101 protein-coding genes, 2 tRNA genes and 2 pseudogenes (1 of these 105 running past the window's edge) are annotated in these 115343 nt (G+C 50.6%); 58 read left to right on the forward strand and 47 right to left on the reverse strand.

The window, feature by feature from the left end; all coding sequences use genetic code 11:
- Together NSMM_RS07890 and NSMM_RS07895 are read left to right on the forward strand one after the other, a co-directional pair.
- Window positions 1-857 (forward strand): RQC domain-containing protein (locus NSMM_RS07890; protein ID WP_176753893.1); only part of this gene is annotated, 857 nt, incomplete at its 5' end.
- A gap of 263 nt (window positions 858-1120) precedes the next feature.
- Complete coding sequence (locus NSMM_RS07895; protein WP_090286351.1) at window positions 1121-2332, forward strand: porin; 1212 nt, start codon at window positions 1121-1123, stop codon at window positions 2330-2332.
- A 60-nt stretch (window positions 2333-2392) separates the two neighbouring features.
- Here the strand turns inward: NSMM_RS07895 and NSMM_RS15170 are convergent.
- Window positions 2393-2890: pseudogene (locus tag NSMM_RS15170) on the reverse strand (IS1595 family transposase); the annotation flags it as partial.
- A 244-nt stretch (window positions 2891-3134) separates the two neighbouring features.
- On the opposite strand from NSMM_RS15170, the gene NSMM_RS07900 reads away from it, so the two are divergent.
- The 7 genes from NSMM_RS07900 to NSMM_RS07930 are packed head-to-tail and all read left to right on the forward strand — an operon-like array spanning window position 3135 to window position 11278.
- Window positions 3135-4739 (forward strand): class I SAM-dependent DNA methyltransferase, encoded by a 1605-nt coding sequence (locus NSMM_RS07900; protein WP_090286353.1) that lies wholly within the window; start codon window positions 3135-3137, stop codon window positions 4737-4739.
- The gene (locus NSMM_RS07905; protein WP_090286355.1) at window positions 4729-5142 is read left to right on the forward strand and encodes a nucleotidyltransferase substrate binding protein; all 414 of its coding nucleotides are present in this window, start codon (window positions 4729-4731) and stop codon (window positions 5140-5142) included. The genes NSMM_RS07900 and NSMM_RS07905 overlap by 11 nt, the downstream gene beginning before the upstream one ends.
- Window positions 5139-6713: a restriction endonuclease subunit S gene (locus NSMM_RS07915; protein ID WP_218121044.1), complete on the forward strand. Its 1575-nt coding sequence runs from the start codon at window positions 5139-5141 to the stop codon at window positions 6711-6713. The genes NSMM_RS07905 and NSMM_RS07915 overlap by 4 nt, the downstream gene beginning before the upstream one ends.
- Complete coding sequence (locus NSMM_RS07920) at window positions 6710-7411, forward strand: DUF3800 domain-containing protein (protein ID WP_090286357.1); 702 nt, start codon at window positions 6710-6712, stop codon at window positions 7409-7411. The genes NSMM_RS07915 and NSMM_RS07920 overlap by 4 nt, the downstream gene beginning before the upstream one ends.
- Window positions 7408-7920 carry a hypothetical protein gene (locus NSMM_RS07925; protein ID WP_218121045.1) on the forward strand — a complete coding sequence of 171 codons (513 nt, stop codon included), beginning with the start codon at window positions 7408-7410 and terminating at the stop codon, window positions 7918-7920. Before NSMM_RS07920 ends, NSMM_RS07925 begins: the two co-directional genes overlap by 4 nt.
- On the forward strand, window positions 7896-8024 hold the full coding sequence (locus NSMM_RS16760) for a hypothetical protein (protein WP_281200902.1): 129 nt from the start codon (window positions 7896-7898) through the stop codon (window positions 8022-8024). The genes NSMM_RS07925 and NSMM_RS16760 overlap by 25 nt, the downstream gene beginning before the upstream one ends.
- A gap of 17 nt (window positions 8025-8041) precedes the next feature.
- A complete protein-coding gene (locus tag NSMM_RS07930; RefSeq protein WP_090286359.1) occupies window positions 8042-11278 on the forward strand; it encodes a type I restriction endonuclease subunit R in 3237 nt (1078 codons plus the stop codon).
- A gap of 140 nt (window positions 11279-11418) precedes the next feature.
- Here NSMM_RS07930 and NSMM_RS07935 read toward each other — a convergent pair whose 3' ends face one another.
- Entirely contained in the window at window positions 11419-20328 is an 8910-nt protein-coding gene (locus NSMM_RS07935; protein ID WP_090286361.1) for a glycoside hydrolase family 94 protein, read from the reverse strand.
- Between the two features lie 123 nt (window positions 20329-20451).
- On the opposite strand from NSMM_RS07935, the gene NSMM_RS15615 reads away from it, so the two are divergent.
- From NSMM_RS15615 to NSMM_RS07955, 5 genes are all read left to right on the forward strand, one after another.
- Entirely contained in the window at window positions 20452-20595 is a 144-nt protein-coding gene (locus NSMM_RS15615; RefSeq protein WP_176753894.1) for a hypothetical protein, read from the forward strand.
- 96 nt (window positions 20596-20691) lie between these two features.
- Complete coding sequence (gene ftsY / locus NSMM_RS07940; RefSeq protein ID WP_090286363.1) at window positions 20692-21687, forward strand: signal recognition particle-docking protein FtsY; 996 nt, start codon at window positions 20692-20694, stop codon at window positions 21685-21687.
- Between the two features lie 14 nt (window positions 21688-21701).
- Window positions 21702-22352 carry a cell division ATP-binding protein FtsE gene (locus tag NSMM_RS07945; protein WP_090286365.1) on the forward strand — a complete coding sequence of 217 codons (651 nt, stop codon included), beginning with the start codon at window positions 21702-21704 and terminating at the stop codon, window positions 22350-22352.
- On the forward strand, window positions 22349-23257 hold the full coding sequence (locus NSMM_RS07950; protein WP_090286367.1) for a cell division protein FtsX: 909 nt from the start codon (window positions 22349-22351) through the stop codon (window positions 23255-23257). Before NSMM_RS07945 ends, NSMM_RS07950 begins: the two co-directional genes overlap by 4 nt.
- A 9-nt stretch (window positions 23258-23266) precedes the next feature.
- Window positions 23267-23476: a hypothetical protein gene (locus tag NSMM_RS07955; protein ID WP_090286523.1), complete on the forward strand. Its 210-nt coding sequence runs from the start codon at window positions 23267-23269 to the stop codon at window positions 23474-23476.
- 55 nt (window positions 23477-23531) lie between these two features.
- On the opposite strand, the gene NSMM_RS07960 is transcribed toward NSMM_RS07955, so the two are convergent.
- A complete protein-coding gene (locus NSMM_RS07960; RefSeq protein ID WP_090286525.1) occupies window positions 23532-24278 on the reverse strand; it encodes a type 1 glutamine amidotransferase in 747 nt (248 codons plus the stop codon).
- Between the two features lie 211 nt (window positions 24279-24489).
- On the opposite strand from NSMM_RS07960, the gene NSMM_RS07965 reads away from it, so the two are divergent.
- Genes NSMM_RS07965 through NSMM_RS07975 form a run of 3 tightly spaced genes read left to right on the forward strand, consistent with a single transcriptional unit; the run spans window position 24490 to window position 27761 of the window.
- The gene (locus NSMM_RS07965; protein ID WP_090286369.1) at window positions 24490-25890 is read left to right on the forward strand and encodes a DUF2868 domain-containing protein; all 1401 of its coding nucleotides are present in this window, start codon (window positions 24490-24492) and stop codon (window positions 25888-25890) included.
- Between the two features lie 14 nt (window positions 25891-25904).
- The gene (locus NSMM_RS07970; protein WP_090286371.1) at window positions 25905-27311 is read left to right on the forward strand and encodes a GTPase/DUF3482 domain-containing protein; all 1407 of its coding nucleotides are present in this window, start codon (window positions 25905-25907) and stop codon (window positions 27309-27311) included.
- Window positions 27312-27368: 57 nt separating this feature from the next.
- Window positions 27369-27761, forward strand: coding sequence for a surface-adhesin E family protein (locus NSMM_RS07975; RefSeq protein WP_090286374.1), 393 nt, complete (start codon window positions 27369-27371; stop codon window positions 27759-27761).
- Window positions 27762-27855: 94 nt separating this feature from the next.
- Here the strand turns inward: NSMM_RS07975 and NSMM_RS07980 are convergent, their stop codons facing one another.
- From NSMM_RS07980 to NSMM_RS08000, 5 genes are all read right to left on the reverse strand, one after another.
- A complete protein-coding gene (locus tag NSMM_RS07980) occupies window positions 27856-28536 on the reverse strand; it encodes a hypothetical protein (RefSeq protein ID WP_090286376.1) in 681 nt (226 codons plus the stop codon).
- A gap of 222 nt (window positions 28537-28758) precedes the next feature.
- The gene (gene xerC, locus NSMM_RS07985; RefSeq protein WP_090286378.1) at window positions 28759-29709 is read right to left on the reverse strand and encodes a tyrosine recombinase XerC; all 951 of its coding nucleotides are present in this window, start codon (window positions 29707-29709) and stop codon (window positions 28759-28761) included.
- Window positions 29693-30406: a DUF484 family protein gene (locus NSMM_RS07990; protein ID WP_090286379.1), complete on the reverse strand. Its 714-nt coding sequence runs from the start codon at window positions 30404-30406 to the stop codon at window positions 29693-29695. Before NSMM_RS07990 ends, xerC begins: the two co-directional genes overlap by 17 nt.
- A gap of 134 nt (window positions 30407-30540) precedes the next feature.
- Entirely contained in the window at window positions 30541-31185 is a 645-nt protein-coding gene (locus NSMM_RS07995; RefSeq protein ID WP_090286381.1) for a DUF4126 domain-containing protein, read from the reverse strand.
- A gap of 20 nt (window positions 31186-31205) precedes the next feature.
- Window positions 31206-32216 carry a glucokinase gene (locus NSMM_RS08000; RefSeq protein WP_090286383.1) on the reverse strand — a complete coding sequence of 337 codons (1011 nt, stop codon included), beginning with the start codon at window positions 32214-32216 and terminating at the stop codon, window positions 31206-31208.
- Window positions 32217-32327: 111 nt separating this feature from the next.
- On the opposite strand from NSMM_RS08000, the gene epsC reads away from it, so the two are divergent.
- Together epsC and NSMM_RS08010 are read left to right on the forward strand one after the other, a co-directional pair.
- Window positions 32328-33248, forward strand: a complete 921-nt coding sequence (epsC, locus tag NSMM_RS08005) for a serine O-acetyltransferase EpsC (protein ID WP_090286385.1) — start codon at window positions 32328-32330, stop codon at window positions 33246-33248.
- Window positions 33249-34385 (forward strand): NnrS family protein, encoded by a 1137-nt coding sequence (locus NSMM_RS08010; RefSeq protein WP_090286387.1) that lies wholly within the window; start codon window positions 33249-33251, stop codon window positions 34383-34385. It begins immediately after the preceding gene.
- A gap of 89 nt (window positions 34386-34474) precedes the next feature.
- Here the strand turns inward: NSMM_RS08010 and NSMM_RS08015 are convergent, their stop codons facing one another.
- Window positions 34475-34657 (reverse strand): hypothetical protein, encoded by a 183-nt coding sequence (locus NSMM_RS08015; RefSeq protein ID WP_090286389.1) that lies wholly within the window; start codon window positions 34655-34657, stop codon window positions 34475-34477.
- Window positions 34658-34869: 212 nt separating this feature from the next.
- Between NSMM_RS08015 and NSMM_RS08020 the strand changes: the two genes are divergently transcribed.
- Window positions 34870-35772 carry a formate/nitrite transporter family protein gene (locus NSMM_RS08020; protein ID WP_090286390.1) on the forward strand — a complete coding sequence of 301 codons (903 nt, stop codon included), beginning with the start codon at window positions 34870-34872 and terminating at the stop codon, window positions 35770-35772.
- Between the two features lie 192 nt (window positions 35773-35964).
- On the opposite strand, the gene NSMM_RS08025 is transcribed toward NSMM_RS08020, so the two are convergent.
- Window positions 35965-37467 carry a pectin acetylesterase-family hydrolase gene (locus tag NSMM_RS08025; protein ID WP_090286392.1) on the reverse strand — a complete coding sequence of 501 codons (1503 nt, stop codon included), beginning with the start codon at window positions 37465-37467 and terminating at the stop codon, window positions 35965-35967.
- A gap of 222 nt (window positions 37468-37689) precedes the next feature.
- On the opposite strand from NSMM_RS08025, the gene NSMM_RS08030 reads away from it, so the two are divergent.
- Window positions 37690-38673 carry a fatty acid desaturase gene (locus NSMM_RS08030; RefSeq protein ID WP_090286394.1) on the forward strand — a complete coding sequence of 328 codons (984 nt, stop codon included), beginning with the start codon at window positions 37690-37692 and terminating at the stop codon, window positions 38671-38673.
- Between the two features lie 128 nt (window positions 38674-38801).
- On the opposite strand, the gene NSMM_RS08035 is transcribed toward NSMM_RS08030, so the two are convergent.
- Both NSMM_RS08035 and NSMM_RS08040 read right to left on the reverse strand, forming a co-directional pair.
- The gene (locus NSMM_RS08035) at window positions 38802-39710 is read right to left on the reverse strand and encodes a PEP-CTERM sorting domain-containing protein (protein WP_090286396.1); all 909 of its coding nucleotides are present in this window, start codon (window positions 39708-39710) and stop codon (window positions 38802-38804) included.
- 201 nt (window positions 39711-39911) lie between these two features.
- Window positions 39912-41510: an FAD-binding protein gene (locus NSMM_RS08040; protein ID WP_090286398.1), complete on the reverse strand. Its 1599-nt coding sequence runs from the start codon at window positions 41508-41510 to the stop codon at window positions 39912-39914.
- A 97-nt stretch (window positions 41511-41607) separates the two neighbouring features.
- Between NSMM_RS08040 and NSMM_RS08045 the strand changes: the two genes are divergently transcribed.
- The 3 genes from NSMM_RS08045 (at window position 41608) to NSMM_RS08055 (ending at window position 44570) form a co-directional block, all read left to right on the forward strand.
- On the forward strand, window positions 41608-42831 hold the full coding sequence (locus NSMM_RS08045; protein WP_090286401.1) for an ABC transporter permease: 1224 nt from the start codon (window positions 41608-41610) through the stop codon (window positions 42829-42831).
- A gap of 141 nt (window positions 42832-42972) precedes the next feature.
- Entirely contained in the window at window positions 42973-43272 is a 300-nt protein-coding gene (locus NSMM_RS08050; protein ID WP_218121046.1) for a hypothetical protein, read from the forward strand.
- 77 nt (window positions 43273-43349) lie between these two features.
- Window positions 43350-44570 carry an ABC transporter permease gene (locus NSMM_RS08055; protein WP_090286405.1) on the forward strand — a complete coding sequence of 407 codons (1221 nt, stop codon included), beginning with the start codon at window positions 43350-43352 and terminating at the stop codon, window positions 44568-44570.
- Between the two features lie 30 nt (window positions 44571-44600).
- Here the strand turns inward: NSMM_RS08055 and mnmE are convergent, their stop codons facing one another.
- The 9 genes from mnmE to NSMM_RS17050 form a co-directional block, all read right to left on the reverse strand.
- Window positions 44601-45977 (reverse strand): tRNA uridine-5-carboxymethylaminomethyl(34) synthesis GTPase MnmE, encoded by a 1377-nt coding sequence (gene mnmE, locus NSMM_RS08060; protein ID WP_218121047.1) that lies wholly within the window; start codon window positions 45975-45977, stop codon window positions 44601-44603.
- Between the two features lie 38 nt (window positions 45978-46015).
- A complete protein-coding gene (yidC, locus tag NSMM_RS08065) occupies window positions 46016-47731 on the reverse strand; it encodes a membrane protein insertase YidC (RefSeq protein ID WP_090286407.1) in 1716 nt (571 codons plus the stop codon).
- 84 nt (window positions 47732-47815) lie between these two features.
- Entirely contained in the window at window positions 47816-48025 is a 210-nt protein-coding gene (gene yidD, locus NSMM_RS08070; RefSeq protein WP_090286409.1) for a membrane protein insertion efficiency factor YidD, read from the reverse strand.
- Window positions 48006-48407, reverse strand: coding sequence for a ribonuclease P protein component (gene rnpA, locus NSMM_RS08075; RefSeq protein ID WP_281200903.1), 402 nt, complete (start codon window positions 48405-48407; stop codon window positions 48006-48008). The genes yidD and rnpA overlap by 20 nt, the downstream gene beginning before the upstream one ends.
- 54 nt (window positions 48408-48461) lie before the next feature.
- Window positions 48462-48596, reverse strand: a complete 135-nt coding sequence (gene rpmH, locus NSMM_RS08080) for a 50S ribosomal protein L34 (RefSeq protein WP_090286411.1) — start codon at window positions 48594-48596, stop codon at window positions 48462-48464.
- A 281-nt stretch (window positions 48597-48877) separates the two neighbouring features.
- Window positions 48878-51487, reverse strand: a complete 2610-nt coding sequence (gene mutS, locus NSMM_RS08085) for a DNA mismatch repair protein MutS (protein ID WP_090286413.1) — start codon at window positions 51485-51487, stop codon at window positions 48878-48880.
- Window positions 51484-53679, reverse strand: a complete 2196-nt coding sequence (locus tag NSMM_RS08090) for a primosomal protein N' (protein ID WP_090286415.1) — start codon at window positions 53677-53679, stop codon at window positions 51484-51486. Before NSMM_RS08090 ends, mutS begins: the two co-directional genes overlap by 4 nt.
- Window positions 53680-53748: 69 nt before the next feature.
- The gene (locus NSMM_RS08095) at window positions 53749-55134 is read right to left on the reverse strand and encodes an adhesin (protein ID WP_090286417.1); all 1386 of its coding nucleotides are present in this window, start codon (window positions 55132-55134) and stop codon (window positions 53749-53751) included.
- 360 nt (window positions 55135-55494) lie between these two features.
- On the reverse strand, window positions 55495-55641 hold the full coding sequence (locus NSMM_RS17050; RefSeq protein ID WP_425412360.1) for a hypothetical protein: 147 nt from the start codon (window positions 55639-55641) through the stop codon (window positions 55495-55497).
- On the opposite strand from NSMM_RS17050, the gene NSMM_RS16060 reads away from it, so the two are divergent.
- The 12 genes from NSMM_RS16060 to NSMM_RS08155 all read left to right on the forward strand — a co-directional run bounded on the left by NSMM_RS16060 (window position 55609) and on the right by NSMM_RS08155 (window position 64064).
- Window positions 55609-55779: a hypothetical protein gene (locus NSMM_RS16060; RefSeq protein ID WP_218121048.1), complete on the forward strand. Its 171-nt coding sequence runs from the start codon at window positions 55609-55611 to the stop codon at window positions 55777-55779. The genes NSMM_RS17050 and NSMM_RS16060 overlap by 33 nt on opposite strands.
- A 664-nt stretch (window positions 55780-56443) precedes the next feature.
- On the forward strand, window positions 56444-57550 hold the full coding sequence (locus tag NSMM_RS08105) for an aromatic ring-hydroxylating oxygenase subunit alpha (protein ID WP_090286419.1): 1107 nt from the start codon (window positions 56444-56446) through the stop codon (window positions 57548-57550).
- 57 nt (window positions 57551-57607) lie between these two features.
- Entirely contained in the window at window positions 57608-57970 is a 363-nt protein-coding gene (locus NSMM_RS08110; RefSeq protein WP_090286421.1) for a SpoIIAA family protein, read from the forward strand.
- A 1-nt stretch (window position 57971) separates the two neighbouring features.
- Window positions 57972-58448, forward strand: coding sequence for a hypothetical protein (locus NSMM_RS08115; RefSeq protein WP_090286423.1), 477 nt, complete (start codon window positions 57972-57974; stop codon window positions 58446-58448).
- A gap of 8 nt (window positions 58449-58456) precedes the next feature.
- Window positions 58457-58840, forward strand: coding sequence for a SirB2 family protein (locus NSMM_RS08120; RefSeq protein ID WP_090286425.1), 384 nt, complete (start codon window positions 58457-58459; stop codon window positions 58838-58840).
- Between the two features lie 337 nt (window positions 58841-59177).
- Window positions 59178-59783 (forward strand): ubiquinol-cytochrome c reductase iron-sulfur subunit, encoded by a 606-nt coding sequence (gene petA, locus NSMM_RS08125; RefSeq protein ID WP_090286427.1) that lies wholly within the window; start codon window positions 59178-59180, stop codon window positions 59781-59783.
- A gap of 1 nt (window position 59784) precedes the next feature.
- Window positions 59785-61032: a cytochrome b gene (locus NSMM_RS08130; protein WP_090286429.1), complete on the forward strand. Its 1248-nt coding sequence runs from the start codon at window positions 59785-59787 to the stop codon at window positions 61030-61032.
- A complete protein-coding gene (locus tag NSMM_RS08135; RefSeq protein WP_090286431.1) occupies window positions 61029-61766 on the forward strand; it encodes a cytochrome c1 in 738 nt (245 codons plus the stop codon). The genes NSMM_RS08130 and NSMM_RS08135 overlap by 4 nt, the downstream gene beginning before the upstream one ends.
- Before the next feature lie 96 nt (window positions 61767-61862).
- Entirely contained in the window at window positions 61863-62462 is a 600-nt protein-coding gene (locus NSMM_RS08140; RefSeq protein WP_090286432.1) for a glutathione S-transferase N-terminal domain-containing protein, read from the forward strand.
- On the forward strand, window positions 62459-62899 hold the full coding sequence (locus tag NSMM_RS08145) for a ClpXP protease specificity-enhancing factor SspB (protein ID WP_090286434.1): 441 nt from the start codon (window positions 62459-62461) through the stop codon (window positions 62897-62899). The genes NSMM_RS08140 and NSMM_RS08145 overlap by 4 nt, the downstream gene beginning before the upstream one ends.
- 50 nt (window positions 62900-62949) lie before the next feature.
- Window positions 62950-63025 (forward strand) — tRNA-Thr (locus NSMM_RS08150).
- A 235-nt stretch (window positions 63026-63260) separates the two neighbouring features.
- Window positions 63261-64064, forward strand: a complete 804-nt coding sequence (locus NSMM_RS08155; protein WP_090286436.1) for an outer membrane protein assembly factor BamD — start codon at window positions 63261-63263, stop codon at window positions 64062-64064.
- A 170-nt stretch (window positions 64065-64234) separates the two neighbouring features.
- Here NSMM_RS08155 and NSMM_RS08160 read toward each other — a convergent pair whose 3' ends face one another.
- From NSMM_RS08160 to NSMM_RS15175, 17 genes are all read right to left on the reverse strand, one after another.
- A complete protein-coding gene (locus NSMM_RS08160; RefSeq protein ID WP_218121049.1) occupies window positions 64235-65014 on the reverse strand; it encodes a PP2C family protein-serine/threonine phosphatase in 780 nt (259 codons plus the stop codon).
- A 27-nt stretch (window positions 65015-65041) separates the two neighbouring features.
- On the reverse strand, window positions 65042-65704 hold the full coding sequence (locus NSMM_RS08165; RefSeq protein WP_176753896.1) for a M48 family metallopeptidase: 663 nt from the start codon (window positions 65702-65704) through the stop codon (window positions 65042-65044).
- A 61-nt stretch (window positions 65705-65765) separates the two neighbouring features.
- Window positions 65766-66392, reverse strand: coding sequence for a hypothetical protein (locus tag NSMM_RS08170; RefSeq protein WP_090286440.1), 627 nt, complete (start codon window positions 66390-66392; stop codon window positions 65766-65768).
- A 20-nt stretch (window positions 66393-66412) separates the two neighbouring features.
- Window positions 66413-67543 carry a vWA domain-containing protein gene (locus NSMM_RS08175; RefSeq protein WP_090286442.1) on the reverse strand — a complete coding sequence of 377 codons (1131 nt, stop codon included), beginning with the start codon at window positions 67541-67543 and terminating at the stop codon, window positions 66413-66415.
- A gap of 286 nt (window positions 67544-67829) precedes the next feature.
- Window positions 67830-69344, reverse strand: coding sequence for a serine/threonine protein kinase (locus NSMM_RS08180; protein ID WP_090286444.1), 1515 nt, complete (start codon window positions 69342-69344; stop codon window positions 67830-67832).
- Between the two features lie 4 nt (window positions 69345-69348).
- The gene (locus NSMM_RS08185; RefSeq protein ID WP_090286446.1) at window positions 69349-71670 is read right to left on the reverse strand and encodes an ATP-binding cassette domain-containing protein; all 2322 of its coding nucleotides are present in this window, start codon (window positions 71668-71670) and stop codon (window positions 69349-69351) included.
- A gap of 135 nt (window positions 71671-71805) precedes the next feature.
- Window positions 71806-72330 (reverse strand): DUF2939 domain-containing protein, encoded by a 525-nt coding sequence (locus tag NSMM_RS08190; protein ID WP_090286448.1) that lies wholly within the window; start codon window positions 72328-72330, stop codon window positions 71806-71808.
- A gap of 39 nt (window positions 72331-72369) precedes the next feature.
- A complete protein-coding gene (locus NSMM_RS08195) occupies window positions 72370-73239 on the reverse strand; it encodes an SDR family oxidoreductase (protein WP_090286450.1) in 870 nt (289 codons plus the stop codon).
- A gap of 116 nt (window positions 73240-73355) precedes the next feature.
- On the reverse strand, window positions 73356-74432 hold the full coding sequence (gene tal, locus NSMM_RS08200; RefSeq protein ID WP_090286452.1) for a transaldolase: 1077 nt from the start codon (window positions 74430-74432) through the stop codon (window positions 73356-73358).
- A gap of 80 nt (window positions 74433-74512) precedes the next feature.
- Window positions 74513-75916, reverse strand: coding sequence for a glucose-6-phosphate dehydrogenase (gene zwf / locus NSMM_RS08205; RefSeq protein WP_090286454.1), 1404 nt, complete (start codon window positions 75914-75916; stop codon window positions 74513-74515).
- Window positions 75917-75934: 18 nt separating this feature from the next.
- The gene (gnd, locus tag NSMM_RS08210; RefSeq protein WP_090286456.1) at window positions 75935-76954 is read right to left on the reverse strand and encodes a phosphogluconate dehydrogenase (NAD(+)-dependent, decarboxylating); all 1020 of its coding nucleotides are present in this window, start codon (window positions 76952-76954) and stop codon (window positions 75935-75937) included.
- Window positions 76955-77032: 78 nt separating this feature from the next.
- Window positions 77033-77683 carry an ROK family protein gene (locus NSMM_RS08215; protein ID WP_090286458.1) on the reverse strand — a complete coding sequence of 217 codons (651 nt, stop codon included), beginning with the start codon at window positions 77681-77683 and terminating at the stop codon, window positions 77033-77035.
- 80 nt (window positions 77684-77763) lie between these two features.
- Window positions 77764-80484, reverse strand: coding sequence for an MGH1-like glycoside hydrolase domain-containing protein (locus tag NSMM_RS08220; RefSeq protein WP_245654736.1), 2721 nt, complete (start codon window positions 80482-80484; stop codon window positions 77764-77766).
- Window positions 80465-82516, reverse strand: a complete 2052-nt coding sequence (locus NSMM_RS08225) for an amylo-alpha-1,6-glucosidase (RefSeq protein WP_090286460.1) — start codon at window positions 82514-82516, stop codon at window positions 80465-80467. The genes NSMM_RS08220 and NSMM_RS08225 overlap by 20 nt, the downstream gene beginning before the upstream one ends.
- Window positions 82517-82815: 299 nt before the next feature.
- On the reverse strand, window positions 82816-84252 hold the full coding sequence (locus NSMM_RS08230; protein WP_176753897.1) for a tetratricopeptide repeat protein: 1437 nt from the start codon (window positions 84250-84252) through the stop codon (window positions 82816-82818).
- 29 nt (window positions 84253-84281) lie between these two features.
- Complete coding sequence (locus NSMM_RS08235; protein WP_176753898.1) at window positions 84282-85124, reverse strand: carboxypeptidase-like regulatory domain-containing protein; 843 nt, start codon at window positions 85122-85124, stop codon at window positions 84282-84284.
- Window positions 85121-85396 (reverse strand): hypothetical protein, encoded by a 276-nt coding sequence (locus NSMM_RS15175; RefSeq protein ID WP_143001898.1) that lies wholly within the window; start codon window positions 85394-85396, stop codon window positions 85121-85123. Before NSMM_RS15175 ends, NSMM_RS08235 begins: the two co-directional genes overlap by 4 nt.
- A gap of 479 nt (window positions 85397-85875) precedes the next feature.
- On the opposite strand from NSMM_RS15175, the gene NSMM_RS08245 reads away from it, so the two are divergent.
- Together NSMM_RS08245 and NSMM_RS08250 are read left to right on the forward strand one after the other, a co-directional pair.
- A complete protein-coding gene (locus NSMM_RS08245; RefSeq protein WP_245654737.1) occupies window positions 85876-87123 on the forward strand; it encodes a GTPase family protein in 1248 nt (415 codons plus the stop codon).
- Window positions 87120-88685 (forward strand): GTPase family protein, encoded by a 1566-nt coding sequence (locus tag NSMM_RS08250; protein WP_090286470.1) that lies wholly within the window; start codon window positions 87120-87122, stop codon window positions 88683-88685. Before NSMM_RS08245 ends, NSMM_RS08250 begins: the two co-directional genes overlap by 4 nt.
- 466 nt (window positions 88686-89151) lie before the next feature.
- On the opposite strand, the gene NSMM_RS08255 is transcribed toward NSMM_RS08250, so the two are convergent.
- Genes NSMM_RS08255 through motA form a run of 3 tightly spaced genes read right to left on the reverse strand, consistent with a single transcriptional unit; the run spans window position 89152 to window position 91752 of the window.
- Window positions 89152-89904 carry a class I SAM-dependent methyltransferase gene (locus NSMM_RS08255; protein ID WP_090286471.1) on the reverse strand — a complete coding sequence of 251 codons (753 nt, stop codon included), beginning with the start codon at window positions 89902-89904 and terminating at the stop codon, window positions 89152-89154.
- A 16-nt stretch (window positions 89905-89920) separates the two neighbouring features.
- Window positions 89921-90862 (reverse strand): flagellar motor protein MotB, encoded by a 942-nt coding sequence (motB, locus tag NSMM_RS08260; RefSeq protein ID WP_090286473.1) that lies wholly within the window; start codon window positions 90860-90862, stop codon window positions 89921-89923.
- Window positions 90863-90891: 29 nt separating this feature from the next.
- Window positions 90892-91752, reverse strand: coding sequence for a flagellar motor stator protein MotA (gene motA, locus NSMM_RS08265; protein WP_090286534.1), 861 nt, complete (start codon window positions 91750-91752; stop codon window positions 90892-90894).
- 292 nt (window positions 91753-92044) lie between these two features.
- Between motA and ispH the strand changes: the two genes are divergently transcribed.
- A complete protein-coding gene (gene ispH / locus NSMM_RS08270) occupies window positions 92045-93016 on the forward strand; it encodes a 4-hydroxy-3-methylbut-2-enyl diphosphate reductase (protein ID WP_090286475.1) in 972 nt (323 codons plus the stop codon).
- A gap of 107 nt (window positions 93017-93123) precedes the next feature.
- Here the strand turns inward: ispH and thiO are convergent, their stop codons facing one another.
- On the reverse strand, window positions 93124-94284 hold the full coding sequence (gene thiO / locus NSMM_RS08275; RefSeq protein WP_090286536.1) for a glycine oxidase ThiO: 1161 nt from the start codon (window positions 94282-94284) through the stop codon (window positions 93124-93126).
- A gap of 292 nt (window positions 94285-94576) precedes the next feature.
- On the opposite strand from thiO, the gene aroQ reads away from it, so the two are divergent.
- The 6 genes and pseudogenes from aroQ (at window position 94577) to NSMM_RS08300 (ending at window position 98675) form a co-directional block, all read left to right on the forward strand.
- A complete protein-coding gene (gene aroQ, locus NSMM_RS08280) occupies window positions 94577-95017 on the forward strand; it encodes a type II 3-dehydroquinate dehydratase (RefSeq protein ID WP_090286477.1) in 441 nt (146 codons plus the stop codon).
- 58 nt (window positions 95018-95075) lie between these two features.
- Window positions 95076-95534, forward strand: coding sequence for an acetyl-CoA carboxylase biotin carboxyl carrier protein (gene accB / locus NSMM_RS08285; RefSeq protein WP_090286479.1), 459 nt, complete (start codon window positions 95076-95078; stop codon window positions 95532-95534).
- Window positions 95535-95592: 58 nt separating this feature from the next.
- Window positions 95593-96945, forward strand: a complete 1353-nt coding sequence (accC, locus tag NSMM_RS08290; RefSeq protein ID WP_090286481.1) for an acetyl-CoA carboxylase biotin carboxylase subunit — start codon at window positions 95593-95595, stop codon at window positions 96943-96945.
- Window positions 96946-96984: 39 nt separating this feature from the next.
- Entirely contained in the window at window positions 96985-97923 is a 939-nt protein-coding gene (prmA, locus tag NSMM_RS08295) for a 50S ribosomal protein L11 methyltransferase (RefSeq protein ID WP_090286483.1), read from the forward strand.
- A pseudogene (locus tag NSMM_RS17055) lies at window positions 97920-98024 on the forward strand (zinc-ribbon domain-containing protein); the annotation flags it as partial. The gene prmA and the pseudogene NSMM_RS17055, both read left to right, overlap by 4 nt.
- A 12-nt stretch (window positions 98025-98036) precedes the next feature.
- A complete protein-coding gene (locus NSMM_RS08300) occupies window positions 98037-98675 on the forward strand; it encodes a DUF3426 domain-containing protein (protein ID WP_245654738.1) in 639 nt (212 codons plus the stop codon).
- Between the two features lie 71 nt (window positions 98676-98746).
- Here the strand turns inward: NSMM_RS08300 and NSMM_RS08305 are convergent, their stop codons facing one another.
- Window positions 98747-100078, reverse strand: a complete 1332-nt coding sequence (locus NSMM_RS08305; RefSeq protein WP_090286487.1) for an N-acetylmuramoyl-L-alanine amidase — start codon at window positions 100076-100078, stop codon at window positions 98747-98749.
- A complete protein-coding gene (gene tsaE, locus NSMM_RS08310) occupies window positions 100042-100548 on the reverse strand; it encodes a tRNA (adenosine(37)-N6)-threonylcarbamoyltransferase complex ATPase subunit type 1 TsaE (RefSeq protein ID WP_245654739.1) in 507 nt (168 codons plus the stop codon). The genes NSMM_RS08305 and tsaE overlap by 37 nt, the downstream gene beginning before the upstream one ends.
- Here tsaE and queG point away from each other — a divergent pair.
- Window positions 100543-101631 carry a tRNA epoxyqueuosine(34) reductase QueG gene (gene queG / locus NSMM_RS08315; protein ID WP_090286489.1) on the forward strand — a complete coding sequence of 363 codons (1089 nt, stop codon included), beginning with the start codon at window positions 100543-100545 and terminating at the stop codon, window positions 101629-101631. The genes tsaE and queG overlap by 6 nt on opposite strands.
- 12 nt (window positions 101632-101643) lie before the next feature.
- On the opposite strand, the gene NSMM_RS08320 is transcribed toward queG, so the two are convergent.
- Complete coding sequence (locus NSMM_RS08320; protein WP_245654740.1) at window positions 101644-102354, reverse strand: SDR family oxidoreductase; 711 nt, start codon at window positions 102352-102354, stop codon at window positions 101644-101646.
- Window positions 102355-102512: 158 nt separating this feature from the next.
- On the opposite strand from NSMM_RS08320, the gene NSMM_RS08325 reads away from it, so the two are divergent.
- The 7 genes from NSMM_RS08325 to NSMM_RS08355 all read left to right on the forward strand — a co-directional run bounded on the left by NSMM_RS08325 (window position 102513) and on the right by NSMM_RS08355 (window position 108565).
- Window positions 102513-102983 (forward strand): hypothetical protein, encoded by a 471-nt coding sequence (locus tag NSMM_RS08325; RefSeq protein WP_090286543.1) that lies wholly within the window; start codon window positions 102513-102515, stop codon window positions 102981-102983.
- A 53-nt stretch (window positions 102984-103036) separates the two neighbouring features.
- Window positions 103037-104152, forward strand: a complete 1116-nt coding sequence (locus NSMM_RS08330) for an N-acetyltransferase (RefSeq protein WP_090286545.1) — start codon at window positions 103037-103039, stop codon at window positions 104150-104152.
- Window positions 104149-104961: a nucleotidyltransferase family protein gene (locus NSMM_RS08335; protein WP_245654741.1), complete on the forward strand. Its 813-nt coding sequence runs from the start codon at window positions 104149-104151 to the stop codon at window positions 104959-104961. The genes NSMM_RS08330 and NSMM_RS08335 overlap by 4 nt, the downstream gene beginning before the upstream one ends.
- 13 nt (window positions 104962-104974) lie before the next feature.
- Entirely contained in the window at window positions 104975-106051 is a 1077-nt protein-coding gene (lptF, locus tag NSMM_RS08340) for an LPS export ABC transporter permease LptF (protein WP_090286493.1), read from the forward strand.
- Window positions 105970-107115, forward strand: coding sequence for an LPS export ABC transporter permease LptG (gene lptG / locus NSMM_RS08345; RefSeq protein WP_342671782.1), 1146 nt, complete (start codon window positions 105970-105972; stop codon window positions 107113-107115). Before lptF ends, lptG begins: the two co-directional genes overlap by 82 nt.
- A 41-nt stretch (window positions 107116-107156) precedes the next feature.
- A complete protein-coding gene (locus tag NSMM_RS08350) occupies window positions 107157-108386 on the forward strand; it encodes a CDP-alcohol phosphatidyltransferase family protein (protein ID WP_090286497.1) in 1230 nt (409 codons plus the stop codon).
- Between the two features lie 103 nt (window positions 108387-108489).
- Window positions 108490-108565, forward strand: a tRNA-Lys gene (locus NSMM_RS08355).
- A 272-nt stretch (window positions 108566-108837) separates the two neighbouring features.
- On the opposite strand, the gene NSMM_RS16765 is transcribed toward NSMM_RS08355, so the two are convergent.
- The gene (locus tag NSMM_RS16765; protein ID WP_281200904.1) at window positions 108838-108966 is read right to left on the reverse strand and encodes a hypothetical protein; all 129 of its coding nucleotides are present in this window, start codon (window positions 108964-108966) and stop codon (window positions 108838-108840) included.
- 23 nt (window positions 108967-108989) lie between these two features.
- A complete protein-coding gene (locus NSMM_RS08360; protein WP_090286499.1) occupies window positions 108990-109229 on the reverse strand; it encodes an EAL domain-containing protein in 240 nt (79 codons plus the stop codon).
- 667 nt (window positions 109230-109896) lie between these two features.
- Between NSMM_RS08360 and NSMM_RS08365 the strand changes: the two genes are divergently transcribed.
- The 5 genes from NSMM_RS08365 to NSMM_RS08380 all read left to right on the forward strand — a co-directional run.
- Window positions 109897-110256 carry a hypothetical protein gene (locus NSMM_RS08365; RefSeq protein WP_143001899.1) on the forward strand — a complete coding sequence of 120 codons (360 nt, stop codon included), beginning with the start codon at window positions 109897-109899 and terminating at the stop codon, window positions 110254-110256.
- 84 nt (window positions 110257-110340) lie between these two features.
- Window positions 110341-110481 (forward strand): hypothetical protein, encoded by a 141-nt coding sequence (locus tag NSMM_RS15620; protein ID WP_176753899.1) that lies wholly within the window; start codon window positions 110341-110343, stop codon window positions 110479-110481.
- Window positions 110478-112985, forward strand: coding sequence for a glycoside hydrolase family 3 protein (locus tag NSMM_RS08370; RefSeq protein ID WP_090286503.1), 2508 nt, complete (start codon window positions 110478-110480; stop codon window positions 112983-112985). The genes NSMM_RS15620 and NSMM_RS08370 overlap by 4 nt, the downstream gene beginning before the upstream one ends.
- Before the next feature lie 591 nt (window positions 112986-113576).
- Window positions 113577-114011 carry a hypothetical protein gene (locus tag NSMM_RS08375; protein ID WP_090286505.1) on the forward strand — a complete coding sequence of 145 codons (435 nt, stop codon included), beginning with the start codon at window positions 113577-113579 and terminating at the stop codon, window positions 114009-114011.
- A 333-nt stretch (window positions 114012-114344) separates the two neighbouring features.
- Window positions 114345-115343 carry the 5' portion of a hypothetical protein gene (locus NSMM_RS08380; RefSeq protein WP_245654743.1) on the forward strand. The gene runs 642 nt beyond the window's last position, so only the first 999 of its 1641 coding nucleotides appear in the window; it begins with the start codon at window positions 114345-114347; the stop codon falls past the right edge of the window.

Raw genomic sequence — 115343 nt, forward strand, 5'->3', positions numbered from 1 at the left:
GGGCAGGGCGGGATGGCCTTGCCGCCGATGCCTGGATGATTTACGGACATGGAGATATCATCAAATCACGTCGTTTGCTCGACCTTAATCCAGCGCCAGCACCTGTCAGACAGGCAGCGCTCAACCGGTTGGATGCCCTGCTCAAGCTGTGTGAAACCACGACCTGTCGCCGAGTGCATCTGCTCCAATATTTTGGAGAAACGCCAGATTACTCCGCATGTGGTCATTGCGACATCTGCCGGGAGAGCCTGCCCGCTCGGGATATGACCATTCCCGCGCAAAAGGCGTTGTCCTGTATTTATCGAACTGGCCAAAGTTTTGGCGTGGAATATCTGATTGATATCCTGTTAGGCAAGTCGACCATAAGAGCCAAACAATGGCATCACGATAAAATCAGCACATTCGGTATCGGCCGGGAATTGGACGCCTCTGGCTGGCGCGTGATTTTCAGGCATCTGCTGGCTCTCGGCTATCTGGAGGTTAATTATGAACGCAATACGCTGCGACTCACTCCGGCCGCAAGAGAAATTCTGCGCAATCAGCATAAAATTCTGCTTAGATCTCAGCCCGAACGTAGACTGTTGAAAGATAAAAAAACTAATCACCCCGATCATTTCACGCTCCCTGATCAGCAACTCTGGGAAACATTGCGGCTCTGGCGGCAAACTGTCGCTAAAGAACACGACGTGCCGGCCTATGTTGTTTTTCACGACACTACCCTGCTGGAATTGATACGCCTGCGGCCGCAGTCCAGCCATGCGTTGCAAGAAGTATCCGGCATGGGCGCCACCAAGCTTTCGCGCTACGGTGATACGTTGCTGGAAATTTTGCGCATGCCAGTGACTAATCTCGAATAAAAGCGTACTTGTTGGTCTATTTTTTGAGAACAGCTCTTGTTGTTGCTCAAATACAACAGAAAGTAGTTAAAAAGCTAAATAATGCTGGTTTGTTGTTGCATCGATGGAATGTCTTGGGCACAATCCGCTTAACCCTACCGGGTCGGTGAGTCCTGATCTAGCGGGGGCATTGATTGATGCATTCCGTGAGCAAATTACGAATAAGCAGTAAGCAGTATGCAGTACGATAACTTTTGTGGTTTTTTTCTTAAGGAGAGTTTTAAATGAAAAAAAGACTGATTTCGCTGGCAGTAGCCGGTGTGTTGGCAGCACCAATGGTGGCTTCTGCTGATGGTACACATGTCACTATCTTTGGCCGCTTGCAAGCTGAGTACGCCACTGTCGATGTGGATGGTTTCAATGCGCAAACTGCTATTGTTGATGATGCACTGCAATCCCGTTGGGGACTGCAGGTTGCTGAAGATCTGGGAATGGGTCTGCAAGCAATCGGCCGTGTTGAATTTTCTTTCAACCCTGGTGCTGGTTCCAATCAAACCGCCCGGGAACAATGGGTTGGTCTGGGTGGCGAACAATGGGGTGAATTGAAATTTGGTCGCGTACAATCTCCGTTCAAGGATTTTGCCGGTGGTCAATCAATCGATCCTTTCGCGTACACCAGCTTGCATGCAACGGGTAGCGGTGGTTTGATGGTTTCATCACAAAATGGTTATGGTGCAGGTGACAACAGTTTTGTCAACAGCGCGGTACGTTTTGACTCACCTGTTGTTGAAGGATTTGCATTGTCTGCCTTGTTAATGCCGGGTGATGCTGACAAACGTGATCCGGTACTGAATCCATTTGTTAGTGGATCTGGCAATCCAGCTAATGCTGGCGGCGAAAACGGCGAATGGGATTTTCAGGTTGCTGGTAAATACAGTGCACAAATAAATGAATTTAACTTCGACATCTTCGGTGGCTATTCCCGCGATAACGTAAGCAAATTTCAAAAATCTTTCGGCGGCGTCAAAGATGACGAAGAAATCTGGCGCGGTGGTGCGCTCGCGGGTTTCGCAGACTTCCGTTTGCGTGGCCAGTTTGAATGGGTGAACAACGCCAATCCATTTGGTGGTGCGGCTACTTGTACCGATGCGGCTGCATTTGGCAGTGCTGTTGGTCCTGTCAGTCTGGATGGTGGTCGTGGCCAATGTAATTCGGCTATGAATGCCAACGGTGATGGTTATCTGTGGATGGCAGGTGCCGACTACACCATTGGTAATACCATGCTGATCGCACAAGGTGGTATGACTAAAGCCAAAAGCGAAGGCTTCATTGCCAAACGTAATGTCGAAAATATCACCGTGGGTGTGATTCATAACCTGAGCCGCCGCTCCAGCCTGTTTGGTGGTTATCAGCGCGTTTGGGTGAAAGACAGAAATCTGGTAGGGGTTGACGCTGACCGTAACGTTTACTCAGTAGGCTTACGTCACGATTTCTAATCGAATACGAAGTCGACTTGCTGTATAAAAAGGGTGCCTGTTGGCACCCTTTTTTTTAGGCTATGTCTGCATTAAACGTTGAAACTGATTTTCTCGCCCGAGAGCGGCCTGGAGTCCAGCGATTGGCGAGTTGCGCTCGCCCCAGCGTTCCAACCATCTACGCCAGTCGTCGCTTCAGAAAATGGCGTCCTTTGCCAGAGTAGCTCGCAATGGAGGCTCGATTGTCTTTTTATCAAGCGCATTCAACATGAAATTCGCTGCTGTGCCAGAATGGTTGCGTACTACCAGCTGTGCCACGTGCATGGATTTGCTTGCTGCATTTGCGCGGTGGACGATCCAAGTCGCGCTGACCTTTGCAGGAAAGGGGAAAGAACGTTTCATCCAACTCGATGATTCCTTGCAGGCGTTGACTTGAGTGGCTGCCGGCAAAGTCAGGAACCGATGACGCCAGTGAAAACCGGTATTTTTGTCTATTTCGCATTGCCTGATGCCCGCTCGCTGCCTGCCTATCGCCAGAGTGTCAGCAAAGGTTTGTAGCATTTGCGGTTTGAACCTCAAAATCTGGCGAGACGGTGACAGAGAATATGCTTGCGTGATAGCATCTCGGGGCCACAACGGGGAATCCAGGCATGCGCACAGTGATTGGCCATCGAGCGGTTGATGACACCAACGACCTCACACTCACCGTCTGGTTCGACTCCTGACAGTAGTTGTTGAATTTGCTGTCAGACGCAAGCCGCGCTGTTGCGCTTGATGCAGGAACGGCAATCGCGCACTGCGACTGAACAAACAGGAACCACACATGGCCAACGGCAAAGACAAAAATAACGGCGGCAATCTCGGTTTTGAGGCCGAACTCTTCAAGGCCGCCGACAAGCTGCGCGGCAACATGGAGCCCAGCGACTACAAGCACGTCGCCCTGGGACTGATCTTCCTCAAATACATCTCCGACGCCTTCGAGGCCCGCCACGCCGAACTGCTGGCCGATGATCCAAAAGCCGCCGAAGACAAGGACGAATACCTCGCTGACAATATCTTCTGGGTGCCGAAGGACGCGCGTTGGTCGCTCCTCAAGGCCAACGCCAAGCGCCCCGAGATCGGCACCCTGATTGACGACGCCATGCGCGCCATCGAGAAGGACAACGAGTCGCTCAAGGGCGTTCTGCCCAAGGACTATGCTCGCCCGGCGCTCAACAAGGTGATGCTGGGCGAGCTGATCGATCTGGTCTCCGGCATCGCCATGCACGAGGGCGGCAACAAGTCCAAGGACGTGCTTGGCCGCGTCTACGAATACTTCCTAGGCCAGTTTGCCGGCAGCGAGGGCAAGCGCGGCGGCGAGTTCTACACCCCGCGTTCGGTGGTGCAGGTATTGGTGCAGATGCTCGAACCCTACCAGGGTCGTGTCTACGATCCCTGCTGCGGCTCCGGCGGCATGTTCGTACAGTCTGAAAAGTTCGTGCTGGAGCACGGCGGGCGCATCGGCGACATCGCCATCTACGGCCAGGAAAGCAACTACACCACCTGGCGCCTGGCCAAGATGAATCTCGCCGTGCGCGGCATCGACGCCGACATCCGCTGGAACAACGAAGGCAGCTTCCACAAGGACGAACTGCGCGATCTGCGCTTCGACCACATCCTCGCCAACCCGCCCTTCAACATCTCTGACTGGGGCGGCGACCGCTTGCGCGAAGACCCACGCTGGCAGTTTGGCGTGCCGCCCGTGGGCAACGCCAACTACGCCTGGCTGCAACACATCTACTGGCACCTGGCCCCCTTCGGCACCGCCGGCGTGGTACTGGCCAACGGCTCCATGAGCTCCAACCAGAGTGGTGAAGGCGAGATCCGCAAGGCGATGGTCGAGGCCGACGCCGTGGACTGCATGGTGGCGCTGCCCGGTCAGTTGTTCTACTCCACCCAGATCCCCGCCTGCCTGTGGTTCCTCGTCCGCGACAAATCCAACGGCAAGCGCGGCAACGAGACCCTACGCGACCGACGCGGCGAGGTGCTGTTCATCGACGCCCGCAACATGGGCACGCTGGTGGACCGCACCCGGCGCGAACTCAGCGATGCCGATATTCAGAAGATCGCCGATACTTACCACCTCTGGCGCGGTGAATATCTTGACCGCCATTCTCGCGAAAGCGGGAATCCAGAGACCTACCAGGATATCCCCGGCTTCTGCAAATCCGCCACGCTGGACGAGATACGCAAGCACGGCCATGTGCTTACCCCTGGCAGATACGTCGGCAGTGAGGCCGCCGAGGACGACGGCGAGGCCTTTACCGACAAAATGCAGCGACTCAGCACGCAGTGGCGCGAGCAGCAGCAGGAAGCAGCGCGGCTGGATGCGGCGATCGAGACCAACCTCAAATATCTTGGATTTTGGGAGCCCCGAAATGGCGAATGAAAAACCTGATTTATCGGCATTTGAAAAAGCCATCCAGCGCCTGGACGAAGGCTTTCAACGCTACCAGCAAGATATTACCGACACCCAGATAAGGGATGGCCTCATACAGCGCTTTGAGTTCACTTACGAACTCAGCCATAGAATGCTCAAGCGCTATCTTGAATTCGCTTCCGCCACACCCGAGCAGTACGACCGCATGGCATTCCAGGATTTGATCCGCTCCGGGAACGAGCAAGGCTTACTGCTCGGCGAATGGCCGCACTGGAAACGGTATCGGGACATGCGCAGCAAAACCAGCCACACCTACGATGAGGTCGTTGCGCTGAGCGTGGTGGCGGGCATTCCCGATTTTTTGGAAGAGGCGCGTTTTCTCCGGGAAAGGCTGCGGGAACGGCTGGTATGAGTGAGGGTGTCCCGCTCATCGATATTCGCCCTGATCATTGGGAGATCGTGCGCGACATTTTGAAAAAACACGTCCCGCAATACGCAGTCTGGGCATTCGGCTCGCGCGCGAAGTGGCATGCCAAACCCTATTCCGACCTCGACCTCGCGATCATCACTGACAAACCGCTTTCGCTGGCCGTCAGCGCCGCGCTGGCCGACGATTTTTCCGAATCCGACCTGCCGTGGAAAGTTGATGTCGTGGACTGGGCGACGATCAGTGCGTCGTTTCGGGAAATCATTGAGCGGGACAAGGTGGTGGTACAGGAGGGAAGCGAGAGCGTGGGTATGGCGGGTGAGTGGCGCGGAATTTCGCTTGGAAAAGCGTGCTCCAAGATCGGAAGCGGAGCTACTCCTCGTGGGGGCAAGGAGGCTTATCTTGGTGGCGATACCGCGCTGATCCGAAGCCAGAATATCTACAACGACCGCTTCGTGCATGACGGCCTTGTATTTATCGACAACAAACAGGCTGACGAACTGAAGAATGTTGTTGTTGAGAAAGGCGATGTATTACTCAACATCACCGGCGATTCCGTAGCGCGCTGCTGCCAAGTTGATGCAGACGTATTACCAGCCCGGGTGAATCAGCATGTCGCAATCATCCGACCCAATGCAGAAGTTCTGGATGCTGCGTTTCTTCGCTACTCGCTTGTAAGTCCTTCGTTGCAGGCGCATCTGCTTGCACTGGCGTCTGCCGGTGCGACGAGAAACGCGCTGACGAAAACGATGATTGAATCGCTATCGATTGCCGCACCCTCCATCACCGAACAACGCGCCATCGCCCACATCCTCGGCACGCTGGACGACAAGATCGAACTCAACCGCCGTCGCAACCAGACCCTGGAGGCCATGGCCCGCGCCCTGTTCAAGGACTGGTTCGTCGACTTCGGCCCCGTCCGCGCCAAGATGGAAGGCCGCGAACCCTACCTCCCCGCCGACCTCTGGCAACACTTCCCCGGCCGCCTCGACGCCGACGGCAAGCCGGAGGGGTGGGAGTCCGGGCGGCTAGACGATGCACTCGTCTTGCAGAGGGGGTTTGACCTGCCAGCCTCAGCTCGAACCCACGGCATGTATCCCGTCATGGCGGCGAGCGGAATCAATGGCTATCACGACAAGCATATGGCCAAGGGGCCCGGAATCACTACGGGACGAAGTGGAATACTTGGTCGCGTGTTCCTGGTTCAGAGCGATTTCTGGCCGCTCAATACCTCACTCTGGGTAAAGGAGTTCAAGAGAGTTTCGCCGTTCTACGCATTCGAGCTTCTTCGCGGCCTTGACTTTGAGATGTTCAATGCAGGTTCCGCAGTGCCGACACTCAACCGAAATCATGTCCATAATTTGCCGATTTTCCTTCCTCCTCGACAACTGATCGACTCTTTCGATGAGCAAGTCATGCCAATGCGTACGGCACAGCAAAAGAACGAAGATGAATGCGAATTCCTCGCTCAACTCCGCGACACCCTGCTGCCCAAACTAATCTCCGGTGAGCTGCGCGTTCCGGGTGCTACCCGCATGGCGAGGGAGGTGGCATGACCGAAACCGTGCACATCTACTGCGATGAATCCTGCCATCTGGAAAATGATGGCATGAAGGCCATGGTGCTCGGTGCGCTGTGGTGTCCAGCTGGCCATCGCAAGCGGATGTCACGCAAGATCAAGGCGTTGAAGGCGGCACACGGCCTGGCTGACAACTTTGAAATCAAGTGGGTGAAGGTTTCTCCGGCGAAACTGCCATTCTATGTGGCCTTGCTCGATCTCTTTTTCGATGAGGTCATGCTGTGCTTTCGTGGCCTAGTGGTGCCGGACAAGCAGTTTCTCGATCATGGGCGCTTCACGCAAAACCATGACGAGTTTTATTACAAGCAGTGGTACACGCTGCTCAACCGGTTGATCAACCCGGAAAAGCGCTATCGGATCTTCCTGGACACCAAGGACACGCAGGGTCGCCGCAAGGTGGCGAAGCTGCGAGATGTGCTGTGCAACGCGAACTACGATTTTGACCGCAGCATCATCGAGTCCATCGAGCAGGTGCAGTCCCACGATGTGCCGCTGCTTCAATTGGCCGATTTATTGATCGGTGCACTGTCCTATGTGCACCGTGGATTGCATGGCAGCCCGGCAAAGCAGGCGCTGGTAGCACATGTCCGGCGTCGCAGCGGCTTGACTCTGGAGCAGAGTTCGCTCTGGCGAGCCGAGAAATTCAACCTGCTGGTCTGGAGGGCGCAGTCTTGACGCCAGCGCCTGATTTGATCTTCATGAATGATTTTCCGGGATGGGATGCGTATGAGGACGCGATTTATGCTATCTACCTGGAAACCGTTGCACATGCACGGTTGACGTTCCGCAGTTGGCCGCTCAGGGTGCGCTTCAATCCCGAGACCAAACGCAAGGGCCACGGCTTTTGGCACCTGGTCTCGGAAGCGCCGACCCAAGACAACCGGAACGAGGAGGAGCGCATTCCAGACTTACGCCGTTGCGAGCGCGTGCGCTGGGTTGCGTGGTGTATTCTGCAGGCGGATGCAGGCGCGCCTGGATTTTCGTGGTGGGAGAATGAGCGTGGGCGCGATACGCACGTCGTGATCTGGGCAGAGCCGCACGACTATGCCGTGGTACTGGGGAAGCGCCCGGCGCAGCAAGGGCGGAGTTTTTATCTGCTGAAAACAGCCTACTGCTTGCGAAGCCACGCGATCCGCAAATTCACCAAGGAGAGGGACGCATGGCGGGCAACCCAAAAGGACTGAAGCCCCGGCACACTGCTGTGCAAGGGCTTCGGATACTCCTTCTACGCATGGCAGATGAGCTGTCGAGCATTGTAGCGGGTCGCCTTGCGGCAGTCAAGGCGTAGGTCAAAGGAGGCCGCACATGGCATTTCTGTCTGAATCCGAAGTGGAGCAAGCGCTACTGGATCAACTGCGAACTCTCGCCTACAGCATCGAACGTGAGGAGGACATCGGCCCTGATGGGAAGCAACCGGAGCGGGAGGCCTACGACGAGGTGGTGTTCAAGGCGCGACTCACTGCCGCCGTGGCGCGACTGAATCCGGCGCTGCCGCCTGAAGCGCAAGCCGATGCCATTCGCCGCTTGACGCAATCGGAACTGCCCAACTTGCTGGAAGAGAATCGCCGCATCCACCGCCTGCTGACCGAAGGCGCGGATGTGGAGTATTACGCCGAAGATGGCACGCTTAACGCGGGCAAGGTGCGGCTGATCGATTTCGACAATCCGGCCAACAATGATTGGCTGGCCGTGCAGCAGTTCACGGTGGTGGCGAGCCAGGCCAAGCGTCGGCCGGACGTGGTGCTGTTCGTTAACGGTTTGCCGCTGGCAGTGATCGAACTCAAAGCGCCCGGTGGCGAGAACGCGACGTTGGTCGGCGCCTTCAACCAACTGCAAACCTACAAGCAGCAGATCCCGGCACTGTTTCGCAGCAATGCACTGCTGGTGACCTCCGACGGACTGTCGGCGCGGGTCGGCTCGTTGTCGGCGGATCAGGAGCGCTTCATGCCCTGGCGCACCACCGACGGCACACGCATTGAACCCAAAGGCATGCCGGAGATGGCCACGCTGATCGAGGGCGTATTCGAGCAAGGGCGCTTTCTCGACCTGCTGCGCCATTTCACCGTGTTTGGCGAAACCGGTGGCGGGCTGATCAAGATCATCGCCGGCTACCACCAGTTTCACGCGGTGAAGAAGGCGGTAGTTTCTACGTTACGGGCGAGCCAGCCATCGGATCGTCTCGGAGTGGCCGAGGACCCGGCTGTCTACGGGCTACCCAGCGTTAAGGTCCAACCGCCGGGTGACCACAAGGCCGGGGTGATCTGGCATACGCAGGGTTCCGGCAAGAGCCTGCTGATGGCATTTTACGCGGGCTTGCTGGTATTCGATTCGCGCATGGCCAACCCCACGTTGGTGGTGCTCACCGACCGCAACGATCTGGACGACCAGTTATTCGCTACCTTCGCCATGTGCAAGGACCTGCTGCGCCAGACGCCGGTGCAGGCGCGGGACCGCGAGCATCTGCGCATCCTGCTCAACCGCGCTTCGGGCGGCGTGATCTTCACCACGCTGCAGAAGTTCGCACCAAAGGCAGACGAGGCCGATTTCCCCACGCTCACGAATCGGTCCAACGTCGTGGTCATCGCCGACGAAGCGCACCGCAGCCAGTATGGCTTCAAAGCGAAGGTGGCCAGCAAGACCGGTGAGATTGCCTACGGCTTTGCCAAGTACCTGCGCGATGCACTGCCCCATGCCTCCTTCATCGGCTTCACCGGCACGCCCATCGAGGCGACCGATGTGAACACCCCGGCGGTGTTCGGCCACTACATCGACATCTACGACATCAGCCGCGCGGTGGAAGACGGCGCCACGGTGCCGATCTACTACGAATCGCGCCTTGCGCGAATCGAGCTGGACGAGGACGAGAAGCCGCGCATCGATGCCGAGATCGAGGCGCTGCTGGAGGACGAGGACGAACCCAACGCCGAACGCACCAAGCAGAAGTGGAGCACGGTCGAAGCGCTGGTGGGCAGCGACAAGCGACTCGCGCTGGTGGCCGCCGACCTGGTGCAGCACTTCGAGGACCGGGTGGCGGCACTCTCAGGCCGCGCGATGATGGTGTGCATGAGCCGGCGCATCTGCGTGGCGCTGTATGACCAGATTATCAAGCTGCGCCCAGATTGGCACAGCAACGATGACAACGCCGGCAGCAGCAAGATCGTAATGACCGGCACGGCGTCTGACCCGGTTGAGTGGCAACAACATATCGGAAACAAAGCCCGGCGTGATCTGCTGGCAAAACGTGCCCGTGATCCGCAGGACCCGCTGCAGCTGGTGATCGTGCGCGACATGTGGCTGACCGGCTTCGATGCGCCCAGCATGCACACCATGTACATCGATAAGCCAATGCGCGGCCACGGCCTGATGCAGGCCATTGCCCGCGTTAACCGGGTGTTCCGTGACAAACCAGCGGGCTTGATTGTGGATTACATCGGCATTGCCCAGAACCTGAAGTCGGCCCTCGCCCAGTATTCCAAACCGGATCAAGACAAAACCGGTATTGATGAGCGGGAGGCCGTGGCGGTGCTGCTGGAGAAGGTCGAGATCGTGCGCGACATGTTCTTTGGGTTCGACTACCGCGCTGGCCTTGGCACTACGCCCGGCGAACGGCTGGCGATGATGGCCGGTGCTATCGAATGGATACTCGACAAGCAGCAGCAATGGGCGGCAGCAGAAAAGACGCCAGAGGCTTCGAGGCAGGCGCGACGGCGCTTTGCCGATGGCGTACTGAGTCTATCGAAGGCCTTTGCGCTGGTGGCAAGTTCGGATGAAGCGCGCGGCATCCGCGAGGAAGTCGGTTTTTTCCAGGCGATCCGCGCTGCGCTGGTCAAGACGGCGGGCGGTGCAGGGGCTATCCGGCAGGATCGGGAATTGGCCATCCAGCAGATCGTCAGCCGTGCCGTGGTCTCCACCGAGATCGTCGATATCCTTGCTGCTGCTGGTATCCAGACGCCGGATATCTCCATCCTCTCCGACGAGTTTCTGCTTGAAGTGCAGCAGATGGAGAAAAAGAATTTGGGACTGGAAGCGCTGCGCAAGCTGCTCAATGACAGCATCCGCTCGCGCACCCGCACCAACGTGGTCGAGACCCGCGCCTTCACCGAGCGGTTGCAAGACGCCATTGCCCGTTATCACGCCAATGCCATCACCACCGCCGAGGTGCTGCAGGAACTGATCAATTTGGCGCAGGACATTCGCGCTGCACGCAATCGCGGCGAGGAACAGGGCTTATCCCTTGATGAGATCGCCTTCTACGACGCGCTGGCGGAGAACGAATCTGCTGTGCAGGTGATGGGCGACGACAATTTGCGGGTTATTGCTCACGAGCTGCTGGTCAGCCTGAAAGAAAACATTGCCGTTGACTGGGCCCACCGTGAATCGGCCCGGGCGCGGCTGCGCGTGCTGGTCAAGCGTATCCTGCGCAAATATGGCTACCCACCCGACCTGCAGGACGCGGCAGTGCAGACGGTACTGCAGCAGGCGGAGGCGCTATCGGCGCAGTGGCAGCCAGGGCAACCACGCTTTTTGATGGCCAGTGAATAGCCAGTGGCGAAAAGAAACTGATCCGTAACAGCATCTCCGAGTTTCTGATCCAACTTGGCAATTGAATCAAATGTGAATGGCAATCATCTGCGGACAAAATGGTTGTTTCATAAAATCATGCTGTTACAGTATGTATGGATTTATTCTACATGAGGCAAGCTGGTTATCATGCGAACTTCGGCCGTATGTTCCTGGTGATCATCCACCAGGGGAATAATCGGTTCCGGCTGTTCGATGCCGTCCAGCGTAACGCGCATCGCACCACGCTGTCCGGCATCATCACTATGAGTTTGTGATACCACGATATGGTAGACGGTTTCCCGGTAGCGGTAGTGCAGTGTGAATGTTTGCCAGGAGGCAGGCAAACAGGGTGTGAAATACAGTTTATCGACTTCCAGTCTTAGGCCGAGCAGAGATTCCACAATCAGCCGATACATCCAGCCGGCAGAACCAGTGTACCAGCTCCATCCTCCGCGACCGGCATGCGGTGAAACTGCGTAGACATCAGCGGCAACGACATAGGGCTCGACTTTATAAATCGCTATTCCTGCCGCTGATTTTCCATGGTTGACCGGGTTGATCATGTTCAATAATTCCCACGCCCGCTGGTTGTCTCCCGCGGCCGCGAATGCCATGGCGGTCCAGATTGCCGCATGGGTGTACTGCCCACCATTTTCTCGCACGCCCGGGACATAACCCTTGATATAGCCGGGATCAAGATCCGAGGTGTCAAATGGGGGGTCCAGAAGCTGAATCAGTGCATTGTCATGCCGTACCAGGCGTGCATAGACGGCTTCTATGCCTTGCCGGGATCGTGCAGCATCGCCCGCGCCGGAGAGCACCGACCAACTTTGTGAAATTGAATCGATCTGGCATTCGCTGTTGTTTGCTGATCCCAGCGCGGTGCCGTCGTCGAAGTAGGCACGGCGATACCAGCCGCCATCCCAGGCGTGCTGTTCGATATGTTGACGCAGTTCTGCGGCTGTACCGAGACATTGCTCGGCGAAAGACGCATCATCCTGTCGTTTTGCCAGCTCAGCAAAGCGAGTCAATACTTCATACAGGAAAAATCCCAGCCACACACTTTCGCCTTTGCCATGGATTCCTACCAGATTCATGCCATCGTTCCAGTCACCTGAACCCATCAGAGGCAAGCCATGTTCGCCAAACCGTAAGGCATGCTGAATCGCTCGCGTACAGTGCTGATAGAGACTGGCTGACTCGTTTGACTGTGTCGGAAGATCGTAATATGAGTCGTCCTCGGGGTTGACCGGGCGGCCTTCCAGGAAGGGAATAGATTCATCCAGTACACCGCGATCGCCGGTACTCAGTACGTAGCGGCTTACTGCCAGTGGCAACCACAGGTAATCGTCGGAGCAGCGGGTGCGCACACCACGATTAGACGGTGGATGCCACCAATGCTGCACATCGCCTTCCACAAACTGATGCGCCGCGCACAACAGCAGATGTTCGCGTACACGCAGCGGTTCGGCATGGACCAGCGCCATGACATCCTGTAACTGGTCGCGAAAACCGAAGGCGCCACCTGATTGGTAATAACCGCTGCGTGCCCATAAACGGCAGCCCAGCGTTTGATAGACCAGCCAGCCATTGGCGAGCACATTGAGGGAAGGGTCGGGTGTTTCTATCTGCACGGTACCAAGGGTGTGGTTCCAGTACTGCCACACTGCTTCGAGCGCCGTACGCGCAGCCGCCGCTCCCCGCACCCGGCGTATCAGACTGCGCGCATCTTCAGCTCCGCGTCTGCCGGCCTGCCCCAAACGGAAAATGATTTCACGTTCCTGCCCATCCGCCAGGTCAAATTTAATCTGAATGGCTGCGCAGGGGTCAAGCGCCGCGCCGGTTTTGCCGGAAAGCTGTGAGTGCGTCATTGCTGCAGGAGCTTTGAGTGAACCGTTGCGCCCGATGAATTCAGTGCGGTCGCAACTGATCGAGCGGTCTGTTTCGTCCACGTCGAAAAATGCGATACGACCGGTAAATTCGGCGTTGTAAGGGTTATGCGCGAACAGTGCGCCGCTGCTGGCGTCTATTTCGGTTGTAATATGCATCACCGATTTTGACCGCAAGTCACCCAGCACCCACTCGACATAGCCGGTTGCGGAGAGTTGTCGTGGGCGTCCGGATGCATTCCGTACCTTCAATACAGAATACTTGACGGCAGCATCTATTCCGACATAAACCCATAATTCGGAGACAATGCCACTCTCGGTGTGCTCGAATACACTATAGCCAAATCCATGTCGAGTCACGTAGGCATTAGTGCCGCGGCAGGGCAGGGGTGTGGGCGACCAGTAGTGTCCGCTTTCTTCATCACGTAAATAAAAAGCTTCGCCACTGATGTCGGATACCGGATCATTGTGCCAGGGCGTCAGCCGGAATTGGTGGGCGTTCTCACTCCAGGTATACGCCTGCCCACTCTCGGAGATGACGGTACCGAAATGCGGATTGGCCAGCACATTCACCCATGGTGCAGGCGTAATTTGTTTGTCTGTCGTCGTAATAACATACTCGCGCCCGTCCGCAGTGAAACCACCCAATCCGTTCTGCAGGGTGAGATCCTTTCTTGGAAATTTGCTGTCGCTTGCGGGATCAGCGCGGTGGTTGCGGATTGCACGTAATAGCGGCATTCGCCGGACTTTGGTTCGGGGATGATTGATCTGTTCCGCCAGCGTTCCGTGACTATCCGTGATGATGATACGAGCGACCGACTGAAACAGGATGCGATCTTCGTTTGACATCTGCTCCGTTTGTCGCACGAAGATGCCACCTGGCCGGTCGATGACATGGGCTTCAGTGCCCGTTGCAATCAATCCGATAATCTGATCCTGCAACAACTGCCGGTAACCGGCGCGGTCCTCGTTCCAGATGACCAGATCCACTGCAAGTCCTTTCAGGCGCCAGTAGGCATGGGCCTGCACCAGTTGGCGCACCAGTTCGATATTGGCTGCATCGCTGATCTGCAACAGGACAATCGGCAAATCACCCGAAACCGCGTAGCCCCATAATTCGGATTGTCCACGGTGATTCTGCTTCAGAATGCTGGTCTCGGCACGAAATTTATCGTTGCTATAGATAATGGCGTTTGCCAGGCGGCCATAGAGCTGGGCGTCAGTCTCACTGGCATTAATCTGGCGTAATACCACCTGCGCGTGTGTCCAGGCAATATCAAAAACACGATCTGCAAGTCGTCTGTCCTGATATCGTTCAATCAAATTCAACATATCCGCGCGCGTTTCTCCCACGCCGCTAACCATGTCGACGATAGCCATCTGCTCCGGATCGAGCGTAATGGTATGGCGTATAGCAACAATCGGGTCCAGCACGGAACCCTGGCTGCCAGAGAGTATGTTCGGCGTATCACCACTCAAAGCCTGGGGATTGGCTACGGTACGGCTACGGCCAATAAATTGCGCCCGGTCTGTTTCATAAGAGATGGCATCAATTTCGACATCATGTGTCGTCATCATATGAAACATCCAGGGCGTTGGCTCGGTAGCCGATCGAGGACGACGGGTACAGTATATCGCGTGGTGTTGTTCGTCGATTTCGGTCTGGATAAACAGATTGCTGAAAGCTGGATGCAGCGCATCTGCTGCCGGCACGGCCAGCACCACTTCAGCGTAACTTGTTACCGTCAGGGTGCGACGGAGGCCAGTACGGTTGGTAATACGCACGCGGCGCAATTCAATATCATCTTCAGGCGATACCACCATTTCGGTGTAGGTTTCAAAATGTCCTTTGTCAATCGTGTCGCGGCGGCGGAACTCGGCACGTCCCTCAGAGAAAATGACTTCATAATGTTGTGGTTGTTTGTGTGTTGGCTGATAAGCAGTTGACCAGACTTCGCCGCTTTGCTCGTCGCGAAGATAGCAAAATGATCCCCAGTGATCACAAGTGGTATCCTCGCGCCAGCGCGTTACGGCGAGATTTTTCCAGTGACTGTAGCCCCCGCCCGCATTCGTGACCATGACGTGATAGCGGCCATTTGACAGCAGTTGCACTTCTGGTGTGGGTGTGCTGGCGGTATCGAATACCCGGATCGGTGTTTGCTGCATGGTGGTAGCCAAACGGATATCAGCAAATTCGGTCGTACGTGGAACCAATGCGGCTGCTTTGGGAATCCGCTCCTGAAGCAGCAACAGACTGGCCTGGAGCCAGGGATCGGACTCAAATCGCTGCTGCATGGGGCGACCCAGCAGCAGATAAGACAGTGAAAGCAGACTCATCCCCTGATGGTGAGCCATATAGGATCGTACGATGGCGCTTGATTCATTGCGCCGCTGGCGTGACGGGGTATAGTCAATCGCTTCATAATAGCCAAACCTGCCTTCCAACCCCAATGCGCTGAGTTGCTGCAGATTCTGACAGGCTGCTTCTGGCGCTACCATCAATGCCAGCATGGTGGCGTAGGGGGCAATGACCAGATCATCTGCCAACCCACGTTTGAGTCCCAGCCCTGGCACACCAAATGCCCGATATTGATAGTTGAGATGAACATCGACCAGGTGGTAGCCGGATTCTGATATTCCCCACGGCACGCCGCGCTGCCGTCCATAATCGATCTGCCGTGCTACCGCTGCCTGACAGGTTTGGTCAAGCAACGTATTTTCATAGGTTGGCATGACCAGCAGTGGCATCAGGTACTCAAACATCGAGCCGCTCCACGATAACAGCACCGGTTCGCCACCGTTAGTTGTCAGTGAACGTCCCAGGGCAAACCAGCTGTCCTGGGGTATTTGTCCCTGTGCAACAGCAATAAAATTGGTCAGTCTGGCTTCTGAAGCTAGCAGGTCGTAGTAGCTGGCATCCCGTCGCAATTCATCGACGTTGTAACCGATTGCCAGTAAATGTGATGATTTGTCATACAGAAAATCAAATGCCATATCTGCAAATATGCTGCTTTGCCGGGAAAGCTGTTCGAGGGCTGCCATCCGTTCTATGGCACGGTTACTGGCTTGCAATATGGCATCCTGACTTGCCCGTAGCCATCGGTATTGCGTACTGGGATCAGCAGGGACGGCATCGAGCTGCCGCTTGATTGCCAGCCGCATTTTGCCATCCGCCAGTTCGCGTAGTGTGGGAATCGTATCCAGCTCCTCCGGAAATTCATCAGGTATTGTTGGTAACAGCAGCCATGGTGCAAGCAAGACCAGTTCCTCCCGCGCCGCGTGACATTGAGTGGCTAGTGCATGTGCCCACCAGTCTGCGTCATGCTCACCGACTGATTCTGAAAGGACTGCACTGGCATGGTCCAGATTCGGGTGGTGCACGGAATTTTCTGCGGTTTCCTGGTATTCTCTGATTGCGTGTACGCCGCTTGCTGACGACAGTTCCCCGGCGGTATTCCGGCTGTCTAGAAACACTTGAGACTGTTTTGTCAGTTGGTCCAGATATTGCCACGCCTGTGAGAGTGTGGCGGGAGGAGTGCTGCAGACAGATTCAATAGTGAGCTGCAATTGCGTGAGCAAAGCTGGCGGACTGTTTCCGACAGTATCCAACAGAATGCCCAGCGTATCGCGGAGTCCGTCAAACCAACGTCTGTGCAAAATGGGATCATCGGCCAGTGCGAGCAGTCCGGGACGTAAGGTCAGCAGATGGCCTGCCAGGTTGCCGCTGTCTACTGTCGAAATATAAGCCGGATGTAATGGCTTCAACGTTCGGGTATCGTACCAGTTGTAGAAGTGCCCTCGATATCGCTCCAGTACTTGCATGGTGTCAAAGGTATGAGCGGTACGTTCAATCAGTTTTCCGGCTGGCAGGTAGCCAAAATCATAGGCGGACAGATTAGCGAGCAGCGCCATTCCTATGTTGGTTGGTGACGTACGATGCGCCACCGCCGCACCTCGATATTCCTGGTAATTGTCTGGCGGTAGCCAGTTATTTTTCGGGCCGGAAAAAGTCTCAAAATATGCCCAGGTTTTACGCGCAAGCTTACGTAAAAACACCGTCTGTGCGGCGGTCAGCGTTACGTCAGGGCGTGCGGGGGATTGTCCAATCCACCAGGCCATGGCGGGCGATCCAAACCACAATAGCAAAATGGGTCCTGCTGCGATGAGTCCAGCGGGATTGAACAGCAACAGGTAAATTGTTGTGGCGACAGCGAGTAACGGAGCCACCCACATGGCACGAGCAGCAGCGGTAAAATCGGTGCGGCTGCTGCGCGCTACTTCACCGGACGGGTTCCATTCGAGCAGCCGACCCTGGTTGAACGCCATACGCCAGACTGTGCGCACGATTGCGTCCATGTTGAACCACGCCTCATGGGGCAGGCACGACAACGTAAAGACTGCTTGCGCCAGCCGTTGAGCGGCTGTGCCGAAGACGGTGGTAAGATGCTGACCCAACCGGATTTCATCGGACTTGCGAAAAACGTCTACCAGTGATGCCGTTACCGGGGGAATCAGGAGTATGCCGAGTACCGCTAGCGTCCAGATCCAGGGTGATGTCAGCACACACCAGCCGAGCAGCAGGAGTAACGTTAAAGCGGTTGGGACAAGACTGCGTCGCAGATTATCAAGTAATTTCCATTTGGAAAGTGGTGAGAGTGGATTTTTCTCTCGGCGATTTCCGGAACTGGGAACACGTGGCAGCAACCAGCCGAGCAATTGCCAGTCACCGCGCACCCAGCGATGCCGGCGGCTGACATCTACGCTGTAGTGTGCTGGATAATCTTCATAAACCGGCACATCGCTCAATAGACCGGCGCGCGCGTAGCACCCTTCAAGCAAATCATGGCTAAGAATGCTGTTTTCGGGAAAACGCCCGTTCAATGCCTGTTCGAAAGCATCTACTTTATAGATGCCTTTGCCGATGAATGAACCTTCGCCAAATAGATCCTGGTAGATATCGGAGACGACGCGAGTATAAGGATCAATACCGGACTCTCCACCGTACAATCGTGCATAACGTGAGCGGTTGGTGCTTTCCAGGCTCGCCGAGACACGCGGTTGGAGAATGCTGTAGCCTTCGCAGACGCGTCGTCGTGTTTCATCAAAGCGCGGACGATTCAGCGGGTGCGCCATGGCGCCTACCATCTGCCGCGCGACATCACGCGGCAGATGGGTATCGGTATCCAGGGTGATGACGTAAGTTACGCCAACAAGTTGCGTGACATCGCCGACAATGCAAGAAAAATGTTTGCCAGTCTTATTATCCTGCCTGTCGCCCAGCAACCATGCATTCAAGTCAGCAAGCTTGCCACGTTTACGTTCATATCCCATCCAGACACGCGCCTGCGGATTCCAGCGTCTCGGTCGATGAAACAGAAAAAATGGTTTGTTTTCCGCTATACCATGTTTTGTGTTCAGCGCTTCAATTTTCGTCTGCGCCAGCTGCAACAAAATTTCGTCATCGGCAAGCGTTGCTTCGTGGGCATCTCGAAAATCTGTCAGCAGGGAGAAAAATAGATTGTCATCCCGATTCGCGAGAAAACGTACTTCCAGCGCCTCGACCAGATTTTCAATTCCTTGTGGGCTGGTCAGCATGGTTGGTACCACGACCAGTGTTCGTGATGGTGCGGGAATGCCAGTGGAAAAATCCATTCGTGGCAGTGGATGGGGTGGTACGAATAACGTTGCCAGCCAATTGACCAGATTGAGCGCCAGTTGACTGGTGGACAGCAATGCGAGTATGCCGAACACAACCAGCAACACATCCGGGATATTTTCCTGTATCTGAGTGGAAACGATTGCTATCAGACCGCTGCTGAACAGTAAGGTTAGCAGAACAGCCAGTCCGAGATAAATGCTCAATGCATGTTGCTTTGCAGTTTTTATCAAAGATATGGCGATAGAAGAACGTACTTGGATGCGTGTTTCCAGCGTGTGTAAACCCCGACTAATCAGGTAGAAGCCTACATGCGCTGCGCGTTCGTCACTTTCTTTCTGGGCAAGCTGCGCTGTCTGAGCTTCTCGCGCAAGTTGGATGGCGCATTGCGCTACCTCGATTTCCGTAAGGGTGCTGCGTTTGGCAATCTGTTCAATGACATGGCGATAGCGGTCACGACTGGCAAAGTCCATGTTCGCGTAGCTTCCGTTCGGATCGGTACGCAAGGTTTGCTCAACGAGGCTCATGCTTTCGACGAACTCTCGCCAATCCATTCCACCCAGAAAGCGCAGGCTGTAAATGCTGTTGCTGATGGAAACCTGGTCGGCGGCCTGCTGCTGGTTGCCGGACTGGACAAGCTGCTCGATCGTCAGCCCTGATTCGGCCAGCACTTGCTCGATCCAGGTCAGTGGTAACGCCAGAGCGAGGCCATGTCCCCGTAGCTGGCGCGTAAATTCCGCTACGAAAGGTGTAGACATGGGAGGCTGCGAATGAGCCATATCCGCAATCACCAGTATCAGGCTTTTGAGGTCTTTCTCCGCAATTACTGCCATCTGTTGCGCCCATTTTCCCGCAAGGTCACTATCAATCCTGTCAGCGGCGATGCGCATGGCAACACGGCGCAGATTCTCGATCAACGCCAGTCGCAGCATGATCGGAATGGCCCATAGCTCTCCTAATTTGAGGGGATTGACCGTTTGATACGCAGCAACGAAGCGGCAGAGACTAGTGGCATCTACTCGCCCGTCGCCATGCGATATGATCTCCAGCGCGATATCGTACACACGTGGCAAACCAGCCGAAGGGCCGCTCGATAAGCGTGGCAGTCCACGGCTATACCCCTCGGGCATATGGCGCCTGGCGGTATGAATTTGTTCTTCAATCAGATAGAAGTTATCCAACAGCCATTCTCCAGCCGGCATAATATGCTGGCTGGATTTGACTGCTGTCGTGAGCTGAGCGCACACCTCGGCCAGAACTTCTTCATTTGCAGACAGACGTGTCATCAGGTAATCACGCGGGCGTTGACGCGCTATCTCGTGTAGTGCCGCCAGTTGTTTGCCGCGCTGCTCCATCTGATCCGCGCTGAACAATTCTGAGCGCAGTGGTGGCTCATCGAAAGCGTGTTTTAAAAAATGGTCAGCGGAAAGATTGCCCCTTAGCTGACGCAAAAACCGGCGGAAACGATCGCTATGGGTTGCCATTCAGAACGACATGCCGGTCAGGACAGGCGCTGTCATGTCCTGACTTGAGCAGTGCCAGCAGTGAGACCAAACGAAATTCAACATAGAACCTCCTGTAAAAGCGTATATCCATATAGGATAATTATGGCCGTAAAGCCGAACCAGGCTGTAATGGTTGTCAATACACAAGGCGCATCACTTGATCATACACGCTTTAATGAATCTACCATGCAGCCCGGCGGGTTTGATTGCATCATTGGGCATACTGCAGCGTATAATCCTGGATAAGCGTGCAGCGTGCAAATCAGGTGTGCGGCAGACGATCTTTGCTTCTCCTGGTGGTTTTTCGCTATTATTTTCTTTTTGAGACAATCACCGACCAGTATGTTTAGTATTTTTAAATCCAAAAAACCTGCCGATGAAACACCGGCTGATTCGTCGGCACCATCCACCGGTTTTGCGAGCAAAATTCGGCAAGGGCTGGCGCGCACTCGACAGAGTCTTGGCAAGCAGCTCTCGGGTCTGTTCAGCGGTAGAAAAATTGACGAGGCTCTGTATGAGGAGCTTGAAACTGCGCTGTTGACCGCTGATACCGGTATTACTGCCACCAATCATCTGTTGGATTCGGTGCGTAAACGTGTCAAACGTGATGCGCTGGATGATGCCGGGCAATTGAAGCTGGCCTTGCAGGATGCGCTGACCGAGTTGCTCGAACCACTTGCCCGTCCAATGGAGACGGCAGAAAAAAAACCATTTGTAATCATGATCGCAGGTGTCAATGGTGTGGGTAAGACCACGACGATTGGCAAGCTTGCCCATTATTTTCAGTCACAGGGACAATCGGTGCTGCTCGCCGCTGGCGATACTTACCGTGCTGCCGCACAGGCACAGCTCAAGGTATGGGGGGAGCGTAACAATATTACGGTGATTTCGCAGGAGAGTGAATCTGGCAAAAAAAGTGATCCTAGTGCGGTTATTTTTGACGCGGTCAATGCCGCCAAGGCGCGCGGAATCGATATTGTCCTGGCGGATACTGCCGGACGGCTGACGACCCAGGCGCATCTGATGGAAGAAATCAAAAAGATCAAACGCGTCATTGCCAAGGTTATTGCTGATGCGCCGCACGAGGTTCTGTTGATCCTGGATGCCAATACCGGCCAGAATGCAATCAGTCAGTTAAAGATATTTGATGAAGCACTGGGCGTGACCGGCCTGGTACTGACCAAACTGGATGGGACTGCTAAGGGTGGTGTTATCGCGGCGATTGCGGCGCAATATACTCATACGCCGCCTGCCTTGCGTTTTGTTGGAGTAGGAGAGGGACTGGATGATCTGCGGCCTTTCGATGCCAGGGAATTTGCACAGGCGCTTTTCGACTGAGTGATTCATTCGCCATGATCCAGTTCATGCAGGTCAGCAAGGTTTATTCGGGTGGCTTTCAGGCGTTGCAGGGGGTCAGTTTTTCGATTTCGGCAGGTGAACTTGTTTTCTTCATCGGGCATTCCGGTGCAGGCAAGAGTACGTTACTGAAGCTGATTGCCGCCATCGAGCGGCCAACTTCTGGCGCGGTCAGGGTTGGCCAGCTGAATACCGGCACACTGAAACGGAGCATGGTTCCTTACCTGCGGCGAAGTCTGGGTTTGATTTTCCAGGAGCAAAATATTCTGTACGACCGTGCCGTGCTGGACAATGTTTTATTGCCATTGCAGGTTATGGGGATGGAGAGTAAAGCGGCTACTGCGCGCGCGCATGCCGCACTGGATAAAGTTGGTCTGTTGCGCCGGGGAAAAGCCAATCCGGTCAGTCTGTCTGGTGGCGAGAAACAGCGTATGTGTATAGCACGCGCGGTCGTTCACCGCCCAAGTGTGCTGATTGCCGATGAGCCGACGGCGAATCTTGATGCCGCCTATGCGCAGGAAATCATGACGGTATTTCGGTCTTTTCATCAGGTTGGTGTCACGATATTGATTGCTACCCATGATCTGACGCTGATTGAGAATCGGTCGCGTGTGCTGCAACTGTATCAGGGGAAGCTGGCGCAATGAACCGATGGTTGCGGCAGCATTGGCTGGCAGCGGTTCGCGCATTCGAAATGCTGACCAGCTCACCGACCAGTAGTCTGTTGAGCATCGTGGTGATCGGTATTGTGCTCAGTTTCCCGGCCGGCATTCTGCTGACTTTGGATAATTTACGTGCTGTTGCGGGACAATCGCTCGAATCCCAGCAACTGAGCGTGTTGCTGGATACCAAAGCAGCTTCAGATGATATAGAACGCATCAACACCAATCTGGAAAAAATCCCTATCATTGCGTATTTTCAGTTCGTTTCCAAGGAAGTTGCTTTACAACAGCTGCAGCAGGAGGCTGAGCTGGCAGAAATCATGCGTAATATTGAGCAGAACCCTTTACCCGATGTATTTGTCGTCAATCTTGAAAAGGTGACGGTAGACGAGATTGAAATGCTACGCACTGCCATATTGAGTTGGCCGAAAATCGCGCACGTGCTGGTAGATACTGACTGGGCACGAAAACTAAACGCCATTCTGGATCTGGGCAGAATCATCGCTATCATGCTGGCAACCCTGTTTGGCGCGGCGCTGGTATTTGCGGTATTCAACATGATCCGCCTGCAGATTCTGACCCGCGGCGATGAAATTAAAGTATCCAGGCTGGTAGGCGCAACTGATAGCTATATCCGCCGTCCATTTTTATATTTTGGTGCGATTCAGGGATTGGCTGGTGCATTGTTGACCTGGCTGATACTGGCTGCGGGTATTGCTCAGATCAACCGAGCGTTGTTTGAGCTGGCGAGATTGTATGAAGCCACATTCAGGCTTGATCATTTTGTATGGCTGGATAGTCTGGCATTGCTGGCTATCGCAGTTGGGCTTGGATGGCTGGGTGCGTATGTATCGGTGACACGTTACCTGTTGAGATCGGATAGCATCTAAATGAATTTAATGGCGATAAATAAAAAACAGAAATTGATTGTAGTTGTGCTGCTTGTGACATTGCCGCTGTTATCTGGCTGCTGGACGCTGGTTGCCGCGGGTGCGGGCGCATACGGAGGGTACAAGATGAAAGAAAATGGCTATACTCTGCGGAATCCGGTTGCAAAAGAAAAACCGGCAAAAATCGGTCAGAAGAATCGGCAATCGCAATCGCGCTGATTGCTCATGTATGGCTGACGGGAACGGAGGCTGCAGAATGCGATTCCCTGTCATTTTATTTTTCAGATTGCCGGATAGATTGAATATGATCATCGCGCGTATCCAGCGTGATAATCCAATTCTGATAAATTCGGCGCGCAACGCTTTGCAGAACTGACACACGCTGATGTAAGTCATGCTGTATTTCATCCATGGTCTGTACTGCCGGACTATCCTGGTTCTGCCGAAGTTCTTCCGCATTGACATGACACCATTCTTTCACCATGGCGGGTGTCATTTCGAGATGGCATTGCAATCCAAGATGTTTGCCGAATACGAATGCCTGATTAGAACAAAATGTGCTGGAGAGTAAGTGGGTTGCACCATGTGGCAGGCTGAAAGTTTCACCGTGCCAGTGAAAGGCTTCAAATCCGGTGAGATCCCCCAGCCAGCTGCGCGCAATTGGAGTATCAACTACTTCCACCCATCCCCATCCCAGCTCCTTGACCGGATGGTTGCTGACTTTCCCGCCGAGCGCAGTTGCCAGTAATTGCCCGCCGAGACAGTTTCCTAAAATCGGGATATCAGAAGTAATGGCCTGTTTGATCAGATGGATGACAAGTGCTATCCAAGGCAAATCATCGTGAACACTCATGGGACCACCCATCAGCACCAGACCACTGAAACCTGAGAGATTGTCTGGAAGCGTATCGCCGGCATCTAGTCTGATCAGTTGCCAAGGGACAGCATGCTGGTCGAGAAATGTGGCAAAATAGCCTGGCCCTTCGATCGAAAAGAATCTGAGTATTGCAACAGGTTTCATTTTCGTAACGGGTTGGATCACGACCGAATTATTTTTTTCTTGGTAGAGTGTCATTCTGTAGATTGTCCTCGCTTAATCGTTTGCTTGTCATGCCAGCTTTGTTTTCCCGGCCGCCTTTCCGGTTGTCTGACTTTCACGGCCTTTTGATGCTATCTACTTTATTAAATTTGCCAGCCATGCCAACCATGCCAACCATGTTATATCAACTGTAATGGCTAACAAAGATTACGATTTCAGTGATCTGGTGAGGCTTGAGCAATTACGATATATTGAGAACAGTCAAAAACAGGCAATCTCATACGCCAGCATCCAGGATATGGCAGCGCATACCGCTAGCCACTTCAGTCTGGATAATTTTTATGAACGACTGATGGTGCGAGCGCGCCGCCTGATTCAGGATAACGCGCTTAACAGCCGTTTGCAGCAACCGGAAAAATTATTTCAACGTGCTTATCGGGTGGTACTGGTAGTTGCCGCGTTGCTGGGCGGTCTGGCGGCTTTCAAGGCAGTGGATACGGCCGCTACCTTGAATATTTACTGGCTGCTCACTGTGCTGCTGGGTTTTAATTTTCTGTCGATGCTGTTGTGGCTGGCCGGCATGCTACTCAATGTTCACGGATTAAGCATGGGCATGGTGGCGCAATTGGCTGGCTGGCTGCCTGCCAGGTTAAAAGAAAAAGAAAGTGATCCCTTGGTTGCGAGTGCGGCGAGGGGCTGGTGGGAAACCTGTCTCGGTGGCCGGATTGGCAAATGGCGATTCAGTCTGCTCACCCATCAGTTCTGGTTGAGTTACCTGCTTGCTGGCATAACAATACTGATTTTGTTGATGACGGCGAAGCAATATGATTTTATTTGGGGAACGACGCTGTTACCGGAAAACACTCTGCCTGAATTGACGCGCTTGTTGGCTGCCCCCATGGAGTGGCTGGGCATGGCGCAACCTGACAGTCAGCAGGTCATGGCAAGTCGCGTGGATGCGGCCGGTGTTGTCATGCAGGATGCAGCCACCAGAAGTGCCTGGGCAAAATTTCTGCTGGGTGCATTGATTGCTTATGGATTGCTGCCGCGATTGTTGTTAACTGCGCTCTCATCATTGATGCTGAAATTTTCAGAACACCGCTACCAACTGGATTTGTACCTGCCTTATTACGTCAGCCTTCGGCAAAGCCTGCTGAAGTCGGATCTCGATACCAGTGTGGTAGATGCCGACCCCGGGCGGATTGACGATCGTGACGTGCGGATGGCAAGCGGTCGCAACAGCGATATTCCAACCATGGCGCTGGTGACAGGAATCGAGCTGGATGACCGGGTACGCTGGCCGGCAGCTGTGAAAGGTCAACACAATATTACGGACCAGGCCACTTTTCGCCAAGTGCTTGATAGGATAAAAAAGAGCAAACAGCCGCTGCTGATCGGCGTGGCGGCCTACCGATTGCCGGATCGCGGTGTGCAGCGCATGATCAGGGAACTGGTCGCTGCCACGGCTGGCCCGGGATGGTTGTTGCTTCTTAATACCGAGCCAGCGGAACCGATTGCCGAATCGCGTAAACTGGCTTGGTTCAGGTTGGCACAGGCCTGTGACATTCCCGCCGAACACGTCATCACTCACTAGCATGGTTATTTGAAATGCAAACAGCCAGGCCGGCAACCGACCGGGAAGCACCGTTACTCAATATTGCAGTAGTCGGTCATGCCAATACCGGCAAAACTTCCCTCATTCGTACCATGTTGCGCAGTACCGCATTTGGCAGAATTGAGGACGCCGCCGGCACAACCCGCCATGTGGAACGCGCAACCATTTCTGCGGGACAGGAAGCCATCCTCAATCTGTACGATACTCCAGGGATCGAGGATGTCTATGCCTTGCGTGAAAAACTGATCAGAATGGTTGCCAGCAAAAAAGGTACAATACAGGCTGCCATTCTGACCGATTTTACTGAACAGACTGCGCCGGATGATCCTCTGGAGCAGGAGGCAAAGGTTATCCGCCAGGTTTTGCGCAGTGACATCCTGTTGTATGTCATTGATGTGCGCGAGCCCATCCTGGAAAAATACCTTATTGAAATCGAACTGCTCAGCAAAACCCTGAAACCAATCATCCCGGTATTTAATTTTATCGAGACGCATCGGGCAGACTTGGACAAATGGCGGCAAAAGCTTGCTGAATTCAACATCCATGCGTCGCTTGAACTGGATACGGTCGCTTTTGCGTTTGAGGCAGAGAAGCGGCTATACCAGAAAATACAGAGTCTTGCGGAGGGTTATTATCAGCCGTTACAGCGTTTGATCGATTTCCGTGCACAGGTTTGGCGGAAACTCTGTCAGTCCGCAGCCAGACGAATTGTGATGTTGATTGTAATGGCGGCATGCTATCGGCAAACTGTTGATCCGAGCGGGCAGGGCGTTACTGCACAATCTGCTACGCAGAAACTGCAGCAAGCGATTCGGCTGGCCGAGCAGAATTGCCTGTATGATTTGTTGGCCATCTTTAATTTTACCCAGCAGGATGTCATCTTGCAGAACCTTCCTATACAGGATGGCCACTGGCAACTGGATTTATTTGCACCCGGGGTACTGAAGGCCTACGGTCTGGATATTGGCAGTTCTGCCCTCAAGGGCGCAGCTGCTGGTGCCGGAATTGATCTGATGGTAGGTGGATTGAGCCTGGGGGCGGCCAGTTTGCTGGGGGCGCTGGCAGGAACAGGATGGTCCACCTTTCGCCGTTACGGTAAGGAAATCCAGGCAAAAATTCAGGGAGCCAGCTGGCTGTGTGTAGATGATAATACCTTGCAGATCCTGTATTTACGCCAGCGACAATTGCTGAATAAATTGGTGCATCGTGGCCATGCTGCCGTGCATGTAGAACAGGTTGATTCATCACTAGAGCCGCAGCGTCTGCCGGAAGGCTGGCATGAAATAATCAACATCCTGCGGCAGAACCCAGCGTGGATTCGCTCGTCTCATGTCAGGGACAGCAGCAGTCAATATCAGGATATTGAATCTCGGCTCATCACGGCATTGATAGAAAAATAATCAGCCTTCAGCCATTTGTACAATCAGTTATTCCTCAGAGAGGGTTAAAATTAAACCATGAAAAAAATACTATTAACTTTGCTGCTGATCATGACAACGACCGACACGATGGCCGAATGGACCCGAGTAGGGGAAGGTGATCAGGAAAGCGATTACACGGTTTATGCAGATTTGGTCTCGGCCAGTAAGGCAGCTGATAAAGTCAAGATGTGGATTTTGCTGGATTATAGAGCCGAACAAAAAGCATCTGGTGTGAATTTCTTATCTAAAACTATTCGATATGAATATGACTGCCGGGGAAAGCATGCCAGAGTTCTTGCTTTCAAATTATTCAGCTGGAATATGGAGAGAGGCAAGCTTATTCGTTCCTATAGCCAGCCGCAGGCATGGAAGGTGGCGCAACCTGGAAGCGTGGATGAGACGATGTGGAAAATCGCCTGTGAAAATTAGCAGAGAATTATGATCTGCCTTCGATTCTTTTCATCAAAATGTGGCCAGTAACTGAATCTGACCACATTTTGAAAAATCAAATGTTTGCAGTCAATCAATCATCAATCTTGCAGACCGCATTCGCGCTCAGAACAACCACATCATTCATATCTAGAATTTCTCCAGTTACCGTGCTGTCCTGAATGAAATCGGCTGTGATCAAGGTCTTGTCGCTGTCATCCGTATCGCTCTTGAACTTGAACTCGGTCTCGAAGCGTGACGCTTGTTTTACAGAGCTATGCTCGACATTACCGCCGGAAGTGACGCGGGCGCGGTAGTCGCCCGGAGCCAGATTCAGCACCTTGAGCTCGATTTCGGATTCACGGCCGTCATCGTCATCGTCATCGATTTCACAGCCGACGAATAGGCGTGTTGCCTTTCCGTTACCGATCGAGCCGGAGGAGTGGCTGAATCCGTTATCGTCATCGTCATCATCGCTGTTGTCATAATCGTCATCCTCAAATGCTGCCAGCGCCGCGATTTTCCGACACACATCTGAATTTTCCTGAACAGCTTCGACCAGCTCATAATTGAAAGAATTTCCACGTCTTTCCAAACGTACATCGAAGTAAAGACCTTCCAGGTTGGAATCGCTAAAATTTTTCAGTTTGACGCAGGGAATCACTAGTTCATCGGTCAGAAAATCGGCGCGTGAGCTGCCACCGATACGGTCCGCCCAGATCGGGTTAGCCACAATACTCAGTGCCAAAGCGAAGGCAAGTTTTTTGATTTTCATGAATGTCTCCTTAAAATAATTAAAGTCCGGTCATTTGGTTGGTGAAAATACTTGCTGCAGAATTGAGTTTCTGAGAAATTGTATCAGTAATATCGTAAGCTTATATCTGTTATCTGGCCTGTAAAACAGTTGATAATTTAGATTAATTGCCAATATGGTTTGTTATTTCGAGCGTCGGCGCTCTGGCGGCTTATCCTCTGATGTTGTGGGGAGCAGAATAATCTATTTGCCACCTTTTTTTTTGGCGCGTGGGTGTGCCTGGTCGTAAATTTTGGTTAAATGCTGAAAGTCCAGATGAGTATAGACTTGCGTACTGCGGATGCTGCTATGACCGAGCATTTCCTGCACTGCGCGCAGGTCGCTGCTAGATTGCAGCAAATGGGAAGCAAACGAATGCCGGAGCGCATGAGGGTGAACATTATTGTCAAGTCCCTGCAGCAGAGCACGTTGTTTCAGGCGCAGAGCAATGGTGCGGGTATGAATACGACGGCCCTGCTGTGACAGGAACAGGGCGGTTTCGCCGGGTGGCAGCATGGCGGCGCGAATCGGCAACCATGCCTGTAATGCTTGCAGCGCCTGCTTGCCAATCGGCACGAGTCGTGTTTTGCTGCCTTTGCCGGTGATGCGTGCCATGCCTTGATTGAAATCGATATTCGCTGGTTGCAAGCTGGCCAGCTCCGCCAGCCGCAGACCTGAGCCGTAAAATAACTCGAACATGGCCAGATCTCTTGTTGCGAGTGGGTCAGTTGGCTTGAAAGTTAATAGCTGGGCGGCTTCATCAGGTGAGAGCGCATTCGGCAGCTTCTGGGCTGACTTGGGCACACGTACACTTTGACAGGGGTCATCGCCATGGTGGTGATAACGGATCAGGTATCGGTAAAACCCACGCCAGACCGACAGCATTCTTGCGAGACTTCTGCCGGATAACCCGCTGCCATGTAGCCGCGCAATAAAATAACGAATATCGGATGTTTGCAGTTGCCGCAAAAGGTCATCAGGTGTTCGCGAATCATCTGGGTGTTTTTGTACGGTAAAACGCACCAAGGTGGCCAGATCGTGTTCATAACTGACCAGAGTCAGCGTGGCCAGTCTGCGGGTGTCCCTGAGATAGGTTAGATACTGCCCGAGAACTGGCGGCAGTACAGTTTTCTGCTTTTCATGGAGTGGATTCATCCGTGTCAGCGGTTGTTTGTGGAGATTGTCGCATCAGGCGTATGACGGAGCTGCTTGCCAGCTCACCGAGGCGTGCCAGATAAAGCGTACCCATGTCCGGATAAAAACGCTCCACTTCAGGACTACCCAGCATCAGGAGACCAAAGTGTTGCGTTTTTTTCAGGGGAATGAGTGCGAAGGATCGCAGATATTGCGCGTCACTGCCAAACCATTGCTTGATTTCATCGTCAACATCCGTGCCGCAACGTGGCTGGGATAGTCCGGCGGTCACGATGCGTAACTGGTCGCTGACGGTATCCACCACCGAAGCGGGAAGCGGAGGATCAAGATCATCCGTTTGCCATAGTCGCAAGGCAACGTGTGGGATGGAGAAATCTTCGCACAAATGATATTGCAATCCATGCAGCATTTCCGTCAGAGAGTTGAATCCCAGTAGCGCTACCACCAGGCGATGCATTTTTTCACCAATGGCATCATTTTGTTCGCCAATTTCGATCAATGCCAGCAGTTTGTCCTGCAACAACTCATTTTTCTTGCGCAGCATCATCACCTGCCGTTGAGTGATCGAGATGACCTGATCATTATTGGCATGCTCATCCAGATGCGACAGCTGAACGGAATCCAGCAGGGTGGGATGCTCTGCAAAAAAATTCGGGTGATCTTGCAGGTATTGCATAACTTGCTCGGGTTTTATCATGAATGTAGTGAAGAAAAAGGTAAGGAATTACTTCGGGAGACAGTTGCCGTTATCATAACATGATCAAAAGTTGGGCTGGCAAGGTGTGTGAATTGTGCTTGTGCTTGCGCCAAACGTGAAGCTTCGTTCCGGGATTATTTTTTTCTATTGTCAATGGAGAAGGCAGCAGGTTGACCGGGTCTGGTGAATCGGGAAAATTTCTGTGATAACGATTTGATCAATCGCCATAATTTTGGTAACAGCCAGATCGCCAGGCCGATGAAGATCGCGAATAGCCCCAGAAAAATCAGCGGATGATTCAATGCTGTCCATAAACCGCCCAGCACCAGAAAATCTTCACCGACCGAGGCAGTCCAGTTAGTCACCGGTTCGGGTGAAGTGTTGATCATCATGCGGGTACCTGCTTTGGTTGCATGACTGGTCGCAGCAGCTCCGCCACCTAGAATACCGGCAGCGATTTCCATGCCAGTAGAAACATCGCCGACCGCTCCTGCCGCGAGTATGGCACCAGCCGGGATACGCACGAAGGTATGAATGGCATCCCAGAGGTTGTCGAACCCCGGAATTTTGTCAGCAATAAACTCCACCAGGTACATGATCGCAGACGCGCCAATAATCCAGGGGTTGCTCAAAACCACCAGCTCGTTAGGCAGGATGATATTGCCAGTGGCAGACCCCAGGCCAAGTACCAGTAGCACAGCGTATAAATTTACGCCGCTCGCCCAGGAAGCGCCCATGGTGAGCGCCAGGGTGGCCATCAAGGTCTCGTAGCTTTCCATATGACCGTTTACTTATTTACTTATTGTCCGGTATGAGTGTTTGCTGTGGAGGACAGCATTTGGCTGGCTACATATTCGGCACCCAGCAGTCCCGCTTTGTTATTGACAATGACATGAATCGGAATCGTTTGCATCAAAGTACGGAATCGTCCTTTGTTTTGGAAGGCACTGGTAAAGCCGGATTGCTGCAGGATTCGCAGAATACGAGGTGCGATACCTCCCGCAATATAGACTCCGCCATGGCATAGTCCTGCCAGCGCCAGATTGCCTGCATAGGCACCATAGATTTCGCTGAAGTGTTCGAGTGTCTGCATGGCGACGGGATGCTGTTGTTCGAATGCCAGCCGGGTAACTGTTGCTGCATCGTTCACTACAGGTTGTTTATTGCCCGTTCGCCCGAGTTTTAGAGAATCCTCCTGCAGGAAATGGAAAAGATCCACCAGACCCTGCCCCGAAAGAATACGCTCAATTGATACATGTCCGTAGCGTATCCCCAGATAATCGAGCAGCGCAATCTGCAGGGTATTGGTAGGCGCAAAATCGATATGCCCAGCTTCGGTGGCAAGTACGGTGGTTCCATTAACGCCATTTATCAGCCAGGCCACGCCCATGCCAGTGCCGGCGCCCAGCACCACGCGGGTTGAGTTGGGCCGGGGGTTGCCGGTCTGCAGAGTAACCAGATCGTCATTGGAGAGTATTTCGATCGAGTAGGCAACTGCTTCGAAATCATTCATGATTCTGACAGCTGGTATTGAAAACTGCTGTTGAATATGCTGAGCGCTGATATGCCAGCTCAGGTTGGTCAGGGCGACTTGTTGAGCAGTCACCGGTCCGGCAATTGCCAGGCAGACCACTTCCGGAACACCTGGCAGGTGCTGCAGGAAATCATTTAAAACATCATCAAAATCATCATAAGCCTGGCTGTCATAGCGGCGTTCGAGACAGGTCTCACAGGCATGATCCTTCATAACTACCGCACGCATCAGGGTTTTGGTTCCGCCGATATCACCACAAATCAGGTATGAGTTCATAGGGTTGCCTACAAGGGTCGCAATCTGTGAATGGTAGCAAAACTGGCAATGACAGGTACAATAACCTGCTTTTGCAGCCATCCAACCAACAGGGTTAAACAGGAGAGAGTAGTGGCAGATGACAATATCAGTACAAGTGATTTGTTGTTGAAAAGCACGTATTTGGAAACCGATGAAGTTGTTGCGGAATTGCGTGCCGTGCGTATAGCAGCTCTTGAACAGCGACAGGGACATACCAGGCCACCGAGACTGCCTTCACGCAAGGTAATTGCTACGGTTGCTGATGGATTAAGCATGGCACTGTTTCCTAATCGCCTGGGGCCGGTTGATTTGTCTGTCGAAGGAGTTGATTATTATGTAGGTTATATTTTGAATGTAACGTTGCGTACCTTGCTGGTGCAGATTCAGCACGAGCTGCATTTCAATGCTGGGACGGAGGTCCTCAGTCCGGAGGATCATATCCGAGCAGTATCGGTTACCCAGAAATTTGCCAGGTGTCTGCCGCAGATCCGCCGCCTGCTTGATGATGACATCATGGCGGCCTATGTAGGCGATCCAGCCGCACATTGTATCGACGAAGTGCTGGTATGCTATCCAGGTATCGCCGCTATTACTTTCTATCGGCTCGCACATGAGCTTTACCAATTGGGTGCACCACTGATTGCGCGGATGATGTCTGAGATTGCGCATTCGATGACCGGCATAGAAATTCACCCCGGTGCACAGATTGGCAGGAGTTTCTTTATAGATCATGGTACCGGTGTGGTGATCGGGGAAACGGCAATTATCGGTAATAACGTGCGCCTGTATCAGGCGGTAACCTTGGGGGCGAAACGCTTTCCGATAGATGAGCATGGTGCGCTCGTTAAGGGAATTGCGCGTCATCCGATCGTTGAGGATGATGTTGTCATTTATGCAGGTGCAACCATTCTCGGACGCATCACCATTGGGCGTGGTTCGACGATAGGCGGTAACGTCTGGCTTACACAGAGCGTGCCACCAAACAGTCAGATCACGCAGGCACAGGCATAAATGCGTGACGATCATCCATTCTGCTGGCAGCAGAAAATTCATGCGCATCAGTGGTTTTTTATTGCCGCCTGTGTTTATGCCCTGCTGATCATACCAATGACAGTATTCGCCAGAGCTGGTTTTGCTCCCGTCATTCTGGCTGTGCCTGCCATGCATGCTTATGAAATGTTATTTGGCTATGCGCTGGCATTGATTGCGGGCTATTTGCTGGGGCCTATGCCTGCCTGGCATCTGCTGCTGTTGCTGGGGCTGTGGTTGGTGGCGCGAGTGAGTACGCTGACAGGTGACTGGGGATGGCTGAGCCTTGCCAGCAACAGTGGTTTTGCCATGCTGCTCGCCTGGCGATTGCTGCCACGTTTATGGGTAGCCAAAAAATGGCGCAATCGCCTGCTCGCACCCTTGCTGGGGCTGATTTGTGCTGCGGCCATCGTTACAGGCTTGACCGGGCAAATATCGGCATTCGAGTGGAGCCGTCATCTGCTCGATGAAAGTGTGCAGTTGTTCGCGCTGTTGATGCTGTTCATGGGTGGGAGAATGCTCGCGCCTGCCGCCGCCGGCGAATTCTATCGCCAGGGCATGGAGCTGGAAGCCCGAGTGCAGCCGCATATCGAAGGATGGTTGATTGTCATGGTTCTGGCATCCGTCGTGTTATCGCCTGTTATTGCGCCAGTAGCGGGCATGATGCTGATTGTGGCGGGAATGCTGGCTGGCATCCGTCTGCTGCGTTGGCAGCTGTGGCATTGTCTGGCGCGTCCGGATCTCATCTGTCTCGGATTGGGTTATGCTTGGTTGGCGCTGGGGCTAATACTGCTGGGATGGGTGAAATTAAGCGGAGAAAAGGAATACTTCAGTGCCGTTGTGCATGCCATCACGATCGGTGCACTCGGCACGCTCTCAACTAATGTAATCGTGCGTGTTACGCTCCTGCATGTCAAACAATATCCCTCACATATTCGGCTGATATTAACTATTACCATGCTGATGTCACTGGCGGCTATTGGACGTATCAGTGCCGATTTTTTCGGATATCGGGACGACTGGTTGATACTGGCTGCTTGTGCCTGGAGCGCTGGCTTCCTGCTGGTTTTATATATTTTGATCAGTTGTATCGGCGCCCGCGCCAGTCTTTCCCGTTAATGGCGCCTCTCAATAGTCGTCTCAGGAAAGTTGATTTTCATTCAGGTCATGTAATTGGTAGTGGGCGTAATATCAATATGCTGCGTCGTTCAAATCGTCTGCGGATTGGCAATGGCCGCGGCTACGCCGCCAGCTGCAATTGCAGCTGGCGAGGAAATCTTCCCGGTTGCTTTAATTCTAAGAGCTTTTCTCGATAGGCTGCCTTCAATCTCAACGCTGCTCCAATTGTTCTTGAGTGCTTCACAAAGTTCTTTCGCGGTAGGAATAGCCATAAGCGCCTCTTGCGATGAGCACTAACGCCAGCCGTAACCGGTGCCTTTGTAGTGAGCGCAGTGAGCGAAAAATGCGCCCGAGACTAACAGGCAGTCTTGCTGATCTTCATCGAATATGGCAGAATCTCCGACCACCATACAGCTAATTGACAGTAAGCAGGTGCGTGGCAGCCAGGAATTTTCTCAATTAACCTTTCTATCCAAGAAGAATTATGAAAGAAACCAAACAAACTTTTATCAGTCAGAATGAGCATGTCATTCAATCCAGCGTTGCTGCCGAGGCGCTGTCATCCGGTGGTGGTACCGCGCCGGCCAAGGTAGAAAGCTCTACCGTTCTTGATCAAGTGCTGCCTTTACAGATGGGGCGTGATCTGGTCGAAGACGCCGTCAAAAAAAGTAAGTTCAGCGTTACACAGGTTATGACGCGGGGGTTTTTATGCACGCCTTTTCTCGCCTATGCAACAGCGTTGTCGGCACTGCTTGTTTCCCAAGGGTGGCCAACCGCAGCGGCTGGCTTGATGTTTCCGGTCGGCTATATCATGCTGGCTATATTGGGACTGGAAATGGCAACTGGTAGTTTTTCAGTAATGCCGATGGCTATGCTTGCCGGGAGGATTAAATTGCAGGCCGTGTTACGTAACTGGTCATGGACTTTTGTTGCCAACTTAGGGGGTGGTATTTTCTTTGCCTGGCTGCTTTGGTTTTCGCTAACTAAAGGTGGCGTGGCCGACACACCAGGTGTGTTGGTTACCCTTGCACATCTTGCCGAGAAAAAAGCTTCCTATATAAATTATGGTATAAATGGCTGGTTTGCAGCAGTTGGCATGGGTGTACTTTGTAACTGGCTAGTCAGCTTGGCCCCGGTTTTTGCTAAAGCATCACGTAGCGTGCCAGGAAAGGTCATGTTAATGTGGTTGCCGCTCGCCACCTTCTTCGCGCTGGGGTTTGAGCATGCGGTCGTTAATATGTTTGTATTCCCGGTTGGCATTCTTGCTGGTGCGGATGTGTCCATCTCGCAATGGTGGTTGTGGAATCAGATTCCTGTCACCATTGGCAATATACTGGGCGCGGTGCTATTTAATTCAGTACTGTGGTACCGTACACACAGCGCTTAGACTCCCGAAGAAAGGGCGATGGCTACCCATTTCCCCTGAACAGGTTCTAAGCAGAACTAGGCGCGAATAAAAAAATGTTGACGTAGCATATGATTGATGTGTAAGGAAACATTTTAAAAGTGCCCGTAAGGCAAACCGCATTCTTCGCCAGACACGGTTGATGCGGTTTGCGAAGTTCATATCCTGCGTCAGTCAGAAAGGCGCACCACAATTACCACTGCAGCTCAGGCTGCGCAGTTTTTTATCGTCATCGAGTAGCCGCTTCACCCAGTCCGTCAGATAAACACCCTGAGCGCTGCGCTCCTCGTAAAAATGGTTGGGTCTGAATACATCGATCAAGGCAGCATGATCCGTGTCTGTGCCGAGATAAAAACCCACATTTTTTTCCCGCGCCGTCACGCCCAGTGTGTGTCGCATTCTTGCGTGCCATTCCAGCCAGGTTTGAGGAAGAATATTGCTCCATTTTTTGTCGTCATCGAATAGCCGTTTCACCCAGTCCGTCAGATAAGGATTCTGTGCGCTGCGTTCCTCGTAAAAATAGTTGGGCCTGAATACATCGATCAAGGCAGCATGATCCATGCCCGCACCGAGATAAAAACCCACATTTTTTTTCCGCGCCGTCACGCCCAGTGTGTGTCGCATTCTTGCGTGCCATTCCAGCCAGGTTTGAGGGAGAATATTGTTCCATTCCAGCGGATTGACCGATCCCGCGTTAGTCTGCTGCATGACATTCAGAAACAATAGCTGCACGCCGTCCCAGGCAGCGGTATATTGACCGATACGACTTTTAGGGAAAAAACCTGCCAGCCCTGTCATGATTTGCGGGTATAACGTCATCGAATCATAGGACCCCGCCTGATCGAGGCCCGGAACCCACGTTGCCAGATTATTACTGGCGTCCCACGCGCCGCCATCCGCCTGATTGAAAACCAAATCGACAAACGGTTGCGTGAACACTCCTACTCCTGCATCTACCAATAAGGTGACCTGCGTTTTTTCTGAGTAAAGATTCCGCAATCGGGCAAAATTAAGCAATGCACCGTAAGCCCCGGCGCTGGAGCCTGCTATCAACACATGCTTGATTTTTTTGCGGCGTGTATTGTGTTTGATCCACTCGCGCACCGCCATAAAATTATCAAACCCGCGATGTTGTACGATCAGCGGATTGCCACCATTGATCAATCCTAGTGGATCGATGTAAACTGCATCTTTCGAGCCAATATGTGCATCCCCTGTACAATATGGAATGAACACCATATTCCAGTCTCGAACCGGATTGTCTTTTTGTTTTCGCTTCAGGATACCGCCAACTTCACCCGGTATGTTTTCCGGATGATCGATTGCCGGGTTATAAACCGGGCGATCGCCTGCCACCAGCGAAGCCAGACAGGTTGCGCCGTTCCAGCAGGCCCCGCCACTGTTGAAATAGATCAGGGTTTTGTCTTTTTGCTTGCCTTCGTGGTAATAAAAATGGAAAGGCTGGTTTGGAAGACCTGCTGCGACCTCATCCGGCAGATAGCTGAATGCGCAACCTGGTTTAATATCTCGATAGCCACCATTCTCGTCCGCCACCGTCATCGCGGTACTGGGTACTTCTATTTTTTGCCACTCTCCTGAATGGTCATGCGCATAAGTAAAAGTAAAAACCAGAAATAAAACGATGCCACAAAAAAAAGTTGCCCTGGCTGTGTGCATACTGCCTCCTTAATTATTTGTTTTATTCTGCATAACAGTACCTGAAAAACCTTTAGACAGCAGTGTTTTTTACCACAGACAAATAATCAATGGCTCGCGCAACAGAGCTTGTACTAACCCACGATGCTTGAAATTACTACTGCTTCAAACGCTTTATTTACTCAAAAATATACCGTTATGCCTTAAAGCTAATCATTTATACAACTTAGTTTGGAGGTACTTATGAATAACCTGCCCTATCTTCCACCAGCCCTGTTGGGTGATAAAAGCAGTTTGTCCGATCAAGCACGAAGAGAAATTCAGAATCTCAGTGGCGCCCAGCCCCAAGCATTTCTGATGCAAGCGATTTTTGCCTGGGGAGTAGTTTTTGCCGCCATGGGTCTGGCAATTTATGTCGACGCCTTCTGGATGACTTTTCTGGCTATTGTCATCATCGCCACGCGCCAGAATATTCTGGGTTTACTGGTGCATGAGCAAGTGCATTCCCTTGGATTCAGGGGACGCTGGGGAGATATTATCTGCAATCTGTTGGCCGCCTATCCATTGGGTATTACTGTTCAGGGCTATGCCAATGTCCACCTTTCTCACCATAAGCATTATTTTACTGACAGGGATCCTGATTTCCTGCGTAAATCAGGAATAGACTGGGCATTCCCAATGGCACCACGGCATCTGGCCAAACTGTTGGCGAGTGACCTGCTTGGTTTGAGCTTCATTAAGATACTGAAAGGAAAGCAGCTGGAGAAAACGGATGCGTTCAAACGTCCATATCCAGTACCGCAATGGGTGCGCCCGGTTTTTTATGCAATTCTTGCAACAGGACTGATTTATACCCAGACATGGGACATCTTTTTGATTTATTGGATCATTCCGCTGATTACCATCCTGCCGGTTATCGTGCGGCTAGGTGCAGTAACTGAACATGTCTACAACCTGCCCCGGGCAAGTGTCAATGAATCCTCTCCTCTCATTATTCTGCGGTGGTGGGAAAAGCTGCTGTTACCCAACCTGAACTTTACGCTGCATGCCTATCATCATTTTTTTCCAGGCGTAGCTTTTTGTAATTTACCAAAAGTACACTTGGTTTTTTTGCGAGAGGGGCTGGTGAATGAAAAAAACAGCTTTCAGGGTTATTGGGACTATTTGGGTTATTTGCAAGCTGCTACGGATATTTCCGCTACTCGCAAACAACCAGATATCCGCTAAATCAAGCGATATTCAAATAATTGACAAGACACAAAAAAGCCACCGGGTTCTAAACCGGTGGCTTTTTTATTATTTAGCCTGTGAATGGATTGAGGTGCTATGTGTCAAGTGTTGTTGCCACAAATATCTCAAGAAAAACGACGCGCACTACCGGCGAAACCCAGCAGTCCAATTGCCATCAGAGCAAGCAAACCAGGTTCAGGTACTTCTACTTTGGCCTCTTCACGTGCTGTGCTTTTCTGTTGAATTGTTACATTATATGTACCAGCGGACAGGTTAACGAAAGGGCTGAATAAATTAGTTTCCGTAAATGCGCCGCCTACGCTATTAAATCCAGCATTGGCAAAAGCCGACACACCACGATTCAATTCTCCAGGCGACCATTTAAGGATATTGGCACCCACATTATTGGTCACATCAATCGAGAAACTCATGCTGGCATTTGCATTGCTACCAGTACCGAAATGGATTGGATCAACAAATGCTTTAAGAAAACCTGATGCATCGGTTTTGAATGCAAGCGTATCTGATTCGCTAAGTGTAAATGAAAGCGTTGCCAGCACATTGTTAGCAATGGTCGCGTTTGCGTTACCTGTGTTGTTTGCAGTATCAGCATAGGCATCCGAACGTGTGAACCCTTGACCACCGGAACCAAAGATACTACCGCTTACACTCATATCAGAACGAGACAACGTACCGGTTGTAAATGCAACCGTGCTTTCGTCCGCTGCACCAGGGCAAGATGTACCCAAGCAAATCGGGGCTAGATTTAAAGTGGCAGCAGGAACGGACGTAGTATCTGTGCTTCCAGTTTGGATACCGTTCAATCCAACAACCATCTCGCCATTTCGACTTTCGCTAAGAATATTGATGCCTGTGGATTTGGTGGGATTTCCGGGGGCGTCACTCACGAGAAAGAAATTCTCGATGGTAAATATTGAAGAACCATAGACAAGCGCTTTTGCTTCCGATGTAAATAATACGTTACTAAACACTATACTCGCGCCTAACGCTAGCAAAGATGACTGGATTTTCATAAGCTGCCTCCATTAGAAAAATAAAAGTAATGCTAAAAGTGTGAAACCAACGAGAATGCTCATTGTATTTATATAAAAGCACATAGCGTGCCAATTTATGCAACTAATTGAATACAAATATATAATACTGATTTGCTGATGCCTGTTTTAGTGCTAAATTTTTCTGTGTAAAGTTTTTCGACATCATGTGGTATTTAAGCATCATTTTATGTAACGACCTGGCGCAATGATGGTCTCTGGGTCAAGTGCTTTTTTCAAGGAAGATATTACTTGCCAATAGGAAAAATTTTCTTTGGTTAACCAAGTCATCCCCTCAATTCCAACACGATATGGCAAAAATCCCTCTTTTTTTCCTTCATCGAATAATGCTTGGTGGCATGCTTCAGCATTACGTTGAGCAGATACGGAGCTGCGATCAAACAGCAAAGGCAAAGTGCTGTCAAAACACCGGTCGGACAAGCTTGTCAGCGTCATGAGCGGTTCCAGCCTATATTGCTGCATGATATTGGTGACCATTTGCGTATAGCGAGCAACACTTTCTGCCCTCATGGGCACTAGTGGCGCATACCAGATCAACCCACAACCATCCCGGGCTGGATCCATGCTATCTGCTGGCCGTGTATTACCCTTGAGCCAATAGCAGAGTGGCAGTGCGGTTTGATTTGGATAACCGGCGACAAGCTGTAATGAACGCTCGATGGTTATCAGTTTTTGACCCAATTTGAATCTGAATCTTTCTGGCAACCACTTTCCAAGCCGGGCACCCACCCGTGCCTGTGCCGGGCTGATAAATATCAGTCGCGATGCGAAGGGCGACAATAGCGCGCGGATTTCACGTCTTGCTGCTTTTACGACTCCCTTGGAACCATACAGGGTACCAAAGCCGGTCCATGGCATCACCTGGTTATCTCGGCACAGTTCCGCAAGTATTTGGGGCGGGATGGTCTCTCCTATCGGTACGTGATCTCTGGGATAAGGCGTTGTCATCGCCAACACGCGATGGGCATTCATCAGATTGACTCCGCCAACCACACCAGGATAACGCGCAATCACTTCACGGATGCGTACCACCAGCTCACCAAGTTGGGCGGGCTGCTGCAACCCGAACAGAAAAGACTGGATGGCTGCCGGACGCCGCGCCAGTGCAATAGACATCTGCGTTACGATGCCAAAGCTTCCCTGTGAAAAAATACCATCGATATAAGGGCCTATTCCCCACTTGAACGCTCGGTCGAGGTGCTCGCCACCTAGCCCGGTCAGCGCCGATTGATAGAGGCTGCCATCCGCTAGTACTGCCTGAATAGCCATCACCGCAGCAAAGTGATCCGCAATAGGGGTAATACCGTAGCCACGTTCGAGTGCATTGCCCAGTATGCTGCAAGTTGGACCGGCACCAGTCACCGGTACCATGTAGGGATGGTTACCTTGATCGAGAAATTTGGCAAGCTGCTCCTGAGTGACGCCTGGTTCGAGCGTTACGATACCGGCTTCTACATCAAAATCGATGATCTGGTTTAATGCGGAAAGATCGAGAATTACACAGTTATCAATAGCCGGCAGTGCCGTACCGTACCCCCAGTTATGGCCAGTACTGATCGGATAAAGCGGCGTCTTGTGCGCCTGCGCAATTTTTACAATCTCAACAATCTCGTCTTTCCGGCAGGGCCTGAGGGCTGCGGCAATTTTGCGGGTTGCTCCAGTCGTGCACTGACCGTAATAGCGTTGTGCGGCTTCGCTGGCCAACACCTGAGAAGTGCCCAGCAGATCTAACCACGCACGCAGTGCATTGCTTATTTCCATGAGTTTTTTAAAAAGTTATAAGTTTATGTTTAGCGATTGTTCTATTATCCTGTTTTATCGAAGGTACATTTTATAGAAACACATTATTTTAATATTCATGATTATTGAAATAAAATTCGCCTTGCGAAGCCTGTTACGCCAGAAAAGTCGCAGTTTCATGGCATTAGGCGCGGTGGCATTCGGTATCACTGCGCTGATTATAGCCAGTGGCTTCATCCAGTGGATTTTTCAGGATTTTCGCGAAACATCGATCCGTTCTCAGCTCGGTCATCTGCAGATCATGCGGCCAGGTTATCTTGAAGCAGGCAAGGCCGATCCCTATGCTTATCTGCTATCCGGCAGTTTGTCGAATTTCTTTACACTTGATGCTGATGCAGATCAAATCCGGGTGATTGTGCCACGGCTTAATTTTAGCGGCCTGATCAGTCATGGGGAGGCGACACTATCTTTCATTGGTGAAGGGGTGGATCCCGCTGAACAACGGTTTTTCGGTGATGCGCTGCAAATATCTGCCGGTGAGCATTTATCGGTCAACGCACCCAATCAGATCATCGTCGGCGAGGGGTTGGCGCGCAATCTGGGTGTAGCGGTCGGCGATACGGTGGTGTTGCTGGTCAATACCGCCACGGGGGGGATCAATGCGGTGGAGGTGACGGTGGGTGGGCTGTTTACGACAGTGACCAAATCCTACGATGACAACGCCCTGCGCTTGCCAATTGATACCGCGCGGCAATTGTTGCACACGCAAGGCGTGCATCGCTGGATTGTGCTGCTGGCGGATACCGGCGACACCGATGCGGTGTTGGCAAAATTGAAAACTACGCTGCCAGCGGATCAGTTTGAGGTTGTGCCTTGGTATGAACTCGCGGATTTCTATAATAAAACTATTGTGTTGTTCACCAAGCAGGTGCAGGGTATCAAGATAATCATCGCATTGATTATTTTGCTTTCCATCTCTAATACCATGAGCCGCAGCGTAATGGAGCGCACCGGTGAGATCGGTACCGCCATGGCGTTAGGTGTAAAGAAATCCGACATTCTGCGGCAGTTTCTTAGCGAGGGTGCATTGATTGGCGCGATCGGCGGGCTGATCGGGCTGGTGGTTGGCCTGATACTGGCGCAGATCATCTCGTCCATCGGCATTCCCATGCCTCCGCCTCCGGGTATGGCGCGTGGTTACACTGGCGAGATTCTAGTTACCCTGCCGATGGCGCTGGAAGCACTGGTGTTGGCTATCCTCACCACACTCATCGCCAGCGTTTATCCCGCGTGGAAAGCCTCGCGCATGCAGATCGTCGATGCGCTGCGGCATAACCGCTGATGTCGAGAAATTTTACACTTCTGTAGATTGGAGAGACGGGCTGCGGGCGGTATCATTGTTTGCGGCAATATGACGCATCAGCAGTTTTTTTGATGTACCATCATGTGGATCATGGGTACCTCTAAAAATCCACATTTTGTCATGCTTGCTCTACCTGCGGCTGCAGTCGATATCGCTCCGCGCATCTCTGACCGGGAGAGATCATTGGGTCAGCTCGCTGAAATAAAGGCTGGGCAGAAGTCGCTGGAAGACAAGATGGATATGCGGTTTGCAGCTATACAGGAGTTGATGGATCAGCGCTTTGAGTTTCTGCAACCGCTCATGTTGGCGATGATTGCCGGTGTGTTTGGTCTGATCGGGTTTATCGTGTGGGACGGGTATACCACGTTGCGGCTAATAGATGCGCGCTTGTGCCGCATTGAGGAAGTGTTCAAGCATTAACCAATCAAACGAACGAAATTTCGGCAACAGAATTATTCCAGTTTTTTGAAAACTCCCTGTTAGGTTCTCGATAAATCATGTTCAAACTAGCCCTGCGTAATATCTTCCGCCAGAAAATGCAGACAATGATGACGCTGGCCGCAATTATCAGCGGCGTGGCGGGGATCATTCTGGCTGGTGGCTGGGTGAATGATATCTATGTGCAATTGGGCGAGGCGCTGATTCATTCACAAAGTGGCCATCTACAGGTTTATCGGCAGGGCTATTTTGCTTCCGGTACGCGTTCACCCGAGAAGTACCTGATCAACGATCCCGATCAACTGAACCGGCAGATTGCCGAGTCGATCGGCGTCAAAAAATTTTACACCAGTATGTCACGGCTGAATTTCTCTGGACTGCTCAACAATGGCCGCAGCGATTTGCCTATTATCGGGGAAGGAGTACAGCCAACAAAGGAAGCCGAGCTTGGCAGTTCGGTAGTTATCACCGCAGGTCGGCAGCTGGCGGATAGCGACGATTTCGGCATTCTGCTGGGTCAAGGAGTGGCAAAAGCACTTAAGCTTTTCCCGGGCGATCATATTACGCTGCTGGCGAACACGCTGGATGGTGCTCTGAACAGTCTTGATTTCGAGGTGATCGGTGTATTTCAGAGTTTTTCCAACGATTATGATGCACGCGCGGTTAAAATTCCACTGCCTGCCGCGCAGGAATTAATTGGCACACCTGGTGTCAACGCGCTCGTCATTCTGCTGCAAAATACCAAGGATACCGATCAGGTGGCAGAACAACTCGCCAGCCAGCTCGATGCATTGGGACTGGAAATCAAAACCTGGGTGGAACTAAACGATTTTTACGAAAAAACGGTTGAAATGTATAAAGGCCAGTTTGGAGTATTACAGATCATCATCCTGATCATGGTGTTGTTGAGTGTTGCTAACAGTGTCAATATGAGTATCTTCGAGCGCGTTGGGGAATTTGGTACGATGATGGCGCTCGGCAACCGCAGCAGTCAGGTGTTCTTGTTGATCATGCAGGAAAATCTGCTGCTGGGACTGATCGGCAGCGGGCTCGGTATTGGGATCGGTTTATCACTGGCGATGGGGATTTCTGCAATTGGTATCCCGATGCCACCCCCACCCAACGCTGATTTGGGCTATACCGCTCGTATTCAGGTCGTGCCAGTGGTACTGCTGATTGCATTCGGTATTGGTTGCATCGCTACCATATTGGCTGCCCTGCTTCCTGCTCGGCAGGTATCGCGGGTGCCGGTGGTCGAGGCGTTAAGACAGAATTTCTAAACGAGCATCCCGGTTTCCAAAGTCTGCTGCTTATTTTCCGATACAGAAATTTGAGAAAATGCTACCAAGCAGATCGTCTGCAGTAAATTCACCGGTGATGGCAGATAACGCTTGTTGAGCCAAACGCAGTTCTTCAGCGAGTAATTCAAGCGTATTACCTTCGTCCAGCAGGGTGGCGGCAGTTTGTAGGTGCTGACTGGCGCTGGCCAATGCCTGTAAATGCCTTTGCCGCGCCATGTAGAGTCCTTCACCGGCAATATTGCCTTGCCAGCCAATTGCCTGGAGTAACGCGTTTTTCAACAGATCAATGCCTTCGCCGTTTTTAGCCGACAGGTAAATGACCATGCCGTATTCATTTTCAGCTATGCGGGGTATCTCGGCTGATAAATCGATTTTGTTGTAAATCGTCAATACCGGTAGTTCCTGCGGAAGATTGTTCAGAATGTCCTGGTCTGCTGCGGTCATACCCTGGCGACTGTCCAGCACCAGCAGTACTAGCCCTGCCTGTCTTGCTGCTGCATGGGTGCGGGCAATGCCCTGTTGCTCAATCACATCGCTGGTTTCTCTGAGGCCGGCCGTATCGACCAGATGCAGCGGAATGCCCTCAATTTCGATCGACTGGCGGATGGTGTCGCGCGTGGTGCCGGGAAATTCAGTCACAATGGCAATATCCTCATGTGCCAGTTGATTCAGTAAGCTGGATTTCCCCACGTTGGGCTGACCAACTAGCACGATATTGATACCGGACTGCAGTAATGCGCCCTGACGGGATGCAGCCAGCACTCGCGCCAGTTGCTGTTGTATGGCTTGTAACTGTTGAATCGCCTGTGCGGATTGCAGAAAATCCAGCTCTTCTTCGGGAAAATCGAGTGTGGCTTCGACCAGCACGCGCAGCTCGATCAATGCCTGCACCAGTCGGGAAATAGCCGCCGAAAACTCACCATTCAGAGAGCGCATCGCGCAACGGGCGGCATCAGCTGTGCTCGCGTCGATCAGATCAGCCACACTTTCTGCCTGCAACAGATCCATTTTATCGTTCAGAAAGGCACGTAACGTGAATTCCCCGGGCTGGGCAAGACGCGCACCGAGCTGCAGACAGCGTGTCAGCAAGAGGTTCATGATGACCGGGCCGCCGTGCCCATGGAGCTCGACCACATCTTCACCCGTATAGGAGTGTGGAGCGGGAAAATACAGCAGGATTCCCCGATCAAGCACTTGTCCGTGTTCGCCAAGAAAACCACCAAACTCTACACGGCGAGGTTCGGGTAATTTGCCCAGAATGACTCTTGCCAGCAGTTGTAGATTTTTCCCGGAAATACGGATGATGCCGACACCGCCCCTTCCGGGCGGCGTGGCAACTGCTGCGATGATGTCGTGATTACCCGAAGGGCTAACGGGCATAGACATACCACCCGCAAGAGCCCGCAGTAATCAGGCGCGATTGATTATTTTTCCTTGCTTTTATTGGTATTTTCGGCTGATACGGCAGGTTTGTCATACATGCGGGTAATTTGCCATTGCTGGGCAATTGACAGGACGTTGCTGACCAGTGAATACAGTACCAGGCCAGCCGGAAAGAAGAAGAAGAAAACGCTAAAAGCAACGGGCATAATCTGCATGACGCGTGCCTGAATGGGGTCAGTTGGTGTAGGGTTCAACTTGGTCTGCATAAACATCGATATACCCATCAGAACAGGCAATATATAGTAGGGATCAGGCGTAGATAAATCATTTATCCATAGCGCAAAAGGTGCGTAACGCAACTCTACCGCCGCAAGCAATGTCCAGAATAATGCAATAAAAACAGGTGCCTGCACTAAAATAGGTAAGCAGCCACCAAGAGGATTGATTTTTTCTTCCCTATAGAAATCCATCATTGCTTGGTGCATGCGCTGACGATCACCTTTATATTGATCCTGAATCCGTTTTAGCTTGGGCGTCACTTGACGTAGCTTGGCCATCGAACGATAACCTGCGGCAGACAGGGGGAAAAACAGAACCTTGACAGTCACGGTTAGCATAATAATTGCCAAACCCCAGTTATCAACCAGGGAATGATAAAAAGACAGCAGCCAGAATAAAGGAACCGCGATAATCGTCAGCCAGCCATAATCAACCGTAAATTCCAGACCAGGTGCAAGTTTTGCCAGATTATCCTGCTCCTGCGGTCCCGCATAAAGTCGTATGGAAGAAGTTCTCGTGCTACCCGGAGCGATCTCATCAACCGGCAGAATAATGCCTGTGGTATAGAGATTCTCATTTTGCCGTTTGGCAAAAAACTCACGTGGCTGGCCTGGCCCCGGCAGCCATGCGGACAAAAAATAATGCTCCAGCATGGCAATCCAGCCGTTGTCCGCATTAGTCGGATAGTCGACATTATTGCTGTCCATATCCGAGAAAGGGATTTTTTTGAATTTTTCCGCCTCGGTGTAAATTGCTGCACCGGTATAAGAATGATCCATCAATGTGTTACTTGGGGGAGGGATGCTGTCACGCAGCATCTGATAATATGCAAATGGACGTAGCGTGTTCTCACCAGTATTTTTTATTTCAAAATTTACGTCGATCACATAGCTGTCGCGATGAAAAGTGTAAATTTTGGTTACCTGCACATGATTCGTTTCATCCGCCAGTAAACGAATAGTGATTTCATTTTCACCTGCCGCCATTTCATATTGACGTTTAGCAGATTCTGGCCGATAAACCGTTTTATGGTTGGGCAACTCTTCCCCAATCAGTCCTGATTGCGCAACATAAATACGTGATGCCTGGCTTTGCAGCAAGGCATAAGGCGTATTTTTGTCTTCGGTGGAAGGATGTTTTCGTAACTCTAGACGTCGTAAATCTCCGCCAACTGTATCGATTTCCGCGACCACCATATCAGTCACAACTTTTATCTGTTCACCAGTTGGCAGTAGTCGTGGAGTCACAATATCCCTGGCATCCGCATTCTCAGGAATCTGGCTACTTTCCCCCGCCGAACTGGTTTCAGTTAATGAATCACCGGGGACTGGCAAATCGGGATCAACCTGGCTAGTTTTATCTGAGTCAGCAGCTGCATGAATTTGTTCAATACGCGCCTGCTCGTTAATCCATGCTTCCCATAAAAAAAGCAGCGAAGTTGAAAAAATGACGAAAAGTACGATTCTTTTGGCATCCATTTTTGATCTGATGTCTGAATATTAGTAATACTGCTGGTTTGGAGTGGAGATATTATTGCTTGGTAGATGTGACGTTTATGAGCATCAAGGAACCGGATCGTGACCACCTGGATTCCAGGGATGGCAACGGAATATTCGTTTGATACTGAGCCATACACCTGCTATTACACCATGCTTTGCCAATGCTTCCTGCGCATAATTTGAGCAGGTCGGATAAAACCGGCAAGATGGCGGCGTCAGAGAGCTTAAACAAATCTGATAGCATTTAATAAGGTTAATCAGTAATCGCTGCATATTTTTGAAGATATCCTTCAGCTCTCGCCAGCAGCATTAATGCTTCTGGACGAAGACTAACATAATTTGTTGAAGTATCAACAGGATTCCTCAGCTGTATCACGCAATCAAGCCCGCTAATCGTTTGCTGCTGTAAGCGAAAAGTTTCTCTGACAATACGCTTGATTCGATTACGCCTGACTGCTTTATGTTCAATTCGCTTGGCAACGATTAAACCAAGCCGTGCAAAATCAGAATGATTGGGCTTGATATGCAATCGAAGGTAGTTTCCGGTGAAAGTTACTCTGTTTTGCAACACAGATCGAAACTCTTCAGCCTGCTGTAATCGCTGCGAGCGAGTCAGTTTCCGCAGAGCAGGCAGTGTTTTTATCGTCAGCAACACACACAGAAATTTGTCAGCATATAAAAACCCAAATTTCCTTCAACAGGTGGTCGGTTACACGCTTAACCGTACTCTGCCCTTGGCTCTGCGTGCACTGATGATTGCTCGACCGCTTTTTGTGCGCATGCGAACACGGAAGCCATGCGTACGTTTTCTACGAATAACGGATGGTTGATAGGTACGTTTCATTTTCAGAATTTAAGTTGTTAATACTACTAAATTTTCAATTTTTTTAGTGACGCGCTCACCATATTTATGGAGAATCAGGCTTGCCGAACACATTTGAACTGGAACTGCGCATTATAGCCTAATCTATAGGATGCTTCCAAAAATTCAAGGTTCCAGAAAGGACTGGAAGCTTGAAGGTGACAAACCATCGGTAACGGTTAGATAACCAAGGAGCAGATGTCATGATCGGCAAAAAGCTCGGGTATGAACTGGCACCACCATTCATAAAACATCACCTGAAGCTACTCCTTTCTCTCCAGAATTGATTTGATCAGATAAAGCTGTTCGAGTGCTTCTTTGGGTGAGAGATGATCGGGGTTGAGCTGGCGGCAATAGGTAAGTAGTGGGTGGGGCGGAGGTGGGTTGTTATTTTTTTCTATGTCGTCGAACAGGGACTTCTGCGGGTTTCTGTTACTGGCTTCTTGTTCCAGTTTTGTCAGTATTTTTCTGGCGGAGCGGATGACGCTTGCGGGCACGCCGGCGAGGGCAGCGACATGCAGGCCATAGCTCTGACTGGCTGGACCCTCCTGTATCTGGTGAAGAAACACGATGCGCTGCTTGTGTTCCACGGCGGTGAAATGGAAATTAGCTGCCTGTTGAAATTCCTCGATGAGATGAGTCAGCTCAAAATAGTGTGTGGCGAATAAGGTATAGCTGCCATTGCGCGTCAGCAGGTGACGCGCAATGGCAAATGCCAGCGCAAGGCCATCGAAAGTGGAAGTGCCGCGTCCAATTTCGTCAACCAACACCAGGCTTTGTTCAGTTGCGTTACGCAGGATATTGGCAGCTTCGGTCATTTCCACCATAAACGTGGAACGCCCCCCCGCTAAATCGTCGGACGCGCCAATACGCGTGAAAATCTGGTCAATAGGGCCGATCTGCGCGTATTTTGCTGGAACGAAACTGCCACAATGCGCCAGCAGTACAATCAGCGCGGTCTGGCGCATGTAGGTCGATTTGCCTCCCATGTTCGGACCGGTGATGATCAGCATTTTTCGGCCGGTACGTGTGACCGCGCCCAAAAGCGAGTCATTGGCAATGTATTGCAGCACCTGGTTTTCCACAACAGGATGGCGGCCGGCTTCTATGTTGATGATGGGGTAGGGGGTGAAGTCCGGTTCGCGATAGCCGGACAGGCAGGCACGCTCGGCAAACGCGCACAGGACGTCGAGCTCGGCAATGTTCTTTGCAATGCGCTGCAACGACGGAATATAAACTTCCAGCTGCGTCAGCAGCATGTCATAGAGGAATTTTTCACGTGCCAGTGCTTGCTCACGAGCTGTCAACGCCTTGTGTTCATAGTCTTGCAGCTCCGAAGTGATGTAGCGTTCGACATTTTTCAGGGTTTGCTTGCGACGGTAATCCGGTGGGATTTTTTCGCTGTTTGCGTGAGTGACCTCGATATAGAAACCATGCACCCGGTTGTACTCGACTTTCAGTGTGGCGATGCCGGTACGCTCACGTTCACGCGCTTCCAGAGCCAGCAGAAATTGTCCGCAGTTTTCATCCAGTGCCCGCAATTCATCGAGCTCGGCATCATAACCAGTGGCAATGACGCCACCTTCGCGAATGACAACAGCAGGAACGGGCTGCAGGGACTGGATGAGTAATTCGGTCAACGCGGTTTCTGCGGTCAGCGCTTCGGCGAAGCGGGCAATGGCGTCCACTTTGCCTGCAGCCAGATATTCAGTGACCGCTGGCAAGATGCACAGGCTATCGCGTAGACCTGATAAATCGCGTGGCCGTGCGGTTTTCAGGGCGATTCGGCTGGTGATGCGCTCAATGTCGGTCAGTTGTTTGAATTTTTCCTGAATGACAGGATAGTACGGGCTATCGGCAGAGTTGAACAAAGCGGATACGGTTGCAAGCCGCTTCTTGAGTATCGTGATATCTCGCAGGGGATGATGCAGCCAGTGATGTAGCAGCCGACTGCCCATGCTGGTTGCACAAGTATCTAGCGCCGAAAGCAGAGTGGGTGCGTTTTCACCGCTGAGTGTGGTTGTCAGCTCCAGATTACGTCGAGTGGCGGCATCCATACGCAGATAATTTTCTGATTTTTCAACCTGTAGAGTACGGACATGGCTGGGTGCGGAACCGCCATCTTCGCCGTCGGCTGTATGTTGCGTCAGATGTATATATTGTAGGAGTGCCCCTGCAGCCTGCATAGCAGGATGAAGCTGTTCGCAGCCGAATGCATTCAGGTCGCGTGTGCCGAAATGACGCGTCAGCTGGGAGACGGCGCGATCAAAGTCGAACTGCCAGTCGGGTAGCTGTCTGCAGGTAATGGCATTGTTTGCTGGTCTGAATTGCTTCGGAAATGATTCCGGCAGCAGCAACTCCGCTGGGCGCAGCCGTTCCAGTTCGTTGGCGAGGTTTTCCGGCAAGGTTTCCAGCACTCGCAGATCGCCTGCCGCGAGGTTGAGCCAGGCAAGGCCAATAGTGCCGCGGTATAGTGTCAGCGCCAGCAGAATGCTCTCGCGGTGGGCTTCCAGCAGGGCGGCATCGGTTAGGGTGCCGGGGGTGATGATGCGGACGACCTTACGCTCTACCGGTCCCTTGCTGGTGGCAGGATCGCCAATCTGCTCACAAATGGCAACGGACTCCCCAAGCTTGACCAGTCTTGCCAAATACTGATCAGCCGCATGATAGGGCACACCTGCCATTTTGATGGGCTGGCCAGCAGAAGTGCCGCGTTGGGTCAAAGTGATATCCAGTAGCCGCGCGGCTCTTTCGGCATCTTCAAAGAACAGCTCATAGAAATCTCCCATGCGGTAAAACACCAGCTTATCGGTATGCTGTGCCTTGATTCCCAGATACTGACGCATCATAGGGGTGTGCAGATCGGTTTTCATAGGGAAATGGGGTCGATATCCAGATGCCAGCGTAATTTACTGCCGGTGGGCAAGGCGACCAAGTGCGGCTGCCAGTCGGTTAGAAAATGTTGCAGGGACTTGCGCGAGTCTGCCTGCACGAGCAACTGGGCGCGTTCCATGCCATTCAGGCGCATCATAGGAGCGGGCACCGGATCGAACAGCTGAATCTGCTTGGAATGCCTGTTCTGACTGGCAGCGCTGGCTTTTCCCAGAAAAGCCAGCGCATCCTGAATGACTGGTGCCTCGGCACGCAAAGCCGCCTGATAGGCAAAAGGTGGGAAATTCATCGCCTGGCGATCCTTCAGCATTTGCTGCGCGTAATGATCGTAGTCTTGACGCATCAGTGCCTGATAGATCGGATGATGAGGGAATTCTGTCTGGATGAGCACAGTGCCGGGTGTTTCCGCTCTGCCTGCGCGCCCGGCAACCTGCATCAGCTGCGTAAATAGCTGTTCCTCCGCACGAAAATCGGCGCTGTAAAGTGATGCATCCGGATTGATAATGCATACCAGCGCCAGATTGGGAAAATCATGACCTTTTGCCAATAGCTGTGTACCGACCAGGATGTCAACCTTTTTTTGCTGAATCGTGGTCAGTATAGCTTGCCAGGCATGCTTGCGGCGGATGCTGTCGCGATCCACCCGCATGATACGGGCATCAGGCAGATGGTTGATCAGGGCAGATTCGATACGCTGTGTTCCATGACCAAATGGCAGGATATCCTGGTCACCGCATTGCGGGCAGGCCGATGGTACCGATTGCTGATAGCCGCAGTAATGGCAGCGCAGCTGGCGAGCGGGCAGATGAAATACCAGCCGGCTGGAACAGCGCGTGCAGGTTGCTGTCCAGCGGCAGGATTTACACAGCAGGACCGGAGCGTAACCACGACGATTGATAAATACCAGGCTCTGCAAATTTTGTGCAGTGGTTTCACGCAAAGCGTTCAGGACTGGCTCGGTCAGGCCCTCCTGCGCTTTGACAATCCGTAAGTCAATACAGCGGATGGCAGGCAGGCGTGCCTGACTGGCGGCGCGGGTGCGTAGCCGTAAATGCTTGTAATGGCCGTTAATTGCGTGATAGTAGCTCTCCAGCGATGGAGTGGCGGAGCCCAGAATGATTGGAATGTCGAGTTGCTTGGCACGATAAATGGCGAGGTCGCGCGCGCTGTAACGTAATCCATCCTGTTGCTTGAAGGAAGAATCCTGTTCTTCGTCAATGACGATCAGCCCCAGATTGGCAAAGGGTGTAAAAATCGCAAGCCGGGTGCCGAGTACAATGCCGGTTTGCTGATGCTGCGCCTGACACCAACCTTGCAGGCGTTCGTTGTCAGTGACCCCACTATGCAGACTGATCAATGGGCTGGCAGGAAAGCGCTGTCTAAAGATAGCTTCCAGCTGTGGTGTCAGGTTGATTTCCGGCACCAGGATCAATACCTGTTTCTGCTGCGCCAGAATGGTGGCGGCTACTTGCAGATAAACTTCGGTCTTGCCGCTGCCGGTCACACCCTGTAACAGCCAAGGGGTGAATTGATTGGCCATCGCCGTCATCGCGGCGATGGCTTCGGCCTGTTCTGCCGTTGCTGCTGGCGCAGTTGTGACGGTAGTAGTCTGCTGCCCGCGGCTGACCACGGTTTCTTCCGCCCAGCCTGAAGCAACTAATTCACGCAGCAGTTTGCGGGTGTGTGGGGTGATCTCACCGAGAAAAGCTGCGGTGGTTTGCCGGTTTTGCTGCAATAGCCGGAGCAGTTCGCGCTTGGTTTTGCTACGTGCCGGGATAGTGTCGATTCCGACTGTTTGACCAATAGACGTCAGCTTCCATAACAGCACGCCATCGGGTTTGCAAGTAACAGATCGAGTTTTACGTAGCAATGCCGGTAAACTGTTCATGACCACCTGACCGATCGGGTGGTGATAATAGCGATTGCAAAACCGATACAGTTCAATCAGGTCGTGAGGTAATGGTGGAATTTCGCGATAAAGTTGATGGATTGGTTTCAGTTTGTCAGCGGTAATTTGTGTTGCTGCGCATACATCCAGAATAATGCCGATTGCTTCGCGCTTACCAAACGGAACGCGGACCCGCAATCCTATATCCGTCGAGCTTGTTTCCTCGGAGACATAATCAAACAGGCAATCAAGCGGAACATCCAATGCGACACGAATAATTGCCATGCGGAAAGAGTTTGGTCAGGCATAGTCTGACCGGACATCATCGATGCCTGGCCAGATACCGAGGCTTACTTAATCAGAGATGCGATACAAGGTGATTGTTTCCCGAGAAGGGACTGATAGCATCGCGCTTTGGCCATTCGCAGCGATTTCAAAGCCAATTGATTTACCTGAATAATCTGACAAACCTGCGCAACCGCTGGTGTTATAAACGAAGCTGTTGAGCTTCAGGGTATTGTCGGTGTTGTCGAAAGCATAACTGGCCATTTCGACACCTGGTTTTGCACAATCAGACTGTTTTTCCTGCCAGGTTGAACCGGTTGGATCGATCAGCATATAACGGTTGTCTGAAAAAAACAGCAGAGTCGGTGTCTTGATCGATTCTCGGTCTTGTGCCCAGACGCCGATGATTTTATTCGGCTGATTTTCCATTTTGATGTAGCGTATTTCCATGATTTCAGTTTGTGCTACTTCATTTTCATCGCTGAGCTCGATCGGTTTGGAAATATGGAACAGCTCGCCAAACAAACCTGCCTGCTCACGCTCTCGCGGTACGATAACCCGGTCTGATATGATCAGCTCGTCGCCGCTGCTACGGACACGTGAATCTGCACGAGGGTGAGAAAGACCGCCCTGAATATTGGTGTCCAGCTCCGGCTTGCTGGAAAATTTGAATCCACGTTCATCAGCCATGGACGCTGTGGCGACACCATATTCCAAGCCAGCCGTGAATACGACGCGACTGCCACATGCGCGGTTGAGATCGCAGACATCGTCAGCTGTGGCAACTCCATGCAGGTAGGTGCCGCTACCATCGGTTGCTGCTCGGAAAAAATCGGTGTGCGCATCGTCAATGTGAATCCAGACATGAGAACCAAGCAAATCGACTGCTCGGGAGAGAAAATAAGCATTGACTTCATCCGCGCCATGTATCTCACCGGGAATACCGGCGGCTTCACGTGCAGAAATGAGAGCAGGAGAGGCAGCGAACTCGACAGGATCGGTCTGTAGATTAAGTGACGAGTCGAGTGTGGCTACTGCGGATTCTGGTAAGGTAATTCCGTTTTCCGGATTATTATCGGTATCGAGCGCCTGGAACAAGATCAGCAGATTCTGCTGCTTATGGGCATTACCACCCGCGAGTTCGATTGGCGTGATTTGGGTGCTGCCTTCCACATCGGCAAGGGCGAGCTTGCCTAACTGGAACTGAATGCGATCGCCATAATTGAATTCAAAGGTACCTTTAGCATCGGTGACGCCGGAAGCGCCTGATGAGGTGGAGTAGTTTACGCCTTCAATCGCGGTTCCGGCCGTTAATACGCCGACTGCAGGACCTTGGAATGTATTTTTTGATACTTTTGTTTCCGTGCGTTCATCACTATCGCATGCGGCGAGGCCGAACATAAATAGACTGGAAACGAGCAACTTGCTTAATAATGATTGATTGTCGAGTTTCATTGTGGATTGGCGTGTTGCATTGATCGTAAGATTTATAAAGTATGATGCCGGAAAATCATTCTTTCACAGCCACATGAAAAATCTGCTAGTCCGAGGTCAGCATCACTGGTTGATATAACAATTGTAAACGATCGGATTCCCTTGTGAGCAAACATCTTGCCAAAATCGTAAGCAATTTGCGCTTTTTCTTCGGAGGTGATGAGTCAATACCAATCAAAAATATCCTCTTCGAGTGTTCTCATCAGAAGCTGGTTGCACCTGTCCGTCAGGCCGCAGTTAGGTATATTCAAAGGAATAGTCTGGCCAAGAGAGCGCCGCAGACAGTTCGGATGGCGATAAATACGCCTGCTGCCATATGACTTACTGGACGTTCGGTGGCTTGACGGCGATTTCTCTATGCTCGCCCATTACCTCTGGCGGGATAAGCCTCATGACCCGCATGATTCCTGGCGGTAAGACGATGAAGTCATTTTCGTGGCCGAATACGGAGGTGAAACCGGAAATCAAGTCGATGGGCGAGACAGCATAGGCTGCGATAGCCAGCGCAAATGCTTTTGCGAACTATGGGGTGCGTGGATCGCGAGCAATAAACCATACGGCACTCATGCCCAGGAGGAACCTGCATCCATTGCGGCAATTGCCTGACTTTGCCTCCAGAAAGAAGTTTTTCTCAGTTGATAGTACAAAGAGTGCAAAGTTTGCGCTCCGTTTCAGAGAAACCGTTGAATATTTTGCAACTCCTGTTGAAAATTGGTTTCATATTGGTTCGCACAAAAATAACAATGAAGCGTAGCTTGAGATACTCGCAACATAAATCATCTGTGGCGTAAGGCTGGTTTCAGGAGGGGAGATTGCAGTTTCCCGGCGTGCTGATATTCTTTCAGCCGTGGTCTTGCGGTCTGTCAACTCTGATTAAGTTGTAGCCTTGTAGACGCTTTTCTCTTAGACCAAAAATTGTTCCTCTCTCTTAGGGGATAGTTTTTTATTTGATCGGCTGTAAATCGCGTGGAGGCAAAAGTGATGCCTGAGACAGGCGGACCCCTGTCAGTAGCAAGGATACGGGTTACCAGCCACGATTTGGCTGAAATAAAAAGAAAGGGTATTCAATAAAACCTGATGGGAGATGTGTTGTTTGAAGTCTACACAGCCCATTCTGGTTATTTGGCTTATAATTTCAGGTTTTCAGTAAGTTTGCCACGACCGGGTCTTTTGTTTTTCGCTGAGTACGATAATTGGGCTTGTGGATGCGTTGCGCTCTATTTTTTGCTTTATTCGAGAGATTTTACTTTTTTGATTGCCTTTGTGTGTCATGACCAGTCTAGCTTATATTCCAGGAACAGTTTCAAGTTCTCCGCAACTATCCGTCGATTGGTATCTGGATCATAAAATATTTGCACTAGAAAAAAGACTGCTTTTTGATCAGGGGCCAGGTTATGCTGGCCACGAACTGATGGTCCCGGAACAGGGCGACTATTACGTATTGCAGAGCAGAGATGATGCAAGCATACTGATGCACAACCAGCATGGTATCGAGCTGTTGTCGAATATCTGCCGTCACCGGCAGGCGCTGCTGCTTGAGGGGCGCGGCAATATCCGCAATATTGTCTGTCCGATACATCGCTGGACGTATGCAACCGATGGCAAATTGCTGGGCGCGCCGCATTTCAGGCAAAACCCATGTCTGGATCTGGAGAAAAAACCATTGCAGCGATGGAATGGGCTGCTCTTTGATGGGCAACGGGACATCCAGAAGGATTTGAGTGCACTGCATTTCGATGAATTCGATTTTTCCGGGCATGTGCTCGATCGGGTGCGAGTCGATCATTATCAATGTAACTGGAAAACCTTTATCGAGGTGTATCTGGAAGATTATCATGTCGATACTTTTCATCCCGGATTAAGCAAACTTGTCGATGTCAGTCAGCTCGAATGGGTATTTTCTGACTGGTATAGTGTACAGACTGTTGGGATGCGAACTGAATCAGCTAGATCTGACTCTGTTATATATCAGAAATGGCGCGAACTCATCATGCAGCAATACCATGGGCAATTGCCGTCGCATGGTGCAATCTGGCTGCTTTATTATCCGAATATAATGCTGGAATGGTATCCGCATACACTGGTAATTAGCACGATTCTGCCAACTGGCCAGGAGAGCTGTACCAATATCGTCGAGTTTTACTATCCGGAGGAAATTGTTTTGTTCGAGCGCGAATTTGTTGAGGGAGAACAGGCAGCCTATCAGGAGACCGCCAGGGAAGACGATGAAATTTGTCGGCGGATGACGGCGGGCAGGCGTGCACTTTTTCAGCAAGGGAAAAATGAAGTCGGCCCTTATCAGATTCCGATGGAAGCAGGCATGGCGCATTTCCATCAATTTCTGCGGCGTGAAATCGAACCTTATTTAACAGCATGAAAGGCTGTCGAGTAAAATAAGTTGTAGACCATATGATACTAACCGGAGTGAACCAAAATGATCAGTATAAGCAAGCAAGATAGTTTGATTACCGTAGCGGTTGCCGGTGAATTTACGCTAAATGATTTTCGGCAATTTGAAGATGAGGTGCTGTATCAGGTGCATTTAGGTAGTAAGGTTAATATATTGCTGGATCTGCGGGATATGCTGTCCTATACGGTCGATGTGGCTTGGGGGGAACTGGCGTTTGTTCGTGAGCATGGCAGTGAAGTCGGTCGAGTCGCGGTAGTAACCGATAACCAATGGCAGGCGTGGAGTGCCTGGGTTTCCGGTTTGCTGACTGATGCAGATGTTGTGGTTTTTTCTGATTATGATGAGGCTGAAAAATGGGTTTCTGCCTGGCCGACAGAGTCCGAATAAAATGGATGATTTGTTGCTGGCGAGAGCGCTGCATGTGGTTGGCGTTGTTATATGGATTGGTGGCGTTGCCATGGTAACAAGCGTGCTGTTGCCCTTGTTAATACAGATGCCTTCAGCACAGGATCGCACCGAATTTTTCAGGAGATTCGAGAAACGCTTTGCGGCACAAGCAAGGATTGCTACTCTATTGGTGGGGTTAAGCGGCTTTTATATGGTGCATGTGCTGCACGCCTGGAGCCGCTTTAGTGAGTTACGGTACTGGTGGATGCATGCGATGGTATTCGTTTGGTTGCTATTCTCGATTCTGCTGTTTATTTTGGAGCCCAATGTGTTGCGTCGCCGCGTCGAGACAGGTGTCCAGCAGGCATCGGAAGCGACATTCAGAAAAATGCAGCGTTTTCACTGGGTTTTGCTGAGCATCAGTCTAGTGACAGTTGCGGGTGCGGTCGCCGGGAGTCATGGCTGGTTAATGTTCTGAGAAAAATCATGGATTATTTGATCTTAAAATATGTGCATATTGCAAGTATTGTGCTGAGTTACTCTTTGTTTCTATCCCGTGGTGTGTGGATGCTGCAGGCTTCAAATGTGTTGCAGCAGCGTTGGGTAAAAATTCTGCCGCATGTCAATGACACCATATTACTTTCCAGTGCTATTGCCCTGGCAGTTCTGACACACAGAAATCCTGCTGATGAAGCTTGGCTGGCAGCGAAAATTGTCGGATTAATTATTTACATTGTACTGGGAATGATGGCTTTCAGGTTTGGCAAGACTCGGCAAACCAAGTTGATTACTTGGGTGCTGGCTCAGATCGTTTTTTTGTATATCGTGCTGGTTGCACTGACTAAGGACCCTGCGATAGGTTTGATTTAAGGCGTTTATGAACCTTCAGGTTTTTATAAGTTTTTTATTCGTTACGATATTGCTTTGCTCATGAGCGGGTATTTCTGTGTACTTAACGCATTAAAATCTCCGGCCTGCATTTAATCTGGTTTTGAATTCCCAGTTGTTGTAACCCAATAGTATCATTCCTGATCTAAAAGATGATCACACCTTGTTTTATGTTTAATAAAATAATGTCGAATATGTTAGAATGACCTCCTTTTTAGCAAGGGTTATTTGGGTGTCGGATGGCAACTATTTGTAGAATAAGATTTTCTAGGAATTTATACTGGATAATGGGAAATTAGTGACATGGGATTCTTGAAAAATGACTGATAGCTTCGATAGGGGAGAGATGAGTGGGCGCAGGCGGTTTCTGCTGGTAACTACTTCGATTGCCGGCGCTATTGCTGGTGTGGGGGTGGCAACACCTTTTTTGCGCAGTATGATGCCAAGTGAACGAGCAAAAGCAGCTGGTGCGCCGGTCGAGGTAGACATTGACAAGCTGGAGCCAGGCATGTTACTGACAGTTGAATGGCGCGGCAAACCAATCTGGGTGTTAAGACGAACAGAAGCCATGCTGGAGACGCTGGAAAAACTTAACGCGCAACTCGCTGATCCAGATTCACTGCGCGAGCAGCAGCCAGCTTACGCACAAAATATGACGCGCTCAATTAAGCCTGAGTTTCTTGTTGTAGAGGGGGTATGTACCCATCTGGGTTGTGCTCCGACATTCAGAAAAGACATCGCACCGGCTGATCTTGGGCCAGATTGGTTGGGAGGGTTTTTTTGTCCTTGCCATGGGTCAAAATTTGATCTGGCTGGAAGGGTCTATAGTGGCGTGCCAGCTCCCACCAATCTGGTCGTCCCGCCTTATACTTATTTAAGTGATAGCCGGCTTTTAATTGGTGCCGAAAGTAAAGAGTCCGCATAAAATGAGCAAACAAGAAAATTCAATAGTGGCATGGATTGATAAACGATTTCCGATGACGGTAACTTGGAAGGCGCATTTATCAGAATATTACGCACCCAAAAACTTTAATTTCTGGTACTACTTTGGTTCATTGGCTTTGTTAGTGCTGGTTAATCAATTATTAACCGGTATTTTTCTGACTATGAGCTACAAACCCGACGCGAGTATGGCGTTTGCGTCGGTTGAATACATCATGCGTGATGTGGACATGGGGTGGTTGATCAGATACATGCATTCAACGGGTGCATCCATGTTCTTTGTGGTGGTCTATTTGCATATGTTTCGTGGCATGATGTACGGTTCTTATCGCAAACCTCGAGAATTGCTGTGGCTAATTGGTATGGCGATTTTTTTCGTTTTGATGAGTCTTGCTTTTACTGGTTATATTCTGCCATGGGGACAAATGTCATACTGGGGCGCTCAGGTAATAGTCAGTATGTTTGGTGCAATTCCAGTCATTGGCGAAACCCTGTCAAACTGGATATTGGGTGACTTCATGCTATCGGACGCAGCATTGAACCGGTTCTTTGCCTACCATGTTGTTACTTTGCCGGGTTTGATTGTTGTCTTGGTGTTTGTGCATATCGTTGCTTTGCACCAAGTGGGATCTAATAATCCAGATGGAATAGAAATTAAAGCCAATCGCAATCCTAAAACGGGAATCCCTGTAGATGGCATCCCATTTCATCCTTACTACACGGTCAAGGATATCGTTGGGACGGTTGTGTTTCTAATTATCTTCTGCGCAATTATTTTCTTTGCGCCGGAGATGGGCGGTTACTTCCTGGAATACAATAATTTTATTCCGGCTGACAGGCTTAAAACGCCGGATCATATTGCACCAGTCTGGTACTTCACGCCTTACTACTCGATGCTGCGTGCAGTGACCGTTAATTTTTTATGGATTGATGCAAAGTTGTGGGGAGTGATTCTGATGGCTGCCGGAGTGGCTGTTTTCTGTTTTCTGCCATGGCTGGATCGTAGCCCGGTCAAGTCTATCCGCTACAAAGGTCCATACTTTAAAATAGCGCTTACACTTTTTGTGATCAGTTTTTTTGTATTGGGATGGTTGGGAACGCAGACTCCTACACCTCTCTATACCTTGCTGGCACAAATATTTACAGTGGTGTATTTCGCGTTTTTTATTCTGATGCCGTGGTATAGCAGAATTGATAAAACTAAACCAGAACCAACAAGCGTGACGAAATGAAAATAATGAAATTTTTCTTGGCTGTAAGTGCGGTACTACTGATTCCATGTTTCGCTGTTCATTCTGCTGTCGATGTTGCTGTGGACAAAGCACCGATCAATATTGACGACAAGGAATCACTGAAACGCGGTGCTAAAAGTTTTGTTGAGTATTGCCTAACTTGTCACGGTGCAGAATTTATGCGCTACAATCGCCATCGTGATCTTGGCATGAGTGAGAGCGACATACTGGGTCAATTAATTCATACTGGCCAGAAAGTTGGTGATTTGATGGAAAGCGCCATGCGAAAGAAAGAGGCTGAAGCATGGTTTGGTGTTGCACCGCCAGATTTGTCTGTCATTGCTCGCGCACGCGGTGCAGATTGGCTATATACTTACTTGAGAACATTCTATCGAGATTCTTCGACTGTAAGTGGCTGGAATAACCTGGTTTTTGATAAAGCTGCTATGCCGCATGTTCTGCACCGGCTCCAGGGGCAGCAGATTTTAAGCACTAATAACCAGAAAGATGAACAGGCTTCAATAACAGAAAAGCTTGAAGTAATTGTTCCTGGAATAATGACGGAAAGTGAATACAATGATTTTGTAATCGACCTGGTAAATTATATGGTTTATCTTGGGGAGCCCCACGCGACTCATCGAAGAGAGCTGGGAGAGATGGTTATATTGTTTTTATTCGTCTTGTTAGGGTTTGCTTACCTTCTTAAAAAAGAATACTGGCGAGATATTCACTAATAAAGTGAAATAGTATTGTTGACATTGAGTTTTGCTCAATGACGATACAGTCAATCAGCCAACAAATAATAAATTAATTGCGGTAGGCTCGAAATTATGATGACACTCTACTCAATTGCGACATGTCCATTCAGTCATCGTTGTCGTATTGTGTTGCATGAGAAAGATATGGATTTTCAGGTAATTGATGTTGACCCAAACAATATTCCTGAAGACCTTGCCGTTATCAGTCCTTACGGTAAGATGCCTCTGTTAGTAGAGCGAGATCTTGTCTTATATGAAGCGAATATCATCAATGAGTATATTGACGAACGATTCCCGCATCCACAATTAATGCCGGCCGATCCGGTGATGCGTGCGCGGGCGAGACTTTTATTGCATCGTTTTGAAAAAGAGTTGTTCTGTAATATTGAGGCGTTGGAGAATAACGATCGTAAATCGATTGATCGTATCCGCGCCGATATGTCCAATGGACTAACCATGATTGCTGCTGTTTTTGACAAGCAAAAATATATGCTGGGAGATGAGTATTCCATGCTGGACGTCGCAATTGCTCCACTCTTATGGAGGCTTGATCATTATGGAATAAAACTGCCTAAGCAGGCTGCCTCGTTACTAAAATATGCGGAGCGTTTGTTTAGCAGGCCGTTGTTTATCGATGCGTTAACACCTTCCGAAAAATTAATGCGGAAATGAGAGACGTATCAATCAAGCCCTATTTGATTCGTGCGGTTTATGAGTGGTGTATCGCTAACAGCGTAGCTCCCTATATTACTGCTATTTCGAGGCAATGTCATAACTTGCCGGAAAACCTGACTATCGACAAGAATGTAACCCTGAATATAGATCTAGCTGCAACAGATGATCTTGTAATAGACAATGAGTTCGTGCAGTTTAATGCCCGTTTCAATGGATTAGCCAAAAAAATAAGTATTCCAATTGAAGCTATCAAATCAATTTTCTCTAAAGAACTAGGGCATGGGTTAAGTTTTGTTCCTGAAATCATGGAAGATTCCGGAGTAAATTTGATAGAAACCGAGAACAATAAAAGCAAAATACCTGCTAAAGTAAAAAGTTCAGAAACTGATACTAAAATCAGCCGCGATAAATCTTTCTTGAAAATTGTAAAGTGACGCTGATTTGTGTTTTTCTAATTTTAATCCTTATTAATAAATAGCATCATGCCGGCATAGCTCAGATGGTAGAGCAGCTGATTTGTAATCAGAAGGTCCCGAGTTCGATTCTTGGTGCCGGCACCACATAAACTCTTAGAGTTACTGATTACAGACACAAGCACGGTGGCCGATACATTTTTCTTGCCCACTGGCAATATGGTGTAAACCTATTGATAGGTAAGTCGCATAGGATAACTACTCACACCGTAAATTGCATAAATATAACATTATTGTGAATATAATAAAAAAGTCGATATGAGCAACGTCTGCTTTACGTGATAATCCAAACGAGATTATTTGCCGTCTGATGTAACTAATTATGTTGCGATATTTTGTAATAGTGGGATTGGTTGGATTGCTCTCGGCATGTGGCTTGCTCCCGGAGAAAAAAGCTGTAGATAATAAGCAATCTCCAAATAGTCTCTATGCCGAGGCCAAAGATGAACTTAACAGCGGAAATTATGCGGCTGCGGTCAAATTGTTTGAAGCGCTGGAAGCACGTTATCCTTATGGACGATTTGCCCAACAGGCGCAGCTTGAAATAGCGTATGCCTATTATAAAGATCAGGAGAACGCATCTGCCATGGCAGCGGCGGACCGGTTCATTCAGCTTTATCCGCAGCATCGTAATGTTGATTATGCATACTATATAAAAGGACTGGCGACTTTCAATGATAACCGGGGAATCCTCGGTTATATTACCACCAAGCTGATCAATCAGGATATGAGCGAAAGGGATGCAAAGGCGTCCAGAGAGTCATTTGAAAATTTTAAGCAATTAGTTACACGTTTTCCTGATAGCAAATACGCGCCTGATGCGCTCAAGCGCATGGCATTTCTGGTAAATACGCTGGCAACGGGGGAAATTTACGTCGCGCGTTATTACATGAAACGTAAGGCTTATGTTGCAGCGGCAAGACGAGCTCAATTCATATTACAAGAATATCCACAGACCCCGGCGGTAGAAGAAGCGTTATACATTATGGCGCGAGCTTATAACCAACTAGGTCTAGCTGATTTGCGCGATGATGCAGAAAAAGTCATGCGTAAGAATTTTCCAGATAGTAACTATCTCTCAGATTCCGGACCTTTGGGTGAGAAACAATGGTGGAAAATCTGGTAGATAGCTGTTGTTGTCATATTGGTGAGATTAGCTAATGACACCGCCTTTGGCGGAAGGGTTGCTGAGTTGCCTAAAAGATCTTTTTACACATGCGTGCATGTACTTCTGCGAATAAAATATTGTAAGCATCTCGGCTCTTCATTGCTTTATAGCCTGCTCTTTACGTTTTTTTATTGATGGGGAGCAGCGGCACTGACTTCCAGTAGTATTAGCGTAATATTATCGTCTCCCCCAGCATCCAAAGCTTTCCGAGTAAGCAGGTTTGCTTTTTCGTTAAGCAAAAGAGCCGGATTGCTTAGAATAAGTTCCATTTCACGGCTAGAAACTTTTCCCGATAATCCGTCACTGCATAATAAAAAAATGTCTCCTGTCTGTAATTGGCCATCAATAGTATCCACGGTAATAGTCTTATCTGTACCACCTAGAGCTTGAGTAATGGTGTTTCTGTGGGGATGGTTTTCTGCCTCTTCCTCACTGATCAACCCCTGGTCTAGCATCAGCTGTACGTAGCTATGGTCTTTGGATAGACATCTGAGCTTTTTATGAAATAAATATGCGCGGCTGTCACCCACCCAGGCAATCTGGTAATGATCATGTAATATTTGCAGCGCTACAATGGTGGAGCCCATTCCTTTTGACCCTAACCCATCCACAGCTGCCTGTTCAATTGCCCGATGGCCACTCTGAATTGCTTCAGTCAGTGATTTGCCTGAAGTGATGCCGGTTTTCAAGCTGGTGATTGCGATGGCACTGGCAATTTCTCCGCCTTCATACCCGCCCATGCCATCAGCAACGGCCCAGACATGATACTGAGGCAGGCAAAGATAGCTATCCTCATTGTTTGATCTGACCAGTCCAGTATCACTCAGCGCTTCGGTCAGAACGATTTTTGGAAACCGACGTGATGCTTTTTTGCTGGAGAATAAGGAAACGATTTTTTTGATGATCAAAATGTTTTGTCTTGATACAACATAGGTCTATTTGTGTAATGTATTGCCGGAAACCGCTTCCTGCTTGATATGGATGAATTCTGGTGATGCGATAAATGGAACCGTTCCGGCATGTCTCAATTGGTGCTGCAGCGCCTTGATTCTAAGATTTCTCTGATTGTTGATTCCTGCTTGGGGAACAGGCAGCTTTTTGACGACAGTAAGCATTGCCTGCGGAGGAAATTCAGCATGCTGTAAAATTTCTACTGCCAGTGCGTCCGCTTCCAGTTCCTTAGTGTTGTCGATGACCTGAGTAAAAGAGCCTATGCTGTGCGTTGCCAGTCTTTCATCATGTTGACAGAAATGGCCGATCAGCTCATGTGCCATTTCATGAGCAATGATGGCGGCAAGTTCAGCTTCTGAATCTGCAAAACTGTAAACACCATCAGTCATGTAAACCTGCCCGTTTCCTGCGGAATAGGCATTGACGGCCAGATCACGTATCAATAGAAATCGCCATCTGTTTTTTGACGGCCAGTTCAAGTTGCGTGAATCCATATTCAGCTTGATAACCGGAATCAGTTGATCGGCAATTTTCTGTACATACCGTGTTTGCCTGTCCTGGGAAGGCCTAAGCGGCCATTCATTCGCGATGCGTGCAGAAATTTTTTGTGCATTGCTGATTTCATGGTCGCATGCTGCAGCGGCCATGTGGCCGCTGCAGATTGAAACGGTTGCCATAGCCACATAAATGTAAAGTTTTGCAGAAGAATTATTGCACCACAAAAATGGTTTCATTGATGTCGTAAGTGCTGCCAGAGGCGAGGCGCGTTTCGACGACATAAGTGCCGCGCTTAGCATTTTTGGGAATATCGATCGGCTGCATGGTCTGATGACCGCCAGCTGGCTTGATTTGGCTGACGGGCTTGGATTCAGTCAATACTTTGCCATCCTTCTTGAGCTTCCAGGAGTAGGTCACCTCAGCCTGGTTATTCTGAGTGCGCGGTACGGCCAGAGAATAGTCGCTGAAAACGGTGGTTTGTGCGCCGGGCCTGACCATGTTGGGAGACGCATATCCCTTGTTCAGCTTGAGCTGTATCTTATTGGATGACGGGGCAAGTCCGTACATGCGTTGATCCTCGTTTTGGGTGCGCACCTGTTGAGAATTATGTTGCAGCATCTTGACTGCCCCCCAGCCGAGCGCGGCGCCTGCCAGACCTACTGCAACGCCTGCTCCGACATCACCTGTGATAAGTGCAGTCGCAAGACCGGCAGCAGCTCCTAAAACGGCGGCTCCGCCCAGCTGCTGATTTTGTTCCGTGGTTGCGCAGCTTGCCAGCAAACTTGACAGAAATATAAAAATAACCGCAAGATTCAAACTTTTCGATCTAAAGTTCATTTGAGTTCTCCTTCAGGAAATTATTGCCCTCGTGCTGGAAAATAGGGGTTACCATCCGGTGCTGGCGGCATTTTCTGGTTCAGCATTCTGATTGCGTTGTCGATTTCGGCGATCGGAGGCGCTTCCATGGCTTCGAATTTGCTGCTGTCATAGGTGAATTTTTTGCTGCCCGTCGGATACTCTACTCCGATCTTGAGTGCATGCATGTCACCATCTACTTCTTCGTAAGAGCGGAAGGTGACCACGTAATCACTCAGCAGAATATTCTGAATTTCTTCCACTACCCGCGTCATGCGATCTATTGTGTCACCAATCAAATAATAAACACCAAAAGAGTTCTTTGAGATCGACTCAAGATTGACAAAATGACTGCGTGATGATGGGCCATATGCCAGTGCATAAATTGGCACAGGAATAGACAGCGAAGTGATTCTCGCGTTGAGCTCTTCTCGTGACAACGCACTGCCTTCGTCGTGACCATCAGAAAATATCACGATTGAACAGCTGGCAAGAAAGTTTCCAACAGACGGGTCAATGGATGAACCCTGCGATGACATGGCGCACATTTGCATAGCAGCCGCAATGGAATCGTAAATTCGGCTTTTCATACCATCTACCTTGACATCTGCCAAGCGTCTGGCCAGTGCGCCGGGATCTCGCTCGAAATTGGAAATTACATCATACCCTTCTTTGGTATCACGAATTGCCAATACGGCGACCTCATCCTGGGGACGCTTGGCATCGATGAAGCGTGCTGCTGCCTGGGCGGTTGACAGATATGCATTATTTTGGAGCATGGATTTACTTGCATCCAGTATGATCACCGAGCGAACCGCATCGCTGCGGTTACGGATACTCTGTATGGCATATTGGCGTTTCATTGGATCGTAAGTGCGGCCCTTGACCATCAGGCCGATATTCATTTCGTTCAAGTTTACCAGAGGCTGTTTTTCGCTGTTGAAGGTCCGGAAATAGACCTGGACGAAAGGATACAGAACGGAGTTGACATTATAAATTTTCAACCCATAACCGCCGGGAGCAGATACATTGGCAAATGCAGAGGGTGCAAGCAACAGGATCTGGAGCAATACGCCCGCTATGAAGACAAGTTTCGGCAACTGGAATTTTTCGAACAACTTTTGTAAAACCATTTTTATTTCCCCTTATTAAGTTCTGGATTTCTCAATACTGCCTGATTAAAAGGTATTTCTAAAAATTCATATTTTGTCACGATACAAATGCCTCGTTACTCACAAAAAATGCTTTCTTATCTATACATCATAGGTCGCGTCAACATTTTTTATTCGTACCCAGTTTTGCTTAGCACTCTGAATTTTTAGAGGCAGCCTAAAAAACTACCGCTGATTTAGCGTTGGTGCTATGACTCCTTGCATCAATTTATATGCTTTTCTATCTGTCAGAATTTCTCCGAATCTACTAGAAGCTGCCTTGCCGCTGGTTTCCCCAATCTGGCTGTTTCTGGGGTTTGCTCGCCGCCCGGGCGCGTTCAGCTGCAGCTTTTCTAGCCCTTTCCTCACTGGCGCGGCGGCGGGCTGCTTCGGCTTTCAGTTTTTGTTCTGCCGATGGTCCTGGTTTCTTGGATTCTTCGACGAATTCCGGTTGGGATTTAAGTTTTTCGTTGAGAATATCCAGGGCGGAAGGTTCATTGCTGGAAGCTGGTGGCGGAGTAACCGCCGCAGTCGGTTGTAAGGGTTCGAAGGACGGCTGAATGATTGCTGTATCAGTAGATGGCGTTACTTTTGCCACATCATCGGTTGGCTTGTCATTCATCACCCAATATGCTCCGCCAAGACCCAGCATAACAATAACGGAAGCCGCAGCGCCAATGACCATTGATGTGTTTTTTTTGGGTTCTGTAGATGTTTGATTTTTTTGTGCGAGTTGTTTGGTGGATGATGCCGCGCCTTTGATAACCGGTCCGAACTGGATATCGGAGATCTGTACGGTTTTGGCTGAGCCGGATTCATTGCTGTCTACCGAATTACCCTTTCCGGTAAACGCTTTTAGAAAATCGGTAATGGTTTGGGGGCGCTCATTGATATTCAGATTGAGCGCTTTCATCAGTATTGCGTTAACTTCGGCCGGGATCGTGACGGCCAGGTCCTCCGGCGCCTGCAATGTTGCACCAGCCACGCGCTCATGCGCGGCAACCGGCGTCTTGCCGACCAGTGCGAAATAAATGGTAGCGGCAAAGGAATAGATGTCTGAGCGAATATCGGTGCCCGTTCCCATTACCTGTTCAGGTGGACTGAATCCGTGAGAGGCTGCTCTTCCAAGCGTACGGGTTACCGACTGTGCCACCGATTCCTTGGCAATGCCGAAATCGATCAGCATCACCCGATTTTCATCATCAATCAGGATATTTTCTGGTTTCATGTCCCGGTGAATGATGGGCGGATTACGGCTGTGCAGATAACTCAGAACATCACCAATCTGGATGATCCATGGTTTGAGTTTTCCATATGGAATCTGCTGATTCTGTTTGCATTCTGTTGCCAGGGTTCTGGTGCCACCAAATTTCAGGACGAGATAAACCATTCCGGCATCGGTGAATCGATCCACGATGATCGGTACGGCAGGGTGATCTAGCTGACTGAGTAACGATACTTCGTACTCATCAAACAGCATTTCAGGAATTTCTTTGAGCGCCCAGCGTTTACCGTGGACACGCTTATCCGTAACGAGATAGGTGGCACCAAATCCGCCTTTGCCTAGAACCGTTTCAACCTCATAACGGTCTCCAATCGTCGTGTGTTTTTCTTTCAACCAGTCGAAAATGCCCCGTATCGCACCATTGGATGCCATATCGAGATGTGCCAGTTCATAGCCGCATTGTGTGCATTTATATTCATTGGCAATGGCCAGTTGTTCTTCGTTGGATGTCCCGCACTTCGAGCAGGTGTGATGCCGCGTTTCGCTTGCCTCTGTCATTTTGTCAACTAGTCTTATCTTTGAGTTTCAGCCCGATCAGGGTAATGATCAGAAATACGACGGCCAGTCCTGCGATGGCAGCCAATCCTTCCGGCATCGTATTATTGATCGGCAGGATTAATTCACCGGTGAAATCATTTTTTACTGTTTTCACTTCGTCGGATAAAGTTGATTTCATGGCTTCAAATCCCCAATATGAAATCATGGTTGTTTTTGCAATCCAGAGCGCAGCTCCTTCCAGCTTGACCACCGCGCCTGCCAAGATGATTTGCGGGACCAGCAGCATGGGTATCATGGTCATGGCTTTGTCATTTGAGCTGACAAATGCACTGACCGATAATCCCATCGTGGTGGCAGCCACGCCTGTGGCGAACAGCACCATAAAACGCGAGACCAAATCACCTGGTATGGAAATGAAAATTTCCAGTACGCCAAGCAGTAACAGACATTGCACAAAACATATTACGGTCAGCGGGATGATCTTACTCATGATATAGGGCGCGATACCCAGGTTGACCGAACGTTCGCGCAAATAAATCGGTAACTCCTTGACCAGTTCCCTGACTGAGTTGATACAGCCAAACCAGATGACGGACAGCGACAAAATAAAGACAATCTGACTTTCCGTCATGGCGCGTACCGCAAGCTTTTCATCGAGCTGGAACACCAAGCCAACCACCAATGCGATGATGGGCGCCTGCAGAATCAAGAATAGCATATTACGTTTATCCGACATCAGCAGCTCGAAATAGCGCTTCATCAATGTCGATGTCTGGCGTAATCCAGCAGTTTTTTGGCCGGGCGCCGATGCCTGCCGCGTTGACTGCTTGCCGGCATATTCCCTGGTGTCCGGCGTTTTGCGGTTTTCGACATAAAGCTGATAAAAACTGGACGCTTGATATTTTTCTGCCCAGAAGCTTGCCGGCTTGCTTTCCAGTGTTTCATAAATATCCGACAGGCGCTGGATTCCGAAATAACCGCAGACAGCTTGTGGCGGTCCATAAAATACCAACCGTCCTTGGTGGAGCAATACTACGAGATGGCAGGTTTCGATATTTTCCAGCGTATGGGTGATACAAATGACAGTTTTTTGGTCATCCGCCAGGCTGCGAAAAAGTTCCATCATTTTTTTGTCGGTGCCGGCATCCAGGCCGCTGGTCACCTCGTCCAGAAAAAGCACATTGGGATTGGCCACTAGTTCTACAGCCAGGCTGACACGTTTCAGTTGTCCGCCGCTCAAAGGGGCGGGGGTATTTACCAGCAGGTCGGCTTTTTCAGCGAGTCCTACCTTGCCCAGAACTTGTGTGGCATTGCTGTCCATCTCGGAATCGGAGGTATCGGGTGGTAAACGGAGCTTGGCAGTATATTTCAGTGCGTGCTGCATGACGATATTGCGATGCACGATGTCCTGCTGTGGTACATAGCCAATAGCAGCCCGGAACAGGTCGAATGCCTCATACAGATCGGTGCTGTTATACAGGATTCTCCCGCTCGTTGCCGGCCGGCGCCCATTGAGCGCGTCCAGTAATGTCGATTTTCCGGAGCCGCTGGTGCCAAAAACACCAATGAATTCTCCAGGTTCGATCGTAAAGCTAATGTCCTGTAAAAGATATTTGTCGCCTTTGGTATTGATGTCTTTGACGATCTTGGAAAGTTTCTGAACCTCAATCCGCACTTGTCCGGTATCTTTGGATGCTTCAAACCGATCACCGGTAAACAGATATTCGAATGCAGCAATGGCCACATAATCGTGCGGCTCAAGTTTCTGTTTGCCTTCTATGCGTTGTGCATTAATGAAAGTACCATTGGTGCTGCTGCAGTCTTCCAGAACCCAGCCAGATGGTTCCTTGATCAGTTTTGCATGCACACGTGAGACCAGAGGAGAGGGAATTTCTATATCGCACTGTGGAGAGCGCCCAATGGTCACTAGCGATTTACCCTTGAGATCGAAACCGGTGTTTCGCTTGTCAAATTCCTGATTTTTAATAATTCGGGAAGCATCGATTGAGATTTGATACGGAGTGGTACCCAATACGATCCAGTCACCATTTTGAATACAAGCCGGATTTTCAACCACAGTGCCATTCAGGGCGACCACCGCTTCGCCAATTGGCTCGATAAATACGTCAAATAAATCTGAAACAAATATTCGCGCGTGCTGAGCGGAGATCCCGGGATCATTGATTATGAAGTCGCTCCCTTCATCACTTCCAACAATACATGTTGATACTAGTCGACAGGTTATCGTTTGCCGGGTTTTTGGCAACGAAATCTTCAGCTCAAAAAACTGTTCCGTATCATCAATTGTGCGTGTTTGCGTATCCATTCGATTGGTTTATTGGTTTTTATTGAAAAAAGCAACAGATGATTTATCCAGATAAGTCATTATAATATAAAGACAAATCTAAATAGAAGTTTATCCGTTCTTTTTGTTCCTGATTTTTCAGCTATTATTTCGAACTTAAACGGGCAATCGTACCCCTGTAAGCTTCCACGAAAACAGTCCTTCCCGGCTGAAAATGAGTGTGACAGGTGATTCTTTCGACGCTTTTCGGGTAATGGTTACAACAAAACTTCCAAAGCTTTCATAACCCATCGATGTCGCAAAATCTGCTGCGGATGATTTGTTGTTTTTACCATTTCCATTCAACTGCAGCACAGCACCTTGCAACATCATCGACAGACCTTCCGGGGTAATCAGTTTATCGATCACTGGCTCAATGAAAGCGTCGGCCAGGGCTGCTCCCAGTACGGCAAAAGGATCACCACTGCTTTTATCCGGTTTGTTTGGAGATAGTGTTGAATTCACGCTGACCTTCAAACTTTCCTTCAATGCCGGATAATCAACATATCTGGATAGCATGGCTGCATTTTTGGATTCAGCAGCGGTTCTCATATTGTCAACAACGCGGTGTGGTGTGAAATAAAACCAAACGCTGAGCATGACAAAAATGCCTGCTACTATCAATCCCGTTTTGTTATTCAACTCATTTCTCCTGATGGTAGGTAGCTGTTTAAAATGCCGTTATCTGGTGATTTCAATCAGTTTGGCGGCCAGACCCGCACCAATGGATTGTTCAATCTCATTATTCACCACTTGCCCCTTGGTATGTAAATCAACAATGAAGGAAGATGATTCAAATTTCTGACGATAGCAGGAGTAAACATACAAATCGGCTTCCATCTCGGCTGGTATCTGATTTTTAACTTGACTTGGCGAGACTGCCTGCCGATTTCTAATGTTCCCAAAAACAGCTGCATCCACATTTCGCTTGCATGAGTCGATCAGAATCACTTTTACCTTTTTTTTCGACAGTATTGAAGGATTGCTGTGTTCCAGAAGAACGGTCGCCTGTCTGCCAGCATCCAGCCAGATATCTGCAAATGACATCGCCATTTCAGAATCAGTCAGAATGGCAACATGATTCGCATTTACAAGCTGGGCACGCATTCGCTGCATATCCCCTGGACCCATTATCACATTAGCAATTTTCCCCGCCTTGGTATGATCGTTATACAGCCCATAACCTGAACGTGTTGCGGTCGAAATTAACATTCCACCAATACAGCCGGAAAGCATCACTACTATCAGGGCGAGGACAGCAAGTTTGATGAATTTATTGTCCATCATAAGGTTAAAACCACCGGCTTTAGCCGGTGGTTGTTTAGTCACCAGAATATCGACCGTGCCAAGAGTTCCAATTGTTTGCCGGAACATCGCTCGTACCTGATTTTCGCTGAAAACATCCGCTTGGACCACAATCGCATTCCCACCACCGGACAGGATCGTTGCGACTACCTTGTTGGCGATCTTAGCCGAGCCGATATAATTAACAGCGGTATCCGCACCTCCCTGTGTGAGATTGATGGCAACGCTTTTACCGGATACCTGAATTGGGGCCTGTCACCAAGGATTTTTGCCCTTTCAACGTATTGCGGTGTGGGCAAGCGCGGCATGACGACCTCGGGTAGTGGTTCATTTGTGCTCCTATTGGGTTAATGGAAGTGAACTCAAGTGAGTGCGGTACATTTTGACGTGATACAGGCCATCAAGCTGTTCCAGGATTTTGCAAAAGACTGCTCGCCTTCTTGCTGAAGCTGTGCGGCAAGTGCGGTAGGGTTCACACCGGCCTGCATAAATTCAGCCAGCAGGGTTTCGGCATTGCCACCATCCAGCGGCAGAGCGTGCTTAACGGCACCGTGATCGGCGAAAGCCAGCAGAGTTTTCTCGGGTATGGTGTTAATGGTATTGGGTGCGGCGAGTGCTTCAAGGTAAAGCGTGTCCGGTGCGCCGGGGTCTTTGGTGCCGGTGCTGGCCCACAGCAAGCGTTGCGGTGTTGCGCCAGCATCAGCGAGTTGTCGCCAGCGTGGCGTTGCCAGCAACTCACAATAAGCTTTATAGGTACGCATGCCGATGGCGATACCGAGACGGTTACGCAGGGTTTCGGGTACTTTGCCTTGAACGGAGACATCCCATCGGCTGATAAAAAGGGAGGCTACACTGGTGACTTTGGGATCAAGTCCGGCAGCGAGGCGTCGTTCTATACCGCGCAGATAAGCCTCAGCTGCGGCAACATAGTGCTCACGGGAGAACAGCAACGTTACATTTACCGGTATACCAGCAAAAATACTTGCTTCGATTGCGGCAATACCCGCTGCGTTGCCTGGAATCTTGATGAAAAGATTAGGACGCTGCGCCTGGGCATACAATTGCTCGGCTGCCTGAATTGTGCCCGCCGTATCATGTGCGAGTAACGGCGATACTTCCAGTGATACCCAGCCGTCAATACCGTTGGTAGCGTCATGAACCGGGCGTAGCAGATCGGCAGCCTGAGTCAAGTCTTCCAGTGCCAGTTCGAAAAAAAGCGCTTCTCCGGATTTACCTGCTGCTGCCTTCTTGCGAATGCCTGCATCGTAAAAATCGCTATTGCGGATCGCATGATCAAAAATGCTGGGGTTGGAGGTGAGTCCTGTCACGGTGAATTCTTTGATATAGCGCGCCAGTGTGCCGCTTGTCAGCAATTCTCGAGTGATATTGTCGAGCCATAGGCTTTGGCCAAGTGCATGCAGTTGTTGGGTGGGGTTCATGATAGCTCCTGTTAAATATAAAATTTTTACTTACGCATATCGCCCGTAATGGCGCAATAAGATATTCCAGCCTGATACCGTTATGCCCCCATACGTCCGGGGCTGGGGTTATGCCAGCTACCGTTGGGCGCAATCAGTGTGTCAGCCTCCTTAGGTCCCCAACTGTAGGGCTGGTAGAGGTGAACCGGGCTATGTGATGACAGGACCGGGTCAATTACTGCCCAGGCCGCTTCAACCGCATCTTCGCGGGCAAAAAGTGCATTATTGCCTGCCATGGCATCGCTCAACAGACGTTCATAAGGGGTTTCGCTTTCCTGGCGGATGATGCGTTCACCCCCCAGGTAAAGTTCGTGTTGATCACCAACAAATTCCTTGCCTTCACGCTTGACGCGCGCGGCAAGTGCAATAGCAGAATTAGGAGAAAGCCAGAATCGCAGATAGTTTGCACGCCCATCCGTTGGTTGTGAATCGGCGAATAACTTTGAGGGTGGCGGCTTGAGTTGAATTAGAACCTCGGCAACTGATTCACGCATGAACTTGCCGGACCGTAAATACCAGGGTACACCAGCCCAGCGCCACGAATCGATGAACAGCCGCAAGGCGCAGAAAGTTTCCACGTCGGAATCGGCGGCTACTCCCTGCTCTTCGCGATAGCCAATGTATTGGCCACGTACGAGATCATCTGGTTTCAGTGCGCACATGGCGCGAAATACTTCTGTTTTCTGGATATGCACGGCAGAATAGCCCCGATAAGCGGGCGGCTCCATTGCCAGTAACGCAATAATTTGAAATAGATGATTCTGGATCACGTCACGCAGGCACCCAGTGGTTTCATAAAAAGCACCACGTTCCTTGACGCCAAAATCCTCAGATAGAGTGATCTGTACGCTGTCGATGTGGTTACGGTTCCAGATTGGTTCCAGAAAGGAATTGGCAAAGCGGAAATAGAGAATATTCATAATCGCTTCTTTTCCCAGATAATGATCGATGCGAAAAATCGACTCCTCCGGGAACGCTGATCTCAGTGAACGATTGAGTTCATGCGCCGTAACCAAGTCACGGCCGAATGGTTTTTCGACGATGACGCGTGCATTCTGGGTGCAACCGGAGTTTGCCAGTGCCTGTACGACAGTCTCGAACATGCCGGGATGAATCGCGAGGTAGTGCAGCGGGTGCGTGGCACCGTTAAGCGCCAGTTTCAGCTGCTCAAACGTGGCCGCATCCTGATAGTCACCATCGACATACTGTAATTGGGCGGCCAGTTTGGCAAATGCGGTTTCATCGACCCCGCCATGCTGTTCCAGACTGTTGCGCGCATGTTCACGCAGTTGATCCAGTGTCCAGCCTGAGCGTGCCACACCAATGATCGGCACATTAAAATCATTGCGTCGAATCATGGCCTGCAACGCAGGGAATATTTTTTTGTAGGCCAGATCGCCGGTTGCGCCGAAGAAAACAAATGCGTCGGAATGAGGTGTATTCATGGAATATTCTCGTCTCTGCTATTGCTTAATCGGTTTTTCCATATGGCCGCCGAACTCATGGCGCATGGCAGACAATATCTTATTGGCGAAATCTGCATCACCACGCGAGCTGAAGCGCTCATAAAGTGCGGCACTCAAAACCGGTACGGGCACGGCCTGGTCAATAGCTGCCTCAAGTGTCCAGCGTCCTTCTCCTGAATCAGACACGCGACCGGAGAAATCCTTTAAATCAGGATCAGACAGCATGGCCCTCGCGGTGAGGTCCAGCAGCCATGAACGAATCACGCTACCTCGGCGCCAGACTTCAGCTATTTCTGCCAAATTCAGGTCATACTGGTAATATTCCGGGTTGCGAAGCGGAGTGGTTTCGGCGTCGATATCATGGGCGCGCTTGCCGATGTTTGCATGATGTAGAATATTCATGCCTTCGGCATAGGCGGCCATGACGCCATATTCAATGCCGTTGTGCACCATCTTGACAAAATGACCCGCACCATGCTGTCCGCAATAGAGATAGCCTTGTTCAGCCGTGCTGGCGCCTAATTGCCGGCCTGGCGTGGGCGAAGCTGCATCGATTCCAGGTGCAAGTGCTTCGAAGATTGGCGTGAGTTGTTGTGCTATTGTCTGATCACCGCCGATCATCAGGCAATAGCCGTTCTGCAAACCGGTAATGCCGCCGCTTGTGCCAATATCCAGATAATGAATGCCATGCTGTTTCAATTCGTGACTACGCCGGATGTCATCGTGATAATGCGAATTGCCGCCATCGATGACAATATCGCCTTCGTCGAGAAGGGGAGTAAGTTCAGTCAGGAATTGATCCACTCGCGCTGCGGGAATCATCAGCCAGATTGAACGCGGCTTAGCCAGTCGGGCGACCAGATCTTCCGGTGATGCCGCGCCAATTACGCCGGGAGCGGTGAGTTTTTTGACGGCATCGGTATTGGCATCGTACACCACACACTCGTGGCCTTTCTGCGTTAATCGTTGCACCATATTGGCGCCCATACGCCCTAAACCTACCATTGCGATTTGCATAAATATCCTTGTTTTAATTGAAATGACAATTGAAAAAATTTTTTCCTGCCATATTGCCCTGGGTTGTTTAACATTTTGTCAGGTTTCCCAAAGGCGAAAGCCCCCCGTGAATGCATTGGTATTGTCACCTCTCCGGCAGCCAGCTGGTAGTCTTTTCAGATTCCTGATATTGCCGCCCCCAAGCACGGTCTCATCGGGCAGAAGAGCTGCGGTTAATCGCTCGATTACATCGGCAACCTGTTTGCGCCATTTCTTTTTACCCATACGCTCCAGCGCATGGGTGCCTACATAATCCTCGAATGTACCCTTCTTGTAAGGCAAATGGGCCAACTCCATCGGTACGATGACACCGTCCATAATCAAAGCAGAGCCAAGCCCAGTGCCCAGTCCAAGAAATAGCATCTTGCTACCGTGAAAACTGCCTAATGCCTGCATGGCTGCATCATTGATAATCTTGACTGGTCGTTTGAGTGCGCGCTCAAAGTCGAACGATACCCAACCGGTTGCCAGGTTGTGGGGTTCCGCTAGTGGCTGATTGTGTCGCACCTGGCCGGGATAGCCGATGGATATGACATCATATTGCCAGTCGTTAGTGAGCTTTTTCACGCGTGTGACCATCTGCCTGGGTGTTAATGTTGGCCCGGAAGAAAACTCACGATGAGCCGTTTGTTCACTCACGAGAACTTTGACGTGGGTTCCACCGATATCAATGACGAGAGTACGCATCATGTCAGCCAGTCATTCTTAGGAGCTGTAATAAGTTACCCGCATGCAGCCATCGATTACCTCGGCAGATTGCGTTTTCTAAACTACGGGTTATCGTGGAGATGATTTTTGTGTTCATTTTCTTGCTCCTGACCACGTCGATTCGGTTGCAACAGTCTGGCAATCAATCCTGTCCATCCCGTCTGGTGCGAAGCACCGACACCACGTCCGTTGTCGCCGTGGAAATATTCGTAAAACAGGAGATGATCGCGGAAGTGCGGATCTATCTGGAATTTCTCCAGCGTGCCGAAAATGGGGCGGCGACCTTCGCCGTCACGCCGAAATAGCCGAATGAGGCGGTTGGCTACTGCGTCTGCCACCTCATCGATGGAAATGAATAGTCCTGAACCGGTTGGGTATTCGATTTTGAATTCCGGCCCATAATACTCAGCAAAGCGGCGCAGCGAAGTTACTAATAAATAATTCACCGGAAACCAGATGGGGCCGCGCCAGTTAGAGTTGCCACCAAACAATCCCGACTCCGATTCCGCTGGCTGATATTGGACGCTGAGCGGGTTATTCATGCAGTCAAATACGTAAGGGCTTTCCATGTGTGCACGGGAGAGTGAGCGTATGCCGTAATCAGATAAAAATTCGGTCTCGTCGAGCATGCGCTTCAGCAGCTGCTTCATACGATGCCCGTGCAACAGGGATAGCAGGCGGAGATTACCCTCTCCGGGTTCATACCAGCGTGATACCAAAGCACATAAGCCGGGATGATGCGCCAAAAACCACTCCAGCCGCTGTTTAAAATCCGGTAGTTTGTCCAGCAATTCGGGGTCGAGAATTTCAACCGCACAGAGCGGGATCAGACCGACCATGGAGCGTACTTTAAGCGGCATTTTTTCTCCGCTTGGAAAGCGTAATACGTCATAGAAAAATTGATCATTCACGTCCCATAGCCCGACACCTTGATCACCGATATTATCCATCGCCGCAGCGATATACAAAAAATGTTCGAAGAATTTGGTGGCGATGTCCTCGTAGACACGATTATATTGTGCCAGTTCTAATGAAATACGCATGAGGTTGAGGCAATACATAGCCATCCAGCCCGTCCCGTCGGCCTGATTAATGTACTCGCCTGTCGGCAATGGTGCGCCGCGATCAAACACCCCGATGTTATCCAGCCCGAGAAATCCGCCCTGAAAAATATTGTTGTCATCGATATCTTTGCGGTTAACCCACCAGGTGAAATTGAGCAGCAGTTTGTGCAGGGAGCGTTCGAGAAAGGCCAAATCACCTTTGCCGTTGCTGGCATCACGTTCTGCCTTGTAGACTTCCCACACCGCCCAGGCATGCACGGGCGGATTGACATCACCGAAAGCCCACTCGTAGGCTGGTATCTGGCCGTTAGGGTGCATATACCAGGCGCGTGTTATCAGCAGTAACTGATTCTTGGCAAACTGTAAATCAACCATTGCCAGTGCAACACAATGAAAAGCCAGATCCCATGCCGCATACCAAGGGTATTCCCATTTATCCGGCATGGAGATGATGTCGGCGTTATTGAGATGGGACCATTCGTGGTTGCGGCCGTGGCAGCGTTCGGTTGGTGGCGGCGGCATGGTGGGGTCACCTTCGAGCCAGCGGGGCACGTCGTAGTAATAGAACTGTTTGTTCCAGATCATGCCGGCCAATGCCTGACGCTGAATCAGTTTGTCGTCGGCGTCCGTCAAGTCTTGCTGGAGATCAGCATAGAACGCATCGGCCTCTGCGCGGCGTTTTTGCATGATTTTTGCAAAATCGTTAAAGGGTTTTGCTGAATCCGCTTTGGTCAATCGTAGCTGCACTTCGATTTTGTCCTGCGCGGGGATGGTAAAAACGTAGTGTGCCGCTGCTTTGGTGCCGGTTTGTTCAGGATTCACCGCTTGCGGATGGCCATCGACAATGTATTGATGGAAGGCGTCTTTGAAATAACCGGTTGCCGGTGTGTTGTACAGGCGTTGCACATTGGTGTCATTCTCACAGAATAACAGTTCCGGCTGACCTTCCAGGTAGCAATGGTATTCAGTCAGTGCCGGATGTTCGGCAATAATATGCTGATGTGCTTTGGCATAAATTTTCGGTCGCGTGGCGCCATGATCCCACGCCCAGGTATTACGGAACCAGATTTGCGGGAGCACATGCAGCGGTGCGTCCTCGGTACTGCGGTTATGCACCGTGATTTGCATCAGAATATCATCGACATCGGCCTTGGCGTATTCAACGAATACATCGAAATAACGATCGTCATCGAAGATACCCGTATCCATCAATTCATATTCTGGCTGGTCTTTCCCACGTCGTCGGTTCTCTTCGGCGAGATGCGCATAAGGAAATTGAGCTTGCGGATATTTGTAGAGCATCTTCAGATAGGAATGACTCGGCGTCGCATCCAGGTAGTAATAAATTTCCTTGACGTCTTCACCGTGATTGGCTTCGTTGTTGGTCAGGCCAAATAACCGCTCTTTCAGGATAGTATCCTGGCCATTCCATAACGCCAGCGCGAGACAGAGGCGCTGTTTATCGTCACTGAATCCGGCGATCCCGTCCTCACCCCAACGGTAGGCGCGGCTGCGTGCGTGATCGTGAGGAAAGTATTCCCATGCCTCACCGTGGGCGCTGTAATCTTCACGTACAGTGCCCCATTGCCGTTCACTCAGGTAAGGCCCCCAATGATCCCAGGCAGTATTTTTGGTGTTTCGTGCCTGCATACGCAGGCCTTCTGCACCGAGCTTTTTGATTTTTTTGACAGCAGTTGTCTTAATTATTTTTTCTGACATTGCTGCGTCCATCGTGATGGCTTAATTGCAACGTAGTTTCGTGGGTTTGTAGATTCAGCCAGGCACGCAACACCTCGGCCACACTCCATGCCTGGGCGATACAGCCACGCGCGGCGAAAGGCGGTTCGGCATCGAAGATTTCGCTGATATTGCCGACACAGCTTGTCGACAAATGCAGCGCAAGAGGTTGCAAAAAAGATTCGGCGATCGTTTTATTTTGATAAACACGGAAATGTGCGTCGATAAATGGCCCGATCAGCCATGCCCATACCGTGCCTTGGTGATAGGCGTTATCGCGTTGCAATGGGTTACCCTGATAACGCGGTGCGTAACCAGGTTCGCCACGCGCCAGGCTGCGCAGCCCATGGGAGGTCAGCAACTCACGGGCGCATATATCGACGATCGATTTTTGCTGTGCGGCTTCCAGCGGACTGTGTGGCAGAGAAACCGCAAACAATTGATTGGGTCGCAAGCGATCATCAGCATTCCGTCCATCGTGGTCAGGCTTACCTTCAGGGCCATCAATTACGTCGTAAAGGCAACCGCGCATATCATTCCAGAAGCGCTGAAAACCCGTCTTAACCTGCGAGGCCGCATACTGGTAGTCGGTCTTTCGTGCATAAGTGTCAAAATCGGCGGCAAAGGTGGCCATGATCTGTAAGGCGTTATACCAAAGCGCGTTCACTTCAACTGCCTTGCCAATCCGTGGCGTGACGACCCAGTCGCCGATTTTGGCATCCATCCAAGTCAATTGCACACCCGCTTCGCCGGCGGCCAGCAGTCCATCCCGGCTATCAACCTTGATTCCGTAGCGTGTTCCGCGTTGATGCCAGTCGATAATGTCCCCCAGCGTGGGATAAAGTTCGGCTGCCAGCGTCAGGTCGCCACTGAACTGCGTGTAGGCATGGATTGCCTGGAAATACCACAGCGCCGCATCCACCGTATTGTATTCCGGCGCTTTTGCGCTGTCTGGAAAACGGTTGGGCAGCATGCCCTCGCTGACATATTGAGAAAATGTGCGCAAAATACTGGCAGCCACATCAAAACGCCCGGTTGTAAGCGTCAATCCAGGCAGTGCGATCATGGTATCGCGTCCCCAATCGCTGAACCAGGGATAACCAGCAATAATCGTTTTTCCGGCGGGTTTGCCATCGAGGTGGCGCTCAACAATAAACTGATCCGCTGCCAATGCCAGTTGACCGATCCAACCGGGCGCATCATGGGGGAGGGCGGCAAGCTGCGCTGTCTGTTGCTTGCGGACATTCGCCTGTACGTTCAGGAAATCTTCAGGTGGCGCAGATTCGGCGGATAACACGACGGTTGTCTGCGCACCGGGTTCCAGGCTTAGCATAAAGTAGCCTGGCCGGAATAGATCTTCGTTATCATCCAAACCACGCTCACTTTCTGCGCGGTGTTTGAAATTCCAGTACCAGGCGGGGTCGCGTTTAAACTCGGCGTCAACACAGGTTATCCGGTAGTGATGCGCGCGGGAGAAAGCGGCTACTTCAATACCATTTACAATCTCACGTATGTCCATATCCCATTCGCCATGACTCTGGCTGTGATAATCGCGATAAGTGCATAGTGGCATCATTTCGATGTCAAGTCCAGAGCTGGCGCGCAGTACCGTAAAATGCACATAAGTAGTGTTCTTGCCAGGTGACATCATTATCCGTTTCTCAATCAAAGCGTCACGTATCGCATAACGCCAAACGGGTATACCATCATCAAGATGAAAGGACTCAAGCAACAGATAACCATGTGGATCGACCGTACCGTCAACAAATTCATGGGTAGGCAATTGATACGATTCATTCGCGTAATGTACGGTGACATCGAGCGCGCCAACCAGAAGGGTGCGCGCGACGGGTGGCGAAAATGCAGCTATTAACAAGCCGTGATAACGCCGTGTATTGGTATCGCAAATTGTGCCGGAAGCATACCCGCCGATGGCATTGGTAACCAGCCATTCACAGGTTGTGGCGAGCTTGAAATCACTGCAAATATTTCGTCCTGCTACATTGTTTATCATCGCTACTCCTCAGTCGGGAATGACTTTTGTCAGAATTATGCGGCAGGCCGTTAATTGTGGTGAAACGACACGGGGTGCATGTAAACGGAAATTTTTAGAAGCATCTTTTTCTATTACCGCTTTAGGTGATTAGTCGGCTTATGAGTGCTTTCCTTACATAATGCAAAGTGTAATATGTGGCTTGGCAGGTATTATTTAATCTGATTAGATGCAATCAATAAGCTTCACTCTAAAACTCCCTTTAAATTGTTTTCTAATCGAGTCTATAAAAGGTCCTGTGGAAGCACCCCTTATAGGCATCAAGGCAGTGCGTCGAGGTTGGTCTGAACGCGACGGACATCAGGCTCATAAGCGGCGGGAGCGACTTGGGCGAAGGTGCGATAAATTTTCAACGCTTCCTTATAGGCCTTCCGCGCCTCCGCCATGCGGTTCTCGGCGTAGTGCAGGAGGCCCAGGTTGTTGAGGGTCGTTGCCACAGCGGGCAAGTAGACGTCCGGGTTCTGCTGCGCCAGATCGCGTTGGATTTTCAACGCTTCCTTAAAAACGTCCCGCGCCTCCGCCATGCGGTTCTCGGCGTAGTGCAGGAGGCCCAGGTTGTTGAGGGTCGTTGCCACAGCGGGCAAGTAGACGTCCGGGTTCTGCTGCGCCAGATCGCGTTGGATTTTCAACGCTTCCTTAAAAACGCCCCGCGCCTCCGCCATGCGGTTCTCATCGCGGTGCAGGACGCCCAGGTTATTGAGGGTCACCGCTAGATCTGGCAAGTAGACGTTCGAGTTCTGCTGCGCCAGAGCGCATCGGATTTTCAACGCTTCCTTATAGGCTTTCCGCGCCTCCGCCATGCGTTTCTCATCGCCGTGCAGGTTGCCCAGGTTGTTGAGGGCCCTCGCCACAACTTCCTTCTTGCCACTTGCACGAGCAAGACTGAGCGCTTCTTTATACCCCCAGTGGGATTCCTTGAAATGGTTCTGTCTCTGATGGAAAAATGAATAAGCAAACCAGGCCTCGTAAGAGCTGGGAGCAAACGCCACCGCTTCGTCATAGGCACGGGTGGCCCCGTCAAAATCAAACTTCACCGCCAGCAACTGCCCGCGCAGCAGCCAGCTGCGCATGGTATCTTCGTGCAGCTTTTTCGCATCCGCCCCCTGCTGCTTCAATCGCTCCTCGCTCAGGATTTCCAGGGCTTTATTGATCTTGCCATCGAGAAACAGCGATGCTGCCTTCTGGTAGTCTTCGCCTCCGCTGCCCGCAGGACGGGTCGCCAACTGGCGTGCCAGCTCATCCGCCTGTGCGCGGGCTTGGTCATGTTCGCGCAGCAGGCGCGCACGTTCTTCCAAGCCTGCCGCCGCCAGCTCCTTTTTGTAGCGCGCATCCACGACGCGTTCACCTTGCAACCGGTAGAACTGCAGCGCCCATGTCTCGCGTTCCGCTGCCTTTGCTATCAGGATTTCCAGGGGGCTTTGCGACGCGTTTGCAGGAAGGGCGCGATTGAGTTGAATGTCGTTGACAACGACCCAGCCATTACGTGATACGCCAATGCTCACGTTTTCACCTGGCTTGCGTTGCGGGAAGTGCAGCACAAACTGGCCATCGGCGCCGGTTACCACGGGGTTAGCTCCCAGGGCGCTTACCGAAACATTCCTGACCAGATCTCCGCCCAACTGGTTTTCTCGTACCACACCCATGAGCGTGGCCGCTGCCCATGCAGAGGATGCGTGGAGAAATACGACAAGCGCCAATGGCCAAACCTGGATAGGGTGCATGCGACTTACCTTATTGTGTATTGGTGGACTCGTTCAATATATTCTTTTTCTAGTACCACCGTAAGCTGATTAGCCCCCGGCGTTATCTGGAGATGGGATGGTTCGAAACCGGGTGCAGTAACATACAATGTCCGTTCGCTTATGGGAAGATTGCTTGGAACCTTGAAGCTGAACCAGCCGTCTTCCATTGATCGAGCGGTATAAGTCGACAGCCGTAATTTCGCGCCAGGCACCGCTCTGCCTTTTTCATCCTGCACCCGGCCGCTAAGCTGCAGGGAGGCCGGGCGCACCGCGAGATAGGCAGTTTCCGCAGATAGCCTCACCCCGGCTTTTGGATCGACGAGCTCATATCCCTCCGCTTCCAGGGAAACCGGTACTGTCCTGCCCCGCTGGTCGTTAGGGATGCCAACAAAGCGTACTTCCCCCTTGTCGCCAATTGTCTCGCGGCGCCGGTCGGCACCCAGGTCAAGCAACAGGGCGCCCTGATTACGCAAAACGATGGCTTGTGGTCCGGCCTCGCCATGCACGAAAACCGTCAGATCAAAGCGGGCCAGAGGGGGTTCTACGAACTTGAAACCCAGTCCCACGATTACCAGCATAAGCACCGCTGGCCCGCCCAGCTCTAGCATGCCGCCGAATACCTTGCCTGTGTAACGGCTATAAGACTTGAGTCCCAGATTAGAAAACACTGCCACAGCCAATCCCATTGCCAAAAGCATGAAATACCAGAGATTGCCTATCAATCCCAGGCGCACCAGGATCTCCGCATGAAACAGCATCAGTCCGAGCAGTAACAGTGCGACAATTAGCAACAGACCGGCAACCAGTAAATACTGAAGGGGTGTCAATGAAGGTTGGGGCATAAGGCGGTAGGAAAATAAGGCGGCAGGAAAACAAGTTCGATTCTGGAATTCGCCAGGTAGTCCTTCACTAACCGGGTATGGTAGTAACGGGCGTTGTCACAGAGGATGGGAATCCGCTCGGCTCGACCGACTGGCCAGCCACTGCCGAGCAAGTACACGCCCTTGATTCGATCCGCATACCGCTGGTCGCTGGTATGGCAATGCTCGTATTCCAGCTCATCGAGTTCTTGTTGCGTTAGGTGATAACGATTTGGCATGGACTGATTATAAACAAATCAGCCGGTTATCGCATCCCCCCTAAATCTAATTTTGATTAGCGAGAGGTATCACTACACTGTTACAGCAGGCCAGACGGCCCATCATTTCCGGGAAACGGTGCTTGTGGTCAGTCTGTATCAGACAGATGCTGTTTGATGGCTTTACGCGCTGCCTTGAAGTGGCTCAAGTCCGTCAAGGGGCAGTTCCAGATATACTATAAGCTGGGTACCGAACAGCCGGAATACATCCTCGACTTCATTGCAGAAATAGATTCAACAATGTTTATCGCGGGAGCTAAAACGCGTACTGACATCAGCGCCCAAGAAGTTGAGGCTAAGGTTGCCGCGGTGGTGCGAGCGCGCCTCCGATTATGCTGTAACCTTCGGAAATAAGCCGTGGCGATACCTTCGGTACCGCACGATGAAATTACTGAGTCAAAGAGATTGACTGATTTCTTATTTTCTTTCGGGAGTTGCGGTTGAGTTACCTCGATTACTTCAGGAACTGGCAGGAGCAGTGGGGAAAATTGCAGTCACTGCTGTTGCAGCCTGCGGTGGATGAGGGCGAGCTGGAAGCGTCGCTGCGAGCGGCGCGGCAGCAGCTGCCGCCACCAGTGTTATGGCTGCTGGGCAAGACGCAATCTGGAAAAACTTCGATTATCCGGGCGTTGACCGGCAGTGAGACTGCGCAGATCGGCAATGGTTTTCAGCCTTGTACCCGTCATTCTCGCTTTTATGATTTTCCGGAAACTGCTCCCATTGTACGTTTTCTCGATACCCGCGGAATTGGCGAGGTGGATTACGATCCTGCCGAGGATATCGAATATTGTGACCAGCAGGCACATTTACTGCTGGTGGTGATGAAAGCCGCAGATATCGAGCAGCAGGAGATTTTATCCGTCGTCGGTGATATCCGCCGCCAGCATCCACAATGGCCGTTGCTGATAGTACAGACCAGTCTGCACGAGCTTTATCCTGAGGCAACCGGACACATTCTGCCGTGGCCCTATGCGCTGAAGCCCTGGCCAGAATCGATTCCATCTGAATTGAGGCGCGCATTGCTTGCGCAACGTGCGGCGGCAGCCAGCCTTTCTGGCGATGCGCCAGTGTATTGGGTTCCTGTTGATCTCACCTTGCCGGAAGATGGATTGGTGCCGTCGAACTATGGTCTGGAAGCATTGTGGCAGGCTATTGAGGCATTGTTGCCATTAGGTTTGCAACAACAGCTCAGCGGGGAGCAGGCGGTGCGTGATTTGTACGCGCGCGCCGCACATCAGCAGACTGTTGGTTATGCGTTTGCAGCTGCCGGGCTGGGTGCACTGCCAGTGGTCGATCTGGTGGCGGTTACCGCGCTACAGGCAAAATTGCTGCACAGCCTCGCCGTATTGTACCGGCAACGCTGGGATAGTCGTGCCGTCAGTGAATTCGTTGGCTTGCTCGGTACCGGCGTGGCAACCGCCTATTTAAGCAAAATGGTCGGCCGTACTCTCACAAAATTGATCCCGTTTGTCGGTCAGACAGTGGGTGCGGCCTGGGGAGCGGGCGCCAGCGGTGCGGCAACGTATGCGCTCGGCAAGGCGTCGATCTATTTCTTTGAGCAGCGTAAGCAGGGTCTGAACGTTGATCCGGAAATGCTGCGGCGTATTTATGCCGAATCGCTTGAAGCTGGTCGCGTCATTCTGTCTGAGCGGTTGCGTACGACCGTCGACAGGAATGCCAAAGAATGAATTTCTGGCGCAAATGGGTCAGCCCGTTGCAATTGACTGCTCTGGCGTTATTTTTTCTGCCAACGCTGGCGACACTTGGCCTGGGTATCTGGTGGCTTTGGCAGCACGGCTATCTGCTGATCTGGTTCGCAGTCGTGGCGGTTTGTGGTGCGATAGCCTATGGTTTGCAGTTCTGGGCAGCACGGCGCAATCGCGCAACCTTGAATACATTACTGACTGAGGCCAACTCCGACTGGTCGCCGCGCGCCAGCGAAGTCTGGCAACAGATTGAGCAGCTCGCGGACAACTGTAATCCGGAGGATTGGCCGTTGGATAATCTCGACTGGGTGATGGCGCTGGGTAAACGTACCCTGGATACGGTGGCACGTTGCTATTTTCCGCAGGCTGAACGGCCGATACTGGAGTTGACCGTGCCGCACACATTGCTGATCATCGAGCAGGCCAGCCGCGATCTGCGTCAGGACGTGGTCAACACGATCCCCTTCAGCCACCGTCTGACCATCGGGGACTGCCTGCAGGCGAATCGCTGGAAAACGCGAGCGGAGAAGTTCTACAACTTCTACCGAGTCGGCAGAGTGGCGGTCAATCCCATTAATGCGTTGCTTGGTGAATTCTGGCGTTATTTTCGCGAGCGCAGCTTTGGTCTTGCGCGCAGTGAATTTCACCGCTGGTTTCTGCGCGCGTATATCCGCAAGGTGGGTTACTACGCAATCGATCTTTACAGCGGTCATCAGCCGCTTGCAGCAGCAGAGGCCGAGCCTGCCGATCTATCGTCCACTGCGTCATCCCGCGAAGACCTGGAGCGGGTCAGGCAAACACAGACCGTTGTGGAAGAAGAGCCGCTGCGCATTCTAGTGTTAGGAAGAAGCAATACCGGGAAATCCTGTCTAATCAACGCGCTCTACGGAAAGTTGTTTGCAGCTACCGATGTGCTGCCCGGTACGACTTCTCTGTATGCACCAGCCTTGCTGATGCACGAAGGACTGACGCAGGCGTTGATATTCGATAGTCCTGGTATCGACAGCGTCCATTTTGATGAGCAGAAAATGCTGCAGATCGCGCTGGAGGCAGATCTGATCATCTGGGTCACCGCCGCCAACCGCCCTGATCGACAAGGTGAACGTAGCCTGCTGGACACATTGCGTATTCATCAGACCACGCATCTGCATCGTCGCCCGCCGCCACTGCTGGTTGCCGTGAGCCATATCGATCTGTTGCGGCCCTTCAACGAGTGGCATCCGCCTTATGATCTCAATGATGAAACCAATATCAAGGCCAGCAACATTCGCGCGGTGGTAGAGACAGTTGCCACTGATCTGGCAGTACCGGTTCAGTGCATTATTCCACTTTGTCTCAAGGAAAACCGGCGCTACAACGTTGAGGATGCTCTCTGGGCAGCCATTCTTGCGCAGCAGGACACGGCCCTGCGCGTGCGCCTGCTGCGCTGCCAGACGGCCAGAAACAAAGCGCAGGACTGGGAGTTATTGCGGAAGCAATTGCTGAACTCCGGGCGTTTTTTGTGGAATCTGCCGGATGCTATTAAAGACCAAAAAACTCTCTGAAGGGGAGAATAGGTATCGCTGAGATTTAACTGTGATGTGGTTGTACATGGTGCAGGCCAATCATCTGAAATTTATAAATCCCTCATATACTGCCTGTTCATATAATTTTGGTTTCTATGAGATACAACCATTTGTATTTATTGATAAATAAAGAATATAACCGCAAAAATCTGACTAGCAAAGAGTATATTTCAGAAGTGAAAGCGGCGGCAGGAATAAAAGTCCTGTTTTGAAAAATAAACTTGTTCCCGGGAATGAGCGGGTTTGTCTGAAATATACCAGATGAAATTCAGAGCGCACGTGTTTATGTGCCTGTGGCGGACGGGCAAATTTGTTTTAGTGTCGGTAGTTTTTTGAGTATTTTGGATGAAACTGGTGTTCAGCTGGCTGCATCGAGTGCGAGTGAAACGATGGGAGTGGCGTTTTTCAAATTCAACTAATCCGGTGGAAATCCATTATTGTCCTATCACTTTATTTTCCACACATGCAGTGCGGAGCCGCTGAAATCATTGAGAGCAATACTGTAATCAGGTGTGACGCCCGGTACAGAGAAGGTGTTGCTGATAAATAGACTGCCTGGGCGCATTTCCTGGGTAACCTTTTGCCATAAGTCAGGCATAGGCACAGGGGAAAGATAGGCATAGACCACATCGTAGGAACTCAGGTTATGTTGCCAGATGTTTTTCCAGCGAAACCGGCAGGCCTGGTGAAATAGACGAACTCTAAGTTTGCCAATCCAGCAGGGGAGAATCGCGGTCTCAACACCGTCATAGCGGCCATTAGGTAGAACCTTGGCCAGTTTGCAAATCACTCCTCCACAACCGGAGCCAAGATCAACCATGCTGAAGGGTTGTTTTTGCGGGAGTAATTCAGCAAGCGCACGAATAGTTTGCTGACTGGATAAGAAAAGTGGAACCTGTGTGCGATAAATTCTGCCAAAAATCAATGCCAGGATGATAAATCCGATCAGATACCAGTAAGGAGGTAATTGTAATAATGAGGCTACGAGCAGCGTTGGCACAAAAGCCAGATGAATGAGCCGCCACCAATACGGTGTCGCGGGCAAGCAGAAACTGATCATAGCGGCAATACCACCCTGTAACCCTGCTGCCTGAAACCAGCTGATGCTCCATGGCAGCAAGGTGACAGCCAGTGCTGTGATTGTCAGGCTGGCCAGTTGTACGGCGATAGCTTTTATGACTGAATGATTCAAGGTCACGGTTTGATGTTGCCGGTTATTGCTGGAGCTGCGTGTTTTGTTTGATGATCGCCGGATCAATCTCACCCGAGTGCTGTATCTCCATGCTCTGGTTTTCACGATTGATGGACTCTTCTGCTTTCTTGTTCATGACAATAATGCTGATGCGGCGGTTGAATGAATTGTATGGATCATTCTTGTCAAACAGTACCGCTGAAGATAAACCAACTACGCGCAGCATTTTTTCAGGATGCATTCCGCCGGCGATCAGTTCGCGTCGAGAAGCATTGGCGCGATCTGCAGATAACTCCCAGTTGCTGTAGCTTTTTTCCCCGCTGGGATAGGGTGTGGCATCGGTGTGTCCGGAAAGGCTGACCTTGTTGCTCACGTCGTTAAGTGTTTTGCCTATTTCACGAAGAATTTCGCGTGTGTAGGGCTGGAGTTCAGCCTTGCCAATCGCGAACATAGGTCTGTTCCGCTCATCAACGATCTGAATGCGTAGTCCTTCTGAAGTGATGTCCAGTAAAAGTTGCGCCTTATAATTTTTGAGCGCAGGATTATTTTCAATGGAACGCTCGATCTTCTTTTTTAGTTTCTTGAGCTGCTGCAACTCGATGCGTTCCTGCAATGCCAGTGCCGCTTTGAGATCAACCGACTGTTTCAGGTTCTCGAAGTCAGCACGTTTACGCTGCCCTGTTTGTCGCGTCAGATCTTCTCCGCCACCTTTGAGAATGCTGGAGCTGTCGCCACTGGTATCTCCGCCTTGTAAAGCAACTTTCAGCGGTGTTTTGAAATAATCTGCGATACCTTCCTTATCGCCTTGCGTGGTGGAGCCTAATAGCCACATCAGCAAAAAGAAAGCCATCATTGCCGTCACAAAGTCGGCGTAAGCGATTTTCCATGCGCCGCCATGATGCACGGCGGTAACTTTCTTGATACGTTTGATGACAATAGGTTTTTGTGTGAGATTTTCAGCCATTTGCAGTCCGGTTTAAAGTTGCGGTGTAGCTACTTTGCCTTGCTTTGTTTGACGTGGCTTTCCAGCTCGATGAAAGAGGGCCGCTCGGTAGAAAACAATACTTTCCTGCCAAATTCGACGGCAAGCGCCGGTGCGTAGCCATTGAGATTTGCTAACAGAGTAACTTTGATACATTCAAACAATTTGCTTGACTCATGCAATCTTTGTTCCAGACGGCTGGCCAGTGGGCCAATAAAGCCGTAGGCAAGCAGAATGCCCAAAAAGGTTCCAACTAACGCTGCAGCAATCAATTTACCCAGTTCAGCAGGAGGTATACCAACTGATTCCATTGTATGTACTACCCCCATGACCGCTGCAACAATGCCGAAAGCAGGCAGGCCGTCACCGAGTTTGCTGATAACATGAACGGGCACTTCACCTTCCTGATGATGCGTTTCAATTTCACCATCCATCAGATTTTCAATTTCCATTGGATTCAGATTGCCGCCAACCATCAGGCGTAGATAATCCGTAATAAATTCGATGACATGATGATCTGATAAGATTTTTGGGTATTTTGTGAAAAGTGGACTTTTATCAGGATCATCCACGTCTGCTTCGATTGACATCAAGCCTTCCTTGCGAATTTTTCCCAGTATTTCATAGAGCAGTGTCATTAGCTCCATATAGACATCTTTGGTATATTTTGCACCTTTGAATATTTGTGGCAGTGCGGTGAGCGTCGCTTTAATTGCCTTGCCGGAATTTCCAACGATGAACGCGCCCAACGCTCCTCCGCCAATCATCAGTAATTCGACCGGTTGAACCAGCGATCCTAAATGACCACCGGCCAGAGCAAAGCCACCAAATACAGATATTATGACAACGATATAACCGATTGATACCAGCATGATGATTTCATCCCTTGAAATTTTCATACTGTAACGGCTTGGTCTGGATTGTCTTTAGCTTTACACAGGTTGGTGGTGGGAGCATTGGGCAGGGGGTGAGTTGTATTTTTGATCAGCGCGTGCCGATCTGTGTAATACAAATTTGCGGGATTTTAATAATTTTCAGATCTCAGTGTTCTTGGGGGTGGCTCCCGACGTATAATTGCATCTGTTTTTGTGTGCGTGTATCCGGGCTGGGATAAACTTGGTTTAACACGTACTTTTCTTGGCGAATTTATGGGGAGTTAATCCAATGATCAAGGTTCTGCTGGCAAATCCCAGAGGATTCTGTGCGGGAGTTGACCGTGCCATTGAAATTGTAGAGCGCGCACTGGAGATGCATGGGGCGCCGATCTATGTGCGGCATGAAGTCGTGCATAATCGTTTTGTTGTTGAGGGTCTGGAGCAGAAGGGAGCAGTTTTTGTAGAGGATTTGCATGAGGTGCCCGAAGGCAGCATTCTGATTTTTAGTGCACATGGTGTTTCCAATGAAGTGCGCAGAGAGGCGGCCAAGCGTGAACTAAAAATATTTGATGCGACTTGTCCACTCGTAACCAAGGTGCATGTCGAGGTCGCCAAAATGAGCCGGGAGGGAAAGGAAATTATCATGATCGGCCATCAGGGACACCCCGAGGTTGAAGGAACTATGGGACAGATTGAAAAAGACAAAGGTCTGATTTACCTTGTGGAAACAACTAATGATGTTGCCAGCCTGCAAGTTAAGGATGAAAATAATTTGACTTACGTTACGCAGACCACTTTATCCATGGATGATGCTGCCAGGGTTGTTGAGTCGCTGAAGCAGCGCTTTCCTGGTATTACCGGTCCAAAAAAGAATGATATTTGCTATGCCACACAGAATCGTCAGGATGCCGTCAAGAAAATGGTTAATCTATGTGATCTGGTTATTGTAGTGGGCTCACCAAATAGTTCGAATTCAAATCGTTTGTGTGAGGTTGCTCGCAATGCGAATGTAGATGCGTATATGGTCGATCAGGCAGCGCAACTGGAGGAGAGCTGGCTAAGAGATAAGCGTTGCGTAGGAATTACTGCGGGTGCCTCTGCACCGGAAATATTAGTTCGGCAAGTATTGGAAAGACTGGAGGAGATAGCTGTCAGTCAGACCGATCACGGAGTGGTTATAGAGGAATTGGATGGAGTGGTTGAGTCGGTGACATTTCCCTTGCCTAAGACTGAACCACTTAATCTGGATAGATTTATTTAAGAGTATTTCTAAAAATTCAGATTTCGTCACGCACAAAAAATGTTCCCTTGCATATCATTCATATGCTGCGTCAGCATTTTTTATTCGCGCCTGGTGCTTAGTATTGCTTAGAACTCTGAATTCTTAGAGGCGCCCTTAATAGCAGGTGAATGGATAACAGGCTGCCATCCTTGCTGATAAGGGGAGATGGAGAACGGTTGCGTGCGCTCTATAATCTCATTTAATAGTATCTCAGCACTGCCTGGCGCCATGGTTACACCATAGCGGAAGTGTCCGCTGTTAATATAAAGATTTTTGAGGACGGGGTGACGGCTGATTGTCGGTATATCCCTGTAGCTAGCGGGTCTGAGGCCAGACCAATGTTGCAGTGGTAGCGTATTTTTTAATGCCGGCAGCAGGTTGCCTGCCCAGTCAGATAACTGGATACGCGCTTTGATAGTGGTGTTTTTGTTGAACCCCGTATCTTCGGTCGTGCTGCCAACAAGAATATGACCATCCTGCCGAGGAATGAGGTAATGTGCTCGTTCTGCAAGGACAGATTGGATCGGGCTTTGTGGGAGTTTGTACAGCAGCATCTGACCACGAATTGGCCTAATATCAAGGTTGAGTGCGTGCTCGCCAAGTAACTGGCTACTCCAGGCACCTGCAGCCACAATGTACTGATCGCCGGTTATCTGCCCACGGGAAGTCTGTAATCCAGTTACCTTCAGATCACGACTGTTCAAACGAGATACTTCGCAATGCTCGACAATATCGCCACGGAGTTGCTCAATGCGTATTTTTAATGCGCGCAATAAACGCGGGTTGCGTACTTGTGCTACGCTCGGCATAAACAATGTAGCATGTGTCGATTGGTCTGAGCGAGATTTATTGGTATTTACCAGTTCATCCTCATCCAGGAAAAGAGGGTGTGGCTTGATTGCAACTGCGTGGGCAGCACACCAGTTTCGTGCTCTTGCCTGATCATTCTCGTCTGGATGCAGGATGTGTAGTCCACAAACTTGGTATTCGGGGTCGATGCCGGTTTGGGCCTCGAGCGCAGCAGTCCAATGCGGGTAGAGTGAGGTGCTGTACATTGTCAGCTGGTTCACGCTTTCCGGATAATCCCAGGGGAATAACGTTGACAAGATGCCGCCACCCGCCCAAGATGCTTCGCTACCAACGGTATTCCGTTCCAGCAGAGTGACGGAAGCACCGGCCTCGAGCAATCTGGCCGTCATGGTAAGGCCAATAATACCGGCACCGATTACAATAAAATCCTTTTTCACGACACTCTTCCACTTGATAGGCATGTACTCATGCCGTGATCACAACTGCTCAGGAAGTTAAATTATATATCTTTCGTTAACTTCGGAGAAAATACATAAAAATCTGTACAATATTAGGTTTGCAGGCCATAATTCCGAGACGTGCTCATTTTTAATTAAAAAAGCTGATGGCTTGTAGCTGCGTTGCCGTGAGTTGTATTTGAGATGATGGTCAGCTAGCTTTCCAGTCAGGTACTGATTTCAGTCGTGGTGTTAAGCCACATTTTTATTCAACCAGTTAACAAGTAACAGCATGGCGACAAAAATCCTGGTTATGCATGGACCTAATTTGAATTTGCTGGGCGTACGCGAACCCGAAGTGTACGGGCGTACAACCTTGGAAGATATTAACAGGAATTTGATAGAAATGGCGCAGGCTGCTGCTATCCAGTTGGCGACATTGCAGAGCAATGCCGAGCATGAATTGATTGATCGGATACAGGCTGCGATGTGCGATGGCACGGATTTCATTATTATCAATCCCGCCGGGCTGACTCATACCAGCATTGCTTTGCGAGATGCGCTTGCCGCTACTCAACTGCCCTTTATAGAGATACATCTTTCCAATATCTACGCGCGTGAAGCTTTTCGCCGGAAATCCTGTTTTTCTGATATTGCGGTAGGTGTTATCAGTGGCCTGGGTGCGGTTGGATATGAGCTTGCGTTAAGATTTGCACTGGAAAGTAGCCACTGATGATTGTGTCCTGCCGGACAGGATTTAATAATTTCCCTAATGCATCTCGGAGAAAAATATGGATTTGAGAAAATTAAAAAAATTAATCGAGCTGGTTGAAGAATATAGCATTACCGAATTAGAGATTACCGAAGGTGAAGAAAAAGTACGAATTAGTAAATCGATAACCTACACGCAATCGGCAGCGGTAGCGCCACAGCAAATTAATGCGGTTGTTTCTGCGACGTCTATGGCTGAGGACGCAGAGAAATTGGATCCTGCGGAGTCTGTTGGTCTGCCTTCAGGGCATCTTGTGAAATCACCAATGGTTGGTACGTTTTATCGTTCTTCAGCGCCGGGAGCTAAGCCTTTTGTCGAAGTCGGGCAGACTGTCAAGATGGGTGATGCCTTATGTATTATCGAAGCAATGAAACTCCTGAACGAAATTGAGGCTGACCGAGACGGTAAGATCAAAGCCATTTTGCTGGAAAATGGACAACCGGTTGAGTATGGTGAGCCGCTGTTTGTCATTGAATAAACGATACAGATAATATTTTTAAGCCATTTACCTGAGGTCACCTCTCATTATTGCAAATATGTTTGAAAAGATATTGATTGCCAATCGTGGCGAAATTGCATTGCGGATCCAGCGCGCCTGTCGCGAGATGGGTATCAAGACAGTTGCGGTTTATTCAGAAGCGGATGCAGAAGCTAAATATGTCAAACTGGCTGATGAATCAGTCTGTATCGGCCCGGCAGCTTCTGCGCAAAGCTATCTGAATGTTCCGGCCATTATCAGTGCTGCCGAGGTCACAGATGCCGAGGCTATTCATCCGGGTTATGGTTTTTTATCTGAAAACGCTGATTTCGCCGAAAGAGTGGAAAAGAGCGGTTTCTTTTTCATTGGTCCACGGCCGGAAACTATTCGGTTAATGGGTGACAAGGTCAGCGCTAAGAATGCCATGCGCCAGGCCGGGGTACCTTGCGTACCGGGGTCGGAGGGCGCCTTGCCGGAATCGGTGGAAGAAGTCAAACGTATTGTCAAGGAAATTGGCTATCCGGTAATTATCAAAGCTGCTGGCGGTGGGGGGGGGCGTGGGATGCGCGTTGTGCATACTGAAGCCGCGCTTTCTAATGCGGTTATCACAACTCGCAATGAAGCAAATGCTGCATTCGGTAATGCTACTGTTTATGCGGAGAAATACCTGGAAAATCCAAGACATATCGAGTTCCAGGTGCTGGCGGATGAGTATGGTAACGTGGTGCATCTCGGAGAGCGAGATTGCTCCATGCAGCGGCGGCATCAGAAAATACTCGAAGAGGCACCGGCACGTGGGATCCCACCGCGGTTGCGCGACAAAATCGGGGAGCGGTGTGTGGAAGCGTGTTCTCGCATCAATTATCGTGGCGTGGGGACTTTTGAATTTTTGTATGAAAACAATGAATTCTACTTCATCGAAATGAATACACGCTTGCAGGTGGAGCATCCGGTGACTGAGGCCATCACAGGTGTTGATCTGGTGCAAGCACAAATTCATGTGGCAGCTGGCGAGAAACTGACCTTGCGGCAGAAGGATATCGTTTTTAGAGGTCACGCCATAGAATGCCGGATCAACGCGGAAGATCCATACAAGCTGACCCCATCGGCCGGGCGGATTACGCAGTACCATGCGCCGGGTGGACCAGGAATCAGGGTGGATTCACACATCTATCACAATTATCGGGTGCCGCCTTATTATGATTCCATGATTGCCAAGATCATTGCTTATGGGGATGATCGGGAAGCGGCGATTGCACGGATGCGTATTGCATTATCAGAGATGGTGATCGAAGGAATCAAAACGAATATTCCGTTACACTTGGACCTATTGTCGGATAGTAATGTACTGAGTGATGCTGTTTCAATCCATTATCTCGAGCAAAAACTCTCAAGATATAACAAAAAATAGTTGATGGCTTGTAATCCTGAGATGGCATTGTAGTTGCTAATGTCCTGGCTATCACTGACTTTTCGGGTAGATGCGCTGCAGGTTGATGTTGTTAGCGACTGCCTGCTGGAACTGGGTGCGCTGTCAGTCGATGTGCACGATGCAGAAGCGGGAACAGCTGAGGAGCAGCCTTTATTTGGTGAGCCTGGCGCGCCTTTGCTGAGATTCTGGGAGCAGGCGGAGCTGACGGTTCTGCTCCAGCCTGATTGCGATGTGGCGGCAATTATGCAAGCCGTCATGCGGTCGGCTAATCTTCCGGCACAACCTGCTTATTGCATAACAAGTATTCAGGAGCAGGACTGGGTCAGATTAACCCAGTCACAATTTTCTCCGATTCAAATTTCGTCGCGGTTATGGATCGTGCCCTCCTGGCACGCGCCACCAGATCCTGCTGCCATTAATCTGAAACTGGACCCAGGACTTGCATTTGGTACAGGTAGTCATCCTACTACCCGGTTATGTCTCGAATGGCTGGAGAAAACCGTGCGGCCATCTGATAGTGTGCTGGATTATGGTTGCGGTTCTGGCATTTTGGCGATTGCCGCCCTTAAGCTGGGTGCAAATCAAGTCGCAGGGGTTGATATTGATCCTAACGCCATCACGGCCAGTCGAGAAAATGCAGCCATCAATCACTGTGACATGTGCCGTTTATCATTTGGTAGTCATTTTTCCTCGTCTGATTGTATCGGCACGGTGAGTACTTCGCCCGTGATCACGCTGGTGATTGCCAATATCCTCACTAACCCATTAATCATGCTGGCACCGATCCTGATGAAAACCTTGCAACCTGGAGGACGCATCGGGCTCTCTGGCATCCTGGAAGCACAGGCTGAAGAAGTCATGCAAATTTATAGCGAGTGTTGCAGGATGCAGATTGCGGCATGTGATCAGGGTTGGGTATTGCTGACAGGCGAGAAATTGTCCGATCGCACCAGATGACCTTTATTACACGCTGCACAAATTGCCACAGTGTTTTTCGCTTGACAGTAGCGCAATTGCGGACTCAGGATGGGAAGGTGCGCTGTGGGCAATGTAGATGCATTTTCAATGCTTTGTCAACCCTGTCTATTGCTGCTGATGCCCAGATAACATCCATTACTCCCCTGATTGCAATTGAGAAAGATAAACAGCCAACTACAGTTGCTGCAGGGACTGTTGATAATGCCGGAGAGGGGTTTAATTTTCTTGATTCCCCTGCAACGTACCGACCCTCTTCCCATAGTTTTAGAATAGCAAATTGTATTTTGTTGGCTTTACTGCTATGGCAAATCATGCATGGCTACCGCAGTGAGGTTGCTATTGTTTCACCTGCGTGGCGCACTCTTCTCGAAAATTATTGTGTTGTCGTGCAATGCGATATTGCGCTTCCACGACAATTGTCCCTGTTGAGTCTAGAATCCTCGGAACTGAAATTCAGCTCTACTGATACAACGGATGAAATTAGCCTGACGGCGACTATACGCAATCACGCCCCCTTTCCCCAGGAATTGCCGGCATTGCTGCTCAGCTTGACCGATGTAAACGATCGAGTGGTCGCGAGCCAGATTTTGCACCCGCAGGATTATCTTGCGCCAGAAGCGCTAGATACAGTCACAACAGGATTTTCGGCTCACCATGAAATTCTGATCCAACGACGATTCAGGCTTGAAGCGATCAAAGCGATGGGGTATCGATTGGAGTTGCGCTATTGATGGTCAGATAAAAAGAAGGTAGTCAGATATTCTCTGCAGGTGATTGTACTACTGCTTAACGCAGCAGTGGCTTATTGAGCGCCGGCGAGCTCCGTGCGAGTCTGCCAAGGGTGATTCGCGAGATGGCGCTTGAGTCCCGATAATATGGCATCGGCTAGTTGATGCTGATATCGCTCACTACTCAGTTTTTTTTCTTCGGCTTTATTACTGATAAAAGCGGTTTCGATCAGAATAGAGGGAATGTCTGGTGATTTCAGGACGGCAAAACCCGCCTGCTCGACATTTTTCTTGTGCAGGTGATTGACGGTGCTGATTTCGGTCAAAACATTGCTGGCCAGGCGGATGCTTTCATCAATTGTGGCTTTCATCGAAAGATCTAGTAAAGTTTGCTTTAAATAATGATTTCGCTTATCCAGCGTGATTCCACCAATCAAGTCGGCGTCATTTTCCTTTTTTGCGAGCCAGCTGGCAGTTGTCGAAGTGGCACCGTTCTCGGATAGTGCATACACCGAAGAGCCGTGCGCCTGTTTGCGTGGTGCGGCATCGGCATGAATGGAGACGAAGAGATCGGCATTGGCTTTCCTTGCCTTGGTGCGACGCTCTGCCAGAGACAGAAAGTGGTCACCATCACGAACCAGGACGGCGCGGATGTTGGGTTCTTTGTCCAGTTTGGCTTTGAGTTTTTTAGCGATGGACAGGGTGATGTGCTTTTCCTGGGCGCCATGACTGCCAACTGCACCAGGATCCTTGCCACCATGACCAGCATCGATGGCGATGATGAATGGCTGTCTTCTGTCAGGCTTGCGACTGATTGCTGCAGTAAGCATGGGTGCGGCGACAAGTTTCTTGGTAGAGATAGTGCCTGGTTTTTTTTCTCGCAGCAATGCCAGGATAGGATCGTGCGTAGTACTTTTATTTTCTGCAGCTAGATCGGGCGGAAACAGATCCAGCACTAGCCGGTGTGCAAATTGGCCCGTTGGTTTGAGGGCGAAGGTTCTGGGAACTACGTTTGCTTTTAAGGCAATGATCAGCCTGGTTATTGTCTGGCTGGTACGCTCTAATTGCAAGGATTTGACCAGGCGGTCACGCGCATGGACTTTTGAAGATAATGCTTCCAGAACGGGATGTGAACCGACATTCTCCAGATCAAGAAAGATCTCTCGGGATGAATCCTGTAAATTGATCGAGAAGTTGATAGGCTGAACAGATTCCAGCGTAACGCGTGTATGCTCCGGGCCATCGTAATACCGGGCAGCTTTGATCGTGTTATTGGCGAGAACTTCCCCGGTGAATAGCGTGGCCAGTATTGTAATCAGACAGAAAAACAGTAATCCGGTGTGGATTGAAGCACCATGATTACGCCTGTTCAGAGAACCCTCGGATTTTGCTGGTGTTGTAAACATAGTATTCCTGCCTCCGTATTTGCCCTGATTGTCGCTATTCTTCCGCGGCTGGCGTAATCAATTGTTATATCAAGATCAGGTGAATCTAAAAGCCCCGCAGCTTTTTCAGGCCATTCAATCAGACAAACCGAATCCGGATTGAAGTATTCCCGAAAACCCGCATCCTCCCATTCACTTGGGTCGTTGAATCTATAGAAATCAAAATGATAGAAGTATAACCTAGAAATTTTATAGATTTCAACCAAATTATAGGTGGGACTTCTGACTTTTCCGGAATGTCCCAGGTGGCGCAGCATGCCACGTACTAGCGTGGTTTTGCCCGCACCCAGCTCGCCATGCAGAAATACGGCCAGCCCACCATGCAATAAAGGGGCGAGTTGTGCGCCAAGTAACAGCGTCGCGTCATCATCTGCCAAGGTGATGCGACTGGGCGGGATGATGTGGGTTTCGGTATGATGCTTGTTATGCAAAAAACAGCTCCAGATAAACAGATAGAAGACTGGTCCCAGCTTACTCGTCTAATCCGGGATTGGGCAAGTGAATTGGGTTTTCAGGCGTTACACATCAGCGATGCAAGTGCTGATACTGTCGCCACTGAAAATGGATTGAATGCGTGGCTGGAAGCCGGTTGCCACGGTGAGATGGATTATATGGCAAAACACGGTATCAAGCGCACTCGCCCCGCCGAGCTGGTGCCCGGTACGCTGCGTGTGATTTCTGTGCGCATGAACAATAAACCCGTCGAGATGGAGAATAGCTGGCATGCAATCAGAAATGGCCAGCGGGCATTTATATCCCGTTACGCGCTTGGCCGTGATTATCACAAGGTTGTACGTGCCAGGTTGCAGAAGCTGGCAGGCAGGATTCGTACGCAGGTGGGTGAGTTCGGCTATCGTGTATTCAGCGACAGTGCGCCGGTGATGGAAGTCGAGTGGGCCAGCCGTAGCGGCCTGGGCTGGCGGGGAAAACATACTTTGTTATTGACGCGTGAGGCGGGTTCTTTCTTCTTTCTCGGTGAAATTTATACCGATCTGCCATTGCTGGTGGACCAACCAGCTCAGAATTATTGTGGCAGCTGTACGCGTTGTATTGATGTCTGTCCGACGCAGGCGATCGTCGCACCGTATCGTCTGGATGCCAGGCGTTGCATTTCCTACCTAACTATCGAACTGAAAGGTAGCATTCCAGAGGACATGCGTCCATTGATTGGCAATCGCGTCTATGGATGCGACGATTGCCAGTTAATTTGTCCTTGGAATAAATTTTCCAAATTAACTGAAGAGGAAGATTTTGCTGTGCGTCATGGCCTGGATGATGTCGCGCTGGTCGATTTGTTCGCCTGGTCGCAATTAGAGTTTGAGGAAAAGCTTGCTGGCAGCCCCATCCGACGCATCGGCCATGAGCGATGGTTGCGCAATCTTGCTATTGGATTGGGAAATGCACCAACCTCACCAGAAATTATCGCTGCACTACAGGCGCGCAGCAATGATCCTTCGCCACTGGTACGCGAGCACGTGCAATGGGCGCTTGCGAGACATGGCAGTTCGGAGTGAGGCTCGTATTTTTTACCAGGGAATCAACTGTCCATCATAGGCAAAAAATTTACCTGAATCGTAAGGTGTTACCCGATTTAGCACTGCTCGCATGCCAGCTACGCTCTGTTGCGCAGAGATCAAGGCACCAGGGCCGCCCATGCGTGTTCGCACCCAGCCAGGATGCAGCAGAATGGTCGTAATATGCCGTGGAGCGAGATCAATCGCCAGGCTTTTAGCAACCATATTGACTGCCACTTTACTAGTGCGATAAGGATAGCTGCCACCCCGTCCGTTATCGGCAATGCTGCCCATTTTGCTGGTGATGATCGCAAACATTTTTAGCCGGCTTCGTTCCAAATGAGTTACGAATGCTTCCGCCATTTTCAGCGGTGCCAACGTGTTGATACGGAAGGTCTCCAGCCAGGCATCATAATTTATGCGACCAAATTCGCCCTGTAGTGCAGGCGGATATACTCCGGCATTGTTGATGATTAGATCTATGGTTTCTCCGTGAAGTGTGTCAGCTAACCGATCAATTGCTGCGAAATCAGACAAGTCGAGTTTGTGAACGAGTAGTTGATCTTCATATGTATTTTTGAGTGTGTGAAGTGATTCTGCGTGATCAGGTTGTCGGCAGCATGCAATAATGCGCCAGTTGTCTGCTGCGAATTGTGTAGCAAATTCCAAGCCAAGGCCGCGGTTGGCGCCGGTAATCAGAATGGTGGATATAGTTTTATTCATAGAGCACTTTTTTTCCGAAAAATTGTCTGTTGATTAACCGTTGCATTGCTACTGCCACCAAGCTGTGGCAATATCAAACCGGTTTCGTGATGGCATTGCCGTCAATTTTATTATTATGTACTGCTTATTTTGCTGTTTGGCAGAAAGGATGGGGAATTTTGGATAATTTTTTTGAGCAGATATGGCTTTATTTTGAGGTGGTGCCTTTTTGGCCATTCGTGCTGTTGGGTTTCGTTGTGATGATCGGGTTGATTGTAGATTATATTAATCGCCGTCGCCGGATAGATGCGGTGGAATACTTCGACTCGGCTTTTCAGGAAGAGCTGGCAGGGCTTTATCCAATCGCTTCGCGTTGGCCTGATGAACTTTCGGTATTTATGCAACCACGTCTACCAATATTATTGGATGCTTTTACTACGCTGCGTAATTTCATTCCACAGGACCAATTGCGTGAATACAATATTGCCTGGAATGAGTTCAACGATTTTTCCCGCACGACTTCACCAAGCGTTGGATCAGATTCGGAAATCTCCCCGGAAGTGGCGAGAGAGCAGCAGCTTTTGCAGCAACAGCAGTTCCAGAAGATGGTAGCTACATTGTTGAGTTATACCGAACAATTCAAGCAATAAAATTGCTCCCTGGAAAATCTCTCGCCATACGTCCGCTAGTTTCGTATGGTGATATGGGAACCTTTATCGGGGTTCCGTGGCGGATATACAAGCACGATCCCATGTGGGTACCGCCATTGCGGCTGGAGCGGCGGCTACATTTCTCCCGCTTGAATCCTTATTTCAAGCATGCACAGTGGCAAGGCTGGGTAGCCTGGCAGGATGCCCAGCCCGTTGGCAGGATCAGCGCGCAGATAGATTTACTGCATCAGCAACGTTATGGTCAGGATCGCGGCCATTTTGGTTTGTTGGAGTGTGTTGATGATCCTGCAGTATGTATGGCGCTGATGCAGACTGCTGAAAACTGGCTATCTGCTCGCGGCGTACGGCATATCAGTGGCCCCTTCAATTTTTCAATCAATCAGGAGTGCGGTATTCTGGTGGAAGGTTTTGACACACCACCAGCGATCATGATGCCGCACTCCCCTCGTTGGTATGGTCGCTTGCTCCGGCAAGCTGGTTATCAGCCCTGTAAGGATCTGCTGGCTTACTGGATTAATACCGATTTTGAAACACCGGCCGTCATGCAGGCGATGACACATAAATATCGTGACCGGATTCACGTCAGAGCACTGCGGCGTCAGAATTTCAGATCGGAAATCAATATCTTGCGGGATATTTTTAATGATGCCTGGTCGGAAAACTGGGGGTTTGTGCCATTTACGGAAGCAGAATTTGCGGAACTGGGGAGCGTCATGAAATGGCTCATTCCGGACGATTTTGTGCAGATTGCAGAGGTAGATGGTGTGCCTGCGGCCTTTATGGTGGCGCTTCCTAACCTCAATGAAATTCTGCATCAATTGAGCGACAAATTATTGCCATTTGGCTGGCTGCAGCTCATCAGACAGGTAAAATCCTGTGCGATGACCACGGCGAGGGTGCCATTGATGGGAGTGCGCAAACGGTTCCACGATACCTCCCTGGGTATGACGCTGGCCTTCAGCGTAATCGATGCGCCTCGCAAATATGGGACTGCCCGAGGAATCCAGGCAGTCGAACTGTCATGGATACTGGAGGATAACGTTTCCATGCGCGCTATACTCGATAAAATTGGCGGCAAGATATACAAGCGCTATCGAATTTATGAAAAAACTTTGTCTGATGGACAGCGGTACGCTGAATCCGTGTGAATGAAAACAGTTATACCGCGCTAGTATTGGCGGCAGATCGCGCTGGGGGTGATCCGGTTGCGTACACGGCTGGTACTGTCTGCAAAGCGTTTGCCCCAGTTGGTGGGTGGCCCATGGTGCTGCGCGTGCTGGATGCGCTGATGGGTTGCGAACAGGTGTCAACGGTATTGTTGTGTGGTCCGCCCCAAGCATTACTTGCGCAATGTCCTGAGCTTGAACAGCGAATTGAATCAGGGCAAGTCGGCTGGATAGAGAACCAAAATTCACCGAGCCAAAGCGCAGCAGCCGGAATGGCACAGGTAGCGGAGGACCGGCGCGTCTTCTTGACAACGGCTGATCATGCACTGCTCTCGACTGAGATGGTGACGTATTTTCTGCAAAAATCTATAGCGCTGGATAATGATGCCACGGTGGGAATGGTCCGGCACGAAGTGATCCAGCGTCAGTTTCCACAGAATAGGCGAACCGTCATACGGCTCGCGGATGCGAATCTATGTGGATGTAACCTGTTTACTTTCAATCCTCGTGGACGTGATCTGGTCACGTTCTGGCAACAGGCGGAAGCCCTGCGCAAGCGACCGTGGCGTCTGGTCAGTCAGGTGCTGGGCTGGCGGGCAGTATGGGCTTATGTGTTGGGGAATCTGTCACTTGATCAGGCGATGCACATTATTTCGCAAAAATCCGGCGTCAGGGTAGCACCCGTCATGTTGCCTTTTGCCGAAGCAGGGATCGATGTTGATAGACCAACGGATTTGCAGCTGGTGGAATCCATTCTGGCTGCTCGCGTATCAGTGACTTCGCAATCATAGCAATCTCATTATCATGAGAATCATCGAGAAATATATTGCGCGTGAGCTACTGCTTCCTTTTTTTGTAGTTACCCTCATCCTGATTGGGCTTTTTACCAGTTTTAACGTGGCACGTTTCCTCACTAGCGCGGTTTCTGAAACCCTTGGCGCCGGGGCAATGTTCAAGCTGGTTGGATTGAAAACGATCATCGCGGCTGAAGTGCTGATTCCTATTGCTTTCTATGTGGCGGTGATTTATGGCTTGAGCCGGCTGAATCGTGATCAGGAGCTGAATGTATTGCGCTCGGTTGGTTATAGTGATACTCACATTACTTTTACCGTTTTCTGGGTAGCCTTGCCCGTGGCGATACTCAGCGGTTTACTGTCTGTTTATGCCCGCCCCTGGGCTTATGCCGAAAGCTATATCATGGATGCTCAGGCGCAAGCAGAATTGAATGCTGATCGATTTCAGCCGGGGCGATTTTATGGCAGTGAAAAAAGTGGCCGGGTCGTATTTGTTCGCGGCAAGAATGAGGATGGGAAACGCCTCGAGGGTGTTTTTCATTACGTTAGAACGACCGGGAAAAGTGAAATCATTACCGCAACCGAAGGTTATCAGCGAGAGCTAACCCTCGAACAACCGGCTCGTATCGAACTGTTCGATGGCAAGGCGTATCGTCTGACACAACCTGCGGTCAAAGACACGATGATCCGCTTTGAAAAACTGACTTATTTCAATGAAGATGAACAGGCTATGGAGTCTCGGCGAAAAGCGGCATCGACTCGTGCGTTATGGAGTAGTGAGCAGCCACGTGAAATCGCCGAGCTGCAATGGCGGCTTTCACGTCCAGTGGCTACCATCCTACTCGCGCTGATGGCAATCTCGTTTACCAAGACAGCGCCCCGCAAGGGAAAAAATGATAAAACCTTCATCGCCGCAGCACTGGTGTTTGCGCTCTACTATAATCTGAGCGGGCTGGCAAAAACTTGGGTAGAACAGGGTGTTGTTGCCGCTGTGCCTGGTATCTGGTGGCTATATGGCGTTTTCTTCCTGGCAGTGATATTACGTTTGTGGGATATCAGGGCGATGCTGTCTGCGAGGCAAAGTTGAAGGTCATTGCACGTTATATTTCCTGGGAAGTCTTTGTTGGCATGATAATTGCTGCCGTCATTCTGTTGCCACTGTTCAGTTTTTTTGACCTGATTGATCAACTCGACGACGTTGGCAAGGGAACATACGGCATCAAAGATGCTTTTTTGTATATGCTGATGCTGGTACCACGCCGATTTATCCAGCTGGCACCATTCATCGCCTTGTTGGGTACAGTGGGTGCACTCGGAGTGCTGGCGGTTAATCTGGAGCTGGTAGCGTTACGAGTGGCAGGATTGTCTCCCCTGGCCATCAGCTTGCCGGCAGTAGGGGTGGGGTTGTTGCTGACCAGTTTGATTGTCGGACTCGAGTACCTGGTTGCCCCACAGCTGCAGCAAAAGGCCACCGTGCTCCGTGCGGTTGCGCTGGAGCAGAGTGTGGAGCTGGGTCGTGGTCTCGGCATCTGGACACGAGATGCGCAGAATATTCTACGTATAGGGGAAATGCTGAACCAGAATCTCGGTCGGGATATCGAGATTATTCACTTCAGTCGGCAAGGCACAATGACTGCCCATGTGCAGGCACAGTATGCCGATATTATCGATGATGGTCTGTGGAAATTGCATGAAGTTACCGTGCGAACCTTTACGCCAGAGAAAATTGCGGCAACCCATACGAGTATTGCCAGCTGGCGTTCATTTCTGGGACCGGAAGATGTCGCAACTTTGACGAAACCCCCTGAGAGTCTTACTCCACTTGAATTGATGCGGCATACTGAATTCCTGCAGGATACCGGACAGCAGGCCGACGCCTATTTGCTGGCCTTGTGGCGGAAAGCAGGCGCGGTTGTCATGACTACCGCGATGGTGCTGGTCGCGATTCCTTTTGTGTTTGGCTCAGTACGGGAAGGGTTGAGCGGAAAACTGGTGCTCGCTTCCCTGATGGGAATAGGTGTTTATCTGCTGGATCAAATTATTGCCAACGCCGGATTAGCGTTCCATCTCAACCCGATCTTCACTTCGTTATCCCCAGGGCTGTTGTTGATTGCTGTGGCAGGGTATTGGTTGCTGCGGCGCGTTGCCTGATGGCGAATCTGTTTCTAACAACTTGACTGGACAAATTCAGAATGACGGAAGCCATTTTTATCCACCTTATCGGCGATAGCGCCGCCAAACTCTGGGGGATCAGCGGCCGGCAGCGTTTACAGCGTATGCTGACAGAAACGAAATCAGCATTTAAGCTAGTCGAGAACTGCTCAGATCTACCTGAAAATGCTCGTGTTTTGCTGATGCGTGCGGATTATTTGTATGATGGCAGGGTACTAAAAGCCTTGCTGTCTTTTGATCCATTCATGATGCTGGTTGCGGATGACGACCAACCGGTTGCCATTCTCAGCCCGGTGAGCGAAGCAAGTATGATGCGAACGGTATTGCAGAGGAAGACACCAGTTCCTGCCGCGCTATCCCCTAAAAAACTGGCAGATATTCAAGTCGGAATGCAGCAGAATCTGAAAAAGAAAGACTCCCCTTACATTTTGCCGATAAGTGAGGAAAATCGCGGCGTACTGGAGCAGGAATTATTCTCGGCGTCTTATAAAGGCGTCACGGATCTCGTTACCAAATGGGCATGGCCACTGCCGGCATTCTGGGTGACTCATTTATGCGTGCGCCTTGGCCTGAAGCCGAACCATGTCACTCTACTGAGTCTGCTGTTTGTGATACTGGCCGGATGGGCGTTCTGGGAAGGTGAGTTTGGCCGGGGGTTGCTGCTAGGGTGGTTGATGACCTTTCTGGATACGGTAGACGGCAAACTGGCGCGTGTCACACTGACTTCCAGTAAGATCGGCGACATCCTTGATCACGGGTTGGATATCGTTCATCCGCCGCTTTGGTATTGGGCATGGGGGCTGGGTGTAATGGCCACAGCCACCCCATTGGCGGAACTGGAATGGCTTATCGGGTTGATGTTTCTTGGTTATATTGGGGGGCGGCTTTGTGAAGGTGCCTTTCAGCTCTGGCTGGCGCCATTTGATCTGTTTATCTGGTGTAAAGTGGACTCGTTCAACCGTTTGATTACCGCCAGACGTAATCCTAATCTGCTGCTGCTAACTTTCAGTTGGCTGGCGGACAGACCAGACATCGGGTTGGTGCTGGTCGTAGGCTGGCATCTGTTATCCACACTGATACTGTTCGTCAGACTGATGATGGCGTGGCGCGAGCGTGCTCGGATTGGCAGATTACATTCATGGATGGAACCAATTGATCCTGTCCAAAATCGTGATCAGCTTGCGGTAAGGGTTTTTACCCGAGTGTCATTGGCAGATCGTTACGGTAAGGCAAATACAGGTCGTTTTTAATGAGATTTTGGGTGAGTAAGTTGCGTGGGTAAACTATTCTGTTGCGCAATATTGGAAGTAAGTGTTTCAAAAACACGCTTGCATTGGTATAATGCCGAGCTTTGGGTCGTTAGCTCAGCTGGTAGAGCAGCGGACTTTTAATCCGTTGGTCGCGAGTTCGAATCTCGCACGGCCTACCAAATAAATCGGGGGGGTTAGTCAAGCACTAGCGCACTAGCTCTTTTTTTCTGAACATGGCAATCTAACCACGCTCCCATCACATCCACTCTCTATTCCAGCTGCTGCAGCCCTCACTCAAGTGCTCGGTTGTATGCCCGAAGTGATCCACCATAACCCTGGATTCTCAGCCGTCTGAATTCTTCAACTCATCGCAGCTTGTGCCAGCCTGACGACGCCATGCGCTGCTTGTGATTTCTCAATGAATGGTATTCCAGAATAATTAAAGCAAAGGCTATAGCCACAAATATTTATTCGAAATGACTTGAAAAATATAATAATTTATTTCAGCATTGAGCCTTGCCTGTCCACCCTCAGTTTCATTCTTACTCAGATAAACCAAACGGTATATTTCTTTGTTCATTGCGTTGCTCCGGAACGGTTAAGTTACATTCCATTCTCGGCAAGAAACGCAGCTATTTCCCTGGCAGGGTTAGGTCTGCTGATCAGGTAATCTTGTGCTGCCATGCAACCTCCCAGGGTCAGTCGGGTATATTGATCTTCCGATTCGACACCTTCAGTCAGAGTTTGCATGCCAAGGCTTTTTCCAAGAGAGAAAATGGTTTTAATTAACATACTGGATTTGTTGGCTTGCTCGCCACGCAGAAACGATTGATCAATTTTTATTTTGGAGAAAAGGAAAGCTGTTCAAGTAGCTCAGAGATGACTAACCGGTTCCGGAATCATCCATAGCAATCGAGCCCCCTGTTTTCTGAATAACCCATAATTGCTCAGTAGCGTTCTCGATATTTTTGATTAGTAACCCTTCTGTTATTTCGAGCGTAACCGTCCAGCCTTCCCATCTACGCAGTCATGATTTTTCGTATTACCATCCTCTTCGTTACTTTACTGGAGGATATCCAATGGCATTGCAAAATCATCAACAAAAGCATATCTGAGCATTACTTGCCCAAGTTTGTAGCTTAGAAGGTTGACGGAAGAACAAATTTAGACAATCCTGGGATGATCTACCCTAGAGTGTCTAGTTTGTGTCTTCGTTGATGGTTGTGGCAGCATTCTCTTCGCGACGACGTTAATCGAAATGACTCTGCAGGAAGCGTTCACATGGATGATGTATGGTTCTGTGCGTTAACGCACAGAACCGATTTGCACATACGGGTTATTCTGCAGTCCTTACTCATGGAACAACTTTTTGCAACTTATTGCCGATTCTGCGATCCGACTAGGCTATGTCATAGAAAATCATAATATTATAATATATTAATTCATACAGAAAAGGGGAGGCGGAAAAATGAAAGAACAGGTCAGTGCTAAGGTATCGGAGCTCGTGGACATGGGGTGGAGACCCTGCACCTCCACGGAAACAACCGCATCGCTCACCACTCGAGGGCCGTTTAACTGGTGGCTGTTCATCATCATCGTCATCCTGTTTCCGATTGTGGGTGGGCTTTTCTATTTGGGATTCTGGCTTGCTACATCTCGGGCGACGATCTACGTGTTTGAGAAGGACGGTGAAATCCAGATATCCGGGGACGCTTGGATGGTAGATTTGCAGATGGCAAGACGCGAAGCGCTCATCCAGGAGCTACGCCAGGTCAAGGAACAGGGGTTCTGGAAGGTCATGTGGCCCAAGATGCTTCTGATGGCCATCATGTTCGGTCTGTGGGTGCTCCTTATCGTGTGGATTTTTTAACCGGAAAGAGGTGAAGTGGTAGCACAAAACTGGACAGGTCGTTAAGCTTAAGCTCTGATATGGGATAAATAGAGAGACATAATCATGAGAAAAACACATATGCAATATTCAATAGGATTCAAAGCTAAAATAGCCTTGACAGCGATACGTAAAGAAGAGATGGTGCCACACTATGCTAGTTCAGCCTCGCTATTCGAAGCGATCATCATTGGAGAACTGTTATGATCCGTAAGAACTTCCACTTGCATCGGCTCCCGATTGCTGGTGCGTTCGTACTTGGCGTGATTGCTTTGTCAACTACCGCCGTCGCGCAGATCGCCGGCCCCAGCGCGGAACAGCGCGCCGATCAATTGATCGGCGCATTGACGCTGGAGCAGAAGATTCAACAGATCAGCAACCGCGCCGAAGACATAGATCTCCCGTCAGGGACGTATCTCACTCAAGGAGGCGGGACCGTTGAATGCGGCTTTACGCGTTTGGGGAGACACATCACGGGCATTCCCGAACTGGGCATTCCAACTTTCCGCGAGATCAATGGCGGTAACGGTATCCGCGGCGGCGCTTGCACGCCCGAGCCCGTCAGGACGGCCGGGCCATCGATGACGCTGGCCGCGGCCAGTTTCGACCCGGAACGGGTGGAGGGCTGGGGGGAAGTGGTGGGCTCCGAAGCTTTTTCCTTCGCGCACCAGGTGCTGCTGGGGCCGGTCATTAATCTTATGCGCTCGCCGTATGCCGGTCGCGGTCAGGAATCCCCGGGCGAGGATCCTTATCTCGCCGGTACCATCGCCATCGCCCAAATCAAGGGCATCCAGTCGCAGGGCGTTCAGGCACAGCCAAAGCACTTTGCCGGCAATGAACACGAGTTCCAGTTCGAGCGCTGGACCGCAGCCGTGCGTATTCCCAGCCGCGCACTGCATGAACTTTATTTACTTCCCTTCGAGATGGCGGTCAAGGACGCGCAGCCCGCATCGATGATGTGCGCGTTCCCACACCTCAATGGTGCTTACACCTGCGACAACCACGCACTGCTGGTTCAGACCCTGCGCCAGCGCTGGGGCTTTGATGGATGGGTGGAAAGCGACCGGCGTGCGATGCATAGCACTGTGGATGCGCTGCTGGCGGGCGTTGGTTACGAACTCGACTCCGCCCCACTGTTCTATGCCGAAGACAAGGTCATGGCAGCGTTGATGGCGGGTGATATCACCGAGCAGCATATCGACGCGGCACTCAAACCGCGTTACGTCAAAATGTTCGAATTCGGCCAGTTCGAAAATCCTTTCGACCGTATCGTCGACGTCGACCTCGGCGCCAACGCTGCCAAGGCACGTGCGCTCGTGGAAGGGGGCATTACATTGCTCAAGAACGACGACGGCATTTTGCCACTGAAACCCGGCGTCCGGTCGATCGCCTTGATCGGCCACGAGTGGTTTGCCGGTTCGGCCACCATGCCGCCGCGCAACCTCAGCCCGACCGAACTCACCACGGTTGTGGCACCCTACACTGTGACGCCGAAGCAAGGACTCGAAAATACCTTGGCCAAAATCGGTGGGTCCGCCACGGTGACCTACAATGACGGCACCGATATTGCGTCCGCTGTCAGTCTGGCAATGAATTCCGACGTCGTTATCCTCATGGTGGGGACCAATCCGCGCGAGACACGTGATCTGGTGAATCTCACGCTGCCCACACTATGTACCAACAATGGCGGTGGCTCCCCCCCCATCCCAGACCCGTCTGACTCTTCTGACTCCGGTTTGTCCGAACCCGGAGGAATGGCCGTGAAAGTGGCCGGTGAGGTTTGTGTCGAACAGGATCAACTCGTGCGCGAGGTTGCGGCGGCGAACGCTAACAACGTCGTGGTACTGTATTCCGCGGGTGGCGTGATCATGGACTGGCTCAACCTCGTTCCTGCCCTCGTGGCCGCATGGTTTCCGGGTCAGGACGACGGCGACGTAGTTGCCGATATCCTATTTGGGGTCATCAATCCGTCGGGCAAATTGCCCGTAAGCTTTCCGACCAGCGAACACGAGGCGGCCTTCGCTACCGAGATGCAATACCCGGGCACACGCGAGAACAACGGTCTGCCCGGCGGCCCAGGATTTCCGCTCGGCGATGGCAGCCCGCAGCTTGTCAGCCACTATTCCGAAAACCTGGAGATGGGTTATCGCTGGTACGAGGCCAATAACGTCAAACCGGTGTTTGCCTTCGGCCACGGCCTCTCATTCACGACCTTCGAGTACGACAATTTGAGGCTCAAGCGGAGATATCGTCGCGTGTTCGAACAGGTGCCGGTTCCGGGCACCGACAGGGAAAACATTCCACAGCGCTTCTATCGTCGGCTCGTTGAACTCGTACCCGTGCTGACGGTCGAGTACACTCTTACCAACACCGGTTCTGTCGCCGGGGCCGAGGCATCGCAGATTTACCTCGAACTGCCACGGCAGGCAGATCAGCCATCCAAGCGTCTAGTCGGATTCAAGAAGGTGTTCCTCGAGCCCAACGAGAGTGCTCGCATCACCGTTGATATAGACGCCTCCGCTTCCAACCATCCCTTCTCCTCATTCGTGCCGGACGACCCGGACGACCTTGCAGCATGGGCCAAGGGAGAGTGGGTATCGCATGCCGGCATTTACCGGGTGTACGTTGGCGGGTCATCCGCCGAGACACCGCTTGTGCAACGCGTGGGCATGGCCTTCCCGCAAATCAACAATCGCTCGGCGCGTCGGTAGCCGTCCATTGCCCGGTCATCGCGGCACTTTGCGATGACCGGGCTAGATTCCATAAAGAGACGTAACACGACATAGAAAAGTTACCAGACAGTGTCGAAGGAGAGCCGCAAAATGACAACGATCAACAAGATTAAATCGGGGAGGTGCATTTCTGTCAGACAGCAGCTTGCCTGATTAGAAAGATTAAGAGTCAGGTCGCGAAACTAGAAAAATAAAGCATACCACAGGCCATGACAAGACCGCTCCGATTAGAACTTTTGAATGCGCCTGGCCATATCATATCGCTGGAGATCACCGCGCAGCACAAAAACCGAAAAGGGCAATACACTTTTTTCTTGTTTCGCGACCACGATCTAACCGGATTGAGAGTGGAAGACAACGATCAACGGGTCAAAACCTTCGAGCTGTTTAACCAGGACAGGTCCCCGGATATCGCAAAACCGTGTCGAGGCCTGATTTTAGGGAGTTCTCCTTCGCGTCTTTCATTGACCCTGAAACCGATCGGATCACCATTGGTAATCCGGGTCTACAACAGGTCGATGTCAAGCATTACGATGTACGCTGGGAATATTATTTCTCTCCGAAGGAAGTGTGTCTATTGGGGGGTTCTGGGAAACGTTTAATAATCCAATCGAGTTGATTTTATTGCCGGGTACGGTAGGGGTGCGGGTAGCAGATGTTTGCGGGGTTGAGGTGGAACTAATGAAGCATCTGGATTCTATTCATTCTAGTCTGGCGCACATTTTTGTTTCTACCAACTATACCTGGTCAAAATCAGAAATTGAGTTGAAACCAGAGAACCTGATTGTGCAAACCACCAATTTTCGGCCACTCCAAGGTCATTCCCCCTGTACCTTCAATTTTCGGCTAGGTTATGACGATCCAGGCCCAGACAAAGGCGCCATGGCGACGTTGCTTTATAACACTTATGGGAGGTGTATCGCTGAAATTGGTTCACTTGATGCACCGGATAAATTTGATCAGCCGGACACCGTGTCGATTTCGTATTTCGACAACATCTCATGAAAAATCTATCATTTACTTTCAATGCGCACAACGTACTGAACAATCGTGCACGTGTTTTACAGGGAGGTAAACTGACACGTAGTTTTCTTCTAGGAAGGGAATTTAGGATGAGACTAGTTCTGGATTTTTGAGATAAAACCAGCTAAAGTTCAGGATGCCTGCTAGTGTATCATCAGCTCTTATATCGCTAAGGAAACGGGAGGAATATCTGTAACAACTTGTCATAAATATGTCGCGGTTTTGTAAAAAAACAGCTAATAAACTTAAAGTCCATGCTGAAGTCTCACGTAAACGGATCCCAGTAATTTTCTTCCAGTACAGAGGGCAATTGATATGAATCAGTCCAATCCATTTAAACAAAATGCTATTTCCTTGGCAATTTCTTTGGGGATGCTATTTTGTAGCTCAGCAGCGATAGCAAGTGCGCAATTTAATCCTGGTGACAACACCGTTGATATTGCAGCAGTAGATGTGCCAAATGGCAGAACTCACGTTAATGCAGGCACTTTCAGTGTTAAATTAAGTGTGATCGACACTGGCAATGGTAACTTGGAGCTGGAATTGCTGAATGCGGCGTTGATTTCCACGCCCGATTCAGAACGTTCTCATTATGACCCCGTTACCGGGCAGGTATACGTTCCCAACGTGGATATTGGCGGCGTCAAATATAACTCTATTCTGCAACTAATCCCGGGTTCCAATCCGTTACGTTTCCAGGTAAAGCATTATCATGAAGTGGCATTTCGTGGCTGCCCCGTCTTTGCCCAGCCATTCGCTGGAGTTGCGAATGGTTGTGTTATTCGGGGTCAGATTGGACAAGACGCTATGCTGACCAACAATATTATATGGATACTGGATGGCGGAGTCTATGTTGGTGGTGATAATGTCGATAGTGCCACGCTATCCATCGAACCAGGCACGCGGATCGGTGGTCGTTCTGGCTTGGATTTTCTACAGGTGCGCCGTGGTTCTAAAATTCAGGCAATTGGCACACCGCAACATCCGATCGTGATGACTGGGGCAAATGAAGTGCAGCCAGGAGAATGGGGTGGTTTACTGCTGGCTGGCAATGCGCCTGTGAACGGCTGTTCGGAAGGTGTGCCCGTCTGCGAGCAAGTTAATGAAGCGAATATTTTTGAAGCTTTTGGTGGCAATAATCCGACTGACAACAGCGGTGTCCTCAAATATGTCTCCATTCGCTTTGCCGGTTTTAAAACCCGCCCGAATGCAGAGTTAAACTGCTTGACACTGCTGGGTGTTGGTTCAGGAACCATAATTGATTTTGTGCAATGTCACAGAGGGTTGGATGATGGATTCGAAATGTTTGGTGGC

It is taken from the genome of Nitrosomonas mobilis (genome assembly GCF_900103035.1).
In the GTDB taxonomy this organism is placed as follows: Bacteria; Pseudomonadota; Gammaproteobacteria; order Burkholderiales; family Nitrosomonadaceae; genus Nitrosomonas; species Nitrosomonas mobilis.

Bases quoted from the DNA above. Each gene is read 5' to 3' on its own strand.
- NSMM_RS07935 (WP_090286361.1), bottom strand. From the start codon at position 20,328: ATGGCAACCCATAGCGATCGTTTCCGCCGGTTTTTGCGTCAGCTAAGG.
- NSMM_RS08090 (WP_090286415.1), bottom strand. From the start codon at position 53,679: ATGGCAATTATTCGTGTCGCATTGGATGTTCCGCTTGATTGCCTGTTT.
- xerC (WP_090286378.1), bottom strand. From the start codon at position 29,709: ATGAATCCACTCCATGAAAAGCAGAAAACTGTACTGCCGCCAGTTCTC.
- NSMM_RS07980 (WP_090286376.1), bottom strand. From the start codon at position 28,536: ATGAAAATCAAAAAACTTGCCTTCGCTTTGGCACTGAGTATTGTGGCT.
- NSMM_RS07895 (WP_090286351.1), top strand. From the start codon at position 1,121: ATGAAAAAAAGACTGATTTCGCTGGCAGTAGCCGGTGTGTTGGCAGCA.
- NSMM_RS08010 (WP_090286387.1), top strand. From the start codon at position 33,249: ATGCGTGACGATCATCCATTCTGCTGGCAGCAGAAAATTCATGCGCAT.
- motB (WP_090286473.1), bottom strand. From the start codon at position 90,862: ATGGCTGAAAATCTCACACAAAAACCTATTGTCATCAAACGTATCAAG.
- NSMM_RS08040 (WP_090286398.1), bottom strand. From the start codon at position 41,510: ATGGAAATAAGCAATGCACTGCGTGCGTGGTTAGATCTGCTGGGCACT.
- NSMM_RS08305 (WP_090286487.1), bottom strand. From the start codon at position 100,078: ATGTTTACAACACCAGCAAAATCCGAGGGTTCTCTGAACAGGCGTAAT.
- NSMM_RS08250 (WP_090286470.1), top strand. From the start codon at position 87,120: ATGAATTTCTGGCGCAAATGGGTCAGCCCGTTGCAATTGACTGCTCTG.
- NSMM_RS08350 (WP_090286497.1), top strand. From the start codon at position 107,157: ATGACGGAAGCCATTTTTATCCACCTTATCGGCGATAGCGCCGCCAAA.
- NSMM_RS07950 (WP_090286367.1), top strand. From the start codon at position 22,349: ATGAACCGATGGTTGCGGCAGCATTGGCTGGCAGCGGTTCGCGCATTC.
- tal (WP_090286452.1), bottom strand. From the start codon at position 74,432: ATGAACCCCACCCAACAACTGCATGCACTTGGCCAAAGCCTATGGCTC.
- NSMM_RS08120 (WP_090286425.1), top strand. From the start codon at position 58,457: ATGGATTATTTGATCTTAAAATATGTGCATATTGCAAGTATTGTGCTG.
- NSMM_RS08035 (WP_090286396.1), bottom strand. From the start codon at position 39,710: ATGAAAATCCAGTCATCTTTGCTAGCGTTAGGCGCGAGTATAGTGTTT.
- NSMM_RS08050 (WP_218121046.1), top strand. From the start codon at position 42,973: ATGCTTGCTCTACCTGCGGCTGCAGTCGATATCGCTCCGCGCATCTCT.
- NSMM_RS08110 (WP_090286421.1), top strand. From the start codon at position 57,608: ATGATCAGTATAAGCAAGCAAGATAGTTTGATTACCGTAGCGGTTGCC.
- NSMM_RS08020 (WP_090286390.1), top strand. From the start codon at position 34,870: ATGAAAGAAACCAAACAAACTTTTATCAGTCAGAATGAGCATGTCATT.
- queG (WP_090286489.1), top strand. From the start codon at position 100,543: ATGCAAAAAACAGCTCCAGATAAACAGATAGAAGACTGGTCCCAGCTT.
- NSMM_RS08130 (WP_090286429.1), top strand. From the start codon at position 59,785: ATGAGCAAACAAGAAAATTCAATAGTGGCATGGATTGATAAACGATTT.
- NSMM_RS08045 (WP_090286401.1), top strand. From the start codon at position 41,608: ATGATTATTGAAATAAAATTCGCCTTGCGAAGCCTGTTACGCCAGAAA.
- NSMM_RS08145 (WP_090286434.1), top strand. From the start codon at position 62,459: ATGAGAGACGTATCAATCAAGCCCTATTTGATTCGTGCGGTTTATGAG.
- NSMM_RS07920 (WP_090286357.1), top strand. From the start codon at position 6,710: ATGACCGAAACCGTGCACATCTACTGCGATGAATCCTGCCATCTGGAA.
- motA (WP_090286534.1), bottom strand. From the start codon at position 91,752: ATGCTGGTATCAATCGGTTATATCGTTGTCATAATATCTGTATTTGGT.
- NSMM_RS07900 (WP_090286353.1), top strand. From the start codon at position 3,135: ATGGCCAACGGCAAAGACAAAAATAACGGCGGCAATCTCGGTTTTGAG.
- aroQ (WP_090286477.1), top strand. From the start codon at position 94,577: ATGGCGACAAAAATCCTGGTTATGCATGGACCTAATTTGAATTTGCTG.
- NSMM_RS08165 (WP_176753896.1), bottom strand. From the start codon at position 65,704: ATGGCCGCTGCAGCATGCGACCATGAAATCAGCAATGCACAAAAAATT.
- mutS (WP_090286413.1), bottom strand. From the start codon at position 51,487: ATGAAAACCGATCTGCACACCCCTATGATGCGTCAGTATCTGGGAATC.
- NSMM_RS07990 (WP_090286379.1), bottom strand. From the start codon at position 30,406: ATGATAAAACCCGAGCAAGTTATGCAATACCTGCAAGATCACCCGAAT.
- NSMM_RS08000 (WP_090286383.1), bottom strand. From the start codon at position 32,216: ATGAACTCATACCTGATTTGTGGTGATATCGGCGGAACCAAAACCCTG.
- prmA (WP_090286483.1), top strand. From the start codon at position 96,985: ATGTCCTGGCTATCACTGACTTTTCGGGTAGATGCGCTGCAGGTTGAT.
- NSMM_RS08365 (WP_143001899.1), top strand. From the start codon at position 109,897: ATGGGGTGGAGACCCTGCACCTCCACGGAAACAACCGCATCGCTCACC.
- NSMM_RS07965 (WP_090286369.1), top strand. From the start codon at position 24,490: ATGGCTAACAAAGATTACGATTTCAGTGATCTGGTGAGGCTTGAGCAA.
- lptF (WP_090286493.1), top strand. From the start codon at position 104,975: ATGAGAATCATCGAGAAATATATTGCGCGTGAGCTACTGCTTCCTTTT.
- NSMM_RS08330 (WP_090286545.1), top strand. From the start codon at position 103,037: ATGGGAACCTTTATCGGGGTTCCGTGGCGGATATACAAGCACGATCCC.
- NSMM_RS08055 (WP_090286405.1), top strand. From the start codon at position 43,350: ATGTTCAAACTAGCCCTGCGTAATATCTTCCGCCAGAAAATGCAGACA.
- NSMM_RS16765 (WP_281200904.1), bottom strand. From the start codon at position 108,966: ATGAACAAAGAAATATACCGTTTGGTTTATCTGAGTAAGAATGAAACT.
- NSMM_RS08175 (WP_090286442.1), bottom strand. From the start codon at position 67,543: ATGGTTTTACAAAAGTTGTTCGAAAAATTCCAGTTGCCGAAACTTGTC.
- NSMM_RS08015 (WP_090286389.1), bottom strand. From the start codon at position 34,657: ATGGCTATTCCTACCGCGAAAGAACTTTGTGAAGCACTCAAGAACAAT.
- yidD (WP_090286409.1), bottom strand. From the start codon at position 48,025: ATGCAGCGATTACTGATTAACCTTATTAAATGCTATCAGATTTGTTTA.
- NSMM_RS08155 (WP_090286436.1), top strand. From the start codon at position 63,261: ATGTTGCGATATTTTGTAATAGTGGGATTGGTTGGATTGCTCTCGGCA.
- NSMM_RS07930 (WP_090286359.1), top strand. From the start codon at position 8,042: ATGGCATTTCTGTCTGAATCCGAAGTGGAGCAAGCGCTACTGGATCAA.
- NSMM_RS08215 (WP_090286458.1), bottom strand. From the start codon at position 77,683: ATGATGCGTACTCTCGTCATTGATATCGGTGGAACCCACGTCAAAGTT.
- NSMM_RS08225 (WP_090286460.1), bottom strand. From the start codon at position 82,516: ATGATAAACAATGTAGCAGGACGAAATATTTGCAGTGATTTCAAGCTC.
- NSMM_RS07945 (WP_090286365.1), top strand. From the start codon at position 21,702: ATGATCCAGTTCATGCAGGTCAGCAAGGTTTATTCGGGTGGCTTTCAG.
- NSMM_RS07955 (WP_090286523.1), top strand. From the start codon at position 23,267: ATGGCGATAAATAAAAAACAGAAATTGATTGTAGTTGTGCTGCTTGTG.
- NSMM_RS08135 (WP_090286431.1), top strand. From the start codon at position 61,029: ATGAAAATAATGAAATTTTTCTTGGCTGTAAGTGCGGTACTACTGATT.
- NSMM_RS07915 (WP_218121044.1), top strand. From the start codon at position 5,139: ATGAGTGAGGGTGTCCCGCTCATCGATATTCGCCCTGATCATTGGGAG.
- NSMM_RS08185 (WP_090286446.1), bottom strand. From the start codon at position 71,670: ATGGATACGCAAACACGCACAATTGATGATACGGAACAGTTTTTTGAG.
- NSMM_RS15615 (WP_176753894.1), top strand. From the start codon at position 20,452: ATGGCCGTAAAGCCGAACCAGGCTGTAATGGTTGTCAATACACAAGGC.
- NSMM_RS08370 (WP_090286503.1), top strand. From the start codon at position 110,478: ATGATCCGTAAGAACTTCCACTTGCATCGGCTCCCGATTGCTGGTGCG.
- mnmE (WP_218121047.1), bottom strand. From the start codon at position 45,977: ATGTCTATGCCCGTTAGCCCTTCGGGTAATCACGACATCATCGCAGCA.
- NSMM_RS08095 (WP_090286417.1), bottom strand. From the start codon at position 55,134: ATGAAACTCGACAATCAATCATTATTAAGCAAGTTGCTCGTTTCCAGT.
- NSMM_RS07905 (WP_090286355.1), top strand. From the start codon at position 4,729: ATGGCGAATGAAAAACCTGATTTATCGGCATTTGAAAAAGCCATCCAG.
- NSMM_RS08320 (WP_245654740.1), bottom strand. From the start codon at position 102,354: ATGAATAAAACTATATCCACCATTCTGATTACCGGCGCCAACCGCGGC.
- rpmH (WP_090286411.1), bottom strand. From the start codon at position 48,596: ATGAAACGTACCTATCAACCATCCGTTATTCGTAGAAAACGTACGCAT.
- petA (WP_090286427.1), top strand. From the start codon at position 59,178: ATGACTGATAGCTTCGATAGGGGAGAGATGAGTGGGCGCAGGCGGTTT.
- gnd (WP_090286456.1), bottom strand. From the start codon at position 76,954: ATGCAAATCGCAATGGTAGGTTTAGGGCGTATGGGCGCCAATATGGTG.
- NSMM_RS08180 (WP_090286444.1), bottom strand. From the start codon at position 69,344: ATGACAGAGGCAAGCGAAACGCGGCATCACACCTGCTCGAAGTGCGGG.
- zwf (WP_090286454.1), bottom strand. From the start codon at position 75,916: ATGAATACACCTCATTCCGACGCATTTGTTTTCTTCGGCGCAACCGGC.
- NSMM_RS08140 (WP_090286432.1), top strand. From the start codon at position 61,863: ATGATGACACTCTACTCAATTGCGACATGTCCATTCAGTCATCGTTGT.
- NSMM_RS15175 (WP_143001898.1), bottom strand. From the start codon at position 85,396: ATGCCAAATCGTTATCACCTAACGCAACAAGAACTCGATGAGCTGGAA.
- NSMM_RS08105 (WP_090286419.1), top strand. From the start codon at position 56,444: ATGACCAGTCTAGCTTATATTCCAGGAACAGTTTCAAGTTCTCCGCAA.
- ftsY (WP_090286363.1), top strand. From the start codon at position 20,692: ATGTTTAGTATTTTTAAATCCAAAAAACCTGCCGATGAAACACCGGCT.
- NSMM_RS08170 (WP_090286440.1), bottom strand. From the start codon at position 66,392: ATGAACTTTAGATCGAAAAGTTTGAATCTTGCGGTTATTTTTATATTT.
- accC (WP_090286481.1), top strand. From the start codon at position 95,593: ATGTTTGAAAAGATATTGATTGCCAATCGTGGCGAAATTGCATTGCGG.
- NSMM_RS16760 (WP_281200902.1), top strand. From the start codon at position 7,896: ATGGCGGGCAACCCAAAAGGACTGAAGCCCCGGCACACTGCTGTGCAA.
- NSMM_RS08030 (WP_090286394.1), top strand. From the start codon at position 37,690: ATGAATAACCTGCCCTATCTTCCACCAGCCCTGTTGGGTGATAAAAGC.
- NSMM_RS08220 (WP_245654736.1), bottom strand. From the start codon at position 80,484: ATGTCAGAAAAAATAATTAAGACAACTGCTGTCAAAAAAATCAAAAAG.
- accB (WP_090286479.1), top strand. From the start codon at position 95,076: ATGGATTTGAGAAAATTAAAAAAATTAATCGAGCTGGTTGAAGAATAT.
- NSMM_RS15620 (WP_176753899.1), top strand. From the start codon at position 110,341: ATGAGAAAAACACATATGCAATATTCAATAGGATTCAAAGCTAAAATA.
- NSMM_RS07970 (WP_090286371.1), top strand. From the start codon at position 25,905: ATGCAAACAGCCAGGCCGGCAACCGACCGGGAAGCACCGTTACTCAAT.
- NSMM_RS07975 (WP_090286374.1), top strand. From the start codon at position 27,369: ATGAAAAAAATACTATTAACTTTGCTGCTGATCATGACAACGACCGAC.
- NSMM_RS07960 (WP_090286525.1), bottom strand. From the start codon at position 24,278: ATGAAACCTGTTGCAATACTCAGATTCTTTTCGATCGAAGGGCCAGGC.
- NSMM_RS07995 (WP_090286381.1), bottom strand. From the start codon at position 31,185: ATGGAAAGCTACGAGACCTTGATGGCCACCCTGGCGCTCACCATGGGC.
- yidC (WP_090286407.1), bottom strand. From the start codon at position 47,731: ATGGATGCCAAAAGAATCGTACTTTTCGTCATTTTTTCAACTTCGCTG.
- ispH (WP_090286475.1), top strand. From the start codon at position 92,045: ATGATCAAGGTTCTGCTGGCAAATCCCAGAGGATTCTGTGCGGGAGTT.
- NSMM_RS08115 (WP_090286423.1), top strand. From the start codon at position 57,972: ATGGATGATTTGTTGCTGGCGAGAGCGCTGCATGTGGTTGGCGTTGTT.
- NSMM_RS08025 (WP_090286392.1), bottom strand. From the start codon at position 37,467: ATGCACACAGCCAGGGCAACTTTTTTTTGTGGCATCGTTTTATTTCTG.